Source organism: Spirosoma profusum (assembly GCF_014699005.1).
Taxonomy (GTDB): domain Bacteria; phylum Bacteroidota; class Bacteroidia; order Cytophagales; family Spirosomataceae; genus Spirosoma; species Spirosoma profusum.
The window spans coordinates 57,672-158,905 of sequence record NZ_JACWZY010000022.1 but is presented as its reverse complement, the minus strand read 5'-3'; the positions used below and the strand labels follow the sequence as shown (position 1 = coordinate 158,905).

Below are 101,234 nucleotides of genomic sequence, written 5' to 3'. Positions count from 1 at the left end.
TCGTTTCGTCATGGTCATTTTGATGTTTATCCCCAAATCTGCCTAAGAAAAGTCTCCAATCAAATGTAGCAACTCCATAATAGCTATAAAGCCAGTTTAGAGCGTTTAAGAAAAAAGTTTAATAAGTTGAATAATAAGGGTTATGTCTGGCTTAGATACTAAATCATTCAGGCTATTTACTAAAGCTGCAAGCGATTCTATGATTAGCAACAGTATCAGGCTGCCACTGACGGTACTACTTATTGAAAAGAACTCATGACTGATACAAAATACTTTATTGATTAAAATAGGAGTCAACGAAAAAATACGTCAGCACCAGAAACAACAGGATACTTACCAGAAATACCAATTGTTTTCCCAACGTGTAACTAACGTAACGACTGTTGCCTACTATCAAATTCATCAACTCATTAACCCAATGGTTAAGCTTATCCATGATCAGGCGATGGATTAAATGCTTAGGATTTTAGTTGAGGCAATTTACGTTACATCAAATCAATTGAGTGTTAAGCAAATATGAAGTATTTATAACAAGCCGTAGGGGTAAGGTTATGGTGTAAACAAAAAGAGAGCTAAGGTTTTATACGTACAGAGGTATATTAAAATACGTTCTCCAGCAATTGCCGTCGATAATCGGCAACTGCTGGAGAACGTATCAGAAGTTCGAATAGAACTGTATAAGCTCTCGTCTCAGCTACTTATGTAACCGCTTCCAATTCCTCATGTTCCTCCAGTTTTACCAGCACCTGTCGGGCAAATGCTACTTTATCCGATTTCCGATATTGTGCATAAAGTAAAGCTCCCGAGGGCGCAACGAAATGCCGATTGACCTGCTTGCAGGCAGCCCACAGCTTAGGGTTCATTTTAATTTGATAATCTCGAATTGGCGTGTCTGCGCCAAACCAAAGGCGTATGATATTCGCCGACGTTACCTTCATGACAAGGCCCATATGAATAATGTGGAATGGTTATGTTCAGTTGAGTAAATATTTCCTGTTGGCAGTCCGTGACGAACGTGATCAGATTCCTGATCTTTCATATACGTTCGGCAATCTGCTTATCATAAAACAGGAGAGGAGCAAGAATTACTTAGTAGCCATCCGAAATAACGTATTAAAATCGATTGCAAGGGTAGGGATTCGTTGATCTGAAATTTCCATAAAGCACATAATCGTTGTGTATTCGTACAGCCAAAAAATAACTGGCTAATTATCATCATTGTTTATCAGATAATTAACCTTCATAGCCACGTAACGGGTTACTACATAGTACGAATGAAAGCGTTACAAATATCCTGCCATCAGTAAGCGCCTTATTATCTGCCAATTGTCTGATTACGTAGTGCTATGTCTTTTTAATGATAAAATAATGCTACGAGGAGATTTTCTACTTCCAGCAAAACCGCCAAAGCCGGGTCTACTGACCCGGCTTTGGCGGTTTTGCTGATTTAATCGCTTTTAAGGTTGAACCAATCGAATCACCTGGCGCTGTTTATGGGTGCTCACCTGTAACAACATCACACCCGACCTGCTGACAGTTGCCAGTTTTACCCGTTCCACTCCACCAGCCCGTTCCAGATTGTGTTCCTGTAGGCGATGACCCTGCTCATCCACCAACTCAAGACCCACCCGCTGACCTTCCACACCACGGATCTCCACCTCCAGCGTCTGGCTTGCTACCGGATTGCCCAGCACCTGCACCTGCAAGACTGCTCCAGATTCCTCGACACCCACCCGACCTGATAGATTGCAGAACACCAGCCAGTTGTAGGTATAAGTAGCGGGTGTACTTCCCTGATGTGCCCGCAAGGTGATCACCGGATTGTCAGTGTATAAAGGCAACATGTACGGCCCCGCTTGAGTAGTAGGCAACAGTTCATTGACCACCGAGAAACTGATCGGACTGCCATCCACTCCACTATACTGAGGAGTGAACGTTAGCCAGCGCCGGTTAGCACTTAATGTCTCGCAGCTAGCCAGACTCACCCCCACAATGCCAAATCCAGTGGGCTGACCAGGGGGTGGAGCCACTATTAGCTGAAAACTGGCGCTCACCTGTGCTCCCACCGGGTCAAGGGCCGTAATCGTTACGTTGCTGATTCCCGTTACCGAGGGCGTACCGCTCAGTACACCCCCATTCACACTCAAACCCGCCGGTAGGTTCTGAGCCGTGTAGGTGAGGGGTTGCCCATCGGGGTCACTGAAGTAAGCCACTGGCCGTTACGGAAATGGGCTGAATGGTCGTGGTGGTTGCGCTGGTCAGCAGAGTTGGTGCTTGTAAATCGGTGTTGCTTACTACCGTAGTAAATGCCGAAGCTGTACATCCCCCGGCAGAGGTAATAATAACCGAAAACATACCGGGCTGGCTAACGGCGGCCCTATTTGAAGGGCCGCTCTGGGTAAGTCCGGGGCCATTGAACGAGTAGGTGCTACCGCCGGATGCCGTGAGCGTTACGCTTGTAGTAGCGCAGGTGAGCGGACCGCTTACGGCTAACCCTGGATTATCTACTGAATTAACAACCAACTGAAAAGGGGAACTGGTGAGACTAGTTGTTGAACTTGTGATAACCACTACGTAGTTACCCGCATCCCCTGTTTGTACATTCGTTAACGACAACGTAGCAGAGGTTTGTGAAGGAACTGTCACTCCATTCTTATACCACAGGTAGGAAGTAGCAAAGCCACTAGTTGAAACAGACGCCATTACGTTACTACCCGCACAGACCGTCGATAGACCAGGCGGGGGATTCGTTATGGCAATGGCTCCGCAGTTCGCCTGTACCTGCTCAACTGAGTTACAACCTTGACCGTTCAAATAGATGCGAATACTTTCTGACCCAACTGCCAGTCGCTCACAGAGGGCATAAAATGTACAATTGGAAAGCGAATTTTTGTCAAATTGTATAATGCCGCCCAGGGTTCGCACATTGTTCAGAGCCGAAATGTCGATCAGCGATCTGTTGCCACCAAGATGCAGCTCATCTCCAATTACCGTCAAATTCTCCAGCCCATTCAGACTGGTTAGGCTGCTACTGGCCGTAACGCTTAGATACCCCACTGCACTTAGGCTGTTAAGGCCTGAAAGATTGAGAAGGCTGAAATTCGTGCCAATAACTAGACCCCCTGCCGACGCGACGAGAGTTTCTCCATGCCGGAGAAGTCGATTAAGGCTGAATTGCTCCCAATTCCAAAGGTGCCAATCACCGAAGTCAGGTTATTAAGCCCCGTCAGATGAAGCAACTGATCAACATCAATAATGTCTAAGTTACCGGTAATTGTCTGTAAAGAGGACAAACTTCTCAGACTGGTAATATCGCTCTCAAGCGTGATATCCTCGTTGCCAATCAATAAATTCTCCAGAGTCGAGCAATTTGGATATTGTAAACCAAAGGCATCAACCTGAGCCTGCGTGGCTAAAACAACATCACCTGTTGGGCACTGAGCCAAACTGAACGTACTGAGTAGCAGTAAAAAAACAGAGAGTATACTGCTGATTTACAGGCAGTACGGACGAGATAAATAAAAAAATGCTGCATGGGCTAGTTGAGTTAAAAGTTCGCAGCAAAAATGGTCAGGAAGGGCAGTTAGGTGTGAGCTCAAATGTCTCCAATGTGGCTACACATGTCGTATACTTGGAAAAACGGCACCCCAACAGGCAGATTTAGTGAATAGATTTTGCTGTAGCAGTGATTTGACGAACCAATAGGGGTGATTGATTCTATGTCACAAAGTGTAAACTAACGTATTGAAGTTTACCAATACTGAATAGTTTAACTCAACTTTAGGGAGAAGTCACCAATTTTACGGTCTGACCCCAATGTATCAGCCGTTCGTGCGATTCAATAGATTTTATTGGGCGTAGTACCAAATTTATTCTTAAATGCCCGACTAAAGTAATTCGGATCGTTGAAGCCTACTTCAAAAGCCGTTTCGGTTACGCTTGTGCCCCCTTCGAGTAGCTGGCGAGCCAACGTCAGACGGTAGTCGTTCAGGTATTCTTTCGTACTCAAACCAGTTAGCGTTTTTAGTTTCGTATGAAGTTGCGACCGGCTGCATTTCATTTGCTGAGCCAACGTATCGGCTGTTACATCTTTGTTTTTATACTGCTGATTAATCAGCGAAGCGAACTGGAGTACAAACTCCTGATCTTTGTTACGTCGGGGTAGGGGACTCAGCAGCGAACCACTCAGGCTGCCCGATAATTTAGTTTTTAGTAGCGATACGGTTTTCAGTTTATTCGTAATCATCAAATCCAGCTCTTTCAGGCTGAATGGTTTGCTTATGTACCCTTCGGCGCCACTGTTTAGACCGTCAATAATCGTTTTATCCTCCTCATTTTCAAGTAGTAATATAACTGGTATGTGTTGCGTTTGTGGGTTGTTCTTCAGCACCAGACATATGCTTTTATACTCTTTATCATGCATATTACTGTCGCAGAGAATGATTTCGGGCAGCATATTTTCGGCTTTTTTCAAAGCTTCGTTGAACGTAGTGGCCACGCTAATCCGGTACGTTTCTCCGTAATGACGCTTTAGGAACTGGGCCAGTTCTTTAGAGCGTTCAATAATCAGCAGATTTGGTTTGTCATTCAGTACCGAATCTTCTATCGGGAAGCTTAGCAACTCTTCATCCCGGAGTAGATTCACATCCGGCGTATCGACAACCTGGCTACTTATCGAGTGTTGAACTTTGGCGTTCATTGTTCCCTTGCTGACAGGCGTTTTCTGAATAGGAATACGTAGCGACAGTCGACAACGGTTGTCTATATCAGAAAAAACTACCTGGCCCGATAGGAGCTTTAATAGGTTGAATGTCAAAAGTATACCGATACTAAGTGAATTGTCTTGCCCAAAAATCTCTTCGGCTTTTCCGGCGTTTTGATAGCTGGATTCAAGACTGTTTAAAAGCTCTGGCTGTCCGTTAAATGCGAAATTAAGCCGCAGCTCTGCCGTTGCGGAATCTGAGGTGTTATCAACCGCTACGTCAAAGTTTAGTTCGTCACCTTCGGTCAGTTGGTCAATCAGGTAAAAGAATACATTCCCAATAATCATTTCCAGCTTTCCGGCATCAAACGACGCCATCAGATAAGGGGGCGTAAACGTAAGCCGCTTCTGAATTTGTCGGGCACGTAGCAGAGGATCAAATCCCTTCAGCGTTTCTTTGATGAACGTAATGACATCGGCATCAACAAGATGAATTTTCTGAATTTCGTGACCTGTTTTTCGAAGCTCGGTAATCTGGTCAATCAATGCCTGCAACCGTCGGGCATTATTCTTGATAATGCCATAGTTTGTGGCAGAATCAGCGCGCCAGGCCTGATTATTCTGAATCAATTCGTCAATCTCTGCGATAATCAGGGTTATAGGCGTTTTGAATTCGTTGGAAAGGAACGTGAAGAAATTCAGCTTCTGCTGGTTCAACTCCCTACTTTTTTCCCGTTCCACCCGTTCCATCTGCACGGCTACTTTCTGATGGTTCAGATACGTTATGACTCTCCGATACAGCACCAGCAAACCAATGCCGATCAACGCATATAAAAGATAAGCGTAGTTCGTTCGCCAGAAAGGCGGTTTCACGACAAGTTGAAGCGTACGCTCGGTTGGCGACAAATCGCCGTTTGATTGATAGGAGCGAACGTGAAACGTATAATCTCCGGGTGATAGATTGGTGTATGTCTGCGAGTTAACAGTGGTTTTTGGCCCCCAGGTTTCTTCAAATCCTTCGAGGTAATACGTATAGTAATTGGTCTGTTTCGAAAAATAATTGATGGCTACAAAATCGAATGTAATTACATTCTGAGCATAATCAAAAACGAGCTCGTTGGTTTCATCAAGGCGTTTTGTTAGCATCAACTCGCCATCCGCCTTGACTTCCTTATTAAAGAGTTTGAGATCGGTAAAGTAAACGGGCGGGTCAAAAACGCGTTTTGCAATATTGTCAGGATTGAAATAACAAAGGCCGTCTACGCTCCCAAAATACAGATTGCCATGCCGGTCTTTCAGGGCTGACCTGAAATTGAACTGGGTTGCCTCAAGTCCATTGCTTCCGTCGAACACCCGATGCGTGTTCTGTTTAGGATTGTAAGAAAGGAGTCCGCTATTGGTTGAAAACCAGTATGTTCCGTTATTATCTTCCAGTGTTTCATAAACAGTCTGAGTAGAGAGATAAACCTGAACGGGATGCCTGATAAACCTTTTTTGCCGATAATTCCACTGGCAAACGCCCCCATTCAGGCTGCTAAACCAAACATTGTGGCCCGAATCCTCATAAATACTCATAACCTGATTACTCCGAAAAACAGACGTATTACTGGCATCAAAATGGGTCAATTTATCGAGGTCAGGATCGTATTGAAATACCCCCGAATTCGACGTAGCAATCCAGACTAGCCCCGACGTATCGCCTATAATGTCAGTAACAAAGCGGGTCCCTAACTCCTGAGGTTTGAAGAGTCGAAAGGTGCCCGTTTTCTCATTCAGAATATTCAGTCCACGGGTTGTACCCACCCAAAGTTGACCGGTTCGGTCGCGATAGAGGGCATTCACGTAATTGCTTGTCAGTGAAGTCGGATCACCGGGATTGTGAAGATATGCCTGTTTTTTACCAGTTATCGGATCAATTCGGTTTAATCCACCGAGGAACGTACCAACCCAGGCCGCGCCCGACTTATCAATCAAAATAGCATGTATGTTGTTATCACTCAAGCCATTCGACCGGTTATGATACGTATATTGACCCGTAACCCGATCCTGAACGCTGATACCTCCGTCTTCGGTGCCCACCCAAAGCCGATCCTTCCCATCAATAACAAGCTGGCTAATTGCCTTCCCCGCAATGGTTTGTCCGTCGGTAGCAGGAAAAAGATGTTCGAACGAAATGCCGATGGGTTTCGTATAGTTTACACCACCAAAGTACGTACCGAGCCAAACAATCCCATCCCGACTGACGAAGCTCGAGTAAACGGCCCGGTCAGTCAAACCATAGGGCGAGGCTGTAAACGATTTATCATATACGCGGGCAGTTTGGCGTTGGCGATCAACCAATATTATTCCCGCTTCACTGCCAATCCAGACATTTCCGGCCAAATCTTCTGTAACGGTACGTATTATACGAACTCGTCCATTTACAAGACGTTTAAACCAGTCTAACTGCTTAAAGACCATTGTCTTTTCATCTAATTGCAGCAGGTCATTCTCTGTGCTCAGCCAGATAGCTCCCCGCCGATCTTTGAAAAGCTTATGATTACGTAACGTATGTGATTTTATGGGATTATCGCCATCAATGGTGAGCGTAACTATGGTTTCGCCGGCTGAATTAATAATACTAGGGGTGTTGTTCTGTAAAACCAGAAATGAACCTTTACGAAACTCACAAATATCGTGGACGAGCTTTCCTGGCAGAATTTGACGAACTAAACCACGCTCGGATAAAATATAGATTCCATCCGGGCTCCCAATCCACAAGTCGCCTGTGGATACGCGTTGAATACCCAATACGTTAACTGATTTCTTTCCAAGCGATACCGGAGCAAATTCATCCTTATCAAAAAGGTAGCGAAATAATCCAGCAGCGGTTCCTACCCAAAGTTCATGTCCAACGGTATATAGGCAGTTGACTCGCGCCCCTTCGGCATTGGGATCAACGTCATTTAGCGGGTAATTTTTTAGCCGCTGACTATCGTAGCGGCTCACTCCAGCCCTCGTTCCGAACCAAATGAAACCTTTATGGTCTTGTGTGATGCTAAAAACACTATTGTGCGACAAACCATGTTCAGATGTGAGCGCATTGAAATAAAAGTTTTGAGATTTACTTATGCTGATACTAAAGAGTAACAAACTAAATATCAGTACAATGAGATTTAGGAAGTGTAACGAAAAACGGCTCTTATGTTGCATTGTTCTAAAATCAGCCATTTGTGTTTAGATCCGCACAATCATTCAGAAGTGGATATAGACAGGTAAAAATTGCACAATTGTCCTGGTTTTTTGATCAAAAGTCAAGATTGTAGCGGACTCTACTTCTTAAAATTGCAAAATCATTCCTTTGAATTATGCCAAGCTTTACAAGAGCGGGTATTTCTTTTCCAATCCTATAACCAAAATCATTTCTATGAAGAACAATTACAGAATTAAGCCAATCAAGCTGATTGGCTTTCTGCTATTTCTTCTAATTGGAAGGCACACGCAGGCCCAGCAACGAACGCTATCGGGGAAAGTCTTGGGCGAGAATGGAGGCCCATTGCCAGGAGCAACCGTTCTGCTGAAAGGTACGTCGACAGGTACATCAGCCAATGCCGACGGGATGTACAGCCTACCAATTCCGACCGAACAGACGAGCAATACGTTGGTCGTCTCGTTTATCGGTTATTTATCGAAAGAAGTGGTCATTGGGAATCAGACTACCATCGACATAACCATTGACCCAGACTCGAAAGGGTTGCAGGAAGTCATCGTTGTTGGTTACGGTACCCAGAAAAAAGAATCGATAACGGGCGCCATTTCCGCCGTTACGTCCCGCGATGTGGGTCGGGTTCATGCCGCTACCGTTACGGGCATACTGGCTGGTAAAATTCCGGGTGTACAGTTTCGGCAACCCGACGGACGACCTGGTGCAGCTGCTAACATCCAGATTCGAAATATGGGCGGCAATCCGCTGTTCATCATTGATGGCGTGCCGAAGGACAAAACCCAGTTCGATAACCTCTCGCCCAACGATGTCGAAACTATTACAGTACTGAAAGATGCTTCGGCGTCTATCTATGGTTCGCGTGCGGCTAATGGCGTTATTATCGTAACGACCAAACGCGGAGTGGTGGGCCAGAAAAGTACGATCAATCTGGATGCGTACTACGGTTTTCAGAACTGGACGCGCTTCCCGACGGTCGTGAACGCTTATGACTGGAATCTTGGTAAAGCGGAAGCAGAAATAAACCGCAATGGGACCACAGCCATCACCCAGGCCGAATTAGATAAGTATAAAGCGGGCACGGAATACGGCTACCAGAGTTTCGACTGGTACAATTTCATTATTCAACCCAACTCGCCCCAGTCGAACATAAACTTAAGCGCCAGCGGAGGTTCGGACCGTATTAATTATTACATCTCCGCTACGCGACTGGATCAGAATTCGGTGATGGGCCGCGAGTTTTTCTTTAACCGCACCAACATTCAGTCGAACATTGACGCCCGGATTTCGGACCGAATCAAGGTAGGACTAACGATTGCCGGGCGGCAGGAAACCCGCGAAAATCCGGGGGTGCCTGGTGGCGATGACTACATGCAACCCAAGTTTGCGATCCTCCGCAACCGCCCTACCGAACGTCCCTACGCCAACGACAACCCGGACTATATCAATACCATCAGTAACCCGGCTTCGAACTGGGGTTATCTGAATTACACGCGGTCGGGTTTTCTCAAAGAAGTATATACATCGATAACCCCTCAATTTACCGGCGAATACGTAACACCCATCAAGGGCCTGACGCTGAAAGGATTGTACTCGTACATGTTCAGGGATTCGCAACGTGAAGTGTTTGAATATACCTACGATACGTACACCTATAACCCATCGACCCAGCAGTACAATCGGACGGGTGGTAGCCAGAATCCATATCGTCAGCGGGTGGTGAACAAGATTGACGAAAGCATCGGACAAGTGCAGCTTACGTATGCCAATACGTTCGGGAAGCACACCATCAACGCTATTGCACTGACCGAGCGTCTCGATAAACGCGAACGTAACGTAGAAGCCCGTACCGTGCCCAAAACCAATACGTTGCCGGTGATGCAGTTTGCCGACATTGTCGCTTACACCGATGCTGATGCGACGCAGGCACGGGTGGGTTATATCGGTCGAGTGAATTACGGCTACGCGGATAAATACTTTCTGGAAATAGCCGCCCGACGCGATGCTTCGTGGAAATTCGCTCCCAGCAAACGGTGGGGTACGTTCCCTTCGGTGTCAGCCGCCTGGCGTATCACAGAAGAACCTTTTTTCAAGTCGTTTACCAACAATGGGAATTTTTTGAGTGACCTCAAACTGCGAATCTCCTATGGGCAATTAGGCGACGATAACGTCCGGCCCAACAACTTAGACCTAGACCCATACGCCTATAATCCCGGCTATAATTACAACACGGGGGTAGGTATCATGTCGGGAACAACGACCGTAGCAGCCCGCGACCGAGGTATTGCTTTCGACCGGATTTCGTGGCTGACGGCCAAAGTAACCGATATTGGCGTTGATTTCTCACTGCTGAATAACAAATTCACGGGTACACTCGATTATTTCCGACGAGTTCGCGATGGCCTGCCCGCTGTGAAGAGCGACGTATTCGTGCCCAGCGAATTGGGTTACGCGCTTCCGCAGGAAAACCTGGAGAGTGATGCCGTTGTCGGTGGCGAAGGTTCGTTGGTGTATAATGGCAACGTTCGGGGAATTCGATTTACGATTGGTGCAAATCTTTCCTACGCTCGCAGTCGGTATTTAACACCCTACAACCCACTTTTCGGCAATTCGCTGCTTGAATATCGGGAATCGCTCGTGAATCGTTGGAGCAATATTTTCTGGGGATACGAAGCCGTAGGCCAGTTCCAGTCGCAGGACGAAATCAACAATTACACGGTCAATAACGACGGGCAGGGCAACCGGACCATGATTCCTGGCGATTTGATTTTTCGCGATCAGAACAATGACGGTGTTATCAATAGTCGCGACGAGCGTCCCATTGGCTACGGCATCAACAACACGCCGATTCTGTCGGGTGGCCTGAATTTTACGGTGCAATACAAAGGCTTCGATTTTGCTATGGATTTCTCCGGGGGTACCATGATGGCTATCAACCGTACCAACGAGCAACGTAACGCTTATCAGAATACGGGCAACGTACCACACCTGTTATTCGATAATCGCTGGCGCCGGGCTGATCCACTCAATCCCGATAGTCCGTGGATTGCCGGCACTGAAATTCCGCTACGTTATAATGATACAGGCCACAGCAACATCAATAAAAATTCGACCTGGTGGCTGCTCAATATCAGCTACCTCCGCAACCGGACGATGGAACTGGGCTACACGATGCCTGCGCTGCTGACCCAGAAAGTCAAGATTCAGAAAGCGCGGTTCTTTGTGAATACCTACAACCTTTTCTCCATAGACAACACCAGACGCTATGGCATCGACCCTGAAGTACAGGATGAAAACGGGCTGCAATACCCGCAAACCAAACTCCTCAATTTTGGTATAAACCTGAGCTTCTAAACCGCCACTGTCATGAAAAAATATATTTTCTCACTTGCCGTCCTCTTTTCGCTGACGACCGGTTGCAAGAATGATTCCGAATTTCTGAATATCAAATCAACCAACATTCTCCTGATTGATGAGGTCTATGGCGACCCACGACTGGTATTGTCGGCAGCAACGGAACTATACAACCGCATTCCTGATTTTCAGGAGCCCGGCACTGGTACGATCAGCATTTTTGCGCTTTTTGATGAAGCCTTTTCTTCGGGCGATTACCCACGTCACCAGACCCGGGAATACGATTATGTGTTTCCCGGCATAAATAATCCTGAAGTAACGTATTGGGATTATGGTTACATCCGTGAAATTAACCTGTTCATCGAGCGGGTCAATGCCGCTACTAAACTAAGCGCGGCTGACAAAGCACGATTTGTAGCCGAAGGTCGGTTCCTGCGGGCCAATGTCTATTTTGAGTTGGTCAGGCGCCTGGGCGGAGTGCCGCTCATCACGGAGTCGCTCACCTACGATTACAGCGGCAATGCAGCTTACCTCCGCAAACCTCGTGCTAAGGAGTCGGAGATTTACGACTACGTTATCAGCGAGTTTGAAGCGATCAAATCCATTCTTCCCAAAACGCCCAACGAAAAATCGCGTGCTACGTACGGACTGGCTTTGGCCGCTAAATCCCGGGCAGCGCTGTATGCGGCTTCCATCGCCAAATACGGTGTCAATACGCCGACTGTTACGTTACCCGGTGGCGAAGTGGGCATTCCAGTGGCAAGAGCAAATGGGTATTACCAGACAGCATTGGAAGCGGCTCAGGAATTGATTAACTCCGGGCAATATTCACTTTACCAGAAAGCGCCTGATCTGTCAACCAATTTCGCCAACATTTTCCTGGACAAAGCGAATAATCCGGAAGTAATTTTTGTGGAAGATTACAAACTGCAAAGTGGTAAAGTCCACTCGTTTGCATTAGATAATCAACCACGCGCTGTTACGGAAGAAGGCGAACGGGGTGGTCGGCTGAATCCGTCGCTTAACCTTGTGCAGTCGTTCGAGAAGTTAGATAATACGTTCGCGCCACTGCCTATTAACAAGGGTGCTGCTACGGACTATATCTACTACGATAAACCCGAAGATCTCTTTGCCGGACGCGATGCGCGGCTTCGGGGAACGGTACTAGTGCCGGGAGATCTTTTCAAAAACCGCTCCATCGACATCTTTGCCGGACTGATTTTGGGCAACGGCAGCATCCTGTCGGGAGATCAACTGGGTCAACTCAAGATGGTTAACGGTGCGTCGGTGCAGGTAGTGGGTTTATCGGGACCGATTGAAGGGTACGATGGCTCAGCGCAGAGTGGATTTTACATGCGGAAATATAACGACCCCGTTACTGGTTCGGGGCAGATTGGTACGATGAGCGAGGTCTGGAACGTGCGCTATCGCTACGCTGAAGTGCTGCTCAATGCTGCCGAAGCGGCCTTTGAACTGGGTCAGAATGCGTTAGCTGCCGGCTATATGAAGCAGGTGCGCGACCGGGCAGGACTCACGAAAGCGTTAACTCCTTCTGAAATCACGTTCGACCGGATTGTTCACGAGCGCAAAGTGGAGCTGTCCTTTGAAAATCACATTTTATGGGATATGAAGCGGTGGCGGCTTGCTCACGTCGTGTGGGATGGCAGTAACTCCGACCTGACTACGTTACCGGGTAAAGCCACCGAGCCGAGCACACGGGTATTTAGTTTGTGGCCGTACAAAATCTACGATCCCGGCGGACCGAATCATAATAAGTGGGTGTACCGCAAAGTGCTGTCGGGTCGGGTAACGCAAAGCCACATTTTCCGGCTGGGTAACTATTACGCACGTATCAATGACGGGATTATCAACAACAATCCGACGATTCTCCGAAATCCTAACCAATAAGTAAAAGAATGAAAGAGCGCAAGAGCGAAAGTTCTGCGCCAGCCGTTCACTCTTTCACTCATTCGCACTTTCACTCTTTAAAAAGATGAAGACATACATTTTATTAATCGCAACCTTCCTCACCCTCACCGGGTGTGCCTACGATAACTTCGAACCGCCCAAATCTACGTTCGAAGGGCGGCTTGTTTATAAAGGCGAGCCTTTGCTCATGCAGAGCGCGAACGTAGCAGTGGGCAACAACTCCGATTTTCCGGTTTTTCTGGAACTCTGGCAGAAAGCCTACAACAACCGCAGTTCTATCCGGATTCCAATCAAGCAGGATGGTACGTTCTCATCGCTGCTTTTTGACGGAGAATACAAACTGATCGTTCCCAACGGGCAGGGACCTTTCCTCTGGAAAAGAACAGCCTCTAATACGCCCGACAGTCTGAATGTTACCGTTCAGGGGAGCCAGAAATTAGACATCGAAGTGATGCCTTATTACATGCTTCGGAACCCCAAAATGTCGCTTAGTGGCCGGAAAGTATCGGGTAGTGTTTCGCTGGAAAAAGTAATTACCGATGCCACTAACGGTAAGGCTGTTGAACGCGTCTCTTTATACGTCAACAGGACACAGTTTGTTGATGCGGGTAATAGTTTGAACAAAGCAGATTTGGCGGGTGCCGATATTAAAGACATCGCCAACGTAAGCCTGACTACCGCCGACTTACCCGCGCTGGTTCCTGCACAGGCGTATGTATATGCACGTATTGGCCTGAAAATTTCAGGCGTAGAAGATATGATTTATACCCCCGTGCAGAAAATAGATCTTTAATTAGGTTGGTGATTGATTACTAAGCTGCAGAGGGTCACCTGATGAACGTATCGTCAGCTTGTAAAAGTGGTGACCCTTTGTGCTTAGTGTTCCAGATCTAATGGATAATGTAAACTGTAGAATGAGTAATTAATGCGCTAATAATCAGGATTCCTGTCATTATTCATCCTACATTATTCATTCACTTACAAACAGACTCTGCTCAATGAGAAAACTTTTTCCCCTGCTTACGTTTCTGTGCTCAGTAGCCGCTCACGCTCAAGTGAAGGTCGATTTGTCGAAATACACCAAAAGTCCCACTACTGTGTCGCAGCAGGGTAGCGACGTAGTGCTGACCTGGCCAGCTGCGGGCAAGGAGATGGGGCGGCTCGTGGTTAGTCTGGCTTCAGATAAACCGCTGTTCAGCCACATTCAACTCTCGAAGGGCGGGAAGTTCAGTGAAATTGCCACCGACATGAACCCGGCCTTTGTGCTGACCATCGGTAAACGGGATTTAGTGTCGCAAAACGGTTGGAACATCTTTTTCGACAAAACCAACCGACTGCCCAGCAAAGCATACGCCGTTCAACTGAGCAAACGATCAGCAAGCGTCAGTACCGTTGGCACGCGAACCGTGCTACGTATTGGTGATACCGAAGCCGACCGTTTTCGGGGTGCCGTTGAAATCACCGTATATCAGGGAAGTCCACTATTCAACGTAGCAGCTGTCATGGCAACGCAGGTTGACTCAACGGCCATTCTCTACGACGCAGGTTTGGTAAGTAAAAAGCCAAACTGGACTACGTTAGCCTGGTCAGATACCGACAACAAAATGCAGGAGTCTCCGCTCAATCCGACGGCTCCTAACAAGGCACAGGCTGTAAAATACCGGACGATTATGGGTAATGGTCCTAATGGAACATTGGCCGTTTTCCCCGCTCCGCACCAGTATTTTTATCCGTTAGATGAAGCCTATAATCTCGATTTTACATGGTACGGAACGGGCTACCGAAGTCTCGTGCCTGAGTTTGGCATTGGCATTCGGCAGGATTTAATGGGCGACAAGCGCTGGGTTCCGTGGGTTAATGCCCCTCCCGGCACCCAACAACGGCTCAACTTTTTTTGTCTGCTCAGTACCGACAAACCCGCCGAAACGCTGGCCGAAGTGAAGCGATTCACCCACAACGACAAGTACCCGGTGGTGCCGGGCTACAAAACGATGTCGAGCCACTTTCATAATGAATTCACCATGAAAGTAGTGCTGGCGGGTAAGCCCATACCGGAAGTGCCCAATTTCGTGAAGGTGTTCAAGGACCACGGCGTCAATATTGTTCATCTAGCTGAGTTTCACGGTCCCGGCCACCCAAAAGGTCCTGACAGTTTGCGGTTACGTGAATTAAAGGCCCTCCATGAACAATGTAAACGGCTGTCGGGCAGCGACTTTCTGTTGCTACCCGGCGAAGAGCCCAACAATTTTTTCGGCGGGCACTGGCTCTCTTTCTTTCCAAAGGATGTGTACTGGATTATGTCGCGCAAATCCGAAATGCCGTTTGTGACAAATGAACCCGGCTACGGGAAGGTCTATCGGATTGCGGATAAGAACGATATGCTCAAGCTTCTGGAGGCTGAAAATGGTCTGGCCTGGGTGGCTCATGCCCGCACCAAAGGTTCAACGGGGTACCCCGATAAATACAAGGAAGAAGACTTTTTTAAGTCGGCCCATTTTTTCGGAGCAGCCTGGAAGAATATCCCTGCCGATCTATCGGAACCGCGACTGAGCCGCCGGGTACTCGATTTGCTGGACGATTACTCGAACTGGGGGCATAAAAAACATGCTATCGCCGAATCGGACATTTTTACGATGGAACCCGAAAACGAAACCTATGCCCACCTCAACGTCAACTACCTGCAAATGGACAAGTTGCCGGACTACAATGCAGGCTGGCAACCGGTTCTGGACGTAATGAAACAGGGTAAGTTTTTCGTAACGACGGGCGAAGTCATGCTGCCTGCCTTCTCTGTGAACGGCAGGGGAGCGGGCGAAACTGCTACGTTGCCCCCCGATGGAAAAGCAACCATCAATCTGGACGTAAACTGGACCTTCCCGCTCACGTTCGCCGAAATTGTTTCCGGCGACGGCAAACAGACCTATCGCGAACGTATCGACTTAACCAGTACGTTGCCTTTCGGCAAAAAAACGTACCGATTCGACACTAATCTTAAAAACCGAACGTGGGTCCGGGTTGAAGTCTGGGATGCCGCCGTTAACGGCGCTTTTACCCAGCAGGTCTGGCTCGAAAACCGATAACAATCACTCAACCCTTACTCTATGAAAGTGCCAATTTTTACTCTCCTGATAACCCTCGGGTTATATCAGGGCTGCACGAGAACTGCCCAGACGGGAATGAGTTCGGGGCAGAATCGTACTACCGAAACAACTGCTCGCCGGGGCGAAGTGCTGTTTCTAGGCAACCGGAGCAAGCACCATAATTCAGGAAAATACGCTCCCTGGCTCGCTATTTCGCTCTTTAAAAAAGGCGTGAATCTCACTTACTCTGTCAATGTAAATGACCTCAATTCCGAAAATCTGGCTAAATACGACGGGCTGATTATCTATGCTAATCACGACAGCCTCCCGCCCGCTCAGGAAGCCGCTTTAAAAGCTTTTGTAGAGGGTGGCAAGGGGTTAATTCCGCTGCATTCAGCCTCAGGCTGTTTCAAAAACTCGGATTGGTACATCACGACCATCGGTGGGCAATTTAAGTCGCATAAGTCGGGGCCGATTTTAGAGAATATTGTCGCTAAAAATCACCCGGTTATGCAGGGTTTAACGCCTTTCACTACGTCCTGGGATGAAACGTACATACACCAGCGGCTTAATCCCGACATGACCGTTTTGACGACCCGGCAGGACGGCGACCGGCAGGAACCTTACACGTGGGTACGTAAACAGGGAAAAGGACGGGTTTTTTACACCGCCTACGGCCATAACGATAGTACCTGGACAAATCCCGGTTTCCGCGAACTGGTGAATCGGGGGGTGTTATGGGCTATCGGTGAGCCGGTAACCAAACAGATCGCTAAACTGGCGATTCCGAACGTAGATATTTACGAATCGGCAAATATTGCCATTGACGACTACACCAAGCGGCACCGCGTTCCGGCCATGCAGGTGGCTTTAAAACCCGAGGAGTCTAAAAAATTGATGCAGGTGCCGGCTGATTTCGACATTCAATTGTTTGCTTCTGAGCCAGATATTACAAATCCCATTGCCATGTCGTGGGATGAACGAGGGCGGCTCTGGATTGTGGAATCAGTCGATTATCCGAATACGTTTCTGGAAACCGACGGTGCCGCCAACGATCGCATCAAAATTTGCGAAGACACTAATGGCGATGGAAAGGCCGACAAGTTCACCATCTTCGCCGACAAGCTAAACATCCCGACGAGCATGGTATTTGCCAACGGGGGCGTAGTGGTGTCGATGGCTCCGCACTTCGTTTTCCTGAAAGACACCAACGGTGACGATAAGGCCGACGTTCGGGAGAATATCATGAGCGGGTGGGATAAAAACGATACCCACTTTGGCCCTTCGAATCTGCAATACGGCTTCAATAATAAGATTTGGGGGGTGGTTGGCTCCGGCTACAGCGGCACTACCAAAGATGGTCTATCGCTGAATTTCAGAACCGGCGTTTATAACGTGAACCCCGACGGAACCGGGTTCGATTTTCTGGCGAATACGAGCAACAACACCTGGGGGCTGGGTTTTACGGAAGATAACAACGTATTTATTTCCACTGCTAACAACACCCACAGCGCATTTTATTCGATGCCAGCCCGCTACATGCAACGTAACCTGCCGGGTGCTACGTTACAGGCGGTCCAAAAAATTGATGGGCATTACGATGTGCACACTATGACCCCTAATCTGCGGCAGGTGGACGTAGTGGGCGGCTTTACGTCGGCAGCGGGGCACCATTTTTACACCGCCCGCAACTTCCCAAAATCATACTGGAATCGGGTGGCGTTTGTGTGTGAACCAACCGTTCGGCTGATTCACAATGCCATTATTGAGCCAAAGGGGGCCGGTTTTGCCGAGCAGGACGGTTGGAATATGCTTGCCAGTACCGATGAGTGGGTTGGTCCTGTGCAGGCAGAAGTTGGTCCCGATGGCGCATTGTGGGTAGCCGATTGGTACAACTTTATCATCCAGCACAACGTATTTGTGGAGCGGCAGGCTCCGTCAGAAATGGTGTTGCCGTTCAAAGATCAGCCAAAAGGGCAGGGAAACGCCTTCAACAGCCCGATGCGCGACATTAATTTTGGACGTATCTACCGCATCGTTTACAAAAAAGCGAAGCCGTACCAGCCCATTACGTTGTCGAAAAACGAACCAGTTGGGCTAATTGCCGCTCTCAAAAGCGACAATATGTTCTGGCGAATGAACGCGCAACGCCTGATTGTTGAATCGAAAAACCCGTCCCTGATTCCTGAACTTTACAAAATCATCGCGAATCCTGAGGTAGACGAAATCGGTCTGAACAGCCCCGCCGTTCACGCTCTGTGGACTCTACACGGTCTGGGGGCATTAACGGGGGGTAATCCCGAAGCGATTCAGGCAGCATCCAAAGCGTTGACGCACAAAGCCGCCGGGGTACGTAAAGCCGCCATTGAGGTGCTTCCCGCAACAAGCCATACGTTGGACATTCTTCAGAAAGTGGGGTTACTGGACGATCCAAATCTGAACGTTCGAATGGCCGCTACGTTGGCAATGGTGCAGATGCCTGCATCCGAAACTCTCGGGGCCGCGCTCTACCGGGCTTCGCTACGTCCCGAAAACGATACGGACGAATGGCTTGGACGCGCCTTATTTGCCGCTGCTGCTGTTCACCGAGCTGGTTTTCTGGCCGAAGCTGCTAAAGCAACTCCCGCTGTAGAAAATTCGCTGGCGAGCCGGTTGCTGGCGGGTATCAATAAGGAGGTTTATGCACTGCAACGACGGGCTGTCATCGCCATACCTCCCGACGTAACAGGTAAAGAGATTATCGTGAAAGGTTCAGCGGCTAAAGGATTTCGCAACCTGGAAGGATTCATTATGGGGCAAGGGGGAAAGGATGGCGGTTATGGACTGTACATAAAAGATGGCCACCTGACGATGGTGGTGAAACAAGATGGACAGGTTTATTCGGCCAGCACCAAGGAAGCACTACCAGACAATTTCGAGTTTGAAGGCCGACTGCTGAACAACGGCGAGATGGTGCTATTTGTAAACGGACAGGAAGCCGCTAAAGGGAAAGCACCTTCGCTGTTTACGAAACCGCTGACGGGTAGCATTCGGGTACAACGTGATTTTACCAATGAAAACTCGATGGGAACCTATGCGAGTGGTTATGAAACTACATCGTCCTTCGATTTTGTCGGAAATATGCAGAACGCTACGTTGGAAATACGTAACCCAACTGGCGAATTCCAGCAAGCGACTCCTAAAAAGCCAATTTCAGACAAGGCAACGGTAGTGACGATCAAGGTCGTGGAAGAGCAGATGAAATACGACACGAAACTGTTTACCGTCCGTGCGGGGCAGCCCGTCGTACTGACACTCGAAAACCCGGACATTATGCAGCATAACATCGTAATCTGCAAAACTGGAACGGCCGAGAAAGTTGGAAAAGCTGCTGATAAAATGGCGCAGGATCCGAAAAGTGTTGAAAAACACTACGTTCCACAATTGCCGGAAGTAATAGCGTCCAGTATTTTGGTCAATCCAGGCGAATCGTACACACTGGAATTTGTGGCTCCAGCCAAACCCGGCGATTATCCATTTATCTGTACATTTCCCGGCCACTGGAGCATCATGCGGGGCGTTATGCGCGTCGAAAAAGGAAGTGAATCAACGAACGTTCGATAACCAACTTATACCATGTATCGATTTATAATTTATCTCCTGCTACCAACGCTCTTTATTTCCCTTACTCGCTGCAAAACGAGTTCAAACGCCACCGCCAAAGCTGGTAAACCTATCCGCGTGCTGGTGGTAGGCGGTGGTACGTCGCATAATTTCGGAATGTGGTACCGCAACGTAGATGGCCAGACGCTGAGCCGCGATGGTTTCGCTACTGTCAACTACGTAGGCGATCCTGATTCCATGCTGACTTATCTGCCTCAGACCGACGTATTGTACCTGAGTAACAACCGGCCAATTACGAATCCAGCAGTACGTCAGGCTATTATGGATCACGCCAACGCGGGCAAGGGTTTACTGATTGCCCACGCGGCTATGTGGTATAACTGGAAAGACTGGCCTGAATACAACCTGAACCTCGTCAGTGGCGGAACCCGAAAACACGACAAGTATGGCACTTTCGACGTAACAGTGACCGACACAAACCACCCGATTACGAAAGGAGTAGAACAAAAATTCAGCCTGAAAGACGAACGCTACTACTATATTCCCGATCCTGCCGGACCGGGCATTATGGTGCTGGCCAGTTCGAGCTTAACCCCTTCTGACCCGGTTTATCCATCGGTGTTCATCGTGAAGCATCCGAAAGCACGTATCGTCGGGCTAGCGCTAGGCCACGATGCCGAGTCGCATAATTTGCCTGTTTATCAGACATTGCTGCGAAATTCTGTGGCGTGGGCAGGAAGGAGATAGAATAGTTAACGTGATCCTCCCCCTAAATCCCCTAAAGGGGACTTGGCTCGCGAGTGGACAAAGTCCCCTTTAGGGGATTTAGGGGTAAGACAAACTGATTCATAATAACTCTATTGAAAATCAAACTAAGTATCATGAGTGACCAGAAAATTACCGTTGTCATTGTTGGCATGGGCTTTGGCAAGGAGTTCATTCCCATTTACTTGCAACATCCTAATATTAACAAAGTGGGCATCTGTACCCGCAACCCCAAAACACTTGAGGAGCTCAGAACGAAATACAACCTTGATCCAGAGCTTTGCTTTGAGCATTTTGAGGATATACCCGGTCGCGACGATGTCGATGCCATTCACGTAGTGACACCCGTTCCTGACCATGCCCGTATGACGCTGGCTTCGCTCAACGCCAACAAACACACCGCCTGCACCATCCCGATGGCGATGACCAAGGAAGATTGCCAGGCAATTGTGGAAGCCAAACGACGTAGCGGCAAGGTATACATGATGATGGAAACGGCCCTCTATACGCGCGAATTCCTCTATGGTCTGAATTTAGCCGAAACCGGCGAATTAGGACGTATTCAGTTTGTTCGGGGATCGCATATTCAGGACATGAGTATGGAAGGCTGGGGCGAATACTGGAAAGGATACCCGCCGATGCTCAACGGAACGCATGCTATTTCTCCACTGCTACGTATCAACAACACAACGGCCGAAACCGTCGTCTGCCACGGGTCAGGGCGGTTGAGCGACGATTTGTCCAGCCGCTACGGATCGCCTTTTGCTGTAGAGACTGCTACGTTCACGCTCAAAAACTCCGACGTAATTGCCGAAGCCACCCGCTCGCTATTCGACGTAGTAAGGCAATACCGGGAAAGTTATGACGTGTATGGCACCAAAATGTCGTTCGAATGGGAGCAGTTGCAGGATGAAGAACACGTTATTTTCGACGGGGGTGAGAATGCCAAACGTATCAACGTACCGGATACCGACGAGTTGCTCATCGACCCGATCAAGCACTTCACGAAGCGCGAAAAAATCGACGACCCCAACCACGTATCGTTTTTGCAGGGAGCCGGTCACGGCGGATCACACCCGCATCTGGTGCAGGAATTTATGGCCGCCATCATCGAAGGTCGTAACTCGGCTGTCGATGCCGAATTAGCCGCCAATTACACCCTCGCCGGTATCTGTGCTCACGAATCGGCGATGAAAGGCGGGGAACGTATCACCATCCCAACGTATTAGACTACTTTTTTGTCATCCTGAGGTACGAAGAATCTTAAGGCGTCCCAACTCACAAATAAGGACGCCTTAAGATTCTTCGTACCTCAGAATGACAAAAACTTCGCAGAACATCTATGATTCAATTTGGCGCCAGTACGTTCATCTGGGTATCCCCGTTCTCCACGAATTCATTCGACCTGCTTTACAAAGTGGCCGACATGGGCTACGATATTATCGAAGTAGCGGTTGAAGACAAAGACCTTATCGACTGGGCAAAACTCAAAAAACTGGCTCGTGAAACAGGGCTGAAAATTACCATCAGTGGCGCATTCGGTCCAAACCGCGACCTATCCAGCGACGATGCTGCCATCCGCAAAAATGGCCTTTCGTATATCGTGGATTGCCTGCATCTGGCCGAAGCGATGGAAAGTCCCATCTTTACGGGACCGGTTTATTCAGCGGTGGGAAAAACACGCCTTGTTTCTGCCGAACGCAAGCAACAGGAACGAAACTGGTGTATCGAAAACCTGCACGAAGCGGCTGAAGTAGCCAAACAGTGTGGCGTAGTCATTGGGTTAGAACCGCTCAATCGCTTCGAAACCGACATGGTCAATACGGCCGAGCAGGCATTGTCGCTGGTGCGTGAGGTGGGTCATCCGTTTCTCAAAATCTCGCTCGATACGTTCCACAATAACATTGAAGAGAAAAGCATTCCGGCCACCATTCGGGCCATTGGAAAAGAGTTACTGTGTCATGTGCAGGGGAACGAAAGCGATCGAGGGACGCCCGGTACTGGTAATGTTGATTGGTCCGGAATCAAAGAAGCCCTGTTCGACATCGGTTACGACGGAGCTATCGTCATCGAAACCTTTGGCGCTCCTTCCGAAGAACTTGCCAGAGCTGCGTCTATCTGGCGGCCGCTGGCAAATAGTCCCGACGAACTGGCCAGCGAAGGATTAGATTTCTACAAATCGCTCTTTCGGTAGTGTATGCAAAAATCCATCATCATTATCGGTTGTTTCGATACCAAGGGCCCAGCCTTTGCCTTTTTGCGGGATTGCCTATTGGCGAGAGGTGAATCCGTCCTGACAATCAATACGGGCATGATGGAAACGGCGGTCGATTTCCCAATCGATTACGATGCGGAAGTCGTTGCCGAAGCTGCTAACGATTCGCTGGCTCGACTCCGCACAAGTCGCGACCGTGGACGAGCCATTGAGGTCATAGGAACGGGGGCGGCCTCCATCGTAACGCAGTTGGTACGTTCGGATCGGGTGAAGGGTGCAATCGGAATGGGGGGTGGGGGCGGTACGTTCGTGGCGCTTGCAGCCATGCAACCCATTCCGTTCGGGATACCCAAACTTTGTCTGTCTACAATGACTGGCAAGGATTTAACCCGGCAGGTTGGCACGAAAGACGTAACGCTAATGGCTTCGGTAGTGGACGTAGCGGGCCTGAATGGAATGCTTCGTCCTTTGATTGAACAGGCAGCTGCGACCATTTGCGCGATGGCTAACGTAACGCCGACAACGTATCATAAATCGGCAGGGCGAATTGCCATTAGTATGTTTGGCAACACAACGGCCTGCGTGAGCCACTGCACAGAACGTCTTGAAAAACTAGGCTATGAAGTGATCGCCTTTCATGCTAACGGTCTAGGTGGTCGAGCTATGGAAAGCCTGATCGCAGAAGGCCATTTCGACGCTGTGCTGGACGTAACGACCACCGAACTGGCCGATGAGTTATGCGGAGGTGTTTGCAGTGCCGGACCAGATCGACTGACGGCCGCTTCCCAAATGGGTTTGCCACAGGTAGTAGCTCCCGGATGCCTGGATATGGTTAATTTCAGCCAGCCCGACACGGTTCCGACACATTACCTGCATCGACAACTGTACAATTGGACACCGACCGTAACGCTCCTGCGAACCAACGAATTGGAGAATGAACAGTTAGGAAAGCTATTGGCCCAAAAAGTGAATAGGTCAAAAGCGGACGTAACGGTCGTTTTGCCGTTGAACGGCGTTTCGCAGATTGACGCAGTCGGGAATGATTTTTACAAGCCTGAGGTAAACAAGTTGCTTTTTGACGCAATAAAAAGCAATCTTTCCGAACGAGTGCGAGTGATTGAGTCTCCCACACACATCAACGACCCGGCGTTTGCCGATGTACTGGTGACGAGTTTACTGGAATTATTACAAAGAAAATAAAGCAAGACGTATCGTATGCCGAATCAATGGACGGGAAAAGGAAATCCCTATACGAGAGCCGAAGTCAGAGAGCGATTACAGACTACGCTCAATTGCCAGAAAGCCATTATTGCCGCCGGTGCCGGAACGGGCATCAGTGCCAAATTCATCGAGAAAGGGGGTGCCGATCTGATTATTATTTACAACTCCGGGCGGTTCCGCATGTCGGGTCATGGCTCTACGGCGGGTCTGATGGCCTATGGAGATGCCAATGCCGTAGCGATGGAAATCGGTGAGTTTGAAGTGCTGCCCGTTGTTGAAGAAATTCCGGTGATTTGTGGAGTCCACGGCTCTGATCCCCGCCGACGGATGTGGCATCATCTATTGAAAGTGAAAGATATGGGGTTCTCCGGTGTTAATAATTTCCCCACGCATTGCATTGTCGACGGGCATTTCCGGCAGGTGCTGGAGGAAACCGGAATGGGTTTCGATAAGGAAGTTGAAATGGTACGTCTGGCGAGTAAAATGGATTTATTCTCCATCGTATACGTAGCAACGCCCGACGAAGCCCGCCAAATGGCTGAGGTAGGCGCCGACGCAATTATTGCCCACGTCGGAACAACCATCGGTGGGTCAATCGGCGTTACGGACGCAAGCTGTTCGATGGATGAAGCTGTCGAACGAACGCAAGCTATTATTGACGCAGGAAAGGCAATTAATCCCGACATCTTCTTCCTGGCGCACGGCGGTCCTATCAATACGCCCGACGATGTGCGCATCGTACTCGACCGAACGAACGTACAGGGTTTTGTAGGCGCTTCGTCGTTGGAACGTATGGGTGTAGAAGCATCTTTGACAGAATTGACCCGAAAATTCAAGTCGCTCACTCTGTAGAAAACTGTCTGTTGCACTTTTGCAAATTAGCCCAAACCCCCGAAGTTTGGGCTTGTTTTTGTACAGAACGTGAGTTAGGGATATTCTAAAATTAACTAATTGATTAATAGGGTCTTGCTGGTTTTTTGTCATCCTGACGCAGGAAGGATCTTAACGTGTCTTTATTCTCAGGTTAGGATATTTTAAGATCCTTCCTGCGTCAGGATGACAAAAAGTAGCTACCATAATTCACGTTAAATAGAAATTAATCAAAGGGTCAGCAATACGTTGGCTCATCCACTACTCCTGTTACAGAGAAAGTTAATTCATATGGGTAGTCCAATGCCAACTAACCATCCGGCGGCTATATCGACCTACGTAGCGCCGATTGTTCAATTCGGTAAAACAGTCCAATCGCTCTCCATTTATGCACTCAGCGCTACTTGTTATTGATTTCAGTTGGTTCCTCAATCCGTTGCCTGACTACTTTTACCCTGTTTCTTATCAGTAATCAACTACGTTCGCGCTTAACCAACTCTACTTTATGCAATGGCTATTTCTGGCAGTGTTCCTGTTTTTACTGTTACTGGGGGTGAACGGAGGGATATGGGCCTATTATTTGGGAGCTAAAAAAATAGCCGATCCAGTCGTTTTGGGGATAAGTTTAGCAACAGCACAATACGTTTTATTTACATTATTTGGAATAAGCTGCTTCCTGCTGGTATCGGTAGCCATTTGTCAGGAGCGCGTGAAAAGTCGTAAACGAGCCAAAAAATGTAAGAAATACCATTCGGCCCCGCTTTCTCAGGCAAAATGATTTGTAGCCAACGTCCGGCTGCTACAGGGCAATTACTGAATTGCCGATTCTCTTTCTTCACTCATTTATCCACTTTCACCTGACTGTTGGTGGATTGAAATTTGAAACCTATTCGCTGTCAGGTTAAGCGCGTTTAACGCAACTGTAAAACCAGATTGGCACGATTTTACGTACCTTTCCAGATAAAAATATGTTGAATGCGTCTTCTTTGCCTGTTCTTCTGTCTGCTGTCATTTTCAGCCTACGCACAACTCAAAGGCTGGCAGGAGATTACCATATCCGAAGGCTTATCGCAAGGTATGATCTATGATCTCAAACAGGATCAGAAGGGATTTATATGGGCAGCTACCAAAGATGGATTGAATCGCTATGACGGTTACAATTTTACTGTTTTTACCCACGATGCCTATAATAAATATAGTATCTCGTCGAATGCCTGCTCAACCTTATTAGTGGATCGCCGTGGGCGACTATGGATAGGAACGTTAAACCAGGGTCTCAATCTATATGATGACCGAACGCAGCGATTCTACCATATCGATATGAGTGACCCGGCATCACCCGACGCCGGTAATTACGAAATTATCTCACTAAACGAAGACCTTGAGGGAAATATCTGGGTGGGAACCAGTCAGAATAAACTCGTCAAAATTACACTATCTGATTCGCTTAAATCCGGCTACCCCAATCAGGCGAATGCCACTGGACTGGTTCAATTTAGCAGATTTTCATTCCCTTTTTTTGGTGCCGACATCCGAAACGCGCCCACGCATATTGTCTTTCATCCTGATGGGAAAGCGATGGTTAGTGCCGCCAGAGGATTGTTTTCGCTCAACTGGCAGCATCCAAAAGGAGCCACCCAAGTCGTCCAATTTGGTAGTATGGCTTCCCTGGTTCAGATTACGCCGAAAACTGCCCGGTCCGATTACTGGTTTGGATTCAGTTCCGATACGCTCATTGGTTGGCAAGGGAGCAAACACAGGATCATCCGGTTACCGCCCATCAAAAACTATAATGTGTATGTAGCCGCTATAGATGACCAGACAATAGCCGTAGCGACGCCCGACTTTTTGTGGCTGATGTCGCCTGAACAGCTCTTTGCACAGGACAGCTTGTCGTCGCGTAATGCATTTGCTATTATGCCGCCGAATGTCTTTGCCGTTTCTAAATTGCTCATCGATAAGACCGGCAATATCTGGGTGGGAACGGGCGGATATGGTCTGCGACGATTCAGTCCGCGTATTAAGCAATTTAAGACCTACCTTCAGAGTAGCTCACTCTCGTACATATTTCAGGATAAACAGGGGCAGACGTATGTTCGGGATCAGTTCGATTTTGGGCGATTAGACCGTTCCAGTAATCGTCGGATCAAGATTCCGTTTCGGGATAATGTCAGCACGGTTAAATACGATCATGCAAATTATTTCATGCAGGATCGTCGGGGTTTTTTCTGGGCATCAGTCAATAAATCCCAGACCAATTCCGCTTCCCATCAGTTCGTGAAGTTTTCGGAGAATTGGCAACGATTAAAAACGTATTTGCTGCCGCCCGGCACTGCTATTGGTCTCTACGGCAACCAAACCCGAGAAGACAAAGCGGGGCATCTCTGGATTGGAGCGATGAATGGGAAACTCCTTCGATTTGACCCGACCACCGAAACCTTTGCTACATTATCTTATCAGCATCTGTTGCCCCGACAGGCTGCCGAAGTCGAAACCTATTCTCTTTATTTCGACAAGGCCGGTACAGGCTGGATTGGTACGCAAAGCGGTCTTATCCGGGTCGAGCATCCACAGACAAAGCCAGTTTTTTCGGTTTATAAAAATGATGTTTCCAAACGCGAAAGCCTGAGTAACGATTTTGTATCAAGCACCATCGACGATCCTGATCAGCCTGAAAAATTCCTCTGGGTAAGTACAAAAGGCGGTGGACTGGAACGTCTCGATAAGCAGACGGGGCAGTTTCAGCATTTCACCGAAGCGCAGGGCTTACCCAATAAAGTAGTGTATGGAATCTTGACAGATGAGTTTAAAAACCTCTGGATGAGCACCAATCGGGGACTGACTCAATTTAACCCCCGAACACTTAAATTTCGGAATTATACCAAAGCCGATGGTCTTCAGGACGACGAATTCAACACGGGCTCGTTTCTTAAAATGGCATCGGGCGAGCTACTTTTTGGGGGCGTAAACGGGCTTACGGCTTTTCGACCAAAAGACGTAGCAGCTACTACGTCCGGTTCGACTCCGCTGGTTCATATCATCGGGTTAAAAATCAATAATGAAGCCGTTGCGGTAGGTACTCCTGATGGCATTTTACCAGAAAGCATCGAACAATCGCACCGGCTCGATTTGTCGCATACCCAAAACTTGGTGACGCTGGAATTTGCCCTGATGGATTACACCAATTCGACCAAAAATCAGTTTCGCTACCGGCTGGATGGGATCGATCAGGATTGGGTAGAGGCTGGCACCAATCGCTTCGCCAACTATGCGCAACTTCCCAGTGGTACGTATACGTTTGAAGTTGAGGGTTCGACGAATGGTGACGTCTGGAGTAAATCCGTTCCGCTGACCATTCGAATTCATCCACCGTTTTACCGCAGCTGGTGGGCGTATTTGCTGTATTTCTGTATTGTACTGATAATCGGCTGGCAGTTGTATCAATTCCAGAAACAACGGTGGATGCTGCAACAACAGGTAGCTTTTGAGCATAAAGAGGCCAGTCGGCTGGCGGAGCTTGATACGTTGAAAACGCAGTTTTTTACGAATATTTCCCATGAATTCCGTACTCCACTGACGTTGATTCTGGGCCCACTGACGGATTTGAAGCAACGGTTTCGGACCGAAAAGGTCGTTACGTTAACGGAACCGGTTGTTACGTTAATGCAGCAAAACAGTAATCGATTACTTAGTCTGATCAACCAGCTCCTCGACCTGAGCAAACTGGAAGCCAATCAACTTAAAGCAGAACCTCAACCGGGCAACATCGCTACGTTCTTCAGTACGCTTGCCTCTTCCTTCAGTTCGCTGGCGCAAAGTCGACAGATTCAGTTCTCGTTTACGCAACCACATATTCACCTTTGGGCTAGTTTCGATCGTGACAAGATTGAAAAAATAGTAACCAATTTATTGTCAAACGCTTTCAAGTTTACGCCAGCTGACAAACAGGTTCATCTACGTATCGACTACCCGTCTATAGGTGCAACCGGCGAGTTTGTCATTACCGTAGAAGATACCGGTATTGGCATTGCCCCGGCTAATCTGGGTGCCATATTTGAGCGTTTCTACCAGGTCGATAGTAAAGCGAATCGAATGTACGAAGGCACGGGTATCGGGTTATCGTTGGTCAACGAACTGGTAAAGGTGCTGGGCGGTACAATCACCGTCGCGAGTACGGAAGGCGTCGGTACGACGTTCACCGTTCGCCTGCCGCTTGTTGGAGTTGAGCAGCCAATGATAGGAGAGGAGATTCAATCGCCTGAACCGATGGAACGTAGTACGGTGCCTCAGGAAGTTCTGAACGATACGTTATCACCAGCCCCGGCCTCCGACAATTTGCTGCTCATTATCGATGACAACGCTGACATTCGAGCTTACGTACGTAGCGTATTTGAATCGGACTATCGCATCCTTGAAGCCGAAGATGGACTGGATGGTCTTGAGAAAGCAACGGCCACTCTGCCCAACATAATCATCTGTGACTTGATGATGCCCCGTCTCGACGGACTTGGCTTTTGTCGGTTACTGAAGAATCAGGAAGTTACCAGCCACATTCCTGTAGTGATGCTGACGGCGAAGGCAACCGTGGAAGACCGCATCGAAGGATTTGAACTGGGTGCCGACGATTACCTGACCAAGCCCTTCAACCAGTCGGAGCTTGCGGTTCGGGTACGTAATCTGCTTCAGAAGCAAGCCCGATTGCAGCAGTATTATAGCGGTAAAATTGAGGTGGCAAACGAAGCGATTAATGAGCCAGTTCACTCCCCGAAAGAAGACGCCTTTTTAAAGAAAGCGAATACTGTAGTGATGTCGAGGATAGCCGATAGCAGCTTTGGCGTGGAGGATTTTAGCCAGCAGATGAATATGAGCCAAAGCCAGTTGGTACGTAAACTAAAAGCACTGACTGGCCAGCCCGCTGTGGAGTATATACGTACTGTTCGACTGGAGCAGGCTGCTGAGCGACTGCGTCAGGGAGAGAGCGTTTCGGAAGCAGCCTATCAGGTAGGCTTTGAAAGTTTGTCGTATTTCACGCGCGTTTTTCAGGAAAAATATGGTGTATTGCCCTCCGCTTATGAATCATTGATTCAACCCAATAAAGACTAACTAAAGTTACTAATATTGTAAAATAATAAATTAAATAGGCCAATAATTGGTCTGTTTTTTATTATAAAACACTTAAAAGTGTAACGATGACGAAAATGAGCAAAGGATTGACGAAAGAGAGTTAACACCGGGCGCCTACTAACAGTCAATTTTACGCCTGTCAATCAGATAGCCTTATTGGCTGCGTCCCTACTCATTCTGGTCATGAAACACTACGTCTACCCGCTCATTTTACCTCTCTTTAACGGACCATCTCTATCGATGGGCAATGGCACCGCCAAAGCCTGGTTCATAACCGACATTCAGGGCAATCCAGCCTCCATCGGTTTTTCGCTGCGCAAAACAGCATTCGACAATTTGCCTGTTACGTTGTATACCACCGATCCCACACGCACCAGCATACGTATCAATGCCGATGGGAGACAGGACGTAGCGCTTATTGTATTCACCAAACGGTAAAGGCTTTCCGCTTCCTACACCCTTCCTCTTTTTTCCACTCAATTGATCTGGGATAGTGATTGGCTATCTCCAATAATTTCTACGTGAATCCTTAGTCTATACCGTTTATGAATTTTTATTTACCGACTTTTTCAGGCTTGTTACGTTTCCTGATGCCTTTGCCGCTCGTGGCATTGCTGAGTTTGTGTCTCACGACGCAGGCGCAGACTATCCGCTACGTTAAACCATCGGCTTCGGGTACCGGCGATGGTACGTCCTGGGTCAATGCTTCGGAAAACTTACAAACCATGATCAACGCCAGTACGTCGAATGATCAGGTTTGGGTGGCGGCTGGTACGTATACACCAACCTCTACAACCGGTCCCGACAGCCGGACTGTCAGCTTTTCAATGAAGAACGGAGTCGCTATCTACGGCGGCTTCGCAGGAACGGAAACGATCTTAACACAACGTAATACAGGTAGTAATTCGACCGTTCTCTCGGGTGAAATTGGTGATCCAACCAGCACGACCGACAACAGTTACCACGTCATCAGCAATACAAGCGTGAACAACACGGCTCTGCTGGATGGCTTCACCATTATGGGTGGACGGGCAAACGGTAGAAGTAGCAATAACACAACCACTGGAGGTGGAATGTTCAATACCGGCAGCGGTCCGAAGGTGGTTAACTGCCTTTTCATCGGTAATAGCGCGACTAACGGCGGAGGGGTTTATAACCTAAGCAGCAGTAACCCATCCCTCATCAACTGCGCGTTTCTGAACAACACGGCTAGCTCCGTAGGTGGGGCACTATATAATAATAATAGTAATCCGACGCTGACTAACTGTTCTTTTCAGGGCAATTCAGCAGTTATCAGCGGGGCTATTTATAATATAATAGGCACGACTACCTTAGTTAACAGCGTATTGTTTGGCAATGGCAGTAGTGTCATTAGTGGTAACGTATCGGCCAGTTACTGTTTGTTCGAAGCTACCGTAACGGGTTATTCCAGCGTAACGGGTAACATCACCACCAGAGTTACTCCTTTTGTGAGCACAAGCAGTGTCGCCCTAACCAACTGTACACTCGCTATCGATTCGGGCAATCCGACCACTACGTCGGCAACGGTTGGCCTCACCGATTTGGCAGGAAATCCTCGTTTCTATGCGAATGATCGGATCGATATGGGGGCCGTGGAATATCAGGGGATGGGAAACGGATTTGCCCTCTCACTCACCAGCGCCCCCAGTACTACGCTCTCCTGCGCTGCTACCAGCCTGACACTGACAGCGTCTGGCAGTGCTAATGGCCCGTTTTCCTACACGTTCGCACGGACTGGCGGGGGCGGAATTCTCAATCAGAACGTAACAGATGGAATCGCACAGATTAACGTAGCGGGGATCTATTCGGTAACCGCAACAAACGCAGTGGGTTGTAGCAATCCCAGTTCAATAACGATTGTCAGTACGATTCCGGTGGTCAGTAATCCAACTGTAAATACAGCCACTGTGGGCGTTCCCTTCAGTCAGACCTTTACTGCATCGGGTGGGGGCGTTAGTCCGTATAGTTTCAGTATAGTGGGTGGCAACGTACCATCCGGTCTGAATCTGTCAACGGCCGGTGTGCTCTCAGGTACGCCTGCGCAAAGTGGTAATTTCTTGATTGATGTGCAGGGAAAGGATGCCAACAACTGTATGACTAACGTATCAACGTTCCCGATAACGGTCTACATCCCTCCGCAACCCACCCTGTATGCAAAGGCAGGAGCCAGCGGCACGGGCAGCAGTTGGGCCGATGCATCGGGAGATATACAAACCCTGATTAACACACCGGGTGCACAACAGGTCTGGGTAGCGGCTGGTACGTATACACCTACAAGTACAACAGGTCAGGATAGCCGCACCGTAAGTTTTTCGATGAAAAGTGGCGTGGCGATTTACGGTGGTTTTGCCGGAACCGAAACTACGCTCAGCCAGCGAAACCCGGCGAATAACCCAACGATTCTGTCGGGCGAAATTGGCGATCCGACCAGCACGACTGACAACAGTTTTCATGTCATCTATAATAACAACCTAGACAGGACTGCTGTACTGGATGGTTTCACCATCACGGGTGGTTATGCTAGGAGCGGTAATACGTTTGAGTCGGTAGGAGCTGGTATGGCTAATGTTGTCAGCAGCCCGACGATAAGCAATTGCTGGTTTGATGGTAATTACGCGCCACTTAGCGGGGGGGGGATGTACAATGGGGATAACAGCAGCCCACTCGTGACGAACTGCGCGTTTTTGAGTAATACGGCGGCAGCCGGTGGTGGTATTTATCATGAAAATGGTGCTACAGACCTCATCAACTGTACATTTCAGGGAAATCAGGCAACAGTCAACGGTGGTGCCATCTCCACCTATGGCACTAGCCTTACCATTACCAACTGCATTCTTTTCAACAATGGGGGCGCTACTGGTTTATACAATAATGGTGGTCTTGTGCGGGCTCGTTACTCGCTGTTTGAAGTCGGGATGACGGGATACACCAGTCTAACCGGAAATGTCAGTGCCAGTAGTTCGCCCTTTGTGAGCACCACCGGTATCGCACTTAATTCTTGCGCTCCGGCCATCGACGCGGGTTCTCCAGCCAGTCAGACGGCTCTCAGCGGCCCCTATTCGTCAACAGCATTACCCGTAACCGATCTGGTCGGTAACCCCCGCATTTTTGGCAACGTAGTGGACATGGGAGCTGCTGAGTTTCAGGCAGCGGGCAATGGATTTGCTGTTACGTTATCGGCCAGCCCCAGTACCACCCTGACCTGCAAACAAACCTCCCTAACGCTCACCGCAGTGGGCAACAACGGTGCTCCATTCACGTATTCGTTTACGGGCGGAAGCATCATCAGCCAGAGTCAGTCGGCAGGTACGGCCGTTATCAATACGCCCGGTACGTATACCGTATCCGCAACGAATGCGCAGGGTTGCGCCAATGCACAAGTCATTTCCATCACCAGCAAAACGCTGATCGTGGTTTCGAATCCGACGGTCAATACGGCTACAGTCGGTGCTACGTTCAGTCAAACCTTTACGGCGTCTGGTACCGTAAGCCCATACAGCTTCAGTTTAGCCAGTGGAAGCCTGCCATCCGGTCTGAGTCTCTCAACAACTGGCATACTTTCCGGTACGTCGACCCAGAGCGGCAGTTTTTCATTAGTTGTGATGGCCCGTGATACTAATACGTGTACGGCTATTGGTTTAACCTACGTACTGACGATTCCTGTACCTCCCCCCACGCTCCGCTACGTTCGGGCAGGAGCCAATGGCGACGGAACCAGTTGGGCCAATGCATCGGGCGATTTGCAGAGTCAGATCAGTGCGACAGGTGTTTTGCAGGTTTGGGTCGGAGCAGGTACGTATAAACCAACCAGCACAACGGCACGTACCATTAGTTTCTCGCTGAAGAGTGGCGTGGCGATTTACGGGGGCTTTCCTGCTACGGGCACACCTGCTATGACAGACCGAAATCCGGGCAGTTTTACCACTATCCTCTCGGGCGAGATCGGCGATCCCAGTACTACAACGGATAACAGCTACCACATCCTTGTCGGTACTGGATTAGCAAATACGACAATCCTCGATGGGTTTATCATCACAGGTGCCAGAGGCCTTGGCGCATCAATCGTTGATGGTAATGGAGGTGGCCTCAGTATGTCGCAGAGTAGCCTGCAAATTCGGAATTGTGTATTTGTAGACAATTATGCTAACAACCGGGGTGCTGGCATCTACAGCTCTACAACCGACGTGTCGTGTAGCCCTCTGATAGTCAACTGCGCGTTTATCCGAAATACCGGCCCCAACATGGGAGGTGCCATCTACAATGGGGGATTTTTTGCGAACAATAGTCCTGTACTCATTAACTGCTCTTTCCTTGATAACACGGCTTTTTCGGGTGGGGCCATTTTTAATGAAGGCACTCAGACAACCTCCGTTCCGCAGCTTACCAACTGCATCTTTTTCGGAAATTATGCTTCCTCTATTTTCGGGAATACTACGTTCGGGAATAGCACCAATACGGTACCGCCTTCGGCTCGCTACTCCTTATTCGATGCTTCGACAACGGGTTACACGAGTGTAACCGGTAACATTACTACCACTACATCGCCCTTTGCCAGCACAGCCAACGTCATGCTGGCTGCTAATTCGCCTGCCATCGACGCGGGCGACCCTGCTACCACAACCGCTACGGTGGGTTTAACCGATCTGGCGGGTAATGTCCGGTTTGAAAACGGCCGGATCGACATGGGCGCTTATGAGTATCAGCCCTGCCCGTCGAATCTACTAACCAGTGTCAAAAACGGGAGCTGGAATGATCCTGCTACGTGGTCCTGCAATCAGGTGCCGGCTGCGGATAACGTAGTGACGATTGCCCATCAGGTTACGGTGCCCGCCAGCACGATGGTGAACTGCCAGCGTATCCGCTACGTAGCGCAGGGGCGATTAACCTTTAGCACTGGTGGTAAGGTCCGACTAGGGCAATAATGGCGCGTTACGTTTCGACTGACCCATCCAACTTAAAAATAGCATCCACTTCAGTAATCAAATTCGTGTAACCGTCAGGTACTTACAACGTATCTCTACCTGAGCACTTTAACTATCTTATTTATGAACTCACTTTTGCTTTTTCAGCAACGTATCACCAGTCTGCCGGTATGTGTACTACTCATGGTACTGCTTACGGTAAGCATCATTACCGAGGCACAAACGATCCGCTACGTTAAACCAACGGCAACTGGTACAGGCACCGGAGATAGTTGGGCCAATGCTTCTTCGAACCTCCAGGCGATGATTGATGTCAACGGTGTGCAGCAGGTCTGGGTGGCTCGTGGTACATACAAACCCACTACGAGTAACGACCGCACTATTGGCTTTAAGATGAAAAATGGGGTAACTATATACGGAGGCTTTGCTGCTACTGGTACCCCAACGTTTGCACAACGTAACCCCACCAGTTTCACGACGGTGCTCAGCGGGGATATTGGTACAGTGGGCACCACCGGCGATAACAGTTACCACGTAGTTAACAATGACCAGACGGGTATTGACAATTCGGCGGTGCTGGATGGCTTTGTCATCCGGAATGGTAATGCCAATGGCACTGGCAATGATATTGAGGGAGGTGGCATGATTAACGTGTTGACCAGCCCTACGGTGCGTAATTGTGTCTTCATCAGTAATCTGGCTTCTTCTTATGGTGGGGGGATGCTGAATTATAGCAGTAGCCCGATTGTCACTAACTGTAGCTTCCTGAATAATTCGACTAATCAGGGCGGGGGAATGTACAATGATGGCAGTAGCCCTGGTTTGACTAACTGTAGCTTTCAATCTAATACGGCTATAACTAGTGGCGGGGGGATATACAGTATTGGCGTCAGCAGCTTAACGGTAACTAATTGTAACTTTCAAGCTAATTCGGCTAATCAGGGTGGAGGAGTGTTCAATCAAGGCGGTACTCCAAATTTGACCAACTGCAGCTTTCAGAATAATTCGGCTGCTGATGGCGGGGGAGGAATATTTAATGCAGGCAACGGTGTTGTGACGTTAACCAACTGCGTGCTGTTTGGCAATGGTGCAATAAATACCATCACCAATACTAATTCTAGTAGTAACTCTCTGACGGCTACCTACTGCCTGTTTGAGAGTTCAGTGACGGGCTACTCCGGCAACAGCAACCTCACCACTGCCATCTTGCCCTTCGTCAGCAACACCGATGCCCGGCTTAACGCCTGTTCACCGGCCATCAATACCGGTAACAACGCGGCCAACTCCACTACCACCGATCTGGCGGGCAGTACGCGGGTGTTTGGCAGTAGCATCGATATAGGGGCTTATGAATATCAGAGCGCCCCCGTCACCCTTACCGTCAACAACCCCGGCGTCACTACTGCTAACGCTGGAACCTCTTTCAGTCAGAGCTTCTCCGTCAGTGGCGGCACAACTCCCTACAGTTTTACGCTCGGCAGTGGTACGTTGCCAAGAGGCTTGAGTCTGTCCTCTACGGGTGTGCTGAGTGGCATTCCCACTCAGAGCGGCAGTTTCACCATCACTGTACGAGGCACCGACGCCAGTGGCTGTACGAACCTGAGTTCGCCCTACGTATTGACTGTAACAGCCTCAGGAGGGCCAATCCGCTACGTTAAACCAACAGCCAGTGGCAGTGGCGACGGTAGTTCGTGGGGCAATGCTTCCTCGAACCTGCAAGCCATGATTGACCTCAGCAACAGTGGCCATGAAGTCTGGGTGGCGCAGGGTACGTACAAACCTGGTGGCGATGCCAACACCGATCCCAATCTAAGTTTCTCTATGAAGAACGGAGTGGCAATCTACGGGGGATTCCTGGGTAACGAAAACAGCTTGAATGAACGACCTGCCGTCAACCCGACTACTGGTCAGCCCAGCAATAGCATTCTGAGTGGTGAAATTGGTAATCCCGGTACGGTTGAAGACAACAGCCTGCACGTCATCGACAACCCACCGGGGCTGACACAATCGGCGGTGCTGGATGGCTTCGTGATTACCAAAGGATATGGGTTAAGACCAGAACAAAATCAGTACGAAGGTGGTGGTGGTGTGATAAACCGGGGTAACGGTAATGGTCAACTATGCAGCCCCACTTTCCAGAACTGCCTGTTTTTAGAGAATGCTGCAGGCGGTGGTGGCGGTATGAGTAATTTCGGGTACGATGGTGGAAACAGTAGCCCAGTATTGACAAACTGCGTGTTCCGAAATAATTCTGGTTTGAGCGGTTATGGAGGGGGCATCGTTAATTCTGTCTATAATGGAGGTACAAGTAATGTACGGATCAGCAATAGTTTGTTCATAAACAATTATGCGCTGTTCGGCGGAGGAATAGGCAATGGCGATGGGGGATTTACAGCGCTTAATCTGACTAACTGTTCGTTTATCGGCAACGAGTCGAATAATGGCGGAGGGGCACTGTACAGTTATCAGACCAGTCATTCGTTTACGATCACGAACTGTTCTTTTCAGGCTAACATCGCTGATTATGGGAATGTGATCTATACGTCTGGTAATGTCACCCTCACAAATAGTGTGGTATTCAACAATGGACCACTTAACCAACAGCCCATTATGGCACATAGTGGCGGTGTTGTGACGGCTACCTATACCTTGTCTGATGTGAATTTGGCGGGTACCGGCAATATAGTAACTACGGTTTCTCCTTTCGTCAGCACTACGTCTACCCAGCTCAAAGGTTGCTCTCCGGCCATCAACGCCGGTAACAGCGCAGTTTACAACGGGCCAGCCACCGATCTGGCGGGCAATACGCGAATGTTTGGCAGCACGATTGACATGGGTGCTTATGAGTATCAGGGAGCCCCCACGGCCATCAGCATAATTAATCCAGCGACAACAACAGCAGCACTGGGCAGCCTGTTCAGTGGTACGTTTACGGCGACTGGCGGCTCCGGTAATTATAGTTTCAGCATAACCAGCGGTGCGTTGCCTACCGGTATTTCGCTGGCTAGTACGGGTGTGTTGGGTGGTACGCCCACTCAAACGGGTAGTTATTCGATCACGGTTCGTGCCGTCGATGCCAGTGGTTGTTCAGGTTCGAGTGCTACGTATACGCTGGTGGTGAATCAGGCTGTCGCTACTATCGCTGGGCTGGCTGCTACGTCTAACACTGTATGTGTAGGAAGTCCTCTCACCATCACTGCCACCATCGGCAACGTAACGGGTAGTTATGCCTTCACGCTCACTAACGGCGCTAGCACTACCACGGGTACTACGTCCAGTACGTCGTTCAGCCAGAATATGACGGCGGCTGGGGCAGGTTCTCAGACATTCACGCTGACCATACTGGCTTCAGGACAACAAGCTTCATCGACCACCAACGTAACGGTCAATCCAATTCCTACGCCCACCTTATCGGCTAATTTTGGTGGTACGTTGACCTGCGCCCATACGTCTCTGACGCTGACGGCGGGCGGAGGTACTACGTATGCGTTCAGCGGACCGACTATAGTTAGTCAGAATCCAACGGCAGGCACAGCGGTAGTGAGTGCGAGTGGTACGTATTCAGTAGTCGTAACCTCATCGGGCTGTTCGGCTACGACATCGGTGCAAGTCAGTCAGGACAGCAGCGTGCCTACGGTAAGTATCTCACCCTCCATCGGAACGCCGACCGGTGTTACGTTAAGTTGTGCTACGCCAATGGTGAGTTTGAGTGCAGTGGGCAGTGGGACGTACCATTGGAGCACTGGGGCCATTACGTCGAGCATCAGCGCTACGTCAGCTAATACGTATTCCGTTACGTTGACAAGTGCCGATGGCTGCACCGCTACCACCAGTATCGTGGTGAGTCAGGATAATACCTTGCCAATGGTTTCCATCTCGGCTAATCCGTCGCTGACGATCACGCCCGGTCAAAGTGCGACCCTTACGGCTAGTGGCGCTGCTACGTATCGTTGGTCGACGGAGGTTACTACCAACTTCATTGTTGTCAATAACCCAGGTCCTTATTCGGTTACGGGTTCCGTTGGGAATTGCTTCGCTCAGGCGTCGGTTACGGTTTTCCAGACGACTCAGCCGACCGGTTCTTTCGCCATTACCGCCGTGACCACTAACAGCTGTAACCAGATTGGGGTTGATCGCTATGCAGTCGGTTTTACTCCTCAGTACGCTGGTCTTAACGGACAACCGGTCAGCGTTTCGGTGGTTAACGAGATGTTCCCAACTACGGCGCCGGGACCGTATACCCTCCTGTTGTACAATGATAATCCGACGATTGTCCTAAAAGCGCAGCAGGCAGGAACTGTCGGTGAAGTTTCGTTTAGCTACAACTGGCTGGCTAATTGTAACAATCCACAGTCCAACACGCCCCCTCGCGTCAATCAACCCCTGGTCGATCAGGTGGCTCGTGTAGGCGAAGGATTTGGCTACACCATTCCGCAGACGGCGTTTACTGATAATGAAACTCCGCAAAGTCTGGTGTTGTCGGTTGCTGGATTACCGGCGGGATTAAATTTTACGCCACCATACCAAATCGGAGGTGTTCCCGGAGTGTCGGGTGTGAGTAGTGTCACTGTTACGGCAACTGATCCGCAGGGGCTTTCGGTCAGTACCAGTTTCCGGCTGACGGTCGTTGAACAAACGGCGACCAATACTCCGCCAACGGTGGTCAATCCGGTGTCGAATCAGGTGGCCATCGTACAGCAGCCGTACAGTCTCAATCTGGCCACTACCTTCACCGATGCCCAGACACCGAATGCGCTCACTCTGACGGCCAGCGGGTTACCGACGGGTGTATCGCTGACCGGAACCACGCTGTCTGGTACGCCTTCGCAGACCGGTACGTCTACCGTTACGTTGACGGCAACCGATCCGGATGGACTCACCACAAATACCAGCTTCGGTTTCACGGTGCAGCCTGCGTCAGTAACGGCAACCGGGCCTTTCGCGATCACGGGTGTTAATCCGATCACCTGTACCCAGTTGAGTAGTAACCGATATGCCATAAGTTTTATGCCTCAGTATGCGGGTTTGAACGGACAAACCATCAATTTTCAAGTGGTTAATGAGATGGCTCCTACAACGGCACCGGGGCCATATTCGCTCCAGCTTTACAATGACAATCCGACGATTGTGTTGAAAGCCAGCCAGGACGGTAGTGCGGGTGAGGCATCATTTAGCTATAACTGGCTAGCCACTTGTACCAATCCCCAGCCCAATACACCTCCTCGTGTCAATCAGCCGCTGACCAATCAGGTGGCTAAGGTCGGCGAAGGGTTTGGCTACACCATCCCGCAAACGGCGTTTACAGATAATGAGTCACCTCAAAGTCTGGTCTTATCAGTCACTGGTCTACCGGCGGGCTTGAATTTCAGTTCGCCAACTCAGATTGGCGGAGTACCAAGTGTGACGGGCGTGAGTACAGTGGTCGTCACGGCCACTGATCCACAGGGATTGAGTGTGAGTACGAGTTTTCTGCTGACGGTCAATCCAGCAAACGCAAACAATGGATTTGCTATCACGGGCGTGCAAACACTGAGTTGCGTAACTATCAGTGCCAACAAGCGGGCCATTGCGTTCACTCCTCAGTATAGCGGTCTAACGGGTGAGCCGGTGAGTTTCTCGGTAGTCAATGAACTGCTGCCCACTATCGCATCGGGTCCTTACTCGTTGACGCTGTACACCGATAATGTGACGCTTCAACTGCAGGCTCAGCAGGGTAACAGCACAACCAGTTATACCTACAACTGGCTGGCGGCATGTGGTTCTAATAGTCGACAGGGGATAATGGAATCAGGAACAGGTTTACAGGTTCGCGTACTGGGCAATCCGGTAGAAGGCGACTGGATGCGCGTGCAAATCAGCGGTGTTTCGGGGCAAAAGGTCGATCTGGGCCTGGTTGATCAACAAGGGAAACTCGTTGCCAAACAGCAGCTTTCGGAAGCTGGTCAAACCGATACAGTTAGTCTGCCGATACGTGGGCAATCAGGGTTACTTATTCTGAGTGTACAAACGAATCAGCAGCGTCAGCAACTGAAAGTGATTATCCGTTAAGTGAACCGAGTGCTCAGGAATCCTCAGTACTGTCTGGGGCTTCCTGAGCACTTAATCTAGTGAACGTAAATAATAGCTAAATCAACGCATTGCTGACGCTTAGGGCTTCGACAGGCTCAGCCTGACAAGCCAATTTGAGTCAGCAAATTCAAGTAGACTGTCAGGCTGAGCCTGGTCGAAGCCAATGCACTGTAAACGAATTGGCGAATTGAGCCATCAATCCAGAATTTACGTTAGTTAAGGAATTTTTTGCCAGTGAGAACCGACAAATTGGGATTTAATGCCTGACCTTCGTATGACGAATAAACCAGCGAGCCGCAGCCTTTTGGAGTCCGTCGTAATCTGAGTCATTGTCAGAAGCCCAGGCGATAAACCCATCAGGACGTATCAGTACAGCGCTTACACCTAATTGATCTTTTGCGCTGCCTGCGATATAGTTGATCTGCCCTTCGTATTCACTTGCCAGCGCTTTACGTAACGTAACACTTTCAAAGTCAAGTAGTATGCCTCGACCATCATACATGCGTTCGCCAATCGTTGTACCGTCTTCCAGCTCAAAATTGGGAACGCTACGTCCTACAAAAGGGTGATCTCCTCCGAGGGTATAGTGTGTGAAAATGCCCCACACTCGTCCTGCAAAATAAGTAGCTCCATCGGGCGTATTCATAAGATCGCGGACAATTGCATTCAGCGCGCGGCCATAGGCATCGGGTCTCATGATGGCAACCTGAGCGCGTGACCAATCCAGAACGTGCGCGGCAATAGGATGTCGTTCAGTGAAATAACTGTCCAGCAAGCCTTCCGGCGCTTCTTCGTGGATGGTTGCAGCGAGCTTCCAGCCCAGATTCATGGCATCGCCCAGCCCGAGGTTAAGTCCCTGACCCCCCAACGGCGCATGAATGTGGGCCGCATCGCCCGCTAAAAGTACCCGTCCGTTTCGGTACGTAGTGGCCTGCCGCGCCCGGTCGGTCCAGGTGGTTGCAATATGCAGGGCGCTGATTGTTACATCGGTGTTCGATACGTGACGTAGCACCGCCTGAATGTGTTCACGCGTGACGGGTTTTCCTGAACTATGAAACACACCGCCATCGAAATCCTGAATCATTACATATCCTGGCTGCGATTGCAGGTACATTCCGGTTGGTGTTACGTTCCGGCCTGGGCTTAGCTTCTCCAGGTCAACAATGTCAACCTGAGTCGTGTAGCCAGTAAATTCGGGTTCCGTACCGGCAAAGTCAAAACCACCCACTTTGCGAACAACACTGCGGCTTCCATCGCAACCCACGAGCCATTTGCTATAAAAAGATTGATTGCCTGACTGAACAGTTACCCCGTCCTCGGTTTGATGAAAGTCAGTGGTGGCGAACCCGCATCGGATGTCTACGCCCAGGGTTTCTGCCCGGCGGGTCAGTATCGTTTCAAGCTCCTGCATTTCAGAAATTAAGCTGGTATCGGTCGAGCTGGGTAGACGATACGTCCATTGGGAGGTGTCGATATCGCCCTCATGAAAGGGGATACCAGCGAAGTGTCCAACCTGACGACGCGACCCGTGTTCGGCATGCTGGTGGGGATTTTTAAGGCGTTTATGTACGTCAAGTTCGTTTAGCAACCCACGGCGGTAAAGTGCTTCAATCGTAGGCGCCGATAGTCCTCGTATTCCGAACGGAAGTCGCTTTAAGGGCGAGTGCGGATTTTCTGCCTTTTCCAGTACCAGAACGGAACAGTTGGCCAGGGCCAGTTCACAGGAGAGAAACAGACCTACCGGACCTGCTCCAGAAATAATTACGTCGTAAATAGGCTGATTTTGTGCGGATTGCATACGTTCGAGTGTCATTGTCATATAGGATGATTGTGACACAAAATTCGGGAATGCGCCTGCGTCAGTCTTGTATAAACGCGACAAAATCGGGGCTTGCAGCCGGTTTTCCTTTCTTTGCTTTTCGGGCGAATGCCGCTGGCGTAGTGCCACTGTATCGCTTGAATTCCCGGCTCAGGTGCGATTGGTCCGTATAACCGAGCTCATGTGCTAAGCCAGCAAGGTTGACATCTGGATGGAGCCACAAGTGGTTTCGTACCCGCTCGAAGCGCATCAGACCGGACACGTCTTTAACAGAATAGCCAGACGATTGCTTGAACTTTCTTTCCAGCGTACGAACCGTCGCATGAGCTGCGGCTGCTACCTGGCTTACCGGCATGGTGCCGTTTGCGACCTGCATAGCAACTCCAGCTTTGAATAGCATGCTGTCCATCTTAATCTGCATGTGTATATTCAGGAAATACTGTTTCACCTGAGCCAGCGCTTCTTCTATCCGACCAGCATGAATCGACTTCTCCAATGAGGATTGAAGTTGGGCGATAGAATGCTTCACGATGCGCACTCCAATTTTTCCAGATGGTAATCCGAGCAAATCGAACACGGTCCACGGAAAGCATCGAATACCAATTATTTCCAAGCGGTTTTTTGTGTAAAAAAGAACAGGCTCATTGAGCAGGCCCATCATAAACGGGGATGGCAATGGCTGCAAGTCGCCATTATGAGAAATACTGCTGAGGCTTCCGAAATGAAAAATAATTTCAGCGTAGCCATCAGGTACTACCTCAAAACTCGATTGCAATTCTCCGAAGTCTCTACTGTTATACCAAAAGCATTTTATGGTATCGCTTAGCGCTTCAGAGGGGTCGAATTCCTGGTGATGCATATCGACAGGTAGCATAGTTGAGGTGTATAAGGTACACGTATCATGGTTGGTTAATTGCCTACTTTTTAACGGACTACGTCTTTAATCGCCAGCGTCTGTTACTTACTGATATGCGATTCAGATGCCTATGTAGACTTAAAATAACCGTCGTATTCCGATGCCTAAAATGAGCAAATGAATGCTTAATAAGGACTAATGTAAAAGCATTAAAACCGCTTAGTTTTGTCTTACGTCAAGGTTACCACCTGACTACATTAAATCTAACCCATAAAATGATAGCAAAATTTACGTACCCTCCAAAGGCTTGCGCCGTTGGCTATAGCCTTTTGCTTGGCTTCCTCTGTTGGTTGGGCCTCCCAACTACCGTCCTTGGGCATCCGCATTCAACTAGTTTCAGCGATATCGGTGCCAATCAACCACCCGTTGCCGTTGCTACGTCCACTACGTTAACGGGTAGTTCACCGCTCAGCGTTACCTTTACCGGTAATAAATCGTACGATCCCGACGGCGACCCCATTACGTACCTATGGGACTTTGGCGATGGCACTACGTCCACCCAGGCCAACCCTGTTCATGTCTTTACGCAAACGCGGGGAAAGCAGGGAGTTATTGTTCAGAGCTACACCGCCAAACTTACGGTGTCTGACAATAAAGGAGGTATCAGTGTAAGTACCAACTTCTATGTCAGCATCCCAAACACCCCGCCAACGGCCAAGATTTATTATCCGACCAATAATGACAGGTATGCCGTCGACAAAGCGACCGTTTACACCGCAATCCCGACCGTTACCGATGAGTTTGCTACTGAACTAACCTACGTTTGGACAGTAAAGCTGCGACGTAACAATCGGGACATGCTGGTGAGAACCACTGGAGGAGGTAATCCAAAATTCGATATCTTACCGATTGGCTGTGATGGAGACGTTTCATACTACGTTATTTCGTTGCAAGTGAAGGATTTAGGTGGGCTTTCCTCAACGGTAGATTCCGTTAAAATTTACCCTGATTGTAGCACACCTACGCTTAATGTGGCTACCCTGACAGCGACTCAGCTCAATACTACCAGTGTACGGCTCAACTGGATCAACCCCAGTACTTCGTTCGACGATGTACTGGTAGTAGGGAAAGCCGGGTCGGGTTTCACCGATATTCCTAACAGTGCTACGTACGCTACCAGCAATAGTTTCACCGCTACGGGCACAGTAGCCCTTGGTGGCAAGGCTTTATATCAGGGTACGTCTACTTCGTTGGTAGTAACTGACCTGACACCGGGGCAAACCTATTATTTTCGAGTCTACACCCGCAAAGGAACGGCTCCCTCAACTGGCGCCGTGTGGAATGCCGGTATAGAGGTAAACGCGAAAGCATCGACTCCCAATCAACCACCTGTGGCGGTGATTACAGCGAGCTCGCTAACGGGTACGTCGCCCCTGAGCGTGACCTTTACTGGCAACAAATCTTACGACCCCGATGGTGATCCAATTACCTACAGTTGGGATTTTGGCGATGGCAGCTCGTCTAGCGTAGCCAATCCCGTCCATGTATTTACCCCAATTCTGGGTAAAGGGGGATACCCACAAACGAGTTTTATGGTTAGGATGTCTGTGGGCGATAACAAAGGAGGATATAGTGGATTTCAGACAATCAGTGTGAGTGTTACTAATCCACCTCCGACGGCCAAGATTACGACGCCAGTAAACCTATCAAAGTACGCGCTCAACATGACCACCAGTTATACGCTGGCCGCTACTGTTACCGACGATGTGCCCGACAGGGTGAACTATCTTTGGCAGGGAAAATTGCGCATTAACGGCAAGGATCAATACCCAACCTACATGACGGGCACTAATCCTGTATTTACGGTCTCACCCGTAGGTTGCGACGGTATTGACGATTACTACTACGTATTTACGCTGAAGGTGACGGATATAGGCAACCTCACGGCCCAAGATTCGGTTAAGATTTACCCCGACTGCAACTCGCCTAAGCTAAATGTTACCGGCCTGACGGCCACTACACTCACGAGCAGCAGTGTACGGCTCATCTGGACGAATCCGACAATCCCCTTCGATAAAGTGCTAGTTGTGGGTAAGCCCGGCTCAACTATCCTTGGCTATATACCTGATCCTAATTCAGTTATTAGTACAGTCAGCTCTAGCTTCACAGCTAACCCAGCGACTTACCCAGCAGATGCTGCCAGGGTACTTTATTTGGGTACGGGAAATTCGGTGGTAGTAACTGACCTGACGCCAGGGCAACTTTATTATTTCCGGGTCTCTGCCCATTCAGATGGCTGGTCGGGTGGGGTAGAAGTGAATACAAAATCGTCGACCGTCAACCGTCCGCCCGTGGTCGTGGCTACGTCTACCTCGCTAACGGGTACTTCACCTTTGAGTGTTACGTTCACTGGCGATAAATCTTCTGACCCCGACGGTGATCAGCTTTTCTATGAGTGGGCGTTTAGTGATGGTACGTATCTGAACGTAGCAAATCCTGTGAAGGTATTTACTACACAAACCGGGCAGCACGGATCAGGAACCATCAACAATTTTACGGCTCAACTCACAGTGACGGATAGTAAAGGGCAACGTAGCACAAGTCAGGTATTTAACATCTCGCTCAACTCGACTTCAGGCTCTGTTTTGACCGTTGAACCCGACAAATGCTACCGGCTGGTATCGCGGGTGAGTGGAAAGGTGCTGGGCGTAGAGGGCGGCTCCCTGGAGGATGGCGCTTTGGTTCGCCAACGTACCGACGCCAATCAGCAATCGCAGCGGTGGCGGTTCGAAGCTACAAACAATGGTTACTATAAAATCGGCGCGGTGCACAGTAACAAAGTCATCGACGTATTGTGGGGATCGCAGCAAAATGGCGCTGCCCTTCAGCAATGGACGTTCAACGGAAACTGGAGTTATAACCAGCATTTTGCCCTGCTACGTAACACCAGCGGTTATTTCCAGATTGCGGCCCGTCACTCAGGCAAGGCACTCGAAGTTCAGAATGGTAACTCAGATGAAGGAGGTTTAGTTGTTCAGAATACGCCGAACGGGGGTAATAATCAGCAGTGGCTCATTGAAGAACGCGCCTGTACGACCATTACGTCTCCACCTTCGTCTACCACTACCGCGCCACCACCAACTTCGGTCGTCAGTATCGATCCGGCCAAGTGTTACCGCATCCAGTCACGTAGCAGTGGGCTGGTACTGAACGTACCGAATGGTTCCTACGACGATGGGGCCAACCTGCGGCAGAACGCCAATGTCGATCAGGCATGGCAAAAGTGGCGGCTAATCCCGACTGACGGTGGCTATTACAAAATGGTGGTACTGCACAATCAGAAAGGAATTCAGGCGCCCAGTTTCTCGACGGCCGATGATGTGTTGCTGGAACAGTGGACGTATTGGGGAGGCAGTCATCAGCAGTGGGCTGTGCAACGTAACGCTGAGGGTTTCTATACGTTCAGCAATCGTAATTCTAACAAAGCCATCACTGTTCGGAATGCCAGTACGACTGACGGTGCTGCAATCATTCAGCAGACGCTGGGAACGGGCCAGAATCAGCAATGGAGCGTTTCCGAAACGACGTGTCCGGCAGGGGCCAGATCAGGCGTGGAGGAGGTGATTGCTACGTTTGGTATGTGGCCCAATCCAGCCAGCGACCATGTATTGATTGATCTGCGTCCGGCTCTTGGTCAGCCGGTTGGCCTGCAACTTAATGATCTCTCAGGCCGCCCGCTTCAACGCACGCATCTCGAAGCAGCCCCCGCAGAGCCGTACCGTTTCGGGCTTGGACAGCTACCGGATGGACTTTACTTAATGCAGATTAAACCTGCCGGACAAGCGGCCACTACGTTACGGGTATTAATCCAGCGATAATAGGTAAAGTACTTTCATACTTCACGTGAATTACGGTTGAAGTTGTGACACAGAGATGCACGGAGTGTAAAAGAGATTCACAGAGAATTAGTAAAACCTCTGTGAATCTCTTTTACACTCCGTGCATCTCTGTGTCACAACCTTTTAGAACCCCAGCCTCAGCTTGGGCCCCGTCTGATACGTTACTTTGCCGGTGTAGCTGGGAAGCCATCACCAACATCTGCAAACATTCGGATGCCACACACGTAACGATGGCCTTCCGTGAATCCAATCGGCAGTTGTATCTACTCGTTTATGATAATGGTACGTCAAAAAAGGGGCAAACACCGACTGACTCGGCCTTTTGAACATGCAGATGCGGGCCACACGTATCGGCGGTGTGTTACGTATTACGTATGAAAACGGCTTTAAGGTAGCGCTCATGCTAACGTAGAAACGATTGAAAGTCAGCCTTTTGAAGTGAGTGAGTTATGAGTTTCCTGTCAAAAAAATAGTTTTTGCTACGTCAACAAGTAAACATAGACCAGCATAGGTGATTTCTTAATTTTTGGTCATCCAAAACAAGCTCATGAATCGCATCTGGCAATTGGTCCCGCTGCCATTGACATTCGTTTTGTCCGATTTTATTCCTCTCAATTTCAGCAACCGACTCCCTGACGGCTCTGATTGCGTAGGCTGCGGCACCCAGTTCATGGGCTGCTACGTGAGCCACAGCTACAGCTTGGCCAGCGGCCAGGGCGGCAAATCTGGCCGCATCAGGCAGTCCCTTTCCAGCCGCATTTGCCGCGAAAGCAGCTTTGTGGGCCTGCTGCATCGTTATCTCTCCATTTACCCATGCTCGGGTTAATTTGATGGCCTGCCTTGGTCGTGTATCGGCAGCGCTGGCTTGCTCAAATAAGTGCAGTACGTGTTCGGCGCAAGTAGCGGCCCATAAGGCAAGTAGATGATGCGTTGAGTCGGTTAACGTGCCACCGCGCCGTATGGTTATGAATCTGGGGTCTCTTTCCTTTGGTAATATCATTGTCTCGGAGTGATGTTATTTAACAGGTCTATTTTCCGTCGTCAACACAAAATTCTGTTTCCCTTTATTAAAATCGACTCAATTCGAGCCTATTCCCGTAAATGGAAAATTCTTGAATCCGTAGCGTACTGAAAAAATGTATCATAAACCGATATAAAAGTAATAGCAATCGGAAGTCGGGCTACATACCTTTGAGTCACCTTTACCACGTAGTGAATCCACCAATAATCATTCTGGAACCGTGAAAATGCGCGAAAGTCGTGTTCTGAAGAAACTCAGATCCGGAGAAATGGTAAGCTGTTTTAAGATAAACCTGGCAGATCCAAGAGTAGCTGAACTCGCAGCGATTTCAGGGTTCGATTGCGTCTGGATTGATCAGGAACATATCGGGCAGGACTGGTCGACCGTAGCCGCGCATGTCTGGGCGACCAAATCGCAACAGGCTGATTTGCTGGTACGTGTATCTCGGGGGAGTTACAGCGATTATATCCGCCCCCTTGAACTCGATGCTACCGGAATTATGGTTCCGCATCTGATGAGTCTGGAAGAGGCTAAAAAAATAGTGGACATGACCCGGTTCCACCCCGTTGGCCGGCGACCGATTGACGGTGGCAATGCGGATGGTGCATATACGGCACTGGATTTCGATACGTATCTGAAGGAAGCTAACGAACAGCGTTTCGTGATTCTCCAGATCGAAGACCCGGAACCACTGGAAGAACTCGACGCCATTGCCGCCCTCGAAGGATATGATATGCTGTTTTTCGGACCCGGCGATTTCAGTCAGGGCATTGGCGCACCCGGACAATGGAATCACCCGAAACTGCTTGAAACACGTATCAAAGTAGCTGAGGTAGCCCGAAAACACGGAAAATTTGCCGGAACGGTTGGCGGTCCGGGTAATCTGGCCGAACTGCTGTCAATGGGGTATCAATTCGTCAGTATAGGGGCCGACGTAGTAGGATTAAAAAATTACTGTCAGGATTTGGTCAAGGCGTTTGGCACTACGTCTACCAACGTATCATCTACGTCTTATCTCGAAAAATAAGCCTACGTATCACTGAACGCTTAGCCTAATGAAGAAGAGACCTCTGGGAACAACCGGCCTTTCGGTATCTGAAATTGCTTTTGGCGGTGTTGAAATCGGCGTTCCCTACGGCATTGGTGTAGAGAGTGAGGCCGATATGCTTTCTCAGCAGGAAGCTATTGATTTGCTTCACGAAGCACTGGACAAAGGCATTAATTTTTTCGATACAGCGCGACTGTATGGAGCCAGCGAAACCATCATGGGCAACGCCTTTGAAGGACGTAGAGGAGAAATCGTACTAGCCACTAAATGCAAACATCTGCGAGGTAAGGACGGACAATTGCCCGCTGATCGTCAGTTGAAAACGATTATTGAAACATCACTCCAGGAAAGTCTAGCTGCGCTAAAGATGGACTACGTCGATGTGTACATGCTGCATCAGGTCGACGCGGAAATCTTATCGAGAGCAGTTATTGCGGATACCTTTGCTGGTTTGAAAGAAAAGGGTTTGATTCGGGCAACGGGTGCCTCTACGTACTTTACGGCAGAAACTGAATTAGCGATTGAATCAGGCAATTGGAATGTTATTCAGTTGCCGTTTAATCTAATGGATCAAACGCATAGCCAGTGTTTTGACAAGGCAGCGCAACATGGAATCGGGCTGGTAATTCGCTCTGTTTTGATGAAGGGTTTGCTGAGTGATCGTGGAAAAAATCTGCATCCGGCATTGTCACAAGTGGAAACGCATATCCAGAACTACCGGCGTTTGCTGAACGAAAATTTATCGGATTTACCGACGCTGGCTACTCAGTTTGCCTTATCGTTCGACAGCGTTTCGTCGGTGTTGATTGGTATCGACAAAAAAGAATACCTGCATAAAGCGCTACGTACGGCCAATGGGTTTTATCTGGACGAGAAACTGCTACGTCAGGCCACACAGTTAGCGTATCCCGACCCTGATTTTTTGAACATGACCCATTGGCACAACATGGGCTGGTTAAAATAAATGAATTAGTATAGGATGTAGCAACCATCACTACGTCAATCCGTACGATGCTAAAAATTGGAATCATCGGGATGAGTCCCGGAAACGCCCATCCTTACTCCTGGTCGGCCATTATTAATGGCGTATTTGACGGGGATGAAATTATCCGAATCGGTTATCCGGCCGTTGCTGAATACCTCAACGCCAACCGTGATACGGTAGGGATAGACACCGCAAAAGTGACCCATGTTTGGGCGCAGGAACCGGCCATCGCCAGCAGCATTGCTAAAGGGGCTGGCATTGCCAACACAGTTGAAAAGCTGGAAGACATGATTGGCGAAGTCGACGCCATTATTCTCGCCCGCGACGATCCGGAAAAGCATAAGGAGATGGCCCAGCCGTTTATTGAAGCTGGCATACCAATTTTTATTGACAAACCGCTTACGTATTCTACGGAAGACCTCGATTGGTTTTCAGCGCAATCCGCTGCCGGAAAATTCATTATGTCGTGTTCGTCCATGCGGTATGCCAATGAGTGCCGAATTGCGCGCCAGGAGTTAAAATCATTCGGCAAACTGGAACTGGTAACGGCGGTTGGTAAGAAGGATTGGAAAAAATACGGCATTCATCTACTCGAAGGTATCTTTGGTATTCTCGGTGATCCACAGCCTGTTTCGGTTCGGCACATTGGCGAGCCAGACAAAGAAATCGTACAGCTTATACTGGAAGATGGGCTGGTCGTCATGCTCCATTTATTCAACGATATCAGTGGTACGTTCCAGATTTCTCTTTTTGGCCAACAAGGCTGGAAATTGATCGACATCCGAAATTCCTATTCCATGTTTCGGGACAACCTCATCGAATTTCTGCGATCCGTAGAAGAAGGAAAACCCCGGATTTCGTTCGATAAAACAGTGAATCTTATGCGCGTACTCATTGCTGCCCAAGAAAGTCAGGAGCAGGGTGGAGCGGTAATTAATCTATAAGGGAATCCAGGCAAGATGAACGTAAAAGAACTGCTCAGTTTAAAAGAAAAAGTCATCCTAGTGACTGGAGGATCAGGCAATTACGGCAAATGCATCGTAGAAGGCCTTGCCGAAGCTGATGCTACTGTAATCACTACGTCTCGAGATGTAAAATCGGCCGAAGCAACGGCGAAATTATTTACAGATCGTGGTTTAGATGTGCATCCGATGGAGGTAGACCAGGCCAGTCACGTATCGGTGATGGCTTTAAAGAACGAGGTTCAACGGATATTTGGGAAACTCGACGGATTTGTAAACAATGCCGTTTCTCGCCCGATGAAAGGCTACAACGCACCGATGAGCCAGTTCGACGAATCGATGCAGGTCAATGCGACGGGTATGATGGATTTGCTCCGCGAAATGACAGATTTGATTGTTCAGAGTGGGGGAGGAAGCGTGATTAATATTGCGTCGATGATGGGTATGTTCGGCCCTGATTTATCCAACTATGATGGCACCGTAAACATGGGCGATCTTCCCCCCGATTATTTTTTCCATAACGCCGGTCTGATTAACCTCACACGGTATATGGCGCAGATGAACGCCGGTAAAAATATCCGCTTTAACTGCATCAGCCCCGGCGGATTATTTAACAACCAGCCGGAAAGGTTTTTGGAAAATTACTGTAAGAAAGTACCACTACGTCGCATGGCGAATCAGGACGATATCAAAGGGCTGGTTGTGCTGCTGGCTTCTGACGCTGGTGCTTACATCAATGGAGAAAACATTCTGATGGATGGTGGGCTGAATGCCTGATACGTTGCCAAATCAGCATTAGTAGGTTTTTGTCATGCTGACGAAGCCGGGCCGCCGGAGCGGAAGCATGACAAACAGCCTGGTACTAATACCGCCGAATTCAACGTAGCAATCCTAAAAGCCTACTAAAAAATAGTATTAGTAATCCATGAGAAAGTAGAAGAACACTTATTACGGCGGTACGTACTTTTGTAAAGCAGATCTTTCATAAAATAATATTTTCTTTTTCGTGAAAAAGGTAGTCCATCCAGATCGAGATCCTGATTTTGCAACCGGCGCTTATTCCGATGGCGTTATCGTCGATAATTTCCTGTTTGTAAGTGGACAAGCGGCTGTTGATTTTAAAACCTCGCAGTTCGTTCTTGGCACGATTGAAGAGGAAACTGCTCGAACATTAGACAACATTGCGGCCATTATTAAGGCTGCGGGCGGCTCAATGGAGAACGTAGTGAAATGCACGGTTCACCTGGCCAATATCGATGAATTCGACCGATACAATGTCGTTTATGCATCCTATTTTCCCGGCATAAAACCCGCCCGAACGACGGTACAATCCGTGCTGGCCGAAAACCTCAAAGTTGAAATCGACTGCATCGTAAGACTTCCAAACGCCTGAATCCACACCTGATGAGTAGCCCGTTCAACGTAGCAGAGATCCACATTGGCGTCGTCGGTTTGGGGCTTATGGGAAGTAGTATCGTTGCCGCTTTGCTCATTGCCGGCCATCCGGTGAAAGCGGTCGCACCAATTCCGGCGGATTCTCTGGAAGCTGATGAGCGAATTTTTAATCAGCTAAAGCAGTGCGAAGAAGCCGGGTTGATTGCAAATGCTGAAAACTACTGGCAATTGCTGACGATTTCCGAAGACTACGCCATCCTGAAATCCTGCCACGTAGTGATCGAATGTGTGATTGAGGATGTTGATATCAAATCGGTTGTTTATCAGAAAATTACCTCAGTTGTGAGCCCGGATTGTATCGTTAGCAGTAATACGTCGGCCATCCCAATCAGCACCCTCCAGCGTTACGTTAGCTACCCCGAACGATTTCTGGGTATTCACTGGGCGGAACCCGCCTTTATGACCCGCTTCCTTGAAATCACCTGTGGAAATCTGACTTCACCCGAAAAAGCCAACCATATTCTCGATCTTGCTCATTGCTGGGGGAAGGAACCGACCTTGCTTAAAAAGGACATTCGCGGGTTCATTACAAATCGGTTGATGTACGCTGTTTACCGCGAAATTTTCCATCAGCTCGAACAGGGAAATGCCACTCCCGAAGACCTCGATAAAGCGTTTCGCTACGACGCCGGTTCCTGGATGACGTTGATGGGTATTTTTCGCCGGATGGACTATTCGGGTTTCAAGGATTTTGACACGATTCTGAACACCGTTTTTCCTGAATTAAGTAACTCAACGACTGTACCCAGGCTGATGCAGCAGATGGTACAACAGGATGCCAGGGGTGTTCATAATAACAAGGGTCTTTACCCCTATGAGGGTGAAGAAGGCAAACAGTGGGAGGAAGCATTCACCCGGTTTAATCTGGATATCTGTCAGCTCGCTGCCGACTATTCTGCTGACAAACTAAACCTAAAATGAGACAATACAACGAGTCTGCGACGTTGCTGGAACGGGCCAAAAAAGTGTTGGCAAGCGGTGTTTCTTCAGAATTTCGGAAATACAATCATCCGCACGCCCTTTTCTACACGCATGGACAGGGAAGCCGTATTTACGATGTCGATGGAAACGAATACCTTGACTTTACCTTAAGCCAGGGACCTCTGATTTTAGGCCACTCGCATCCAGAGGTTTTGCAGGCTGTTACGGAATACTCACAGAAAGGGCAACTGTTTGCTGGTCAGCACATTCGTGAAATAGAACTGGCGGAGAAGTTGCAGCAAATCATTCCTTCGGCCGAGCTGATGCGCTTTTGTCTGGATGGTTCAGAAGCCGTTCAGACGGCTTTTCGGGTAGCCAGAGCGAAAACAGGACGTAACAAATTCTTACGTTTTGAAGGGCATTACCACGGCTGGCTGGATAACGTCTGCTGGGGCATTTCAGCACCTTCGGTTGAGGCTTTGGGTAGCCGGGAAAATCCGGCCGTTTTTCCGTGGACACAAGGGCTACCGGAAGGTGTAGAAAACGATTTTATTATTCTGCCCTGGAATGATCTGGAACTGGTCAGGAAAACAGTTGCGGAACGTAGCGAGGAAATAGCTGCGATTATTACGGAGCCCATCATGTGTAACAACGGCTGTATCGAACCGAAGCCGGGTTTCCTCGAAGGATTGCGGGAAATCTGTACGGAATATGGTATTGCGTTGATTTTCGATGAGGTCATCACCGGATTTCGACTTTCGCTGGGTGGCGCTCAACAGTATTTTGGCATCACGCCTGACATGTCCATCTTCGCAAAAGCCATTGCCAGTGGTTACGCGATCAGCGCCATTGTGGGCAAATACGAGTGGATGCAATTAATCGAACAGGCAAAAGTAATTCATGCCGGAACGATGAACGCCGGTAATCCGACGGTAGCGGCAGCACTCGCTACGTTAACGGTTCTTGAACATGAGCAACCCTACGAGCGCATGTTCCGACTTGGCAAAATACTGATGGAAGGACTGAAGCAGGCGGCCTCCGAAACGGGTCAGCCGTTGCTGGTAGAAGGGCCGGGCCCGATGTTTTGCATCAGCTTTACTACGTTAGAAAAAATGACCGATTACCGGGATACCCTTGCTGTGGATAAAGCGAAATTGGGCAAATTTATTGCGGCCATGCACGACGAAGGCGTTCGAATTATCGGGCGTGGCTTGTGGTATATTAGTGCCGTGCATACCGAAGAAGACATCCACCTGGCTATCGATACAGCCCGCAAGGTGCTCCAGAAAATCAACTAAGTTAACCACATCATGATGAACGTAGTGGGCTCGCCAAAGGAAACGATTCTTCTGCTGGGAAGCGATAAGTTGACGTACAGTATTGCTGCCTGTTTGCAAAAAGCAGGATTTACAGTAATGCTTAGTACAACTGACGTAGCAAAAGCCCAAACGATTACGGATCGCCACAGACTGGATAGTAGTACCTATGAAGGCAACAACTATGCATACAGTAATTTAATCATCCGAAAAGAGCCTGATTTTAGCGTTGATATTGATCTGGCGATTCTCATTACAGAAGAGAATCTGGCTGTCAAGAAACAGGCAATCAGCGGATTAGAAAAGAATATATCAGCCAATACGATCATTGCGGTTAATACAGAAAGCATTCCGTTACGTTCCCTACAAGAGAACGTAGCAGAACCCGGACGTATCATCGGCGTCAATTGGACGGAACCGGCCCATACTACGTTCTTTCTGGAAATTATTGCCAATCAGTCTACTCGCAAATCCTGCATTGACTACGTAGCAACAATGGCCCGGCAGCGTTGGGGCAAAGACCCGTATGTGATTCAGCGCGAAACGGGAGTACGTATGAAATTGATGGCTGCCCTGATTCGGGAAGCGTTTTATTTGGTTGAAAATGGCTACGCATCTGTAGAAGACATTGATCGGGCGTGCCGCAATGACGCTGGGTACTATCTGCCGTTTGCGGGGAATCTTCGTTACATGGACTTAATGGGAACGTATGCTTATGGCATGGTTATGAAGGACTTAAACCCAGAGTTATCGACCAGCCAAAACCTTCCTGATTTCTTCACGCAACGAATTCAGGCGAATGACGTAGGAATGGACGCCGGAAAAGGATTTTATGGCTATGAACCTGGTGAACCGGAAAAATGGGCGAATCTCACCCGCCAATTCAGCTTTCAGATCAGCGAGTTGATGGAAAAGTATCCCTTCGATTCCCAGTCAGAAGAGGTAGTTGAGCCGGTAAAAAACGAAGTCAATTAGACGTAGCGATGAGAAGGCTGATCGTTGATGCTCATCTGGATTTGTCCATGAATGCCATCGAATGGAATCGGGATCTAACCCGGCCCTTGCAGGAGATTCGGCAACTGGAAATGAACATGACCGATAAAAATGACCGTGGAAAAGGTACGGTTTGTTTGCCGGAGCTACGGAAAGGTCGGATTGGCCTGGTGGTGGCCACTCAGTTAGCTCGACACGCGCCATTTGGTAACGCACTGACGGGATGGCGTTCTCCACAGCAGGCATGGGCCATGACGCAGGCTCAACTCGCCTGGTATCGTGAGATGGAGGCTTTGGGCGAAATGGTACAGATTACGAACCTCCAGGCATTGGAAACCCATCTGGCGCTCTGGAATGATGATTCGATCGCTGATGAAACGAAGCCGATTGGCTATATTTTAAGTCTGGAAGGGGCAGATTCGCTGGTCGATGTTTCGTATCTGCATCGAGCCTATGAGTATGGGTTACGGGCAGTTGGATTGTCGCATTTTGGTCCCGGCCGGTATGCGCCCGGAACGAAATCAGAAGGCCCGTTAACGCCAAAGGGTTTTGAGCTGATGAAGGAAATGTCCAAACTGAATATGATTCTGGACATGACCCACCTGACCGATGAAGGTTTTGATCAGGTTTTTGATTTCTACGAAGGGCCTATCTGGGCGAGCCATCACAACGTCCGCAAGATTGTACCTAACCAGCGTCAACTCACTGATGATCAAATCCGACGACTAATCGAACGAGGAGCTGTTATTGGTGGAATGCTCGATTGCTGGGCGATGGATATCCGCTTTATCGACATGGTTTCGGACCCGTGGCAGTTGAATATTCGACTGGAAAATCTGGTCGACCATTGGGATCACATTTGCCAGATCGCAGGTAACAGCAACCACGTAGCCATTGGCAGCGACCTGGACGGTATTTTCGGAACCGAACAATCGCCCTGGGATTTGAACTCGATTGCTGATTTGCAAAAGTTCGAGCAAATTCTGTCGCGACGAGGCTATTCTGATGCGGACATTGATAACATCTTTAGCCAAAACTGGCTCCGTTTTTTGAGAAAAGCCTGGGCTTAACGTAAACGTGAATTATGGACCTGTTAGCGTGTTGCTGACGCATAGGGCAGCCTGACAAATCGACTTGAGTCAACAACTTTGAGTGGACTGTCAGGCTGAGCCTGTCGAAGCCCTATGCGTCAGCACTTATTGTAAACCAATTGGTTAACCTATAGATTATCAGTAGCTCACGTTAACGTAGCAAAGGGCGTTGATAAACGCCCACTACTTCATCAGCCGAAACAAACTATTCCCATGACTCAATTTCAAGCAGGCGCTGCGCGTGTCGAAACGACTCCACCCTTAGGCACCCGGATAAACGGCGATTTTATTACCCATTACGCTACGTATATCCACGATGATTTATATGCCAAGGCGCTGGTTCTGAAGCGTAATGATACGTTTGTGGCCATAGTGGTGGTCGATATCTGTGTCATGACACAGGATTTTCTGGACGTAGTGAAAGCTGAGATTTTGGCTAAAACAGGTATTCCAGTTGCCAATGTTTTAATCTCCAGCACCCATACACATGCAGCCGGATCGGTGGCAGATGTACATCTGGGAAGCATGGACCCTGCTTATCGCAAAAAACTTCCCAGCCTGATCGTAAAATCTGTAGAGTTGGCGTTGAGACGTTTAAAACCTGCTCAGATTGCATTCGGTTCGGTCGATGCGCCGGAACACGTGCTATGTCGGCGGTATAAAATGGCAGCTGATTATCCGTTGCCTAATCCCGTTTCGGATGGATTTGATCAGGTGAAAACCAACCCATTCGGTGCTGAATCGCTGATCGAAGCAGGAAATGCTCCAACTGATCCTGAACTCAGTTATCTGGCAGTAAAAGGTCTGGACAATTCCTGGATTAGCATTTTGGGCAATTACTCACTGCACTACGTCGGCGACTGGGAAGATGGAACAATCTCCGCCGATTATTTTGGCGTATTTTCCAACACTCTTGCAGAGCTATTGCAAACGGATGACCAGTTTGTTGGCATGATGAGTAATGGAACCAGTGGCGACGTAAACATCTGGGATTTCCTGGGTACTAAAGATTATCCAAACCAACTATTTGAAAAAAGTAAGTTAATTGGCTCCGATCTGGCTAAACGCGTGGTTGAGTCTGTTTCTAGCCTTCAATGGCAGACCAATTCCGAATTAAAATCGCTGTATGACTTAGTAGACGTAGCAACTTCCAAACCCAGCGCGGATGAATTGCAACGGGCCCGTCAGATTGTTTCGACAAGTCGTTACGAGACAATTATTCCGAATCAGGAAGGGTTACGGCAAATTTATGCCCGCGAGCAATTGTTGCTCAATGAGTATCCAGATCAGCAAAAGGCACCTGTTCAGGCTATTAAAATTGGCACAGGTTTGATTGGAGCCCTGGCGGGTGAATTCTTTTCTGAAACCGGATTATACCTGAAAAAGCAGTTAAAAGGAAAGAGCTATTTTACAATTAGCCTGGCCAATGGAAATGTCGGCTACGTTCCGCCTGCTTCGGAGATGGCTAAAGGAGGTTATGAAACCTGGCGGTGCCGATGTAGTTGTCTGGTCTCCGGCTCCGAGGAACAAATTCGGGAGCATTTGTTAAAACTCCTGCAACAGCTCTGATTTCTTCCCGATTCAAAAACTGCTTCTCAGGAAGAGTATAAATCCATTCCTCATACGTCAACTGAAGTAAAATTCAGATTTCAATCATAGCTTTGTTTGTACCCTTATTATCGTGTTTATTGCTCATTCGCGCCGTTCGAACTACTCGAAATTGACGTTTTAATAAGGATTATTACTAAAGTTTAAACAGCTTCAAAGTCTATGAAAGCGGTTGAAGTTCATCTGCCTCAGGATGTCGACAAATCGTTTATCGTTTTTCGGGAAACAGGGGATTTCTTTCCCGCTCCCTGGCACTATCACCCTCACTATGAGTTTGTTCTGATAAACGAAAGTACGGGCAGACGGATGGTTGGCGACCATATCGGTTACTTTCAAAAAGACGATCTGGTTTTTATGGGGTCGTTACTGCCCCATGTTTGGGTTAATGACCCAATCTATTTACAGCGGCAGGCCACGCATAAAGCGGATGCACTCGTCATCCATTTTACAGACGATTTTTTGGGGGAATTTTTTATGAATATTCCTGAAATGAAGGAGTTTCGGAAGGTATTGAAACTGGCGGATCGGGGGTTGGTTCTGTATGGAGAAACGCGGCAAAAAATCATAACGCTGATCAAACAGATGCCCGCTATGAATGGTCTGCCACGGTTGTCGGCGCTGTTGCAGATATTCGATATCATGTCCAATACGACAGAATACGACTTTTTAGCCAGCCCACGGTTTGTGCAAAACTTTCAGTACGGTGCCTCCGACCGATTCAAAAAAATTACGGGCTACATCATGCAGAATTTTGATAAGGATATCAGCCTGTCAGAAATCGCGGCAGTCGGAAATATGGGTGTTACGGCATTTTGTAATTTTTTCAAGGAGCAGTTCCGGGTAACTTTTGTCGAATACCTGACGACGGTCAGAATTGGCCACGCCTGTAAATTGCTTTCCGAACACGACCGTAACATTGTGGAAGTAGCTTACGAATGCGGTTTCAACAACCTGGCAAATTTCAATCGACAGTTCAAAAAATTGAAAGGGATGACGCCCAGCGATTACCGAAAAACGTTGATCATTCGGTAGAAGTCGCCTGGCACAATTTTGTCATTGTACCGGGCGACTTCTATTTTCTCTGAATAATCTTCAAAACGGCGTATGCTGCTCCAGCGCGCACATCGGCGTTCTCATGTTTTAGGTACGGAAGCAAAACCACTACGTCGGTGGATTCGCCTTTTTGTGATAAGGCCGCAATCAACTCCAGCAGGTCGCTGGTAAGCGAAGTCGAATGAACGGCAAGAAGCTCTGTACGAAGCTGATAGTAAGGTATCGTTTGCTTTTCACTTGCTGGACTAGTTACGATTGCAGCGTGGAGAAGATTGACCCGAATACCAGACGAAACGGGTTCTATTAACGTAGCATTTGCCAATTTAGTCCAGTCTGCTACGTTCAAATCGCCCAGCCGACGTAATATAAAAGCACTCAACCGACGTATTGCTACGTCTTCATGCTGGTTCAAAGCCATTTCCAGAAATTTGCTACGTTTCGACGTAACAGACGTAGCGTCGTCAGATAACGTAGTGCCCCAAAGAGTATACAGTGCCAACGCTCCATTAGGGCTGACCAGTGCCTCCTGAGTTACTTTACGGTCAAGGCTCATTGGCGAGACGCCAAGCTTTGCCAGACTTTCGGCAGCATGGACCCGATCTGGACCGTCGGGATTTATAAAAGCGGTCGTGATACGTACAATCCATTTATTTTTTTCGGCTGTATCTGTTGCGGCCTGTGCCAAAACCCGCCAGATTCCGATCCGATAGGGCGATTCGTTTTCGAAGCGACGTAATTCCTCTAAATACACCTCCCGAACACTCGCTGGTTCATTCGCCCAGAGCAGATATTCGGCAGCATGTACTTTAATCCAGCCAGTTTGCGTATGAAGCAGATTCCTTAATTCCAGTAGACATACCTGACGTAGTGAGTCTGGCTTTACAGATGACGTAGCGGCACTTCTTTCTGTGGCTATCATAAGGAAAAGAATTCCCCAAAAGGAATGTATTAACTTCATTTGAACGTAGTGAAAACTAATACGTAGCAGAATGTACTTACTTGATTTCCAGAATTGTTCCGGCGATATGTCGTGTCTTGTTATCGATATTATAGTAATAGACAACCAATACCCGGTTTTTATCCAACTGTACTGACCAGGGATAGCCAATATCGTAGCCACCACCGTCCTCACGAAGGGTCATTTCGGGGGCTGTGGCAAAATCGGTACATTCCGCATTCAGAATTCGGGCGCGGATTCCGTACGGTTTATGCCGATAGCCATAAACGAGCAATACACGGTTATCAGGCAAACGTAGCGCTTGCAACGGATGGCCCTGAAAGCCCATTTTTTCCCATTTAAAACTTTTTCCGCCGTCCGTTGAGCGAGCAATACAGGCTTGATCGTCCATGTTAGCTGTGCGTAAGAAAGCCACAATATTACCCTTCGGTGTTTCGTAAGCCGAGGCTTCGTTAAATGACGCTTTATCATCAGTGGCTACTACGCTTTCGTATTTCCAGGTAAGCCCTTTGTCGTCCGAAACAAGTAAATAGTTTGACGATTTATATGGCCCCTTCTGATCATTAGCTACGACAACCCAGTAAATACGTCCGCTTTTACCTTCGTATAAAGCCCCTCGGTTAGCGGGGGGAAGTGGTTCGCCGAGGGCGCTATAATTTAATTCAGCCGGAAGATGCGGAGGGTATATCGGCCCCTGCCAGCTTTTGCCGCCATCGGTTGAGCGAACCAGATAACCGCCCAGAAAAATGGCTCCGCTCGTCTCGAAGTAAGGCTTTTTTAAGTTAGGAATTCCGTCAGGCCGGACAAACGCCCACCCGTAGCTGGCACAGAGAATATCCCCATTTTTCAACTGCAACAGACACGGGTCCTGTGAACCACCAAATGCGTGAGCATAGATCAGTTCGGGTTCTTTGGGCCAGTTCTCGCCATCTTTCGATCGAAGGCCGACCAGATAGCTATTCGGATCGACATGGTTAGTGCCTTTTTCGCCAAAACCCTTACGGTCTGGTGCCCGCCGAAAAGCGAGAAGAAGCTCGCCGTTACTACGTTTAACGATCGAGGGAAATGCGGAAAAGAACACACTATCCTTATAAATGATCAAATCTTTCAGCTTGCGGACTCCGGGTATACTATCGGGCCGAAAAGCAAACGCTACGTCTTTCGCGACGGACGTAGTACAAAGCGAAATCAGGTAAGAAAGAAACCAAAGAAAACCGAGCGTATTTTTTTTTGAGATCATGAGTAGCGATTCGGGCTAAGGATTGTAGTTAAAGAATGGCTTCCTGTTATTGATAAGCAGCGTTCGTTCAGAATAACAAGAACGTAATGATAGAATCTTGACTTAAAGCAAAACTAAAGTTCCCGTCAGTTTAAGTCTGCTACTATTGACTGCTTTTATGACACTATTTTTCAAAGAATAGCAGATAGATCATATTAACTGAACTGACAGAATCAATACGTTATCGGGAAACGGGTTGATGATTTTAAAGGCGTTTATCGTTGTTTTCTGCTAAAAAAGCTACCCGATTGCGCTCAATCCAAGCTTCACAAACGCTGTAAATCAGGTAAAAATTAGCCTTCCTCCGTTGTTCGGGTGCTCACAGATTACTTATGAAGAATAGTACTATAAAAGCACACAAAAGTAGCAGAACAGGGATTTTGTACTCATTAGTTTTGCTTAACATTCATATCGCAAAACCTTGTACGCCTATTGTTATGCAAAATAAAATTTTATTTAAACTTACTTTAGGGAAGGCTACCGTCATGCTAACGCTACTGTGCTTTTTTGCGCAGTTTGCGCTGGGTCAGGCAAGTGTAAAAGTATCTGGAAAGGTAACCGACGACAAAAATGATCTGTTGCCGGGCGTTAACATTCAGGTGAAAGGAACCATTACCGGAACCACGACAGATTCCAGAGGAATGTTTACGATTACAGTCCCGGACGGAAGTACAAGCCTTATTTTTTCGTTTATCGGCTACAAAAGCAAGGAGATTGTTGTCGGTAATAACACGCAGATTAACGTAGCGCTCGAAGCAGATGTAGCTTCCTTAAAAGAAGTGCTCGTTGTTGGCTATGGTTCACAATCCAGAGAGACGGTCTCTACGTCGATTGCTAAGCTGAACAACAAGGTTTTCCAGAACTTAACCTACGCGAACCCAGCTTCGGCCTTGCAGGGTAATATTCCGGGTTTGCGCGTGCAAAGTACGTCTGGCCAGCCGGGAGATCCGCCACGTGTCATTCTGAGAGGTGGTACGTCCATCAATAACCCCGATGGAGCCAGCCCGCTCTACGTTATCGACGGTGTTATTCGAAGCGACATGAACAATATCAACCCGAATGATATTGAGTCGATTCAGGTCTTGAAAGATGCGGCCTCTACGTCGATTTATGGCGCCAGAGCGTCAAACGGGGTAATTATTGTCGAGACGAAGTCCGGGAAAGCAGGCGTCATGCAGATTAATTACAGTTATAACCTTAGTTCGTCGGACGTTGGTAAATTATATGAACTGGCTGATGCCAAGGACTTCGTGTATTTCATGCGTCTCGGTTTGGCGGCCAGTGGTGCGCGCACACCCAGCGTGTTGTCATCGCTCACGCAGTCAAATGCGGGTGGAACGGCGAACGACCTGACCAATAATACGGCGTTCACGACCATGTACCTGACGCCGGAAAATCAGAACCTATTAAGTCGTCCCGCCGACCAGTGGGGTGCTAAATGGGAGACCATTGCCGATCCGCTCGACCCGACGAAAACGCTGATTTTCAAAGGAACCGATTTCCAGAAAACCATTTTCAGAAGAGCGTACAGCCACGATCATAATCTGTCTATTTCAGGCGGTTCCGAAAAGGTCAAATACAGCATGGGTCTGGGCTATTTGAAGAACCAGGGTATTGCGATCAATACCGATTATAACCGGCTGTCGTTCAACTTGAATGGCGATGTTCAGGCAACAAAAACGCTGAAGTTTTTCGCCCGATTGAACTATGCCAACGTAGAAGATAGTCAGGTGCCTAACGTGGGGATTGTTTTCAAAAACAACATTAATACGGCCCAAACGTCGAAATACCAGTTTGAGGACGGTTCACTAGCGCCCGGTCGTCTGTTTACCAATGGGAATCCGGCTTATTACATCAGCCGCTACGATGCTAAACGGAGACGGGATAATTACATCATGGTCGCCGGAGCTAACTGGGACATTATCCCCGGACTTTCGTTTCGGCCGCAGATATCGCGGGTCAGTAACACGTTTTCCAACCGGAGTTTTCTTAAATCGTATCTGAACGGCCCGCTCATTCTCAACACAGATCGTGAAGCTATCATATCGCGGCAGAACGTAGTACAGAATCAGGCAGATGCCGTTTTAACGTACCTGAAATCAGTACGTAACATTCATAATTTTGAAGCCACTGCCGGATTTTCTTATTTCAAATCGATGACGGATAGCTTATCGGCAGTGGGACGTAACGCGGCTACCGATCTTATCCCAACGCTGAATGCGTCGGCAACGCCCTGGGCCGTATCCAGTAATGAATCGGTTCTGCTGCTGTACGGTTACTTCGGTCGACTAAACTACAATTTTGATCAAAAGTATCTCCTGACCATTAACGGCCGCTACGATGGCGCGTCGAACCTTGGGGCGGAATATAAGTGGGGATTTTTTCCCGGCGTATCGATGGGCTGGAATTTGCACCGGGAAAAATTCTGGGATGGTATACCAGCTAATTTGCTGACGCTGAAGCTCCGGGCCAGCTATGGTGTCAACGGGAATATCAGCGGCCTTGGCAATTATCAGGCACAGGGAGCTTACGCGGTCGGTGATCGGTATATGGGAAATGCCGCCATTTACAATTCGACATTAGCGAACCCTGCCCTGCAATGGGAGCGCTCGAAAACCTTCAACGTCGGTTTCGATGCGGGTATTTTTAACAATCGTTTGTCGCTGATTGTGGATGTCTATCGACGCGTGACCGACAATCTGTTGACCAATCTGGCCCTGCCACGTTCGACGGGTTTTACCAGCATTCTGACCAATCTGGGAAGCCTGGAAAACAAAGGATTTGAAGTCGACCTCAATGCGCAGATTTTATCGCCCCAATCGAAACTCCAGTGGAACGCTTCGTTGAATGCCGCTTATGTTAAAACCAGAATCATCAAACTACCCAGCAACGGCATCAAGAACAACCGAATTGGAGGTATCAACATCTGGGACGAAGCGCTGGGTGACTACGATTTCAAAGGTGGATTGCAGGAGGGAGGACGTATCGGCGATATGTTTGCCTACCAACAACTGGGCATCTACGCTACCGACGAAGCGGCTAAGGCAGGTCCAACCGATATGCTTGTGGTGGGAACCGATAAAACCAAAAGCGGTGGCGATGTGAACTGGCGTGACATCGACAATAACAAAATCATTGATGATCGCGACCGGATTTATATGGGAAATCAGTTCCCAACCTGGACAGGTGGCGTAACGAACCGGTTTAGCTTTGCCAATTTCGGCCTGACCGTTCGTTTCGATTACACCTTGGGCCACATGATTTACAACGAAACCAAGGCCCGCGTTTTAGGAAACTTCTCTGGTCAGAATGCGATCTCGAAAGCCGTTACCCGGTCATGGCAGAAGCAGGGCGACGTAACGGATATTCCCCGTTACTACTGGGCCGATCAGAACCAGAAGCAGAATCTCTGGCGGGGCAATTCGAACTACTATGAACCCGGTGATTTCCTGTGTCTCAGAGAAATAGCGCTATCGTACAACTTCCCGACGACGATGACGCAACGCATTAAACTCAGCAACGTTCGGCTTCATCTGGCCGCTAGCAATCTGCTGTATTTCACCAAGTTTACCGGCTTGAATCCTGAAGAGGGCGGTACGGATAATGGTCGCTACCCGGTTCCGAGAAACATTGTATTCGGTGTTCAGATTTCACCCAATTTTTAAGTCGCCTTCCAACTCATTATCGAATTGACTATGAAATCATTAGCTATAAAACTGGTCTACGCATTCGTAACTGTAATGATCGTGTCGAGTTGTACGGACGACTTGACGTTGAAACCCATCAGCCAGATTTCCAATGCGTCGTTCTGGCAATCGAAAGAAGACGCCCAGGGCGCGTTAAATGGGATGTATGTCCGAATGCGATCCCAGGCCGCCACCAATTTATTTGTCTGGGGAGAGGGACGTAGTGAAATTTACGTTCAGAATTTTGGCTTCGATCCGTCGATTAACTTTTACGTCTTCACCAACAACCTGAGCACCGTCAACGCGGGTCCTGACTGGACAACCATGTACTCAGTTGTTCAGGATGCGAACCTGATTATCAAGAACGTACCAACCATTACGTTCCCGACGGAGGCCGAAAAGAATTCGATACTGGCGCAGGCCTATGCCATGCGGGCTTTCATCTATTTCACGATGACAAAAACGTGGGGCGATCTGATTCTGATCGATCAACCTACCGAAACGGTCGACCCTGCTATAATTTATCGCGAACGCTCACCGCAGGCCGACGTGTTTAAGTTTATCAAACAGGATATTGAAAAGGCACTTTCACTTTTCCCGGTTGCTACGTTCCCAGCGGGCCGTACCTTATGGTCAAAACCAGCGGTAAACGCCTTGAAATCCGACGTGTTCTTGTGGACAGCGAAGCGGTTAAATGGAGGGTCCGCCGATTTTACGACAGCTTTAGCAGCTATCACTGAGCTGGAAGCCACGAGTGGACTCGAACTATTGGCCGACTACACGAAGATTTTCGATTTCAATAACAAAGGAAATAACGAAATCATTATGGCAGTCCGGTTTCAGGTGGGTGAATCGTCGGCCAGGTCGGTTTATGGCGGAGTTCCTGAACTAACAGCCCCAAAAGCTCCATTTACGGATCAGGCCGTGATCAACAAGCTACTCCCGTTGGGCGGGAAAGATGCTTACTGGCAGATTTCTAAAGCTGTCGCCGATCAGTTCAGTAAAGACGATTTGCGTAAGGCTGCTACGTTGATCGAGGTCACTCAGACGAAGGATGGCGTAACTAGTTTACTCTACGTACTGGATCAGAAATGGCCCGGCGTCATCAACGGTGGTGTCAGAACCATGTATGATGATTACATCCTTTACCGCTATGGAGATATCGTATTGATGAAAGCCGAAATCCTGAACGGCCTTGGTCGCGATCCGTCGGTAGAAATCAATAAAATCAGAAAACGGGCTTATGGCGCTACGTATGCAGCTCATACGTTCGTAAATGGAACGCAGGCGAGTAACGACGAAGCCATTTTGCAGGAGCGTTTATTTGAATTGCTTCAGGAAGGCAAGCGCTGGTGGGATCTGGTTCGTTTTGGAAAAGCGTTGGAAAAAGTCCCGCTATTGAAAGGTAAAACGGAAAGCGCCTTGCTTTTTCCCATTCAGAATACAATCCTGAGCCTTGAACCAAAAGTGAAGCAAAACCCAGGATATTAACTCTTACAAAATCACAGCCGACAATTCATGGCCACAATCATTAAACAGGGTAAAAGCGAAACCGAACTTCAGGAAGCCGACAATAAAGTAAAAATCATTGTCAGTGATGTTATTAAAGACATCGAAACCAATGGCGACGCGGCTGTACGGAAGTATTCGGAAACATTTGACAACTGGAGTCCGGAGTCGTTCCGGTTGAGTAAAGAACAAATTGACGAAATCATCCAAACGGTTCCGCAGCAGGTTATTGATGACATAACGTTTGCCCAGAAGCAGATTCGTTTTTTTGCCCAGCAGCAACGGGATTCCATTCGGGATATAGAAGTAGAAACGATTCCAGGTGTCATTCTGGGCCATAAAAATATCCCGGTCAACAGCGCGGGTTGCTACATTCCCGGTGGCCGCTACCCAATGGTCGCATCGGCCCACATGAGTATTCTGACGGCCAAAGTGGCCGGTGTGAAGCGGGTAATTGGCTGTACACCACCCATCAAAGGGAAAATTCCCAACGCTACGATTGCGGCCATGCACCTGGCCGGTGCTGACGAAATCTATTTGTTAGGCGGTATGCAGGCTATGGTCGCAATGGCCGTAGGTACCGAAACCATCGAGCCTGTCGATATCATCGTTGGGCCGGGCAATGCCTACGTAGCAGAGGCAAAACGTCAGTTGTACGGTAAAGTCGGCATCGACTTATTTGCCGGACCAACCGAAATTCTGGTCATCGCCGATGAAACCGCTGATGCGGAAATGGTTGCTTGCGATTTACTCGGCCAGGCCGAACATGGGCCAACTTCTCCGGGCGCACTAATTACTACGTCCGAGAAGCTGGCTCACGAAACGTTGGTGGAAATAGAACGGCAACTTCAGGTGTTACCAACGGCCGATATTGCGAGCGTAGCGTGGCGGGATAATGGCTCGATAATTCTGGTTGCGGATGAGCAGGAAGCCGTAGTTGAAGCCGATAAATTGGCCTACGAACACGTAGAGGTGCTGACCAGAAATCCAGATTATTTTCTGGAAAACATGACCAACTACGGCGCTCTTTTCCTGGGGCCGGAAACCAACGTAGCGTACGGCGATAAAGTAATCGGTACGAACCATACACTGCCGACCAATAAGGCCGCCAGGTACACCGGTGGATTGTGGGTCGGTAAATTTTTGAAGAATTGCACGTATCAGCGATGCACGCCGGAAGCCAGTGTCACCATCGGCGAGTATGGAATGCGCCTTTGTGAAATTGAAGGATTTATGGGGCACAAAGAACAGGCTGCACTACGTGTACGGCGCTATGGAGACGTAGCAGAACCTGTTGGTCACTGAAGCGATTTTGTCATGCTGTGGAACGAAGCATCTTAACGTTTCCCTACTAATTCATTTGGATGCTTTAAGATACTTCCTTCGTCAGCATGTCAAAGAAAATAACGTAACATATTGTCAGTGAATGAGCAACGTAGTCAAATAGCCTGTTAATCCCGATGCATAAACGAAAACTCACTGGTCTCGGATGGATGATTGTAGCTGCTACGGTATGCAGCCTCGCATGGATACAAATACCCCTTGCCGGAGAACGTATCGAGTTGGGAACCAGACGGGAAATTTTTGTCGATCATTACCTGATTGACAAAATGGAAGATGTTACGTTGGTGCTGCATCATCCCCGCGATGAAGGCCCGGTTTTCTTTTTTGACAAGCCCTGGGAAAGTACAACCCCAGCTTACATCACGTTGCTGGCTGATGATGGCCTTCTTCGGGCTTATTATCGGGGCGGTTATAAACGTAGTGACGGCAAATTTAGTGAGAATACGTGTTACGCGCAGTCGAAAGATGGTATAACGTGGGAAAAACCGGCGTTGGGGATTATTGATGTCAATGGCTCGAAAGACAACAACGTAGTGGTAGACGAAGCACCCTTCACCCACAATTTTTGCCCGTTTATCGATAAAAATCCGGCCGCAAAACCCGATCAGAAATACAAGGCTTTCGGCGGTACGAATAAGAGTGGATTAGTCCCGTTTATATCTGCCGATGGGATTCACTGGAAAAAAATGCAGGAAAAACCAGCCATTACGGAGGGTTTGCTCGACTCGCAGAACGTACCATTCTGGTCGGAACTTGAGAAGCAGTACGTCTGCTATTTTCGCTCCTGGACGGGTACCGGCGAGCGGGGGTATCGGTCGGTAAGTCGTGCTACGTCAGCGGATTTTATTCACTGGACAAAAGCTGTCGAAATGTCATATGGGAATACGCCCCATGAGCATCTATATACCCAGCAAACCAGTCCTTATTTCAGGGCTCCGCACATTTACATCGCCATCGGTTCGCGTTTTGTTCCCCACCGCCAGATAATGACTGAGGAACAATTGCAGGAATTGAAAGTAGACCCCAGCCAGCATAAAGGGTTATCGGAACCGTTTTTAATGAGTTCGCGGGGCGGGAACGTATATGACCGTACGTTTATGGAAGCGTTTATTCGTCCCGCCATTGGATTGAACCATTGGTCGGCACGTACCAATTACCCTTCGCTGAACGTAGTACCCACCGGAAAAGACCAGATGTCGCTCTACGTGAATCAGGATTACGCGCAACCAACGGGGCATTTAGAACGCTATTCGCTACGTGTCGATGGATTTAGTTCCGTCAAGGGGCCATATAAAGGCGGAGCGTTCACAACGAAAGCGTTCACCTTTACAGGTAAAGAATTCGAAATCAATTATTCAACCTCGGTAGCCGGGGAGATACGTATCGCCATTCAGGATGAAAATGGAAAGGATATTCCGGGTTATTCATTGCTCGATTCGCAGGAATTGGTTGGCAACGAAATCGCCAGAACGGTATCGTGGGATGGGAATTCGGATCTGTCGAAACTGATTTCCAAACCTGTTCGTCTGCGTATTTACCTCAAAGATGCGGACTTATATTCCATTCGCTTTAAATAACGCTGATTATGAATTCAATACGTAGTTGGTGGATTGCTATATTCTTATTGATGTCGATGCGAAGTCCAGTGCCAACTGTTCCCCTTAAATCGGCGCTGATTGGGACGCAGGAATGGACCACTGAGAATCTGAATATTAGTCAGTTTCGGAATGGCGAGCCCGTATTTGAAGCCAATACGTATGACGCCTGGGAAAAAGCCTGCATTGACGGTAAACCGGCCTGGTGTTACGTTGGAAATGATCCGAAGAAGGGAAAACAATATGGCAAACTGTACAATTTCTGGGCGGTCGTCGATAAACGCAAATTAGCTCCCGAAGGGTGGCACGTACCATCGGATGAAGAATGGAATAAACTGATCGAGCAGTTAGGTGGGGTTGATGAGGCCGGAAAAAGCCTGAAAGCAAAAGAAGGTTGGAAAAATGGAGGAAATGGGACTAACACAAGCCAGTTTGGCGCACTTCCCGGCGGATACCGCAGTCATGAAGGATCTCATTTATATGGAGGGCCATTTTTCGAAGCTGGTTCGGCTGGGTATTGGTGGAGTACCACGAAATATCTTGTCGATAACGTCTACTGCCGGAGTTTATCTTATAAAGATTCCCGTGTGCGAAAATCGAGTTTTGTGATGACAACCGGTCTGGCGGTACGTCTGGTGAAAGATTCACAATGAATACCCTGTTCGCTGGCCCTTCTGAAGAATAGTATCAGTTATCCACCGAAAAATACAGGCAGTTGATACGTATTCAGGTTAAGTTTGCTTCATTCAGAATTGGCATTACTGGGCTGATTCAGTAGCCATTATCATTTCGCAACAATTATGAGTAGTAACGAGGTAAGCGACTTCAAACCAAAATTATTTTCCTACGCATGGCTGGTCGTTCTGATGCTTTGCCTCGTAGGCGGTTTGAATTACCTCGACCGGATGATGATTACGACCATGCGCCTGTCGATCCTGAAAACAATCCCAATGACGGATGCGCAGTTTGGTTTGCTGACCTCTACTTTTTTATGGATCTACGGCTTGTTAAGCCCTTTCGCTGGCTATCTGGCCGACAAGTTTAATCGAAGCCGGGTTATTATTGGCAGTTTATTTATCTGGTCGGTTGTTACGTGGTTAACCTCGCGCGCTACTACGTATGAAGAGTTATTGGTAACGAGAGCGTTGATGGGTATCAGCGAGGCCTGTTATATTCCCGCAGCGGTTGCATTGATCGTCGATTACCACAAAGGCGCAACCAAATCGCTGGCAACCGGAATTCATATGGCAGGCGTTTATGTGGGGCAAAGCCTTGGATTTATTGGCGCCTGGCTGGCCGAAAATAACTCCTGGAATTATGCATTTACGGTATTTGGCTCAATCGGTATCGGGTATGCAATCGTGCTTTTCTTTTCGCTAAAAGAAGCGCCTAAAACTGAGGAAGTAAGTCTCCAAGGCAAGGCCGATGGCATAAGTTTTGGAGATGCTGTGAAAAAGCTGTTTAAAGAACCGGCTTATGTAATGGCTCTTGCAGCCTGGGGGCTTTTGGGTGTTGTTAGCTGGATTATTACAGGCTGGTTGCCGACATTCTACCAGGAAAAATTCAACCTTACACAAACGCAGGCGGGCGTATACTCCACTGGCTATTTTTTCCCAGCCATGTTAGTTGGTGTACTTTCTGGTGGTGCCATTGCCGATTTCTGGACGAAGTTTAATCCTAAAGCCCGGATCATCGTACCCGCTATTGGATTAGTGCTGGCAACACCCGGCATATTCCTGGGCAGCCAGACTAGTGTACTCTGGATTACCATTGCTGGTTTTTTACTCTATGCGTTCACCAGGCCTTTCATCGATGCCAATATGATGCCCATTTTATCGATGGTGGCCGACCGTAAATATCTGGCAACCGGATACGGTATTCTGAACCTGTTTAGTTGCGTTATCGGCGGTGTGGGTATATATGCTGGGGGCGTGTTACGGGATGCCCATGTTAACCTGAGCTTTATGTTTCAGGTAGCGGCCGTTGTTATGCTACTCTGTGCTTTTCTGTTGTATCGAACCTATCAGATCAGTATGAGGAAGTCGAAAATTCCCCAGATTAACCCTGAACCAGTCAATTAACAGGTTGATTTCTACGAGTAATAAGCGAGAATCTTATATAACCAGACAACCGATTCAGCCATGAAAAGTAAGAATGGTTTTAGTTTCGTTTTTCTTTTAATGACATTTTTGACGAATTCGGTCGTCGGTGGAGACGTTCGGCTAACGGCTTCCGCGCAGACATTCTCGGTAACGCCCAAAGTAGGTACGCCCGCCAGCCACAGTAAATCCGGGAACATGATTGAAGCGGTATATGGCGATCTAAAAACTACCATTCTCCTATTTGAAGAAGGGCCGAATAAACTCTGTTTTCTGTCGTCTCCTTTTGGTGTCGAAAGCAAGGTCTTGCGGAACGCCTGTGTTTCTATTCTGTCGAAAACCTTAAAGATTTCTCCTGAGGCCATCATTACCGCTTCTTCCCACAGCCATACCATTCCTTTTTTACTTGTCGACAGTACTGCGAAGCCTGACCTCAAAACACCCCATTATATGAGCTGGGAGTTGGGACAGGAGTTTCTACAAAAGCTTCAGCAGTCGGCAAATAAGCTTACTCAGACATTAGAACCTGTGACTGTCGAATGGGGCGTTGCGGAAGAAAACCGGATTACTTATAATCGGCGTGGACGACGTCTTGATGGGAAAACGTATTTCATGCGCGAAGAAGACCGCATGTTGGCAGGGGAGGGGTATATTGGTGTGATCGATCCCGAAGCGATGGTTGTCGTGTTGAAAAACAAGGCTGATAAACCAGTTGCCGCTCTTTCACTTTTTACAGGTCACCCTGTAGCCGCTTACAATCCTGAGAAAATGATTAGCTATGGGCAATTTCCGCAGACTGCTTCTGAAAAATTGTCGAACTATCTGGGTGGAGTTCCCGTCGCGTTTTTGCAGGGTTTCGCTGGAGATATTAATGCCAAACACATGCTGACTGGCACCATCGATCAGGCACGTTTGCTCGGTGATCAGCTTGGTGATGCGTTCATTATTGCAGCTAAATCGCTCCATAAATCCAAACGGACCGGTATGGAATGGACCCGAGAAACAGTACAAATTCCTCTGGCTCCTCTGCCTGATCAAAAGAGTCTACAGAAAGACCTTAATTTGATTGACGATTTTATCAAACGAGGAAATGCAGGTGATGAAAATACGTACGAATGTGTAGGAATGAACTTCCCCAAAGCACTGACTCCGCCTTATCGGGCCAGACTGGTTGATGCCGTCAGACCCTGGTACGTATGGGCACTGGAGCAGCATAAAACCAACAAGTTGCAAAATGTACCAACCGAAATGCCGATTACCATATCGGTTGCCCGTTTCGGTGATGTTGGCTTTGTCGGGTTCCCGTTTGAACCTTTTGTCAAAACGGGCTTAAAGATTAAAAAAGAAGCCGCCCTACCCTGCGTACTCACGGCGGGTTATACCGACAGCAATTACGGCTATATTCCTGATAGCAGCTCCTGCGACGACCGGGAATATCAGGCAGGCTTTTTTAGGTATCGCGGTAAAACACCTCCTTATCAATCGCCGGGTGGTGATACGGCTGCTACGTTGGCCATTGAAAAAATCGCTCAACTTGCCCGCTAGTCTGTCATCTGATTCCTATTACCCATGAATGCAATCGATATGCGAAACTGCCTGCTGGGAGATGACGCCGAAATTGGCCCGAATGTTATGTTGGGCTATGAATACCCCGGCTGGAAAGAACCGCTAAAGTTGGGTAACCGTGCCCGGATTCATAGCGGAACCGTCATCTATGCCGACTCCATTATTGGCGACCGATTTAGTTGCGGTCATAACGTAACGATACGTGCCGAGTGCCAGATTGGGGATCGGGTTGTTATTCTGCATGGTGCTACGTTGGAGGGCAAACTTACCATCGGTAAAGGTGTGAAGATCATGGCTCATGTTTACCTGCCAAGCCGCACAATCATCGGTGATTTGGTTTTTATTGGACCTGGAGCCAATTTCCTGAACGCCAAACTCCCTATGCGCGAATCCGGTGTAAAGGGACCGACCATCGGGAATCACGTAGTAGTCGGTGGGGGAGTAACTGTCGGTCCCGGCGTCACCATTGGCGATAACTGCTTTATTGGAGCTGGCTCCACAGTACTTCAGGACATCCCACCCAATTCACTAGCTTACGGAGTGCCCGCACAATTCCGTCCACTTCCTGAAAAATTTGGACAGGGTAATGATCCAAAACAGATTTTTTGTGGCCTGGATTTGTGGGACAACCGCCCCGACGACTATACGTGGATGGACGAAGAGTATCCGGGGAAAGCCTGAGTAACGAATAGTATTTTTTGTCATCCTGATGCAACCGGGCGGCCGGTGCTGAAGGATGACAAAAAATACTGCCACAAATTCATGTTATTTATCAAATGAAATCGATTGATTTCCCGAAGCTAAAAGACGATTTCGATCAAAATGGCTACGTAGCAATCCCGGGCTTTCTTAGTCAGGAAGAAGTTCAGGAATTGAACGAAAAAGTATGGGCGTTCATCCGGAACGTAGTACCGACAATGCCTGAGAATCATGCTTTTTTTGAAGTGAAAAACGATCCTTCGTCGTTGAAGCAATTGTTTCACTTATCCGATTACGATCCTTTTTTCAGCATCCTTCTAAATGGCAGTCGATTTGAGAAATTGGCTGAACACGTACTGGGTGAAAAGATAGCCAAAGGAGATGTAGAGTATTTCAACAAACCGCCGGGAATAGGAAAGCCCACGCCACCGCATCAGGATGCGTACTATTTTATGCTATCGCCACCCCAGGCCGTTACGTTCTGGATTCCTCTGGAAGATGTAGATCTTGATAATGGCTGTTTGCGCTACGTAAAAGGCTCTCATCGGCTGGGTATGCGGCTACACGGCAAAAATGCTACGTTGGGTTTTTCGCAGACAATCGTTGATTTCGGAACCGACGTAGATAGAAAAAACGAGGTGGCTGTCCCTGCCAAAGCGGGCGACGTACTGGCTCATCATGGCATGACCATTCACCGGGCCGACGGAAATAATAGTCTTACCCGTTCGAGACGGGTTATTGGACTGGTTTATTTTGGCGTTTCGGCCAAAGAAGATCTGATGGCTAAAGAAGCCTATCTTAAAAATCTGGCGATTGAACGCCAAACTGCTTAAACCAACGTAATGGATACACCGAAAAGAGGACCGTTTGATCTTTCTGGAAAAGATATTTGGGTATTTGGAGGAGCCGGGTATCTGGGCCAGCCCGTTGTGCGGTTGCTTCACGAGCTGGGCGCAACTGTACTTTGCGTTGATTTGGGGGAACGTAGTAAGACATTCATAGATGAAGCGTCTCTATCGCCGAACGTAACGGCTGCTACGTTGGATGTGAGCGATTGCGAAGCGCTTGATACGTTTGTGCAATCACAGATTCAGGAACGTAACGTACCACACGGTCTGGTGAATCTGACATTCGCGTCAACCGCCAAACGGATGGAAGATCTGTCGGTAGCCGAATTTGATCAGGTAAATCATACCGGCCTCACATCCACTTTTGTACTCACCAGAGCAGTCGGCGAGCAGATGGCTCAGCAGAAACGAGGTAGTATTGTCTCATTTTCCAGTATGTATGGCGTCGTTTCGCCTAATCCTGAGGTTTATCAATCACCGATGAACAAAAACCCGCTCGAATATGGGGTTGGGAAAGCTGGAATTATCCAGATGACCAAATATATGGCAGTTCATTGGGGCAAACGTAATGTTCGGTGCAACTGCATTTCGCCCGGACCTTTTCCCAATCCAACCGTGCAGCAGACGTACCCAGATTTCGTCGAACGATTAGCCGAAAAATCACCGATGGGTCGGGTCGGTAAGGCTGACGAAATTGCCGGATCGGTAGCTTTCCTGTTGTCGGATGCTGCTACGTATATTACTGGGCACAATCTGATGGTCGACGGCGGCTGGACGAGTTGGTAAAAGTAAAGCATTTATATGCTAAATTAACGTGAATTATGAGTATTTAATAAATTAATAAACTGATTATTAGATAGTTGTCCCTTTTTTTGTCATCCTTCCGCTCCGGCGCGGTCCGCCGTTGCGGGCCCGGCTGCGTCAGGATAACAAAAACCGTTCTCGAATAAAAGTTTAAGCAGCCTCAATCAAAAGCCCGCGACGTAGCGTTATTCTTTTTTGGTTTCCTTGAAGCTAGTCACGTTGACACGGATTTTTTTATCGGGCATTTCGTCTATTTCCATCAGGAACGTAATCTTTCCAGCTTTGCCTTCTATGGTCATCGTAGCGTGACGCGGAGCATCGGATGGCCCCTGAAAAACGACTTTGATGACGGTTTTTCCCTCTTGATAGGCCGTTGGCCAGTTACAGGTAGTAGACTGAATCGTTCCAACCATTTTACGATCAGGATTGCCGGGTGTGATCGTTATCTGCGTTTTGTTGATGGCAATCGTGCTCTCTTCATCATCCGTTCGATGAACCGTCCCTGAACCGTCGAGATACTCTGTTTTTGAACTAGTTAACGTAACATCTTTATCACACTGTCCAAAACTGAGTGTGAGTTTGGACAGTAGAAGAGCGATTAAAAAAATCAGATTTTTCATGACCATTTTAGATTTTAACGAAAATACGGTCAATTATAAGGATATACAAGCTACTATGCAAAACCATGTAGCTTGTATAATATTTAAAAGTGATAAAGGGATATTTATCGGGACAAACGGTATTTTTTACTATGAAAGTTAGAACAGCTGTGCTTCGATATCGAGTCAGTAGTAAAGGCAGCTCGTCGGGGTAGGGGCGTGAACTGACCGACCCGGATGGCTATAAACTCGTTTTGAAAGCTCCACCGAATTCAATTCCAGTTATGGAAGATATTCATTAGTACGTTGTTAGGTTGGAATCGACCAATTGAATAACTTACCTTACCCAACACTATTAAAGCCTATTGCTATGATTCTGAGGATTATACTGGCTACAACTTTTTTCCTGATCGGGTATATATCAGCGGCTCAGCCTAATCAACCAGCCGAATTAAATCGTTCAATTGGCCAATCCAATGCCAACTGGATACAAACCGTTTTAAAGAACTGGGAAACCGTATGTACCAAACACCTGCTAATAAACCCCCAACCTTTACCCTGGATTATTTTTTACGACAGCACCCGTGCCTTTCATATTAATCCGGATACAAATCTATTGCCACCTTCGGCTATAAAACAGCTACCTATTCAGTTTGGCAGTCAGTCTTATCGGGTTATTTTAATGGCTCACGCCGGGTCGGTATGGGTTCCAGGCCGAGATCCTATCAGTGTGGTTCCTCGTCCAGCCGTTACCATGCCGTACGACGAGTACCGAAAAAGTTTTTTTATGGCTCCGCTACCCTCGTTTTTTCGCAAATTGGCCCCTGCCGATCAGGCTGGTTTTCTGGACTTATTATTCCTTGGGATAAACAGCCATGAGCTGACGCATACACGACAACTCCCTTTTGTATTACCACAGTTGCTGGATATCCAGAAAAAGTACAAATTACCCGAAAACCTGGACGACAACCTGATTGAACGCCTATTTGAGAAAAACGAAGCCTATAAGAAGCTGTTCACAGCCGAAAAACAGCACTTTTGGAACGCTTATATGGCCGCCAACATGGATTCCTGTCGTCGGGAAATAACGAAAGGACTGACATTGATGAAGCAACGTAAGGGGCAATTTTTTACCGGTGACAAACTGGGCTACACGTACCTCGACGATATTTTCCTTTCGTTGGAAGGGTCTGCCATGTGGGTTCAATACCAGGTGACGATGGCGAATGCTCCTCGGGATCAACCGGCTCATCAGACGTTGTACTGGCTGGTGCAACGCACAGACTCGTGGGTACAGGAGGAAGGCCTGGTCCTTTTTCTGCTGATCGATCGTCTGGTCCCAAATTGGCAATCTCAATTCTTTGGAAAGACTTTGCCTTATCCCTTCGACGTATTGCAACGAGCCGTTTCCCAAAAGCCCCAAAAGTAAACGGTTCTTCTTTAGGTTTGTGGGCCTTTCCTGATTTAATAAATGATTCAACCAACGTAATAAGGTAGCAACTTTACTCCGACCGTAGGCTTTTAACCGGATTTGCGTTGGCTGCTTTCAGGGTTTGGTAACCGATGGTAATCAGGGCAATCAGGAGCGCCAATCCTCCGGCCGCGACAAATACCCAGGCATTGATCGAAATGCGGTAGGCAAAACCCGTCAGCCAACGTTGCATGACGAACCAGGCCACCGGAACCGCAACTAGGAAAGCAATGAGAATCAGTCCTAAAAAATCTCCGGACAATAGTAAGACGATGTTTTGGACAGAAGCTCCCAGCACTTTACGAACACCAATCTCCCTGGTTCGCTGGCGGGTAGCCAGCCAGGATAAGCCCAGCAGGCCAAGCGCAGCAATGAGCACTGCCAAACCCGCGAAAAGGGCGAATACCTTGCCCACCACGCGGTCGGCGTTGTACTGTTCGTTGAATTGATCGTCCAGAAAGCGGTAGGCAAATACATTACCCGGAAAAAAACGGTCATAGACCTGCCTGATGGCTGCCAGTGTGGTAGTTAGCTCGTTTGGCTCAACCTTCACCGATATAGGATTATACAAGCTGTAGTTAGGCATCATCACGACGGGTTCTACCGGGTGATGAATTGACTTTTGATGGAAGTCGTGCGTAACACCGACGATTTCATACGGCCTTTCGTACAGGATAATCGATTTCCCGACGGCTTCGCTGGCTGTTGGAAAGCCGAATAATTTAGCGGCTGACTCATTGAGTAACGTCGTTCGGACTTTGCTTAAATCCTCGTTATAATCAGTGGATCGAAAATTCCGACCCGCCAGTAGCTTAATGTCATAGAGGTCAAGGAAGTCTTCCCCAATACTCATGTTGTTTACAGCAAAGCGTGGGGAAGAAAGCTTATCTGGGCGGTGTACATCAAACATTCGATGCAGGTCTTCTCCCGGAATCCGGCCGGAATTGGTGGCCGCTTTGACATGAACCAGATTTTTCAGTTCTTCTTTGAAACTTCGGGATCTGGTAATGAAGCTGGAATCGTTCTCTAAAAGTTGTGGAGGGCTAATAACTAGTACTTGAGAAAGTGTAAGCCCAAGCGGTTTCTGAGCGGCATACCGCATTTGCTGGTAGATGATAATCGACCCGGCTACCAAGGCAATAGTCACTGCAAACTGCCCACTAACCAGGGCTTTCCGTAAAATAACTCCTCGAGATGACGTACTGAATTTCCCTTTTAGTACGTCAACGGGTTTAAACGAAGACAGCACCAACGCTGGATAGAAGCCGGCAATACAGATACCTGAGAGGATTATCAGTAACAACCCGAACGTAACACTGTTGCTCTGCAAGCCTTCCCCAAATACGTAGTGGATCGATAGATTGCGCTGAACGAGTTCGTTAAAACGAGCCTGGACGAAGTAAATCAGGCCAGCCGCCAGGAGCATCGAAAGAAAGTTGGATAGCAGCGATTCCGAAAAAAACTGGAAAACCAACTGTGTTCTGGTCGCTCCAGACGATTTACGTATTCCAACCTCTTTGGCGCGCTCCACGGCTCGGGCCGTTGCAAGATTGATGTAATTGATCCAGGCGATACTAAGAATCAGGAGGGCGCTGAGCAATGCTCCCCAAACGATAGTGGCGTTGCCCGTTTTCCCAATTTCGGCCCCAAAATCAGAATAAAGATGAGCTTTTAGCAATGGCTGAAGAGAGAACTTTTCAGTGCTGCCCGTGACTTTGTTACCTCTAAAATAACGCTGGCTGAATCCGGGCAACTGAGCCTCAAGCCTTTTAGGATCACTACCGGGTTTTAACTGGATATAATGGTAGAAATAGGATTCCGTGAAACTGGAATCGGCAGATTTCCAGTATCGATTACCACCACGATAAAGCGATGAATAGGCAACCAGAAAATCAAATTGGAGGTGAGAATTGTCCGGAACATCATAACAAATACCCGTTAGTTTATAAGGAACAGCACTACGTTCCAGATTAACCAGCCGGCCAATTAATGATGCTACGTTGCTGCCGACATCGGGAAAGAGTTTTCGGGCGCAGGATTCTGACAGAATAATCTCATCCGGCTCTCTCAGCACCAAATCCCGATTACCCGCTATTAGCTGATAAGAAAACATTCCAAAAAAAGACGGATCGACGGCCATACCGTTTTGCTTACCCATCTTTTGATCGTCGGCAATTAAAATACGTGATGCTAAAGGTGCTACGCGGGTATGATTGATGACTTCCGGAAACTCATGCCGCATTGCCTGACCAACGGCAGAATATGTCATAGGGCTATGCTGCACCCGTTTGCCATCCTGATATCGATCATTCACGACTCGGTAAAGGTCTCCGGCCTGTTGGTTGAACGTATCGTAGCTTAATTCAAAATTCGCGTACTCCACCATGAAGATGCAGGCGGTCATACCGATAGCGAGTCCTGCATGATTGATGAGAAAATACAGTTTGTTACGCGTGCTGTTTCGCCAGGCAATGAAAAGATAATTACGTAGCATAACCGGATGCAGGATTGATGGTGATTGATGATACGTTTGCTGACGTCGTCTTCGGCGCACAAAAGGCGATAGTACCGACGCTACGTTGAACAGGTAACGTAGCAGGGCCTGGGATGGGCCTGCCCGATGGTACCAGTACGTATACAACTCGTCCAGATCGCCCGCCACTTCTTCCAACGTATCACTGGGGTGAAGTTTGGTGAGTAGCCAGTGTGCCCAGCGGGGTGGATTTGGATGAGACTTATTCATAGTCCGCTGAGCCGAAGGGACACCGGTGGTACCAGTTGCCACAGTTCCTGCCGCAGTTGCTGGATTTCCTGCAACGCCCGGCTCCCTAGTCCTGTGATCCGAAACAGTCGCTTGCGTCGACCACCTCGTTCTGCCGTTGCCCCGCCCAGTTCCGATCGCACAAAACCCTTCTCTTCCAGCCGAATAAGCGTATTATGGATCGAACCGAAGACAACGATCCGACCCGTATGTTCTTCAATTGCCTGACTGATGGTCACACCGTAACCATCGCCATCCAGAATAGCCACCATTAACAGCACAATCTCCTCTAATTCCCCCAGATACGTCCGGCGCATGGTTTCAGGTGATTAGTTTATATTATTACGTACAAATCTTCTGCCAAGTTAATTAATCTGCCCAAAACAGACATAAAAGGGAAACTTTAAAAAAGCCCTACAGTGAAAATGTCCACAAATGGACAACTACTGTCCACTGAAGGACAATAAACAAACGTGAATTATGGGTAGTTACTTTTTGTCATCCTGAAGAAGGAAGGATCTTAAAGTATCTTCACTTGAGTGCTAGGAAACATTAAGATCCTTCCTTCGTCAGGATGACAAAAATTGCGGTAAGGAAAAATTTAAACAGGTTCTTTATTAGCGAAATAACGTACCAGCTAATACTTTACCCAATAGGGTAACAGGACGACGGCTTTCCCTTTTAGCACTATGATCAACCTAGTGCAACAGGCGCATCGTCACCCAACTATTACCGCTATTTTGGCAAACGGCCAGTCTCATACTTATGCGCAATTACTTGAGTCATCAGAACAGTTCAGTCGCCAACTTCTGAATGGTCGGGCTGATTTGTCCGAAACCCGCGTAGCGTTTATGGTAGAGCCTGGCTTCGAGTATGTTAACGTGCAATGGGGTATCTGGCGGGCGGGAGGCATTGCGGTGCCACTCTGTATTACGTATCCACCCGCTTCGTTGCAGTACGTTATCGACGATACGTCTGCCGAGATTGTCGTGGCATCGGCTCGATATGCTTCGCTGCTACGTCCCATTCTCGAAACCCGGACGATACGTTTTATTGAATTGGGGTTACCGGAAGCCAATTCATCGGGTGATTTGCCAAATGTTGACCCCACGCGAGGGGCGATGATTCTTTACACCAGTGGTACCACTAGTCTGCCCAAAGGCGTTGTCAGTACGCACGCCAATCTGGAGGCACAAATGACAACGCTGATTAAGGCTTGGGAATGGCAACCTGCCGATCATATTCTGTGCGTGTTGCCGTTACATCATGTGCATGGCATCGTCAACGTAATCGGTTGTGCGCTCTGGGCTGGTGCTTGTTGTGAATTTCTCCCTGAGTTTTCGCCGGCCGCTGTATTCGCTGCTTTTCAGCGAGGACGTATCAACCTGTTTATGGCGGTGCCGACCATTTATTTTAAGCTGATTGCCTATTGGGAATCGCTACCCGAAGCTGAACAACAGATACTTACAGAAACAATGCGCGACTTCCGGTTGATGGTGTCGGGTTCGGCGGCATTACCCGTCACGGTCATGGAAAAATGGGAACGGGTCAGCGGTCATACCTTACTCGAACGGTACGGTATGACCGAAATCGGGATGGCCATCAGCAATCCTTACCGTGGAAAACGAGTTCCTGGCCATATCGGCCAACCGCTGCCGGGTGTCGGAGTTCGGTTGGTCGATGAGCAGGACGAATTGGTTGAAGAAGGGCAACCCGGCGAAATTCAGGTGAAAGGAGCTACGGTATTCCGCGAATACTGGAATCGCCCACAAGCGACGCAGGATGCCTTTACCGACGACGGTTGGTTCCGTACCGGCGACGTAGCAGTAGTTGACGAAGGAAGCTATAAAATTCTGGGACGTAGTTCAATCGACATTATCAAATCGGGTGGTTATAAGCTATCGGCGCTCGAAATCGAGGAAGTTCTCCGAACACATCCGGCCATCGCCGATTGTGGGGTAATTGCGCTGCCCGATGAAGAATGGGGAGAAATTGTAGCGGCAGTTCTGGTTCCTGCTGAAGAAATTGATTTGGCCGCACTAAACCAGTGGATGCGCACGCAGATGGCAGCCTATAAGGTGCCGCGTCATTATCGAATTGTGACCGAACTTCCTCGTAATGCGATGGGTAAAGTGACCAAAAACGACCTGAAACAATATTTCTGAGCTATGGATTTCCTGACTGCTTTTCCCTATTGGTTCATTATTGTCATCATGGTAGTGAATGCCATTGTCGTGCAATTCATAAACATCGACGTAAAGGACGATGAGCGTTGAAAAACGATGATCGATAAGTGATGAACGATGAGTAAAAAACTAATGCGCCAGCCCACTCATCGTTCATCACTTATCGATCATCATTAACCAAACCTTCTATGGCTTACTTCTCCGAACATGCTACCGTGCTGCTTTGCATGGTGGTTTACCTGATTCTGCTGATTACGTTTGGCTGGTACCTGCAACGACAGGCGGGCAAAACCGTAGGGGAGTACTACGTTGCCAACCGACGGATACCGGGCTGGGTTGTTTCGTTAGCCTTCTTTTCCACCTTCGTCAGCACGAATACCTACATTGGGCAAGCGGGTGAGTCGTTTCGGTATGGTTTGTCATGGACCTGGGTAGGCGTTTTCTGGGCGGTTTTCTGCATTATTTCCTGGCAGATTTTAGGCCCCCGGATGCGCAATCAGAGTATCCGACTCAAGTCGTTTACCGTGCCTGATTATTTCCAGTTACGTTACCAAAGTGGACTTTCACGCAGCATTCGGGTCTTATCGGCCGTAATCATTCTGTTTGCGACGGTCTGGTACATGACGGGTATCGCCAAAGGCTGCGCGCACTTACTTCACTCACTTCTTGACATTCCCTACGCTTATGGAGCCGCCTTCATGCTGTTTTTTACGTGCTTTTACACCATTGCGGGAGGCATGTACGGCATTATGTGGACCGACGCCGTTCAGGGGATTCTGATGTTTATTGTCGCGATGGTGATGCTCTCACTGCCATTCATCTACGTGGGTGGCTACGACGCACTGATGACTAAAATCGCTTTTGTTGAGCACGTATCGAAAAAGGGAACGCCTATCGGCAACGGTCTCGTTACGTTCGGACAACTGACCTCGTTCACGTATATCGTAGGTATCGGTCTGTCGATTGGGATGAAACAGATATCTGAACCGAAACTCCTCATTCGCTTCTACACGGTTAAGGATAAGGCCGGGATGAAGTTCGCCATGACCTGGACGCCCATTTTCATGGGTATTTCGCTGGTTTGCGTGATGGGCCTGGGTGCACTTGTACACGGCATGGTAACTGCTGAGGAAGCCGCTCAACTCATCAATAATACCGATGAAGTAGTGGGGTTTATGCTGAAAAAATTCAATAATCCGCTCATCAGCGGTATTTGCCTGATGGGGCTTTTTGCGGCTGGCATGGCTGCGCTGGCGTCGGTGACGCTGGTCGTGGGCACTACGTTGGTGAAAGATATCTGGAATGTCTGGAAACCCATGCCCGCCGAACGTATCATTCCCCGCACGAAGATCGCCATGTTGCTGTACTGCATCATTGTGTATTATTTCACAATATTCCCACCGGCCGATGTTGTTGAGCTATCGGCATTTGCTGGCTCCGTATACGTAGCAAGTTTCTTCCCGACGATCTTCGGTGGGCTCTATTTTCGATGGGGCACCGATTTGGGGGCTGTAAGCTCCATGCTGGCCGGGATTATTGTCAATATCGTCTGGCGTTTCGGCGTTCGGAGCCGCTTCGAAGGACTGAGCGATATTCATGAAGTGTTTCCGGCTTTTCTGGCTTCCTTTGCCGCCTACGTAGTAGTAAGTCTGCTCACGGCCCATCGCAAACCTACCGCAGCGCACCTGAATACTGTATTTGATACTGAACCTGTCCTCGGTGCTACGTTGCTAAGTCAGGTAAAGAAATAGTCACAAATGATTGTAGGTTGTCTATTTAGAATCTATACTTACTACGTTAATAAAAAAGCCCGGCTGATTTAGTCGGGCTTGAAATTTTTATAGGTTAGGTAGTCGTAGTTACTATTCTTTTGACGTAGCAGCCCGAAAAAGTAACAAAACGACCGTGAAATTTTTGGCTTTACCCGGGCACGTAACGTCAACTCGCAGACTCCTCAATACTAAAGCCTAACAAACGTCAGGCTTTAGTATTTACTCAACCTATAAAGTCTGCTTATTGCAGGGCAATACTACGGGTAACTTGTTTAGCTGCTTCTGTCGACAGATTTAACTGCTTACGGATGCTGCCTTCGCTGGATTTTACTTCCAATTCGTACACGCCATCGGCCAACTGATCAACATTCAGTTTCATGGCAAATCTGGATTCTTTCTTGCCCAAATTCTGCCGATAAAGCACGTCGTTGTTTTTGTCACGTAACAGGACAACAACTGATACGTCGGTCGATTTTTCAACCGCCACCCGAATTTCGTGATTGACAGTTACGTAAGCACTGGCGCCAAACGAGAGCGTTTTCGGCGTAGTAGGGTTGAAAAGGGTAGAAGCACTCAGGAGAATAGAAGCGGCAACTTTACTGATTACTGGTAACATGATTGTGTGTGTTTGATGGTTTAAGATGTTGTTTACTGTGATGATCTGTGTGTTCCAAAGCCTGTGCCAGTTCTTAATTGGTGTTGATAGTCAGAGTCTTATGTTTTGTGTCGTTTCTCAACACTGTCCGTAACTGGACAAACTTTGTTCACTTGCGGACAAAAATAGAAGGAGAAGCAGGCCGCGCGAAATCCAGAATTGACCAGATGCTGAAATGAGATAATAAACTGTGAAAAAAGCAGGATAGCTGGTGCCTGAAAATTAGATAGATACAGCACTCATTTTCGATTGTGAAGAGAAAAATGAGCGATTTTTTAAACAATATATGAGCCTTTGCACTTACTAGGAAAGGATGCTTACTGTCTGGTCAGCATAGGCATCAAACCACCTGTTGTGGATTTACTTATTTATCTACGCCTTGGGGCTGAAGCGGTGTGCGTATGGAATACAATCTACTAATTGCTGATGATGATGACGATGATGTTTTACTCCTGACTAAATACCTGCATGGCCATAACGCTTCCGTAAAACTGACACACGTCTGGAATGGTACTGGAATTATCCAGAAATTAATGGAAGGTATGCGCCCAGACCTAATTATGGTCGATTCGCAGATGCCCATCATGAATGGGCAGGAGTTATTACGTCAATTACGAGCTAATCCAGGCTGGCAGCATATTCCAATAGTCGTGTGGGCTGGTACGTTATCCGAAGAAGATACGATGCATTTCTACCAGTCAGGAGCAAATTCCTGCGTCATGAAACAGGATATATTTGCCCGGATGGATGTTTTCTGTCGCTACTGGTTCGAGTTGATTAAGTTAGTGCCAACTAACTGAAAGTCAGGTGTAGTCGATAGTCATTAGGTTCCTATAGGCTGATGACTATCGACTATTAACTTAATGCAATACGTCGAAAACGAGTTCGCGGAGAATATCGCTCTCACTCATGGACGGGGCGTCGATGCCTTTACTACGTGCATCGGCCTGACGTATCGAATGAATGATAGACACGACTTTGGGGAGCGGGAAAGTACGGGCGGCTGTCAGGTAATCTTTCACAAAAAACGGATTCACACCCAGTAATGGAGCCAATCCCTTCTCACTCTGATCTTTCGACGCCTGCACGAGCAGCACTTTACTGAAATAGCTGAATAACTGCGCCAGAATAACAACCAGCGGATTATCTTTTGGATTACGCCCAAAATAATCGACAATCTGATTGGCTTTCACGAGTTCCCGCTGAGTTAGCGCTTTCTGCAATTCAAATACGTTGTATTCCTTGCTGATACCTACCAACCGCTCTACGGTTGCCGCTGAAATCTCCTCGCCAACGTGCATATTAATCAACATCTTGTCTATTTCGCCCGCCATGCGACGTAGGTCGTTGCCAATATGATCGGCCAGGAGCTGGCAGGCTTTCGGACTGATTTTCGCTCCTTGCTCGCGGCAGTATTCACCTACCCAATCCGGAATTTTGTTGTCGTAGAGTTTTTTAACACCCAGCAATTTCCCTTTGGCGCCAAACGCCTTCACCCAGGATTTTCGCTCATCGAGACCCGGTTTGCCTTCTTCTTTGACGTAGCACAACATCAGAATCGTGCTCGACAACGGATTCAGGGCGTAATCTTCCAATAGCGTCTGCGCTGACTTGTCGTTGATTCCGCTCATTTGTTGTGCTTCTTTTACCAGTACCAACTGCCGCTCAGCCATAAATGGATAGCGCCGGGCGTAGTTCAATACGGCACCCGCATCGGTATCTTTACCAAATAGCACAAACTGATTAAAACCACGTTCAGCTACTGGCACGGCCACTTTTTCGAGTTCGTCGGCAATACGGTCGAGGTAAAACGGTTCGTCACCGTGAATGAGATAAACGGGAGCAATCCGCTTGTTGCGGATATCTTTCAGCAGGGCGTCAACAGCAGCAATCAAAACAAAAAAGTATTTCAGGTATCAAGTTTCAGAGTCCAGGTTCCCTACGTAGTGACAACCAAAAGCCAGCCGCAAAAGTAAAGATTGCTCGCCATTTGTTACGTATCGAATTGGAGTTACGTTGAGCTTATCGGAAATTCTAGCTACGTTTGCCAGCTGCAAAATTGACAGGAAGCTAATGGCAATCCACGTATTGAGTTAAAGCAGTACATTTGGCTATGGAATTAAAAGTACACATACCGTTTCAGGAAATCTTGACAATTGTTCGCCAGCTCAGAAAGTCAGGCTTCAAAAAGAATTGGACAGCGAAAAGAAATCGGTGAAAAAACAATCGCGATTGACACAAATCCTGCTTAACGGCCCTGTCTATACTGATGAGCAGATAAAAATTGTTGAGCAAACCCGCAAATCGATTGATGAATGGCGGACAGAATAGTAATGGTTGATACCAACGTATTAATCGATTTTTTCCGAAAGACAGATAAAGCCAGAACTAGACTTGTCTACCTTTCAGAGCAGTTTGAACAGCTTGCCATTTCAAGTGTAACAGAATTTGAAGTGTATAGCGGGGCAATCCCAGCCTAACTGCCATTTTGGAATGAATTGCTTTCTGAAATTCTTGTTTTCCCATTTGATGGCAAAGCCGCCCCTATAGCAGTTGATATGCTGCACGATTTAAAAACAGCAAAAGTCAATCGATAAAGCTGACCTTTTTATTGCTGCAACAGCCGTAGCTAATGACCTACCTTTAGATACGCTAAATCGTAGGCACTTTAATCAAATAAATCTGCACGAGCTACTTGATAATTTGTGAAGGGAATTGCCATACGCAATCACCGCCGAAGCAACGTACCGGGCCGTACACCTGTAGTTTTCTGGCCCTGATACACTAATTTCCCCGCTACCCAAACTGCTTCAATTCCTGTAGACAAAGCTTTATTATCGCCGATACGTGCCTTATCTAGTACGGTGTCTGGATTGAATAAAACCAGATCCGCGAAATAGCCCGACGTAACGATACCCCGGTTTTTTAAACCGAGGTGTTCTGCTGAAAGGCTCGTCATTTTCTGGATGGCCGTTTCGAGCGTCATTAATCGCTGGTCGCGGACGTAGCGGGCCAGCACGCGTGTAAAAGCGCCATATCCGCGCGGATGCCCATCGTTGGCACCGTCGGAGCAGATGTTGGTGTGCGGCCAGGTCAGAAAATCCCTGACGTCAGTTTCGCTCATCGATTTCCCCATAATTCCCTCCACGCCCGAAACGTCGGGATTTTTCTGGCCAAAGTCCGACGCTTCGGCCACCAGATTCATCAGCGTTTGGGCAGGCTTTTCGTTACGTAGTTTCGCTACGTCGCCAACCGATTTTCCGGCGTAAGCTGGATTAGCCGCGTAACGTACCAGCACTGATTGTGATGGGTCAAATAATTGATTGACAGCAAATTCGGCGCTGACCGGGTTGGTATAGTCACGTTTCGGAAACAGGACACGTAGCGTCGACATCCAGTAATCGTAAGGATAGCAGTCTGCTGTAATTTTTACACCTTCCGAGCGAGCTTCTTCGAGCAAAGCCAGCAGCCGCTGCGATTGCCCCCATTTGGAACGTAACGCAATTTTTAAGTGCGAAATCTGTACCGGCATTTTTGTTTGACGACCAATCTGAATAATCTCATCCACAGCTTCATCCAACGTAATATCCTCACTGCGAATGTGGCTGATGTATCGTCCTCCCGAATCGGCGGCCACCTGCGCCAGTTGAAGCACCTCATCGCGATTGGAAAAGAAAGACGACTCATACTCCAGCCCCGTCGATAAACCCAGCGCACCATTGTGCATTTCGCTACGTAGCAGCGTTTTCATTTGCTCAACTTCATCAGCTTTGGCGGTGCGATAAAGCCCATTAGCACCCATCGCTTTCTGACGTAGCATAGCGTGACCGGTATAACTTGCTACGTTAATAGCAACGGGTTGGCGCTTCAAGCGGGATTGCAACGTATCCATCAATAAACCACCACCATCCTGGCCAACCACAATGGTAGTTATGCCCTGACTCACAGCCGGTAAGGCGTCAGGTTGTGCGTTCAGGTCGTGGTGGCTGTGGCTGTCGATAAAACCGGGAGACAATACCATTCCTTTTCCATCAAAAACGGATTCATTCTTGAATGGCGTCAACGTACCGACTTCCCAGATGCGATCATTACGTAGTCGAACGGCAGCTTTTCGGGCGGGCGTTCCGGTACCGTCGATAACTCTTACATTACTAATAAGCTGTGTCTGGGGAAGTTGCACCGGTTTTCCGTCCAGAATATCGCGGGCAATCCGTCCTGCCGCATTTCCGCCATTTGCCAGCATAATCAGCGTTTGTTTCCTGTCGACGTAGCGAATGATTAACGTTCGAAAACCGACCCAGCCGCCCGTGTGCATCAGTACGTTCCCGTTCTCCTCAATCATCCAGCCGAAGCCGTAGGGATACGTAGTACCATCATTTAGTTTGACGGGCATAAACGCTTCTTTTATCGTAAATTCCTTCACCAGTTTTCCGGTAGAAAGGGACTGTGCCCAAATCAGCAGGTCTTCGGCGGATGAATACACATTTCCATCGCCCACCACGCCATCCAGCCGAATCAGGTCGTCTGCTACGTTCCGGCCATTCTCCCGCCGGAAACCATAAACGCGATTATGCGGAACCGTTTTACTCTTGTGGTAATAGATATATGTGTTTTTTAGCTTCAAAGGGCGCACGATATTCTGGTCGAAAAACGTTTCGACGGGCATACCACTCACCTTGGCGATGATGGCCCCCAGCACTACGTAGCCCGTATTGCAATACGCCCATTTATCGCCGGGCTGAAAAACGGGCGCTGGTTTGTGCTGATTCAGTAATTGCACGAGTCCATCGTTGGTGAGCGTATCGAGCGGGCCGAGGTATTTCTGCGCCAGATCGAAATACTCGGGCAGGCCCGACGTATGATTCAGCAAATCCCGTACAGAAATAGCCGTGTACGGAAAATGGTGCAAATACGTCTGGACGGGTTCATCATACTTTAGTTTGCCCTGCTCCTGCAACTGCATGATCATCATCGCAATGAACTGCTTCGACACAGAAGCCAGGTTGAATGCAGATTGAGTTGTTAGTGGTACGTTGTTGGTGATACTGGCAATTCCCAACGCTTTCTGGTAGCGAACTTTTCCCTGTTCGGCCACCAGCACAACGCCATTGAACATTGCCTGATTATGTAATACGGTCAGTGTCGAGTCGAGGGTTTTCAGGCGCGAATCCAGCGGTGACGTAATAGACTGGGAAGTCCCGCGAAACCAGATGAAAATGAGGAAGATAGTGATTACGTAAAGCCGAGGTGGGTGCATGGGTCAGGCAGAAAAATCAGCCCAATATAGCCGTTACGTGTAATAGTTTTGGCGACAATCGCCATATTACCGTAAAACATAGCTGTTACGTTACTTATTTATGACAAATCGGGCGATTTTGCTCACAGACGGCCTTTTAAGTACGCCCAATGCCAAGACGGCTCACGGGCTGATTCGTGGAACAGAACGATATACAGTGGTTGGCGTGGTCGACGCACCAACGGCGGGTCAGGATGCGGGCGAAGTACTGGACGGAAAATCACGTCAGATTCCAGTCTTTGCGTCGGTTGATGTAGCACTCGCGCAGGTTGAATCTGTTTCATATGCCATTGTGGCCATTGCCACAAACGGTGGAATTTTGCCGCCAACCCTGCTTGAAACGCTGAAAGAATGCCTGGAACGGGGCTTATCTGTCGTCAACGGCTTGCACGATTTCCTGAATGATAAACCCGATATGGTTGCGTTGGCTGAGAAACAGGGCGTCCAGCTTATTGACGTTCGGCGCCCCAAACCCCGCCACGAACTGCATTTCTGGACGGGCGAGGTGAAACAGATTAGGGCTCCCATTATCGCAGTTATTGGTACCGACTGCGCGTTAGGCAAACGTACTACCGCTCGCCTGATTCGGGAAGCTTGTGGACGGCATGGACTAAATGCGCAGCTGATTTATACCGGACAAACGGGCTGGCTACAAGGTGGCCAATATGGCTTCATTGTTGATTCGACGGTAAACGATTTTGTGTCGGGCGAGTTGGAAAACGCGCTCGTTACGTGCTGGCGAGAAACGCACGCCGACGTACTACTCATTGAAGGACAAGCCGCTCTACGTAATCCCAGCGGTCCCTGTGGTTCGGAGTTTCTGGTGTCGGGAAATGCGCGCTACGTAGTGCTGGTTCACGCGCCCAAACGTACGTATTACGACCATGACCCCGCCTGGGGAGAAATTCCGTCCGTCGAGTCGGAGATTGCGCTGATTCGGGCGTATGGTTCAGAGGTTATTGCGCTGGCAATCAATACGGAAGATTGTACACTGGAAGAAGCTGTAATGTATCAGAAAACGTATTCCGAAACGTTAGGAATTGCGGTTTTGCTGCCGTTACAGCAGGGTGTCGACGCGGTAGTGCCTGTCATTCAATCTATAATCACTACGTCCCATGCGGATTAAATCGATTCGGACTTACCTGAGAAATCTGGCACTTACCAAGCCCTACACGATTGCGTATCAGACCACATCTGACGTTGAAAACGTGTTTCTGGAAATTGAGCTCGACAACGGAATGGTTGGATTGGGGGCCGCTAATCCGTCGCCAGAAGTGGTTGGTGAGTCGCCGGAGCAGGCGTTGCAAAATTTACAGGGCGAATGGGTGAGTAGTTTGGTGGGGAAAGATATCCGGCTTTTTCAGGGCTTGATTCGGGAGGGACGTCAGCAATTTGCGAAAGCACCTGGTACGTTGGCCGCGCTGGATATTGCCCTGCACGATTCGTTCGGGCAATATTTGGGCATTCCAATCGTACAGTTTTATGGACAGAAAATCCATTCGTTACCAACATCGGTCACAATTGGCATCATGAACGTAGCCGATACGTTGGCCGAAGCAGCTGGCTATTATGAGCAGGGATTTCGGGTGTTGAAAGTAAAAACGGGCCTGAACGTAGCGGAAGATAGTGAACGTATCATCAAGCTTCGGGAAACGTATCGACATACTATGACGATTCGTGTCGACGCCAACCAGGGCTATTCGCTCACTGATTTAGCGCTTTTTCAGGAAGCTACTGCTGAAGCCGCCGTTGAGTTAATTGAACAGCCGTTACTGGTTGGTCAGGAAGAAGATTTGCTACGTTTACCTGATGCTATTCGGAAACGGTTAGCCGCCGACGAATCGCTGAAAGGCCCAAAAGCGGCTTTACAACTCGCCCAGCAACCGCAGCCGTTTGGGATTTATAATATCAAGCTGATGAAGTGTGGCGGTATTCGGGCAGCGTTGGACATGGCTACCATTGCCGAAGCCGCCGGAATTTCGCTATTTTGGGGATGTAACGACGAGAGTCGGGTAAGCATCACAGCAGCCCTGCACGCAGCCTTTGCCTGCCCGCACACGCGCTACATCGATCTCGACGGTAGTTTCGAACTGGCCGAAGATATTGTATCTGGTGGTTTCGTGGTAGAAAATGGCTTCATGCGCCCAACCGCCGGAGCGGGCCTGGGATTGAGTCGGCTTGAGTGACGTGAATCTGAGGGGGGCGAATAAGGTGTTTATTGTCAAATCATTACAATAAATTTTTGTCATCCTGATGAGGGAAGGATGACAAAAATTTACTACCCATTATTCACGTTACTTATGCTTCCGTACTTCCCTTTTGGTCAGCGATATAATGATAAAATGGGGACGACACCCCTGTTGGAAAGTGACCGACTGGTTGAAATCGATGCAAACTACGTAGCGGACGTAACACTGAAACGCCAACTTCTGAAGGAACTGCCTGACTATTACTACCAGGCACTGCCTGGCAACGTAACGGCGCAATGGGAAGTGCTGGATTTGGTACTGCAAAATCTGGCCCGGGTTTCTCCTGAATCGTTTTCATTACGTCAGGATGGTACGTGCTGGCATTGGAAAAACCATCTGCTAGACGAAGAAACAACCTTTATGTTCGGTGACGAAACAACGCTACCACTGGAGCCGCTCGATTGGGTTGGCCGACAAGTTCAGGAAGATTTGATTCTGCTTGCGGGTGACGATGCTACGTTGGTAGCCGGGCAACTTTGTTTCGCCAACGACTGGAGTCTGGACGAAAAAATTGGCCTGTCGTTCTGGGAGATTCACGCTCCAATAACGTCTATCGTCGAGCCGATGCTACGTGCCGCACAGACATTTATGGCTCGTTTACCCATCGGTCGACCTGTCTGGCGGACCAACTGGAGCGTGAAAATCAGCAATCAGCTCGATATGACCAGCCGCCATACGCCAGCGCTGAAACAACAGCTTATTGAACAGCTTCCTACGTTAACGCCCGACACAATCGGTGAGCAGCTTTACGTACGTATCGAACGTCAGACACTCACGCGATTACCGCATTCAGGAGCTGTTTTGTTCGGTATACATACGTACCAAAACCGACTAGCTGACGAAGCCGCCGACCCGGAACGGGCGTATCGAATGGCGCGGGTTTTCAGTACAACGCCCACAGCCATGCTGGATTACAAAAATATGACAGCCTTTATGCCTGCTTTACAGATGTATTTGGGTAGTCGCCAGTCTTCAGTCGATAGTCATTAGTCGCTGGTCGACAGTATTAACAGAGTTACGTATCGATAGATTGGATGCACTAACTAAAAAACTATCAACTCGTATGGCCCATCTTAGCCGCGCCTTAGATACTCGTTCTGCTATTCTGCTTGTGGTGAGCGGAATTATTGGTTCGGGTGTGTTCAAAAAAGTGGCGCCTATGGCCGCTGAACTCGGTTCACCCTTGCTGGTGGTGGGTTGTTGGGTCGTTGCAGGGATTGTTAGCCTGACGGGAGCGCTGACTTACGCCGAAATGGCGGGGATGTTTCCGCAGTCGGGTGGGGAGTACGTTTACTTCAAGAAAGTGTACGGAAAACTGTTTGCCTTTCTGTATGGTTGGGGCGCATTTGCCGTCATGCGAACGGCCACTATTGCGGCACTGGCGCACATTTTCGGGCAGTCGCTTCTGGCGTTGATCGACGTGCCGGGCGAGTCTGCCGAGTTGATTGTCAAAGTCATCGCTACGTTGCTCATTCTGTTTCTGAGTTCACTCAATTACTGGGGCATTACGTTCGCAGAAGGGTTCAGTCGAGCACTCATCTACATTGTATTTGTGGCAGTAGCTGTAATTGCCTGGCTGGGTTTTTCTGCTGAGTCAGGAAGTCTATCGAATCTGACCCATTCGGTTCCGCCGATCGGGACCAATGAACGGAGTAGTTTACTAGGTTCATTGGTGATAGCGTCGCTGGGAGCTTTCTGGGGGTACGAAGGCTGGAATCAGATTGGGTATATCGGCGAAGAAATCAAACAGCCCCAACGAAATCTACCGATTGCCCTAAGCATCGGCACCAGCATCGTTGTTGGTATCTACGTACTGCTGAATGTCGTGTATGTGTACGTAACGCCCATCGATGGACTGATTCAGTTGGCGGGTATGCCCGGAAAAATCGCGGCTGTTGACGTGATACGTCAGGCGGCTGGCTGGGCGGGTGCTACGTTTATTTCGGTATTGATCCTGATCACTACGTCCAATTCAACTAATGCATCGATTCTGATGCCCGCCCGGCTTTTTTATGCAATGGCGCGTGACGGCCTGTTTTTTAAAGCAGCGGCCGTCATTCATCCACGCCATAAAACACCTTCGGTTGCCATTATGCTACAAAGTGGCTGGTCGATTGTACTGGTTTGGTCGGGTAGTTTCGATCAATTGACTGATATGCTGGTATTTGCGTCGTTTATTTTTTACGGCGCTACAGCAGTAGGTGTCATACTGCTACGTATCAAACAGCCTGATTTGCTACGTCCCTATCGCGTAATAGGTTACCCGCTAATCCCCGCTTTTTTCGCCTGTTTCTGCGCGTTGCTGGTGGGAATGACGCTCATCAACCAACCTCGTGAAGCACTCACAGGTCTCGCCCTGATTGCCACAGGATTGCCGTTTTACTGGTTCTGGCGGAAAAACAGTATCGATGCTACGTCTGATGCAGAAAGTTCCGAAACTCACTCCACCACCGGATAACCCTTGTCGATCCAGTCGGTTTTGAGGTTTTTGGCGAGATTCAGCAGCTTGTGATTTTTAAAACCAAGCTCGTTGAGTTTCGTAAATGCCGGCCGAACATTCGGGCAATTTTTGAAGGGGCAGCAGCCGCAGTAAATCACAATTTGCCGGTCTTTGGATTCTTTACTGAGTAACTTTTCCAGCTTGGCCAGGTTTTCGGCTTCCCCCGCCGGACCAACGCCCACCGACGATTTGATGGAAGCCGCCGGACCGATGCTGATGATAAGCGGTTGTTCGGCTTTAGGTCCTGCGATGGCTGCCGCTAAATCCGCTGGGTCGAGAAGTTGCTCAGGGCTCCAGGGTTCAGCCCGATGCCAGCCAAAATAAGTTAGCCCGGCGCAAAGAATGAGGAGGGTCAGGACGAAGGAATAAGGCGATTTTTTCCAGTTCATAGTAACAAACTTACGGACAATCAAGGCTTTTTCATAATTGGAAAACGAGCACCCTAGCCAGGATAAACAAGGCTCAATCAATAGGCGCTACGTTCCTGCAATATTAAAAATGAAGCGAACAGGCTGGAATGCCCCTGTACTACGTTAGATAATCGTAGAAAAGGTCGATGGAACAACCCGATTGTTCCTTTCTATTGAGATTAATGCGTTTACGATACCCGAAATTGGCTTTCTTTGTACTAAACCGCGCCTGACATCCGCTTGAAAGTCCGAGCTTTTTTTTACCTGTTCTTGCTGTGTCCATGTTGGGTGGTTGCTCAACCGTTTGGCGGACAACGGGTGTTTTCGTTTCTCGACTTACCTACCCACGCCCGTGTAGCTGCTTTGGGCGGGCAGGTAGCGACGGCAATTAGCCCCGATGGCGCCTATCATTTAAACAACCCCGCTCTGGCCGATTCAATACGTAGTAATGACCTTTCTATCAGCCTGATGCCTTATCTGGCGGCCGCCAAATATTATACGCTGCAATACGGATTGCCCTCCAGACAGAAATCTACAGACAGACGGGTAGGATGGGCCGTTGGTGCGCAATACCTGAATTATGGGGAGTTTGCGCAGACCGATCCAGCAGGGAATGCACTCGGTACGTTCACCGTCAACGACTACGCGCTGAGCCTGACCTATGCCCGTACGGAAGGTAATTTCACGCTCGGTGCTACGTTCAAAGCGGTGGGTTCGTCGATAGAAACGTATTCGGCGTTTGGGTTGCTGGCCGATTTGGGTGGGGTGTGGCGGCATCCGAAAAAAGACCTGACATTTGGCCTGGTTGCCAGGAATGTTGGTTATCTGCTTAAAAATTACGGTTCCCTGGATCGTACAGCTGCGATGGCCAGTTTGCCGTTCGATTTGCAGGCAGGTGTTACGTTGAAGCCTAAACATGCCCCCATTCGCCTGACGCTGACAGCGCACCACATCTACCGGTACGATATTACGTATAACGATCCCAATTTGAATACCCGCTACGATCTCAACGGAAATCCGATTCTCCCAACGACCGGCGTTGTGGAAAAAATAGCCCGCCATTTAAGCGTTGGTGCTGAATTACTTATCCATCGAAACGTGCATTTACTTGTTGGCTATAATCACCTGAAACGGCAGGAAGGTAAGCTGGCATCGGGCGGTATCGGGCCGGGTATATCGTTCGGAGCGTCGGTGCAGGCGAAGGGTTTTCAGTTAACGTATGGCCGTTTCTCATCGGTTCCGACGGCGGGCACCAGTCAGTTATCGCTACGTATCGATCTGGATCGGCTGATGAAAAAATAATCTGGAAACATGAATCGACCTTTACAGGAAAAAGCGTCTCGTATTAAACTCCTGCTAACCGACTGCGATGGCGTTTTGACTGACGCGGGTGTGTATTACGGCGAAAACGGCGAGATTTTCAAGAAATTCAATATCCGCGATGGGATGGCTGTTGAGCGTTTGCGGGTATTGGTAGGCGTTGATGTGGGAATTGTTACCGGCGAAACTTCGCCTTCGGTAGTAACGCGTGCCGCCAAACTAAAAATTACCCAACTCCATCTGGGCATAAAAGACAAACTAACCCTGTTGAATTCCATCCTGGAACGTACTGGCCTGACCGCATCGGAGGTAGCGTTTATCGGCGACGATGTGAACGATCTGGAGATTCTACAGGCGGTCGGATTGGCTGCCTGTCCGGCTGACGCTACGCGTTTCAACAAAGCCATCGTCGATTACTGCTGCGAAACCAAAGGGGGAGAAGGCTGTTTTCGTGAATTGGCCGAACTCATTATCGACGCTAAACAGGCCGGAAATCTCGCCGGTCCAACCGACGTATCGGACGACGGGCAGGAGCAGTAAGTTTACCAGACAAGGCCTCAACAGGCTCCGGCTGTTGAGGCCTTGTCTGGCGCAAATCATCGCCAGATAACGGGATAAATGGACTCATTATCCCCTAATAATAGCTAGCCATTAACCAGCAGTAGCGGAGCTATCGGGATTGCTGTAGATTTGAGTTGAAAAGCAACCTGTGGATGGATGCTTTACGCTGAAAATGAAGTTATTTCGACTTATTCTGTCACTTTTAGGATTATGGTTTCTGGGGTCATGCAAAAACTCCAGTTACCAGAAAAAAAATGGCGTTGTCTATTTTAAGGAAGAACCCATCAGTAATGCAGACTATGCATCATTCGACATCCTGAATGATGTTTTTGCCCGTGATAAACGTCAGGTTTATTATCGGGGTATTACGGTAGATAGCGCTGATGGTGCAACATTTTTGGCCCTGGATGAACATTATGGCAAAGACCGCACATCCGTATTCTATTGCGACAATTACATCGACTTCAAGTTGTTCGAAACGAAGCGCCGGAATACAATAAATCGGGTTCCCTCTGCTGATGTCAACTCGTTTCAGGTTCTGACGTATGATTATGGAAGAGATGCGGTGCGCGGCTATTATAAAGGAATCGGCTTCCCGGTGAAGGATGTGGCTTCCTTTGAAGTGCTTGACTATGAGTTTGGAAGGGATAATCAGATCGGGTATTTCAACTTAAAGCAGGTTCCGGGAAGTAATGGTTCTTCGTTTGAAGTACTGAATAAAAATTTCGCGAAGGATCAACATCAGGTTTATTACGCCTGGACTACTCTGGATGGTTTGGAATCGGCGGGAATACGTCCTATCGAGAAAGCTGACCCTTCTTCTTTTGCGGTGTTGGGCATGTACTACGCTAAAGACAATGTTCACGCTTATTATCGGGGCAAACCGTTGCCATTTGCCGATCCCGCTACGTTCAAACAGTGGGATGACAATACGATTAATTATGCTTCTGATACCAGCCGGATCTACTACCACGAAAACCTGTTGAAAAACGCGGATAAATCGACGTTTCGGTTGCTAACAGATGACTACGCGCAGGATAAACAAACCGTTTTTTTTCAGGAAAAACCCATAAAAGACGGCCTGGTACAGGCATTCCGGGTGCTTGAAGGTGGCTATGCAACTGACGAAAAGCGAGTCTATTACCGAGGCAACGTACTGGTCGGGGCGGATGCTGCTACGTTCAGGCTCGTGCAGAATGAAGCCGACCGGGATGCTGCGGATAAAAGGCATTCCTATGAAGAAGGAACTCCTGTTGTTCTTGAGCAATAATGCTGGTACAAACTCAAAAAACGATGAAATATTTTGGAATAGGTCTGCTCACAGGTATTGCTGGCTACGTTCTCTTAGCCTTGCTGAGTTATTTCCTGATCGGCAAATTATCGTCTAATGGCCACGATAGAGGGGTAGAGGCTAGCATGACCAGCATTTTTATCTACGGACCGATTGGCTTTGTAATAGCATTTATTATTGGCTACCTATGGGCCAAAAATTCATTGTGAAAATTGATGCTAATCAGAACTTTTCTGTAAAATGCCGTAGACAAGGAGAACCAAAATACTATTTTCTATAAAGATTTCATCTCTACGAGGTATAGTTCTTTATAAGAAAATCCTATTAATGTTAATTAACCGAATGTGCGTACTGTTTTAGTTTCTCCAGCATCTCGGTCTGGTTATATCGTTCGGCGATACGTAGTGCATTCGTTTCGCCATTCAATTTTGTTACGTGTACTGTGTTTATATCCGGATTTCTGCTAAGTAAAAAATCGAAAATAGCCATATCATTACTAATGATTGACGTTTCCAGATTGGTATATTCATCGCAGGTGGCATTTACGTCGAACGGATAAGTAAATAGAAATTTCAGAAACGATAAATTATGGGAACTGATAGCCAGATACGGTAGCCGACAATCATGTGTGTTCAGTTTGAAACCTTTCTTTATTAATAATTTTATAGACTCAATATCATTTTTATCGGCAAGCCAATAGATAGTATCTTGGCTCTGAGCTTCGTCAGCTGCCAATCCATGTATTAATAAAAAATCGAGTAGATCTATATTATTGTGTTTTAGCAGATTCTCCGTAATAAAACTCACTGAAGTAGTAAAATCAGGGTGATATTTATTTACTACTTTTTTTATTAATTCAATTTGATTAATTAATGATAGTTCATTAATAATTTTATTTGGATTCATGCCATCTGTAATCAGCATGTCAACCATTGCCATACTTTTTATAGGCCACCGCAGTGAGTAGGTGAAATATTCCCGACTATGGTTTGTCAAGACATGTACCATCTCTGTTTTATCGGCGGCAACTAAATATTCGATAAGTGGCCTCTGTTCACCCGGTAAATTCACTTTATAGAGTTCGTAATTTTCCTCACGAATCTCCGTAAAGGTTTCTATATCGTTTTCATCGATTACCTTCTTTAATTTTGCTAGTTGTTTTTCATTCTGAACGTCGTTTAGGTAATCGCTGCCCTGACTGAACAGGGGAATTGCTGCAAAAAAAGCGGTTACGAACCCGTATAAGCAGAGCGTAATAATTTGCGGCTTCCCAAAGCTGAAATCGACTGCTGATACATTTCTGAAAATGAGATTTGTAATGCCTGTTACCGTTAACATCAATACTGCAACAAGCAGATTAATTGCCAGTGTAACTATATAATAGAATGTTTGATTGGTTGTACTGGTTGTGAGCAGACTAGCCATAACTACAAATACCAGTAAAGCAGCGCCAACAGCTAACGCCCAAACAGGAAAGTTTAGTTGCAAGAGTTTGTTAATCAGGCTGAAAAATAAAGCTGCCATTACCATTAAAAATATATTTAACGGTACGTAAATAATAAGCCAGAATAAGAAATTGATACTGTCTTGTAATGTGCCAGATGAAGTATTCATAAGCTTATTTTTGTAATGCATTTATTATCCATTCATACCGATCAGTATATCCTTCAAC

General features: G+C 48.3%; 71 protein-coding genes (1 of these 71 only partly in view). 51 read left to right on the top strand and 20 right to left on the bottom strand.

Annotated elements, in window-relative coordinates; genetic code table 11:
* Positions 1-274 precede the first annotated feature (274 nt).
* The 6 genes from IC229_RS23185 to IC229_RS23160 form a co-directional block, all read right to left on the bottom strand.
* Entirely contained in the window at positions 275-436 is a 162-nt protein-coding gene (locus tag IC229_RS23185) for a hypothetical protein (protein ID WP_190889404.1), read from the bottom strand.
* Between the two features lie 262 nt (positions 437-698).
* Positions 699-863, bottom strand: a complete 165-nt coding sequence (locus IC229_RS23180) for a hypothetical protein (RefSeq protein WP_223834154.1) — start codon at positions 861-863, stop codon at positions 699-701.
* A gap of 594 nt (positions 864-1,457) precedes the next feature.
* Complete coding sequence (locus tag IC229_RS23175) at positions 1,458-2,213, bottom strand: putative Ig domain-containing protein (protein WP_190889402.1); 756 nt, start codon at positions 2,211-2,213, stop codon at positions 1,458-1,460.
* Entirely contained in the window at positions 2,197-3,057 is an 861-nt protein-coding gene (locus IC229_RS23170) for an immunoglobulin domain-containing protein (RefSeq protein ID WP_190889401.1), read from the bottom strand. Before IC229_RS23170 ends, IC229_RS23175 begins: the two co-directional genes overlap by 17 nt.
* Positions 3,058-3,113: 56 nt before the next feature.
* Positions 3,114-3,446: a hypothetical protein gene (locus IC229_RS23165; protein WP_190889400.1), complete on the bottom strand. Its 333-nt coding sequence runs from the start codon at positions 3,444-3,446 to the stop codon at positions 3,114-3,116.
* 392 nt (positions 3,447-3,838) lie between these two features.
* The gene (locus IC229_RS23160) at positions 3,839-7,762 is read right to left on the bottom strand and encodes a hybrid sensor histidine kinase/response regulator transcription factor (protein WP_190889399.1); all 3,924 of its coding nucleotides are present in this window, start codon (positions 7,760-7,762) and stop codon (positions 3,839-3,841) included.
* Between the two features lie 346 nt (positions 7,763-8,108).
* Between IC229_RS23160 and IC229_RS23155 the strand changes: the two genes are divergently transcribed.
* The 15 genes from IC229_RS23155 (at position 8,109) to IC229_RS23085 (ending at position 41,056) form a co-directional block, all read left to right on the top strand.
* Positions 8,109-11,258, top strand: a complete 3,150-nt coding sequence (locus IC229_RS23155; RefSeq protein WP_190889398.1) for a SusC/RagA family TonB-linked outer membrane protein — start codon at positions 8,109-8,111, stop codon at positions 11,256-11,258.
* 12 nt (positions 11,259-11,270) lie between these two features.
* Positions 11,271-13,166, top strand: a complete 1,896-nt coding sequence (locus tag IC229_RS23150; RefSeq protein ID WP_190889397.1) for a RagB/SusD family nutrient uptake outer membrane protein — start codon at positions 11,271-11,273, stop codon at positions 13,164-13,166.
* A gap of 85 nt (positions 13,167-13,251) precedes the next feature.
* Positions 13,252-13,980 carry a DUF3823 domain-containing protein gene (locus IC229_RS23145; RefSeq protein WP_190889396.1) on the top strand — a complete coding sequence of 243 codons (729 nt, stop codon included), beginning with the start codon at positions 13,252-13,254 and terminating at the stop codon, positions 13,978-13,980.
* Between the two features lie 205 nt (positions 13,981-14,185).
* Positions 14,186-16,267, top strand: a complete 2,082-nt coding sequence (locus tag IC229_RS23140) for a CehA/McbA family metallohydrolase domain-containing protein (RefSeq protein ID WP_190889395.1) — start codon at positions 14,186-14,188, stop codon at positions 16,265-16,267.
* A 21-nt stretch (positions 16,268-16,288) separates the two neighbouring features.
* Entirely contained in the window at positions 16,289-19,870 is a 3,582-nt protein-coding gene (locus IC229_RS23135) for a PVC-type heme-binding CxxCH protein (RefSeq protein WP_190889394.1), read from the top strand.
* A 12-nt stretch (positions 19,871-19,882) separates the two neighbouring features.
* Positions 19,883-20,617, top strand: coding sequence for a ThuA domain-containing protein (locus IC229_RS23130; protein ID WP_190889393.1), 735 nt, complete (start codon positions 19,883-19,885; stop codon positions 20,615-20,617).
* 134 nt (positions 20,618-20,751) lie between these two features.
* On the top strand, positions 20,752-21,864 hold the full coding sequence (locus tag IC229_RS23125; protein ID WP_190889392.1) for a Gfo/Idh/MocA family protein: 1,113 nt from the start codon (positions 20,752-20,754) through the stop codon (positions 21,862-21,864).
* A gap of 113 nt (positions 21,865-21,977) precedes the next feature.
* The gene (locus IC229_RS23120) at positions 21,978-22,829 is read left to right on the top strand and encodes a sugar phosphate isomerase/epimerase family protein (protein ID WP_223834152.1); all 852 of its coding nucleotides are present in this window, start codon (positions 21,978-21,980) and stop codon (positions 22,827-22,829) included.
* Positions 22,830-22,832: 3 nt separating this feature from the next.
* Positions 22,833-24,050, top strand: coding sequence for a Tm-1-like ATP-binding domain-containing protein (locus tag IC229_RS23115; protein WP_190889391.1), 1,218 nt, complete (start codon positions 22,833-22,835; stop codon positions 24,048-24,050).
* Between the two features lie 15 nt (positions 24,051-24,065).
* On the top strand, positions 24,066-24,923 hold the full coding sequence (locus IC229_RS23110; protein WP_190889390.1) for a phosphoenolpyruvate hydrolase family protein: 858 nt from the start codon (positions 24,066-24,068) through the stop codon (positions 24,921-24,923).
* 523 nt (positions 24,924-25,446) lie between these two features.
* The gene (locus IC229_RS23105; RefSeq protein WP_190889389.1) at positions 25,447-25,719 is read left to right on the top strand and encodes a hypothetical protein; all 273 of its coding nucleotides are present in this window, start codon (positions 25,447-25,449) and stop codon (positions 25,717-25,719) included.
* A 197-nt stretch (positions 25,720-25,916) separates the two neighbouring features.
* Positions 25,917-30,044, top strand: coding sequence for a hybrid sensor histidine kinase/response regulator transcription factor (locus IC229_RS23100; protein WP_190889388.1), 4,128 nt, complete (start codon positions 25,917-25,919; stop codon positions 30,042-30,044).
* Positions 30,045-30,248: 204 nt separating this feature from the next.
* On the top strand, positions 30,249-30,503 hold the full coding sequence (locus IC229_RS23095; RefSeq protein ID WP_190889387.1) for a hypothetical protein: 255 nt from the start codon (positions 30,249-30,251) through the stop codon (positions 30,501-30,503).
* A gap of 107 nt (positions 30,504-30,610) precedes the next feature.
* Positions 30,611-35,008 (top strand): beta strand repeat-containing protein, encoded by a 4,398-nt coding sequence (locus tag IC229_RS23090; protein ID WP_190889386.1) that lies wholly within the window; start codon positions 30,611-30,613, stop codon positions 35,006-35,008.
* Positions 35,009-35,131: 123 nt separating this feature from the next.
* Complete coding sequence (locus IC229_RS23085; RefSeq protein WP_190889385.1) at positions 35,132-41,056, top strand: putative Ig domain-containing protein; 5,925 nt, start codon at positions 35,132-35,134, stop codon at positions 41,054-41,056.
* A gap of 277 nt (positions 41,057-41,333) precedes the next feature.
* On the opposite strand, the gene IC229_RS23080 is transcribed toward IC229_RS23085, so the two are convergent.
* Positions 41,334-42,890, bottom strand: a complete 1,557-nt coding sequence (locus IC229_RS23080) for an FAD-dependent monooxygenase (RefSeq protein WP_223834151.1) — start codon at positions 42,888-42,890, stop codon at positions 41,334-41,336.
* A 46-nt stretch (positions 42,891-42,936) separates the two neighbouring features.
* Positions 42,937-43,770 (bottom strand): helix-turn-helix domain-containing protein, encoded by an 834-nt coding sequence (locus IC229_RS23075; RefSeq protein ID WP_223834150.1) that lies wholly within the window; start codon positions 43,768-43,770, stop codon positions 42,937-42,939.
* 257 nt (positions 43,771-44,027) lie between these two features.
* Here IC229_RS23075 and IC229_RS23060 point away from each other — a divergent pair, with 257 nt between their 5' ends.
* Together IC229_RS23060 and IC229_RS23055 are read left to right on the top strand one after the other, a co-directional pair.
* Positions 44,028-47,630 (top strand): RICIN domain-containing protein, encoded by a 3,603-nt coding sequence (locus IC229_RS23060; RefSeq protein WP_317171620.1) that lies wholly within the window; start codon positions 44,028-44,030, stop codon positions 47,628-47,630.
* A gap of 131 nt (positions 47,631-47,761) precedes the next feature.
* Positions 47,762-47,977: a hypothetical protein gene (locus IC229_RS23055; RefSeq protein ID WP_190889384.1), complete on the top strand. Its 216-nt coding sequence runs from the start codon at positions 47,762-47,764 to the stop codon at positions 47,975-47,977.
* Between the two features lie 158 nt (positions 47,978-48,135).
* On the opposite strand, the gene IC229_RS23050 is transcribed toward IC229_RS23055, so the two are convergent.
* Entirely contained in the window at positions 48,136-48,651 is a 516-nt protein-coding gene (locus tag IC229_RS23050) for a putative immunity protein (protein WP_190889383.1), read from the bottom strand.
* Positions 48,652-48,898: 247 nt separating this feature from the next.
* On the opposite strand from IC229_RS23050, the gene IC229_RS23045 reads away from it, so the two are divergent.
* The 11 genes from IC229_RS23045 to IC229_RS22995 all read left to right on the top strand — a co-directional run bounded on the left by IC229_RS23045 (position 48,899) and on the right by IC229_RS22995 (position 60,083).
* Complete coding sequence (locus IC229_RS23045) at positions 48,899-49,699, top strand: HpcH/HpaI aldolase family protein (protein ID WP_223834149.1); 801 nt, start codon at positions 48,899-48,901, stop codon at positions 49,697-49,699.
* A gap of 28 nt (positions 49,700-49,727) precedes the next feature.
* Complete coding sequence (locus IC229_RS23040; RefSeq protein WP_190889381.1) at positions 49,728-50,684, top strand: aldo/keto reductase; 957 nt, start codon at positions 49,728-49,730, stop codon at positions 50,682-50,684.
* 47 nt (positions 50,685-50,731) lie between these two features.
* A complete protein-coding gene (locus IC229_RS23035; protein ID WP_190889380.1) occupies positions 50,732-51,649 on the top strand; it encodes a Gfo/Idh/MocA family protein in 918 nt (305 codons plus the stop codon).
* Between the two features lie 15 nt (positions 51,650-51,664).
* Positions 51,665-52,444 (top strand): SDR family oxidoreductase, encoded by a 780-nt coding sequence (locus IC229_RS23030; RefSeq protein WP_190889379.1) that lies wholly within the window; start codon positions 51,665-51,667, stop codon positions 52,442-52,444.
* Positions 52,445-52,673: 229 nt separating this feature from the next.
* The gene (locus tag IC229_RS23025; protein ID WP_190889378.1) at positions 52,674-53,060 is read left to right on the top strand and encodes a RidA family protein; all 387 of its coding nucleotides are present in this window, start codon (positions 52,674-52,676) and stop codon (positions 53,058-53,060) included.
* An 11-nt stretch (positions 53,061-53,071) separates the two neighbouring features.
* Positions 53,072-54,043, top strand: coding sequence for a 3-hydroxyacyl-CoA dehydrogenase family protein (locus IC229_RS23020; RefSeq protein WP_190889377.1), 972 nt, complete (start codon positions 53,072-53,074; stop codon positions 54,041-54,043).
* Positions 54,040-55,341, top strand: a complete 1,302-nt coding sequence (locus tag IC229_RS23015; protein WP_190889376.1) for an aspartate aminotransferase family protein — start codon at positions 54,040-54,042, stop codon at positions 55,339-55,341. The genes IC229_RS23020 and IC229_RS23015 overlap by 4 nt, the downstream gene beginning before the upstream one ends.
* Before the next feature lie 12 nt (positions 55,342-55,353).
* Positions 55,354-56,334 (top strand): 3-hydroxyacyl-CoA dehydrogenase NAD-binding domain-containing protein, encoded by a 981-nt coding sequence (locus IC229_RS23010; protein WP_223834148.1) that lies wholly within the window; start codon positions 55,354-55,356, stop codon positions 56,332-56,334.
* A gap of 8 nt (positions 56,335-56,342) precedes the next feature.
* Positions 56,343-57,422: a dipeptidase gene (locus IC229_RS23005; RefSeq protein ID WP_190889375.1), complete on the top strand. Its 1,080-nt coding sequence runs from the start codon at positions 56,343-56,345 to the stop codon at positions 57,420-57,422.
* A gap of 234 nt (positions 57,423-57,656) precedes the next feature.
* A complete protein-coding gene (locus IC229_RS23000) occupies positions 57,657-59,012 on the top strand; it encodes a hypothetical protein (RefSeq protein WP_190889374.1) in 1,356 nt (451 codons plus the stop codon).
* Positions 59,013-59,213: 201 nt separating this feature from the next.
* On the top strand, positions 59,214-60,083 hold the full coding sequence (locus IC229_RS22995; protein ID WP_190889373.1) for an AraC family transcriptional regulator: 870 nt from the start codon (positions 59,214-59,216) through the stop codon (positions 60,081-60,083).
* Positions 60,084-60,123: 40 nt separating this feature from the next.
* Here the strand turns inward: IC229_RS22995 and IC229_RS22990 are convergent, their stop codons facing one another.
* Positions 60,124-61,023, bottom strand: a complete 900-nt coding sequence (locus tag IC229_RS22990) for a hypothetical protein (RefSeq protein ID WP_190889372.1) — start codon at positions 61,021-61,023, stop codon at positions 60,124-60,126.
* Between the two features lie 76 nt (positions 61,024-61,099).
* Positions 61,100-62,302 (bottom strand): sialidase family protein, encoded by a 1,203-nt coding sequence (locus IC229_RS22985; protein WP_190889371.1) that lies wholly within the window; start codon positions 62,300-62,302, stop codon positions 61,100-61,102.
* A 524-nt stretch (positions 62,303-62,826) separates the two neighbouring features.
* On the opposite strand from IC229_RS22985, the gene IC229_RS22980 reads away from it, so the two are divergent.
* The 10 genes from IC229_RS22980 (at position 62,827) to IC229_RS22935 (ending at position 76,473) form a co-directional block, all read left to right on the top strand.
* Positions 62,827-66,006 (top strand): SusC/RagA family TonB-linked outer membrane protein, encoded by a 3,180-nt coding sequence (locus IC229_RS22980; protein ID WP_223834147.1) that lies wholly within the window; start codon positions 62,827-62,829, stop codon positions 66,004-66,006.
* 30 nt (positions 66,007-66,036) lie between these two features.
* Complete coding sequence (locus IC229_RS22975; protein ID WP_190889369.1) at positions 66,037-67,518, top strand: RagB/SusD family nutrient uptake outer membrane protein; 1,482 nt, start codon at positions 66,037-66,039, stop codon at positions 67,516-67,518.
* A 27-nt stretch (positions 67,519-67,545) separates the two neighbouring features.
* Positions 67,546-68,841, top strand: coding sequence for a histidinol dehydrogenase (gene hisD, locus IC229_RS22970; protein WP_190889368.1), 1,296 nt, complete (start codon positions 67,546-67,548; stop codon positions 68,839-68,841).
* Positions 68,842-68,996: 155 nt separating this feature from the next.
* A complete protein-coding gene (locus tag IC229_RS22965; RefSeq protein ID WP_223834146.1) occupies positions 68,997-70,457 on the top strand; it encodes a hypothetical protein in 1,461 nt (486 codons plus the stop codon).
* A gap of 8 nt (positions 70,458-70,465) precedes the next feature.
* Complete coding sequence (locus IC229_RS22960; protein ID WP_190889367.1) at positions 70,466-71,128, top strand: fibrobacter succinogenes major paralogous domain-containing protein; 663 nt, start codon at positions 70,466-70,468, stop codon at positions 71,126-71,128.
* A gap of 147 nt (positions 71,129-71,275) precedes the next feature.
* Positions 71,276-72,556 (top strand): MFS transporter, encoded by a 1,281-nt coding sequence (locus IC229_RS22955; RefSeq protein WP_190889366.1) that lies wholly within the window; start codon positions 71,276-71,278, stop codon positions 72,554-72,556.
* 60 nt (positions 72,557-72,616) lie between these two features.
* Positions 72,617-74,119 carry a hypothetical protein gene (locus IC229_RS22950; protein ID WP_190889365.1) on the top strand — a complete coding sequence of 501 codons (1,503 nt, stop codon included), beginning with the start codon at positions 72,617-72,619 and terminating at the stop codon, positions 74,117-74,119.
* Positions 74,120-74,143: 24 nt separating this feature from the next.
* Positions 74,144-74,821: a DapH/DapD/GlmU-related protein gene (locus IC229_RS22945; RefSeq protein ID WP_190889364.1), complete on the top strand. Its 678-nt coding sequence runs from the start codon at positions 74,144-74,146 to the stop codon at positions 74,819-74,821.
* A 95-nt stretch (positions 74,822-74,916) separates the two neighbouring features.
* Complete coding sequence (locus tag IC229_RS22940) at positions 74,917-75,672, top strand: phytanoyl-CoA dioxygenase family protein (RefSeq protein ID WP_190889363.1); 756 nt, start codon at positions 74,917-74,919, stop codon at positions 75,670-75,672.
* 9 nt (positions 75,673-75,681) lie between these two features.
* Positions 75,682-76,473, top strand: a complete 792-nt coding sequence (locus tag IC229_RS22935) for an SDR family oxidoreductase (RefSeq protein WP_190889362.1) — start codon at positions 75,682-75,684, stop codon at positions 76,471-76,473.
* A 203-nt stretch (positions 76,474-76,676) separates the two neighbouring features.
* On the opposite strand, the gene IC229_RS22930 is transcribed toward IC229_RS22935, so the two are convergent.
* Positions 76,677-77,111 carry a hypothetical protein gene (locus IC229_RS22930; protein WP_190889361.1) on the bottom strand — a complete coding sequence of 145 codons (435 nt, stop codon included), beginning with the start codon at positions 77,109-77,111 and terminating at the stop codon, positions 76,677-76,679.
* Positions 77,112-77,460: 349 nt separating this feature from the next.
* Here IC229_RS22930 and IC229_RS22925 point away from each other — a divergent pair, with 349 nt between their 5' ends.
* Entirely contained in the window at positions 77,461-78,519 is a 1,059-nt protein-coding gene (locus tag IC229_RS22925; RefSeq protein WP_190889360.1) for a hypothetical protein, read from the top strand.
* A 73-nt stretch (positions 78,520-78,592) separates the two neighbouring features.
* Here IC229_RS22925 and IC229_RS22920 read toward each other — a convergent pair whose 3' ends face one another.
* The gene (locus tag IC229_RS22920) at positions 78,593-81,304 is read right to left on the bottom strand and encodes an ABC transporter permease (RefSeq protein ID WP_223834145.1); all 2,712 of its coding nucleotides are present in this window, start codon (positions 81,302-81,304) and stop codon (positions 78,593-78,595) included.
* Positions 81,301-81,639, bottom strand: a complete 339-nt coding sequence (locus tag IC229_RS22915) for a PadR family transcriptional regulator (protein WP_190889359.1) — start codon at positions 81,637-81,639, stop codon at positions 81,301-81,303. The genes IC229_RS22920 and IC229_RS22915 overlap by 4 nt, the downstream gene beginning before the upstream one ends.
* Positions 81,640-82,011: 372 nt before the next feature.
* Here IC229_RS22915 and IC229_RS22910 point away from each other — a divergent pair, with 372 nt between their 5' ends.
* Positions 82,012-83,487, top strand: coding sequence for an acyl-CoA synthetase (locus IC229_RS22910; protein ID WP_190889358.1), 1,476 nt, complete (start codon positions 82,012-82,014; stop codon positions 83,485-83,487).
* A 209-nt stretch (positions 83,488-83,696) separates the two neighbouring features.
* A complete protein-coding gene (locus IC229_RS22905; protein WP_223834144.1) occupies positions 83,697-85,259 on the top strand; it encodes a sodium:solute symporter family protein in 1,563 nt (520 codons plus the stop codon).
* A gap of 262 nt (positions 85,260-85,521) precedes the next feature.
* Here the strand turns inward: IC229_RS22905 and IC229_RS22900 are convergent, their stop codons facing one another.
* Positions 85,522-85,896, bottom strand: a complete 375-nt coding sequence (locus IC229_RS22900) for a hypothetical protein (RefSeq protein ID WP_190889357.1) — start codon at positions 85,894-85,896, stop codon at positions 85,522-85,524.
* A 440-nt stretch (positions 85,897-86,336) separates the two neighbouring features.
* Here IC229_RS22900 and IC229_RS22895 point away from each other — a divergent pair, with 440 nt between their 5' ends.
* Positions 86,337-86,735: a response regulator gene (locus IC229_RS22895; RefSeq protein WP_190889356.1), complete on the top strand. Its 399-nt coding sequence runs from the start codon at positions 86,337-86,339 to the stop codon at positions 86,733-86,735.
* A 60-nt stretch (positions 86,736-86,795) separates the two neighbouring features.
* Here IC229_RS22895 and holA read toward each other — a convergent pair whose 3' ends face one another.
* Positions 86,796-87,830, bottom strand: a complete 1,035-nt coding sequence (gene holA, locus IC229_RS22890; protein ID WP_190889355.1) for a DNA polymerase III subunit delta — start codon at positions 87,828-87,830, stop codon at positions 86,796-86,798.
* 420 nt (positions 87,831-88,250) lie between these two features.
* Here holA and IC229_RS36160 point away from each other — a divergent pair, with 420 nt between their 5' ends.
* Positions 88,251-88,415 (top strand): PIN domain-containing protein, encoded by a 165-nt coding sequence (locus IC229_RS36160; RefSeq protein ID WP_190889354.1) that lies wholly within the window; start codon positions 88,251-88,253, stop codon positions 88,413-88,415.
* 248 nt (positions 88,416-88,663) lie between these two features.
* Here the strand turns inward: IC229_RS36160 and IC229_RS22880 are convergent, their stop codons facing one another.
* Positions 88,664-91,192, bottom strand: coding sequence for a serine hydrolase (locus IC229_RS22880; protein ID WP_190889353.1), 2,529 nt, complete (start codon positions 91,190-91,192; stop codon positions 88,664-88,666).
* A 100-nt stretch (positions 91,193-91,292) separates the two neighbouring features.
* Between IC229_RS22880 and IC229_RS22875 the strand changes: the two genes are divergently transcribed.
* The 4 genes from IC229_RS22875 (at position 91,293) to IC229_RS22860 (ending at position 95,938) form a co-directional block, all read left to right on the top strand.
* On the top strand, positions 91,293-92,357 hold the full coding sequence (locus IC229_RS22875) for a DUF1611 domain-containing protein (protein WP_190889352.1): 1,065 nt from the start codon (positions 91,293-91,295) through the stop codon (positions 92,355-92,357).
* Positions 92,347-93,417 carry a mandelate racemase/muconate lactonizing enzyme family protein gene (locus tag IC229_RS22870; protein WP_190889351.1) on the top strand — a complete coding sequence of 357 codons (1,071 nt, stop codon included), beginning with the start codon at positions 92,347-92,349 and terminating at the stop codon, positions 93,415-93,417. Before IC229_RS22875 ends, IC229_RS22870 begins: the two co-directional genes overlap by 11 nt.
* Positions 93,418-93,531: 114 nt before the next feature.
* Positions 93,532-94,470, top strand: coding sequence for a heme-dependent oxidative N-demethylase family protein (locus IC229_RS22865; protein WP_190889350.1), 939 nt, complete (start codon positions 93,532-93,534; stop codon positions 94,468-94,470).
* Positions 94,471-94,543: 73 nt separating this feature from the next.
* Positions 94,544-95,938: an APC family permease gene (locus IC229_RS22860; protein ID WP_190889349.1), complete on the top strand. Its 1,395-nt coding sequence runs from the start codon at positions 94,544-94,546 to the stop codon at positions 95,936-95,938.
* Here IC229_RS22860 and IC229_RS22855 read toward each other — a convergent pair.
* Positions 95,920-96,369, bottom strand: coding sequence for a rhodanese-like domain-containing protein (locus IC229_RS22855; RefSeq protein WP_190889348.1), 450 nt, complete (start codon positions 96,367-96,369; stop codon positions 95,920-95,922). The two genes, IC229_RS22860 and IC229_RS22855, sit on opposite strands and share 19 nt — an antisense overlap.
* 261 nt (positions 96,370-96,630) lie before the next feature.
* On the opposite strand from IC229_RS22855, the gene porQ reads away from it, so the two are divergent.
* The 4 genes from porQ to IC229_RS22835 all read left to right on the top strand — a co-directional run bounded on the left by porQ (position 96,631) and on the right by IC229_RS22835 (position 99,771).
* Positions 96,631-97,692 (top strand): type IX secretion system protein PorQ, encoded by a 1,062-nt coding sequence (gene porQ, locus IC229_RS22850; RefSeq protein ID WP_190889347.1) that lies wholly within the window; start codon positions 96,631-96,633, stop codon positions 97,690-97,692.
* Positions 97,693-97,701: 9 nt separating this feature from the next.
* A complete protein-coding gene (locus tag IC229_RS22845) occupies positions 97,702-98,250 on the top strand; it encodes a KdsC family phosphatase (RefSeq protein ID WP_190889346.1) in 549 nt (182 codons plus the stop codon).
* A 193-nt stretch (positions 98,251-98,443) separates the two neighbouring features.
* Positions 98,444-99,541 (top strand): DKNYY domain-containing protein, encoded by a 1,098-nt coding sequence (locus tag IC229_RS22840; RefSeq protein ID WP_190889345.1) that lies wholly within the window; start codon positions 98,444-98,446, stop codon positions 99,539-99,541.
* Positions 99,542-99,564: 23 nt separating this feature from the next.
* Positions 99,565-99,771: a hypothetical protein gene (locus tag IC229_RS22835; RefSeq protein WP_190889344.1), complete on the top strand. Its 207-nt coding sequence runs from the start codon at positions 99,565-99,567 to the stop codon at positions 99,769-99,771.
* Between the two features lie 121 nt (positions 99,772-99,892).
* Here IC229_RS22835 and IC229_RS22830 read toward each other — a convergent pair whose 3' ends face one another.
* Both IC229_RS22830 and IC229_RS22825 read right to left on the bottom strand, forming a co-directional pair.
* Positions 99,893-101,176, bottom strand: a complete 1,284-nt coding sequence (locus IC229_RS22830; protein WP_190889343.1) for an ankyrin repeat domain-containing protein — start codon at positions 101,174-101,176, stop codon at positions 99,893-99,895.
* Positions 101,177-101,180: 4 nt separating this feature from the next.
* Positions 101,181-101,234, bottom strand: the end of a protein-coding gene (locus tag IC229_RS22825) for a hypothetical protein (protein WP_190889342.1). The gene runs 627 nt beyond the window's last position; only the last 54 of its 681 coding nucleotides appear in the window; the start codon falls outside the window, past its right edge; it ends in the stop codon at positions 101,181-101,183.

Bases quoted from the DNA above. Each gene is read 5' to 3' on its own strand.
- IC229_RS23135 (WP_190889394.1), top strand. From the start codon at position 16,289: ATGAAAGTGCCAATTTTTACTCTCCTGATAACCCTCGGGTTATATCAG.
- IC229_RS23100 (WP_190889388.1), top strand. From the start codon at position 25,917: ATGCGTCTTCTTTGCCTGTTCTTCTGTCTGCTGTCATTTTCAGCCTAC.
- IC229_RS22960 (WP_190889367.1), top strand. From the start codon at position 70,466: ATGAATTCAATACGTAGTTGGTGGATTGCTATATTCTTATTGATGTCG.
- IC229_RS22895 (WP_190889356.1), top strand. From the start codon at position 86,337: ATGGAATACAATCTACTAATTGCTGATGATGATGACGATGATGTTTTA.
- IC229_RS23075 (WP_223834150.1), bottom strand. From the start codon at position 43,770: ATGCTACCTGTCGATATGCATCACCAGGAATTCGACCCCTCTGAAGCG.
- IC229_RS22855 (WP_190889348.1), bottom strand. From the start codon at position 96,369: ATGAACTGGAAAAAATCGCCTTATTCCTTCGTCCTGACCCTCCTCATT.
- IC229_RS23040 (WP_190889381.1), top strand. From the start codon at position 49,728: ATGAAGAAGAGACCTCTGGGAACAACCGGCCTTTCGGTATCTGAAATT.
- IC229_RS22875 (WP_190889352.1), top strand. From the start codon at position 91,293: ATGACAAATCGGGCGATTTTGCTCACAGACGGCCTTTTAAGTACGCCC.
- hisD (WP_190889368.1), top strand. From the start codon at position 67,546: ATGGCCACAATCATTAAACAGGGTAAAAGCGAAACCGAACTTCAGGAA.
- IC229_RS22990 (WP_190889372.1), bottom strand. From the start codon at position 61,023: ATGATAGCCACAGAAAGAAGTGCCGCTACGTCATCTGTAAAGCCAGAC.
- IC229_RS23080 (WP_223834151.1), bottom strand. From the start codon at position 42,890: ATGACACTCGAACGTATGCAATCCGCACAAAATCAGCCTATTTACGAC.
- IC229_RS23015 (WP_190889376.1), top strand. From the start codon at position 54,040: ATGAGACAATACAACGAGTCTGCGACGTTGCTGGAACGGGCCAAAAAA.
- IC229_RS23115 (WP_190889391.1), top strand. From the start codon at position 22,833: ATGCAAAAATCCATCATCATTATCGGTTGTTTCGATACCAAGGGCCCA.
- IC229_RS23095 (WP_190889387.1), top strand. From the start codon at position 30,249: ATGAAACACTACGTCTACCCGCTCATTTTACCTCTCTTTAACGGACCA.
- IC229_RS23140 (WP_190889395.1), top strand. From the start codon at position 14,186: ATGAGAAAACTTTTTCCCCTGCTTACGTTTCTGTGCTCAGTAGCCGCT.
- IC229_RS22965 (WP_223834146.1), top strand. From the start codon at position 68,997: ATGCATAAACGAAAACTCACTGGTCTCGGATGGATGATTGTAGCTGCT.
- IC229_RS23060 (WP_317171620.1), top strand. From the start codon at position 44,028: ATGATAGCAAAATTTACGTACCCTCCAAAGGCTTGCGCCGTTGGCTAT.
- IC229_RS22985 (WP_190889371.1), bottom strand. From the start codon at position 62,302: ATGATCTCAAAAAAAAATACGCTCGGTTTTCTTTGGTTTCTTTCTTAC.
- IC229_RS22900 (WP_190889357.1), bottom strand. From the start codon at position 85,896: ATGTTACCAGTAATCAGTAAAGTTGCCGCTTCTATTCTCCTGAGTGCT.
- IC229_RS22930 (WP_190889361.1), bottom strand. From the start codon at position 77,111: ATGAAAAATCTGATTTTTTTAATCGCTCTTCTACTGTCCAAACTCACA.
- IC229_RS23050 (WP_190889383.1), bottom strand. From the start codon at position 48,651: ATGATATTACCAAAGGAAAGAGACCCCAGATTCATAACCATACGGCGC.
- IC229_RS22925 (WP_190889360.1), top strand. From the start codon at position 77,461: ATGATTCTGAGGATTATACTGGCTACAACTTTTTTCCTGATCGGGTAT.
- IC229_RS23130 (WP_190889393.1), top strand. From the start codon at position 19,883: ATGTATCGATTTATAATTTATCTCCTGCTACCAACGCTCTTTATTTCC.
- IC229_RS22865 (WP_190889350.1), top strand. From the start codon at position 93,532: ATGCTTCCGTACTTCCCTTTTGGTCAGCGATATAATGATAAAATGGGG.
- IC229_RS22935 (WP_190889362.1), top strand. From the start codon at position 75,682: ATGGATACACCGAAAAGAGGACCGTTTGATCTTTCTGGAAAAGATATT.
- IC229_RS23010 (WP_223834148.1), top strand. From the start codon at position 55,354: ATGATGAACGTAGTGGGCTCGCCAAAGGAAACGATTCTTCTGCTGGGA.
- IC229_RS23045 (WP_223834149.1), top strand. From the start codon at position 48,899: ATGCGCGAAAGTCGTGTTCTGAAGAAACTCAGATCCGGAGAAATGGTA.
- IC229_RS23105 (WP_190889389.1), top strand. From the start codon at position 25,447: ATGCAATGGCTATTTCTGGCAGTGTTCCTGTTTTTACTGTTACTGGGG.
- IC229_RS22945 (WP_190889364.1), top strand. From the start codon at position 74,144: ATGAATGCAATCGATATGCGAAACTGCCTGCTGGGAGATGACGCCGAA.
- IC229_RS23005 (WP_190889375.1), top strand. From the start codon at position 56,343: ATGAGAAGGCTGATCGTTGATGCTCATCTGGATTTGTCCATGAATGCC.
- IC229_RS23035 (WP_190889380.1), top strand. From the start codon at position 50,732: ATGCTAAAAATTGGAATCATCGGGATGAGTCCCGGAAACGCCCATCCT.
- IC229_RS22950 (WP_190889365.1), top strand. From the start codon at position 72,617: ATGAAAAGTAAGAATGGTTTTAGTTTCGTTTTTCTTTTAATGACATTT.
- IC229_RS23000 (WP_190889374.1), top strand. From the start codon at position 57,657: ATGACTCAATTTCAAGCAGGCGCTGCGCGTGTCGAAACGACTCCACCC.
- IC229_RS23185 (WP_190889404.1), bottom strand. From the start codon at position 436: ATGGATAAGCTTAACCATTGGGTTAATGAGTTGATGAATTTGATAGTA.
- IC229_RS22995 (WP_190889373.1), top strand. From the start codon at position 59,214: ATGAAAGCGGTTGAAGTTCATCTGCCTCAGGATGTCGACAAATCGTTT.
- IC229_RS22870 (WP_190889351.1), top strand. From the start codon at position 92,347: ATGCGGATTAAATCGATTCGGACTTACCTGAGAAATCTGGCACTTACC.
- IC229_RS22975 (WP_190889369.1), top strand. From the start codon at position 66,037: ATGAAATCATTAGCTATAAAACTGGTCTACGCATTCGTAACTGTAATG.
- IC229_RS23120 (WP_223834152.1), top strand. From the start codon at position 21,978: ATGATTCAATTTGGCGCCAGTACGTTCATCTGGGTATCCCCGTTCTCC.
- IC229_RS23180 (WP_223834154.1), bottom strand. From the start codon at position 863: ATGAACCCTAAGCTGTGGGCTGCCTGCAAGCAGGTCAATCGGCATTTC.
- IC229_RS23110 (WP_190889390.1), top strand. From the start codon at position 24,066: ATGCCGAATCAATGGACGGGAAAAGGAAATCCCTATACGAGAGCCGAA.
- IC229_RS23150 (WP_190889397.1), top strand. From the start codon at position 11,271: ATGAAAAAATATATTTTCTCACTTGCCGTCCTCTTTTCGCTGACGACC.
- IC229_RS22940 (WP_190889363.1), top strand. From the start codon at position 74,917: ATGAAATCGATTGATTTCCCGAAGCTAAAAGACGATTTCGATCAAAAT.
- IC229_RS22905 (WP_223834144.1), top strand. From the start codon at position 83,697: ATGGCTTACTTCTCCGAACATGCTACCGTGCTGCTTTGCATGGTGGTT.
- IC229_RS22845 (WP_190889346.1), top strand. From the start codon at position 97,702: ATGAATCGACCTTTACAGGAAAAAGCGTCTCGTATTAAACTCCTGCTA.
- IC229_RS23145 (WP_190889396.1), top strand. From the start codon at position 13,252: ATGAAGACATACATTTTATTAATCGCAACCTTCCTCACCCTCACCGGG.
- IC229_RS22835 (WP_190889344.1), top strand. From the start codon at position 99,565: ATGAAATATTTTGGAATAGGTCTGCTCACAGGTATTGCTGGCTACGTT.
- IC229_RS23090 (WP_190889386.1), top strand. From the start codon at position 30,611: ATGAATTTTTATTTACCGACTTTTTCAGGCTTGTTACGTTTCCTGATG.
- IC229_RS22980 (WP_223834147.1), top strand. From the start codon at position 62,827: ATGCTAACGCTACTGTGCTTTTTTGCGCAGTTTGCGCTGGGTCAGGCA.
- IC229_RS22830 (WP_190889343.1), bottom strand. From the start codon at position 101,176: ATGAATACTTCATCTGGCACATTACAAGACAGTATCAATTTCTTATTC.
- IC229_RS22880 (WP_190889353.1), bottom strand. From the start codon at position 91,192: ATGCACCCACCTCGGCTTTACGTAATCACTATCTTCCTCATTTTCATC.
- IC229_RS23155 (WP_190889398.1), top strand. From the start codon at position 8,109: ATGAAGAACAATTACAGAATTAAGCCAATCAAGCTGATTGGCTTTCTG.
- IC229_RS22840 (WP_190889345.1), top strand. From the start codon at position 98,444: ATGAAGTTATTTCGACTTATTCTGTCACTTTTAGGATTATGGTTTCTG.
- IC229_RS23030 (WP_190889379.1), top strand. From the start codon at position 51,665: ATGAACGTAAAAGAACTGCTCAGTTTAAAAGAAAAAGTCATCCTAGTG.
- IC229_RS22860 (WP_190889349.1), top strand. From the start codon at position 94,544: ATGGCCCATCTTAGCCGCGCCTTAGATACTCGTTCTGCTATTCTGCTT.
- IC229_RS22915 (WP_190889359.1), bottom strand. From the start codon at position 81,639: ATGCGCCGGACGTATCTGGGGGAATTAGAGGAGATTGTGCTGTTAATG.
- IC229_RS22955 (WP_190889366.1), top strand. From the start codon at position 71,276: ATGAGTAGTAACGAGGTAAGCGACTTCAAACCAAAATTATTTTCCTAC.
- IC229_RS36160 (WP_190889354.1), top strand. From the start codon at position 88,251: ATGGCGGACAGAATAGTAATGGTTGATACCAACGTATTAATCGATTTT.
- IC229_RS22920 (WP_223834145.1), bottom strand. From the start codon at position 81,304: ATGAATAAGTCTCATCCAAATCCACCCCGCTGGGCACACTGGCTACTC.
- IC229_RS23085 (WP_190889385.1), top strand. From the start codon at position 35,132: ATGAACTCACTTTTGCTTTTTCAGCAACGTATCACCAGTCTGCCGGTA.
- IC229_RS23020 (WP_190889377.1), top strand. From the start codon at position 53,072: ATGAGTAGCCCGTTCAACGTAGCAGAGATCCACATTGGCGTCGTCGGT.
- IC229_RS22910 (WP_190889358.1), top strand. From the start codon at position 82,012: ATGATCAACCTAGTGCAACAGGCGCATCGTCACCCAACTATTACCGCT.
- IC229_RS23125 (WP_190889392.1), top strand. From the start codon at position 20,752: ATGAGTGACCAGAAAATTACCGTTGTCATTGTTGGCATGGGCTTTGGC.